Source organism: Pseudomonas sp. No.117, from assembly GCF_054558395.1.
Window position 1 is genome coordinate 393,481 of record NZ_BAAJNP010000003.1, and the last position, 110,824, is coordinate 504,304.

Annotated in this window: 117 protein-coding genes, 3 pseudogenes and 1 riboswitch (2 of these 121 running past the window's edge); of the genes and pseudogenes, 44 read left to right on the top strand and 76 right to left on the bottom strand. The window is 62.6% G+C overall.

The features are described from left to right. Nucleotides 1-77, bottom strand: the 5' portion of a protein-coding gene (locus ACYJP6_RS08545; RefSeq protein WP_459474623.1) for a hypothetical protein. Its footprint begins 52 nt before the window's first position; the window shows 77 of its 129 coding nt (coding positions 1-77); its start codon is at nucleotides 75-77; the stop codon falls past the left edge of the window. 143 nt (nucleotides 78-220) lie between these two features. Here ACYJP6_RS08545 and ACYJP6_RS08550 point away from each other — a divergent pair, with 143 nt between their 5' ends. Next, a complete protein-coding gene (locus ACYJP6_RS08550; protein ID WP_459474624.1) occupies nucleotides 221-1,624 on the top strand; it encodes an aminotransferase-like domain-containing protein in 1,404 nt (467 codons plus the stop codon). Here ACYJP6_RS08550 and ACYJP6_RS08555 read toward each other — a convergent pair. From ACYJP6_RS08555 to mpl, 3 genes are read right to left on the bottom strand one after another with little or no spacing between them, the layout of a single operon-like run. Beyond that, the gene (locus ACYJP6_RS08555; RefSeq protein WP_459474625.1) at nucleotides 1,621-1,917 is read right to left on the bottom strand and encodes a YceK/YidQ family lipoprotein; all 297 of its coding nucleotides are present in this window, start codon (nucleotides 1,915-1,917) and stop codon (nucleotides 1,621-1,623) included. The two genes, ACYJP6_RS08550 and ACYJP6_RS08555, sit on opposite strands and share 4 nt — an antisense overlap. Then, nucleotides 1,910-2,542 carry a flavin prenyltransferase UbiX gene (ubiX, locus tag ACYJP6_RS08560; protein WP_058760807.1) on the bottom strand — a complete coding sequence of 211 codons (633 nt, stop codon included), beginning with the start codon at nucleotides 2,540-2,542 and terminating at the stop codon, nucleotides 1,910-1,912. Before ubiX ends, ACYJP6_RS08555 begins: the two co-directional genes overlap by 8 nt. Continuing rightward, complete coding sequence (gene mpl / locus ACYJP6_RS08565; RefSeq protein WP_459474626.1) at nucleotides 2,542-3,897, bottom strand: UDP-N-acetylmuramate:L-alanyl-gamma-D-glutamyl-meso-diaminopimelate ligase; 1,356 nt, start codon at nucleotides 3,895-3,897, stop codon at nucleotides 2,542-2,544. Before mpl ends, ubiX begins: the two co-directional genes overlap by 1 nt. A gap of 295 nt (nucleotides 3,898-4,192) precedes the next feature. On the opposite strand from mpl, the gene ACYJP6_RS08570 reads away from it, so the two are divergent. After that, nucleotides 4,193-5,356, top strand: coding sequence for an SLAC1 family transporter (locus tag ACYJP6_RS08570; RefSeq protein WP_459474627.1), 1,164 nt, complete (start codon nucleotides 4,193-4,195; stop codon nucleotides 5,354-5,356). On the opposite strand, the gene ACYJP6_RS08575 is transcribed toward ACYJP6_RS08570, so the two are convergent. Then, nucleotides 5,353-7,245: a sigma-54-dependent Fis family transcriptional regulator gene (locus ACYJP6_RS08575; protein ID WP_459474628.1), complete on the bottom strand. Its 1,893-nt coding sequence runs from the start codon at nucleotides 7,243-7,245 to the stop codon at nucleotides 5,353-5,355. The genes ACYJP6_RS08570 and ACYJP6_RS08575 overlap by 4 nt on opposite strands. A gap of 247 nt (nucleotides 7,246-7,492) precedes the next feature. On the opposite strand from ACYJP6_RS08575, the gene exaC reads away from it, so the two are divergent. The 7 genes from exaC (at nucleotide 7,493) to ACYJP6_RS08610 (ending at nucleotide 16,602) form a co-directional block, all read left to right on the top strand. Then, nucleotides 7,493-9,013, top strand: a complete 1,521-nt coding sequence (gene exaC / locus ACYJP6_RS08580; RefSeq protein WP_459474630.1) for an acetaldehyde dehydrogenase ExaC — start codon at nucleotides 7,493-7,495, stop codon at nucleotides 9,011-9,013. Nucleotides 9,014-9,261: 248 nt separating this feature from the next. Continuing rightward, nucleotides 9,262-10,293: an alcohol dehydrogenase AdhP gene (adhP, locus tag ACYJP6_RS08585; protein WP_459474631.1), complete on the top strand. Its 1,032-nt coding sequence runs from the start codon at nucleotides 9,262-9,264 to the stop codon at nucleotides 10,291-10,293. A gap of 304 nt (nucleotides 10,294-10,597) precedes the next feature. Next, nucleotides 10,598-11,245: a DedA family protein gene (locus ACYJP6_RS08590; RefSeq protein ID WP_459474632.1), complete on the top strand. Its 648-nt coding sequence runs from the start codon at nucleotides 10,598-10,600 to the stop codon at nucleotides 11,243-11,245. Between the two features lie 4 nt (nucleotides 11,246-11,249). Beyond that, nucleotides 11,250-12,086: a M90 family metallopeptidase gene (locus ACYJP6_RS08595; protein ID WP_459474633.1), complete on the top strand. Its 837-nt coding sequence runs from the start codon at nucleotides 11,250-11,252 to the stop codon at nucleotides 12,084-12,086. A gap of 51 nt (nucleotides 12,087-12,137) precedes the next feature. Then, a complete protein-coding gene (gene ppa, locus ACYJP6_RS08600) occupies nucleotides 12,138-12,665 on the top strand; it encodes an inorganic diphosphatase (protein WP_007161198.1) in 528 nt (175 codons plus the stop codon). Between the two features lie 242 nt (nucleotides 12,666-12,907). Beyond that, entirely contained in the window at nucleotides 12,908-15,091 is a 2,184-nt protein-coding gene (locus ACYJP6_RS08605; RefSeq protein ID WP_459474634.1) for a TonB-dependent receptor, read from the top strand. 305 nt (nucleotides 15,092-15,396) lie between these two features. Then, on the top strand, nucleotides 15,397-16,602 hold the full coding sequence (locus ACYJP6_RS08610; protein ID WP_459474635.1) for a tyrosine-type recombinase/integrase: 1,206 nt from the start codon (nucleotides 15,397-15,399) through the stop codon (nucleotides 16,600-16,602). 175 nt (nucleotides 16,603-16,777) lie between these two features. Here the strand turns inward: ACYJP6_RS08610 and ACYJP6_RS08615 are convergent, their stop codons facing one another. The 4 genes from ACYJP6_RS08615 to ACYJP6_RS08630 are packed head-to-tail and all read right to left on the bottom strand — an operon-like array spanning nucleotide 16,778 to nucleotide 20,040. Further along, nucleotides 16,778-18,679, bottom strand: coding sequence for a hypothetical protein (locus tag ACYJP6_RS08615; RefSeq protein WP_459474636.1), 1,902 nt, complete (start codon nucleotides 18,677-18,679; stop codon nucleotides 16,778-16,780). Next, on the bottom strand, nucleotides 18,666-19,172 hold the full coding sequence (locus ACYJP6_RS08620; protein ID WP_459474637.1) for an ABC-three component system middle component 5: 507 nt from the start codon (nucleotides 19,170-19,172) through the stop codon (nucleotides 18,666-18,668). Before ACYJP6_RS08620 ends, ACYJP6_RS08615 begins: the two co-directional genes overlap by 14 nt. Nucleotides 19,173-19,175: 3 nt before the next feature. After that, nucleotides 19,176-19,739 carry an ABC-three component system protein gene (locus ACYJP6_RS08625; RefSeq protein ID WP_459474638.1) on the bottom strand — a complete coding sequence of 188 codons (564 nt, stop codon included), beginning with the start codon at nucleotides 19,737-19,739 and terminating at the stop codon, nucleotides 19,176-19,178. Beyond that, complete coding sequence (locus ACYJP6_RS08630; RefSeq protein WP_459474639.1) at nucleotides 19,732-20,040, bottom strand: hypothetical protein; 309 nt, start codon at nucleotides 20,038-20,040, stop codon at nucleotides 19,732-19,734. Before ACYJP6_RS08630 ends, ACYJP6_RS08625 begins: the two co-directional genes overlap by 8 nt. A 342-nt stretch (nucleotides 20,041-20,382) precedes the next feature. Between ACYJP6_RS08630 and ACYJP6_RS08635 the strand changes: the two genes are divergently transcribed. The 6 genes from ACYJP6_RS08635 to ACYJP6_RS08660 all read left to right on the top strand — a co-directional run bounded on the left by ACYJP6_RS08635 (nucleotide 20,383) and on the right by ACYJP6_RS08660 (nucleotide 24,225). After that, a complete protein-coding gene (locus tag ACYJP6_RS08635; RefSeq protein ID WP_459474640.1) occupies nucleotides 20,383-20,655 on the top strand; it encodes a hypothetical protein in 273 nt (90 codons plus the stop codon). Nucleotides 20,656-20,746: 91 nt separating this feature from the next. Beyond that, complete coding sequence (locus ACYJP6_RS08640) at nucleotides 20,747-21,715, top strand: DUF932 domain-containing protein (protein ID WP_459474641.1); 969 nt, start codon at nucleotides 20,747-20,749, stop codon at nucleotides 21,713-21,715. Nucleotides 21,716-21,863: 148 nt separating this feature from the next. Next, a complete protein-coding gene (locus ACYJP6_RS08645) occupies nucleotides 21,864-22,868 on the top strand; it encodes a YqaJ viral recombinase family nuclease (protein WP_459474642.1) in 1,005 nt (334 codons plus the stop codon). A gap of 69 nt (nucleotides 22,869-22,937) precedes the next feature. Next, on the top strand, nucleotides 22,938-23,435 hold the full coding sequence (gene radC / locus ACYJP6_RS08650) for a RadC family protein (protein ID WP_459474643.1): 498 nt from the start codon (nucleotides 22,938-22,940) through the stop codon (nucleotides 23,433-23,435). A gap of 172 nt (nucleotides 23,436-23,607) precedes the next feature. Then, nucleotides 23,608-23,805, top strand: coding sequence for a hypothetical protein (locus ACYJP6_RS08655; protein ID WP_459474645.1), 198 nt, complete (start codon nucleotides 23,608-23,610; stop codon nucleotides 23,803-23,805). 75 nt (nucleotides 23,806-23,880) lie between these two features. Continuing rightward, complete coding sequence (locus ACYJP6_RS08660) at nucleotides 23,881-24,225, top strand: hypothetical protein (protein ID WP_058785112.1); 345 nt, start codon at nucleotides 23,881-23,883, stop codon at nucleotides 24,223-24,225. Between the two features lie 17 nt (nucleotides 24,226-24,242). Here ACYJP6_RS08660 and ACYJP6_RS08665 read toward each other — a convergent pair whose 3' ends face one another. Beyond that, nucleotides 24,243-24,590: a helix-turn-helix domain-containing protein gene (locus tag ACYJP6_RS08665; protein WP_058760831.1), complete on the bottom strand. Its 348-nt coding sequence runs from the start codon at nucleotides 24,588-24,590 to the stop codon at nucleotides 24,243-24,245. Between the two features lie 149 nt (nucleotides 24,591-24,739). Here ACYJP6_RS08665 and ACYJP6_RS08670 point away from each other — a divergent pair, with 149 nt between their 5' ends. From ACYJP6_RS08670 to ACYJP6_RS08680, 3 genes and pseudogenes are all read left to right on the top strand, one after another. After that, on the top strand, nucleotides 24,740-25,189 hold the full coding sequence (locus ACYJP6_RS08670) for a hypothetical protein (RefSeq protein WP_459474646.1): 450 nt from the start codon (nucleotides 24,740-24,742) through the stop codon (nucleotides 25,187-25,189). A gap of 45 nt (nucleotides 25,190-25,234) precedes the next feature. Next, a complete protein-coding gene (locus tag ACYJP6_RS08675) occupies nucleotides 25,235-25,603 on the top strand; it encodes a hypothetical protein (RefSeq protein WP_459474647.1) in 369 nt (122 codons plus the stop codon). A 455-nt stretch (nucleotides 25,604-26,058) separates the two neighbouring features. Next, nucleotides 26,059-26,786 (top strand): annotated as a pseudogene (locus tag ACYJP6_RS08680) (DEAD/DEAH box helicase); the annotation flags it as partial. Nucleotides 26,787-26,924: 138 nt separating this feature from the next. Here ACYJP6_RS08680 and ACYJP6_RS08685 read toward each other — a convergent pair. Continuing rightward, nucleotides 26,925-27,665: a hypothetical protein gene (locus ACYJP6_RS08685; RefSeq protein WP_459474648.1), complete on the bottom strand. Its 741-nt coding sequence runs from the start codon at nucleotides 27,663-27,665 to the stop codon at nucleotides 26,925-26,927. Next, entirely contained in the window at nucleotides 27,665-28,789 is a 1,125-nt protein-coding gene (locus tag ACYJP6_RS08690; RefSeq protein ID WP_459474649.1) for an AAA family ATPase, read from the bottom strand. The genes ACYJP6_RS08685 and ACYJP6_RS08690 overlap by 1 nt, the downstream gene beginning before the upstream one ends. Before the next feature lie 476 nt (nucleotides 28,790-29,265). Between ACYJP6_RS08690 and ACYJP6_RS08695 the strand changes: the two genes are divergently transcribed. From ACYJP6_RS08695 to ACYJP6_RS08710, 4 genes are read left to right on the top strand one after another with little or no spacing between them, the layout of a single operon-like run. Beyond that, nucleotides 29,266-29,709, top strand: a complete 444-nt coding sequence (locus ACYJP6_RS08695) for a hypothetical protein (protein ID WP_459474650.1) — start codon at nucleotides 29,266-29,268, stop codon at nucleotides 29,707-29,709. After that, on the top strand, nucleotides 29,702-30,334 hold the full coding sequence (imuA, locus tag ACYJP6_RS08700; RefSeq protein ID WP_459474651.1) for a translesion DNA synthesis-associated protein ImuA: 633 nt from the start codon (nucleotides 29,702-29,704) through the stop codon (nucleotides 30,332-30,334). The genes ACYJP6_RS08695 and imuA overlap by 8 nt, the downstream gene beginning before the upstream one ends. A 12-nt stretch (nucleotides 30,335-30,346) precedes the next feature. Further along, the gene (locus ACYJP6_RS08705) at nucleotides 30,347-31,762 is read left to right on the top strand and encodes a Y-family DNA polymerase (protein ID WP_459474652.1); all 1,416 of its coding nucleotides are present in this window, start codon (nucleotides 30,347-30,349) and stop codon (nucleotides 31,760-31,762) included. Continuing rightward, the gene (locus ACYJP6_RS08710; protein WP_459474653.1) at nucleotides 31,759-34,833 is read left to right on the top strand and encodes an error-prone DNA polymerase; all 3,075 of its coding nucleotides are present in this window, start codon (nucleotides 31,759-31,761) and stop codon (nucleotides 34,831-34,833) included. The genes ACYJP6_RS08705 and ACYJP6_RS08710 overlap by 4 nt, the downstream gene beginning before the upstream one ends. A 366-nt stretch (nucleotides 34,834-35,199) precedes the next feature. Here the strand turns inward: ACYJP6_RS08710 and ACYJP6_RS08715 are convergent, their stop codons facing one another. Then, the gene (locus ACYJP6_RS08715) at nucleotides 35,200-35,859 is read right to left on the bottom strand and encodes a FadR/GntR family transcriptional regulator (protein ID WP_459474654.1); all 660 of its coding nucleotides are present in this window, start codon (nucleotides 35,857-35,859) and stop codon (nucleotides 35,200-35,202) included. A gap of 286 nt (nucleotides 35,860-36,145) precedes the next feature. On the opposite strand from ACYJP6_RS08715, the gene ACYJP6_RS08720 reads away from it, so the two are divergent. From ACYJP6_RS08720 to ACYJP6_RS08735, 4 genes are all read left to right on the top strand, one after another. Continuing rightward, the gene (locus ACYJP6_RS08720; protein ID WP_459474655.1) at nucleotides 36,146-37,150 is read left to right on the top strand and encodes an ornithine cyclodeaminase family protein; all 1,005 of its coding nucleotides are present in this window, start codon (nucleotides 36,146-36,148) and stop codon (nucleotides 37,148-37,150) included. A gap of 11 nt (nucleotides 37,151-37,161) precedes the next feature. After that, complete coding sequence (locus tag ACYJP6_RS08725) at nucleotides 37,162-38,172, top strand: dihydrodipicolinate synthase family protein (RefSeq protein WP_459474656.1); 1,011 nt, start codon at nucleotides 37,162-37,164, stop codon at nucleotides 38,170-38,172. Nucleotides 38,173-38,252: 80 nt separating this feature from the next. Further along, nucleotides 38,253-39,740 (top strand): NAD-dependent succinate-semialdehyde dehydrogenase, encoded by a 1,488-nt coding sequence (locus ACYJP6_RS08730; protein ID WP_459474657.1) that lies wholly within the window; start codon nucleotides 38,253-38,255, stop codon nucleotides 39,738-39,740. An 83-nt stretch (nucleotides 39,741-39,823) separates the two neighbouring features. Beyond that, nucleotides 39,824-40,771 carry an IS481 family transposase gene (locus ACYJP6_RS08735; protein ID WP_459474658.1) on the top strand — a complete coding sequence of 316 codons (948 nt, stop codon included), beginning with the start codon at nucleotides 39,824-39,826 and terminating at the stop codon, nucleotides 40,769-40,771. A gap of 742 nt (nucleotides 40,772-41,513) precedes the next feature. On the opposite strand, the pseudogene ACYJP6_RS08740 reads toward ACYJP6_RS08735, so the two are convergent. From ACYJP6_RS08740 to ACYJP6_RS08785, 10 genes and pseudogenes are all read right to left on the bottom strand, one after another. Continuing rightward, a pseudogene (locus tag ACYJP6_RS08740) lies at nucleotides 41,514-42,023 on the bottom strand (methyl-accepting chemotaxis protein); the annotation flags it as partial. Nucleotides 42,024-42,374: 351 nt separating this feature from the next. Further along, a pseudogene (locus tag ACYJP6_RS08745) lies at nucleotides 42,375-43,145 on the bottom strand (HAMP domain-containing protein); the annotation flags it as partial. Nucleotides 43,146-43,232: 87 nt separating this feature from the next. Then, nucleotides 43,233-44,705: a carbohydrate porin gene (locus tag ACYJP6_RS08750; protein ID WP_145250733.1), complete on the bottom strand. Its 1,473-nt coding sequence runs from the start codon at nucleotides 44,703-44,705 to the stop codon at nucleotides 43,233-43,235. Nucleotides 44,706-44,791: 86 nt separating this feature from the next. After that, nucleotides 44,792-45,580 carry an SDR family NAD(P)-dependent oxidoreductase gene (locus ACYJP6_RS08755; RefSeq protein ID WP_145250736.1) on the bottom strand — a complete coding sequence of 263 codons (789 nt, stop codon included), beginning with the start codon at nucleotides 45,578-45,580 and terminating at the stop codon, nucleotides 44,792-44,794. Between the two features lies 1 nt (nucleotide 45,581). Further along, nucleotides 45,582-46,823 carry an MFS transporter gene (locus tag ACYJP6_RS08760; protein WP_145250739.1) on the bottom strand — a complete coding sequence of 414 codons (1,242 nt, stop codon included), beginning with the start codon at nucleotides 46,821-46,823 and terminating at the stop codon, nucleotides 45,582-45,584. A gap of 53 nt (nucleotides 46,824-46,876) precedes the next feature. Next, nucleotides 46,877-47,815, bottom strand: a complete 939-nt coding sequence (locus ACYJP6_RS08765) for an NAD-dependent epimerase/dehydratase family protein (RefSeq protein ID WP_145250742.1) — start codon at nucleotides 47,813-47,815, stop codon at nucleotides 46,877-46,879. A 1-nt stretch (nucleotide 47,816) separates the two neighbouring features. Beyond that, nucleotides 47,817-48,812 (bottom strand): fumarylacetoacetate hydrolase family protein, encoded by a 996-nt coding sequence (locus tag ACYJP6_RS08770; RefSeq protein WP_145250745.1) that lies wholly within the window; start codon nucleotides 48,810-48,812, stop codon nucleotides 47,817-47,819. A gap of 108 nt (nucleotides 48,813-48,920) precedes the next feature. Beyond that, a complete protein-coding gene (locus ACYJP6_RS08775) occupies nucleotides 48,921-49,679 on the bottom strand; it encodes an SDR family NAD(P)-dependent oxidoreductase (RefSeq protein ID WP_222117148.1) in 759 nt (252 codons plus the stop codon). Continuing rightward, nucleotides 49,676-50,959: a histidinol dehydrogenase gene (gene hisD, locus ACYJP6_RS08780; RefSeq protein WP_145250748.1), complete on the bottom strand. Its 1,284-nt coding sequence runs from the start codon at nucleotides 50,957-50,959 to the stop codon at nucleotides 49,676-49,678. Before hisD ends, ACYJP6_RS08775 begins: the two co-directional genes overlap by 4 nt. A 31-nt stretch (nucleotides 50,960-50,990) precedes the next feature. After that, nucleotides 50,991-52,007, bottom strand: a complete 1,017-nt coding sequence (locus ACYJP6_RS08785; RefSeq protein WP_459474660.1) for an SMP-30/gluconolactonase/LRE family protein — start codon at nucleotides 52,005-52,007, stop codon at nucleotides 50,991-50,993. A gap of 349 nt (nucleotides 52,008-52,356) precedes the next feature. On the opposite strand from ACYJP6_RS08785, the gene ACYJP6_RS08790 reads away from it, so the two are divergent. The 5 genes from ACYJP6_RS08790 to ACYJP6_RS08810 all read left to right on the top strand — a co-directional run bounded on the left by ACYJP6_RS08790 (nucleotide 52,357) and on the right by ACYJP6_RS08810 (nucleotide 57,305). Beyond that, nucleotides 52,357-53,283 (top strand): LysR family transcriptional regulator, encoded by a 927-nt coding sequence (locus tag ACYJP6_RS08790; RefSeq protein WP_145250755.1) that lies wholly within the window; start codon nucleotides 52,357-52,359, stop codon nucleotides 53,281-53,283. Between the two features lie 365 nt (nucleotides 53,284-53,648). After that, complete coding sequence (locus tag ACYJP6_RS08795; RefSeq protein WP_459474661.1) at nucleotides 53,649-54,581, top strand: VOC family protein; 933 nt, start codon at nucleotides 53,649-53,651, stop codon at nucleotides 54,579-54,581. Between the two features lie 10 nt (nucleotides 54,582-54,591). Further along, entirely contained in the window at nucleotides 54,592-54,966 is a 375-nt protein-coding gene (locus ACYJP6_RS08800) for a Rieske (2Fe-2S) protein (RefSeq protein ID WP_145250761.1), read from the top strand. Nucleotides 54,967-54,990: 24 nt separating this feature from the next. Next, a complete protein-coding gene (locus ACYJP6_RS08805; protein WP_459474662.1) occupies nucleotides 54,991-56,154 on the top strand; it encodes an alpha/beta hydrolase family protein in 1,164 nt (387 codons plus the stop codon). Between the two features lie 17 nt (nucleotides 56,155-56,171). Then, nucleotides 56,172-57,305 carry an FAD-dependent oxidoreductase gene (locus ACYJP6_RS08810; RefSeq protein WP_459474663.1) on the top strand — a complete coding sequence of 378 codons (1,134 nt, stop codon included), beginning with the start codon at nucleotides 56,172-56,174 and terminating at the stop codon, nucleotides 57,303-57,305. 289 nt (nucleotides 57,306-57,594) lie between these two features. Here ACYJP6_RS08810 and ACYJP6_RS08815 read toward each other — a convergent pair whose 3' ends face one another. The 4 genes from ACYJP6_RS08815 to ACYJP6_RS08830 all read right to left on the bottom strand — a co-directional run bounded on the left by ACYJP6_RS08815 (nucleotide 57,595) and on the right by ACYJP6_RS08830 (nucleotide 60,008). Continuing rightward, nucleotides 57,595-57,879, bottom strand: a complete 285-nt coding sequence (locus ACYJP6_RS08815) for a hypothetical protein (protein ID WP_459474664.1) — start codon at nucleotides 57,877-57,879, stop codon at nucleotides 57,595-57,597. Nucleotides 57,880-57,978: 99 nt separating this feature from the next. Further along, nucleotides 57,979-58,212, bottom strand: coding sequence for a hypothetical protein (locus ACYJP6_RS08820; protein ID WP_459474665.1), 234 nt, complete (start codon nucleotides 58,210-58,212; stop codon nucleotides 57,979-57,981). A gap of 280 nt (nucleotides 58,213-58,492) precedes the next feature. Next, entirely contained in the window at nucleotides 58,493-59,452 is a 960-nt protein-coding gene (locus ACYJP6_RS08825) for a YagK/YfjJ domain-containing protein (RefSeq protein ID WP_459474666.1), read from the bottom strand. Nucleotides 59,453-59,822: 370 nt separating this feature from the next. After that, complete coding sequence (locus ACYJP6_RS08830) at nucleotides 59,823-60,008, bottom strand: helix-turn-helix transcriptional regulator (protein ID WP_459474667.1); 186 nt, start codon at nucleotides 60,006-60,008, stop codon at nucleotides 59,823-59,825. 471 nt (nucleotides 60,009-60,479) lie between these two features. Between ACYJP6_RS08830 and ACYJP6_RS08835 the strand changes: the two genes are divergently transcribed. Both ACYJP6_RS08835 and ACYJP6_RS08840 read left to right on the top strand, forming a co-directional pair. Beyond that, complete coding sequence (locus ACYJP6_RS08835) at nucleotides 60,480-61,331, top strand: hypothetical protein (RefSeq protein ID WP_459474668.1); 852 nt, start codon at nucleotides 60,480-60,482, stop codon at nucleotides 61,329-61,331. 766 nt (nucleotides 61,332-62,097) lie between these two features. Further along, nucleotides 62,098-63,159 (top strand): AsmA family protein, encoded by a 1,062-nt coding sequence (locus ACYJP6_RS08840; RefSeq protein ID WP_459474670.1) that lies wholly within the window; start codon nucleotides 62,098-62,100, stop codon nucleotides 63,157-63,159. Nucleotides 63,160-63,532: 373 nt separating this feature from the next. Here ACYJP6_RS08840 and ilvA read toward each other — a convergent pair whose 3' ends face one another. Further along, the gene (ilvA, locus tag ACYJP6_RS08845) at nucleotides 63,533-65,074 is read right to left on the bottom strand and encodes a threonine ammonia-lyase, biosynthetic (protein ID WP_459474671.1); all 1,542 of its coding nucleotides are present in this window, start codon (nucleotides 65,072-65,074) and stop codon (nucleotides 63,533-63,535) included. Between the two features lie 263 nt (nucleotides 65,075-65,337). Here ilvA and ACYJP6_RS08850 point away from each other — a divergent pair, with 263 nt between their 5' ends. The 3 genes from ACYJP6_RS08850 to dxs all read left to right on the top strand — a co-directional run bounded on the left by ACYJP6_RS08850 (nucleotide 65,338) and on the right by dxs (nucleotide 68,543). Continuing rightward, nucleotides 65,338-65,580: an exodeoxyribonuclease VII small subunit gene (locus tag ACYJP6_RS08850; protein ID WP_007161201.1), complete on the top strand. Its 243-nt coding sequence runs from the start codon at nucleotides 65,338-65,340 to the stop codon at nucleotides 65,578-65,580. Next, entirely contained in the window at nucleotides 65,577-66,455 is an 879-nt protein-coding gene (locus tag ACYJP6_RS08855) for a polyprenyl synthetase family protein (RefSeq protein WP_459474673.1), read from the top strand. The genes ACYJP6_RS08850 and ACYJP6_RS08855 overlap by 4 nt, the downstream gene beginning before the upstream one ends. Before the next feature lie 150 nt (nucleotides 66,456-66,605). Continuing rightward, entirely contained in the window at nucleotides 66,606-68,543 is a 1,938-nt protein-coding gene (dxs, locus tag ACYJP6_RS08860) for a 1-deoxy-D-xylulose-5-phosphate synthase (protein ID WP_459474674.1), read from the top strand. A 33-nt stretch (nucleotides 68,544-68,576) separates the two neighbouring features. On the opposite strand, the gene ribA is transcribed toward dxs, so the two are convergent. The 10 genes from ribA to nrdR form a co-directional block, all read right to left on the bottom strand. Beyond that, nucleotides 68,577-69,203 (bottom strand): GTP cyclohydrolase II, encoded by a 627-nt coding sequence (gene ribA / locus ACYJP6_RS08865; protein ID WP_459474675.1) that lies wholly within the window; start codon nucleotides 69,201-69,203, stop codon nucleotides 68,577-68,579. A gap of 95 nt (nucleotides 69,204-69,298) precedes the next feature. Beyond that, nucleotides 69,299-69,931, bottom strand: a complete 633-nt coding sequence (locus ACYJP6_RS08870; RefSeq protein ID WP_459474676.1) for a retropepsin-like aspartic protease family protein — start codon at nucleotides 69,929-69,931, stop codon at nucleotides 69,299-69,301. Between the two features lie 27 nt (nucleotides 69,932-69,958). Next, nucleotides 69,959-70,468 (bottom strand): phosphatidylglycerophosphatase A family protein, encoded by a 510-nt coding sequence (locus tag ACYJP6_RS08875; protein WP_459474677.1) that lies wholly within the window; start codon nucleotides 70,466-70,468, stop codon nucleotides 69,959-69,961. A gap of 23 nt (nucleotides 70,469-70,491) precedes the next feature. After that, on the bottom strand, nucleotides 70,492-71,448 hold the full coding sequence (thiL, locus tag ACYJP6_RS08880; protein WP_459474678.1) for a thiamine-phosphate kinase: 957 nt from the start codon (nucleotides 71,446-71,448) through the stop codon (nucleotides 70,492-70,494). Nucleotides 71,449-71,463: 15 nt separating this feature from the next. Further along, nucleotides 71,464-71,943, bottom strand: coding sequence for a transcription antitermination factor NusB (gene nusB, locus ACYJP6_RS08885; protein WP_027599169.1), 480 nt, complete (start codon nucleotides 71,941-71,943; stop codon nucleotides 71,464-71,466). A gap of 8 nt (nucleotides 71,944-71,951) precedes the next feature. Further along, a complete protein-coding gene (ribH, locus tag ACYJP6_RS08890; RefSeq protein WP_007161209.1) occupies nucleotides 71,952-72,428 on the bottom strand; it encodes a 6,7-dimethyl-8-ribityllumazine synthase in 477 nt (158 codons plus the stop codon). 109 nt (nucleotides 72,429-72,537) lie between these two features. Then, complete coding sequence (gene ribBA / locus ACYJP6_RS08895) at nucleotides 72,538-73,626, bottom strand: bifunctional 3,4-dihydroxy-2-butanone-4-phosphate synthase/GTP cyclohydrolase II (protein WP_459474679.1); 1,089 nt, start codon at nucleotides 73,624-73,626, stop codon at nucleotides 72,538-72,540. A gap of 10 nt (nucleotides 73,627-73,636) precedes the next feature. Further along, nucleotides 73,637-74,299, bottom strand: coding sequence for a riboflavin synthase (locus ACYJP6_RS08900; protein WP_007161211.1), 663 nt, complete (start codon nucleotides 74,297-74,299; stop codon nucleotides 73,637-73,639). A gap of 142 nt (nucleotides 74,300-74,441) precedes the next feature. After that, nucleotides 74,442-74,601, bottom strand: a riboswitch (FMN riboswitch). Nucleotides 74,602-74,657: 56 nt separating this feature from the next. Next, entirely contained in the window at nucleotides 74,658-75,782 is a 1,125-nt protein-coding gene (gene ribD / locus ACYJP6_RS08905; protein WP_459474680.1) for a bifunctional diaminohydroxyphosphoribosylaminopyrimidine deaminase/5-amino-6-(5-phosphoribosylamino)uracil reductase RibD, read from the bottom strand. Further along, nucleotides 75,779-76,249, bottom strand: a complete 471-nt coding sequence (nrdR, locus tag ACYJP6_RS08910; RefSeq protein WP_007161213.1) for a transcriptional regulator NrdR — start codon at nucleotides 76,247-76,249, stop codon at nucleotides 75,779-75,781. The genes ribD and nrdR overlap by 4 nt, the downstream gene beginning before the upstream one ends. Before the next feature lie 181 nt (nucleotides 76,250-76,430). Between nrdR and ACYJP6_RS08915 the strand changes: the two genes are divergently transcribed. The 3 genes from ACYJP6_RS08915 (at nucleotide 76,431) to trxA (ending at nucleotide 78,477) form a co-directional block, all read left to right on the top strand. After that, complete coding sequence (locus ACYJP6_RS08915; protein WP_459474681.1) at nucleotides 76,431-76,895, top strand: YbaY family lipoprotein; 465 nt, start codon at nucleotides 76,431-76,433, stop codon at nucleotides 76,893-76,895. Then, nucleotides 76,892-77,539: a class I SAM-dependent methyltransferase gene (locus tag ACYJP6_RS08920; RefSeq protein WP_459474682.1), complete on the top strand. Its 648-nt coding sequence runs from the start codon at nucleotides 76,892-76,894 to the stop codon at nucleotides 77,537-77,539. The genes ACYJP6_RS08915 and ACYJP6_RS08920 overlap by 4 nt, the downstream gene beginning before the upstream one ends. 68 nt (nucleotides 77,540-77,607) lie before the next feature. Continuing rightward, on the top strand, nucleotides 77,608-78,477 hold the full coding sequence (gene trxA / locus ACYJP6_RS08925) for a thioredoxin (protein WP_459474683.1): 870 nt from the start codon (nucleotides 77,608-77,610) through the stop codon (nucleotides 78,475-78,477). Between the two features lie 125 nt (nucleotides 78,478-78,602). Here trxA and ACYJP6_RS08930 read toward each other — a convergent pair whose 3' ends face one another. Next, nucleotides 78,603-78,953, bottom strand: a complete 351-nt coding sequence (locus ACYJP6_RS08930) for a hypothetical protein (protein ID WP_459474684.1) — start codon at nucleotides 78,951-78,953, stop codon at nucleotides 78,603-78,605. Nucleotides 78,954-79,075: 122 nt separating this feature from the next. Here ACYJP6_RS08930 and ACYJP6_RS08935 point away from each other — a divergent pair, with 122 nt between their 5' ends. From ACYJP6_RS08935 to ACYJP6_RS08955, 5 genes are all read left to right on the top strand, one after another. Then, nucleotides 79,076-79,618: a ZrgA family zinc uptake protein gene (locus ACYJP6_RS08935; protein ID WP_459474685.1), complete on the top strand. Its 543-nt coding sequence runs from the start codon at nucleotides 79,076-79,078 to the stop codon at nucleotides 79,616-79,618. A 7-nt stretch (nucleotides 79,619-79,625) separates the two neighbouring features. Then, nucleotides 79,626-80,333: an ABC transporter ATP-binding protein gene (locus tag ACYJP6_RS08940; protein WP_459474686.1), complete on the top strand. Its 708-nt coding sequence runs from the start codon at nucleotides 79,626-79,628 to the stop codon at nucleotides 80,331-80,333. Nucleotide 80,334: 1 nt separating this feature from the next. Further along, nucleotides 80,335-81,588 (top strand): ABC transporter permease, encoded by a 1,254-nt coding sequence (locus tag ACYJP6_RS08945; protein WP_459474687.1) that lies wholly within the window; start codon nucleotides 80,335-80,337, stop codon nucleotides 81,586-81,588. Between the two features lie 12 nt (nucleotides 81,589-81,600). After that, on the top strand, nucleotides 81,601-82,095 hold the full coding sequence (locus ACYJP6_RS08950; protein WP_459474688.1) for a DUF3299 domain-containing protein: 495 nt from the start codon (nucleotides 81,601-81,603) through the stop codon (nucleotides 82,093-82,095). 94 nt (nucleotides 82,096-82,189) lie between these two features. Further along, complete coding sequence (locus ACYJP6_RS08955; RefSeq protein WP_459474689.1) at nucleotides 82,190-82,879, top strand: OmpW/AlkL family protein; 690 nt, start codon at nucleotides 82,190-82,192, stop codon at nucleotides 82,877-82,879. A gap of 72 nt (nucleotides 82,880-82,951) precedes the next feature. On the opposite strand, the gene ACYJP6_RS08960 is transcribed toward ACYJP6_RS08955, so the two are convergent. The 37 genes from ACYJP6_RS08960 to rpoC all read right to left on the bottom strand — a co-directional run. Beyond that, nucleotides 82,952-83,881, bottom strand: coding sequence for an NAD-dependent epimerase/dehydratase family protein (locus ACYJP6_RS08960; RefSeq protein WP_459474690.1), 930 nt, complete (start codon nucleotides 83,879-83,881; stop codon nucleotides 82,952-82,954). Continuing rightward, nucleotides 83,874-84,773 (bottom strand): sugar nucleotide-binding protein, encoded by a 900-nt coding sequence (locus ACYJP6_RS08965; RefSeq protein ID WP_459474691.1) that lies wholly within the window; start codon nucleotides 84,771-84,773, stop codon nucleotides 83,874-83,876. The genes ACYJP6_RS08960 and ACYJP6_RS08965 overlap by 8 nt, the downstream gene beginning before the upstream one ends. 87 nt (nucleotides 84,774-84,860) lie before the next feature. Continuing rightward, nucleotides 84,861-87,065: a YccS family putative transporter gene (gene yccS, locus ACYJP6_RS08970; protein ID WP_459474692.1), complete on the bottom strand. Its 2,205-nt coding sequence runs from the start codon at nucleotides 87,063-87,065 to the stop codon at nucleotides 84,861-84,863. A gap of 146 nt (nucleotides 87,066-87,211) precedes the next feature. After that, entirely contained in the window at nucleotides 87,212-88,669 is a 1,458-nt protein-coding gene (locus ACYJP6_RS08975; RefSeq protein ID WP_459474693.1) for a catalase, read from the bottom strand. A gap of 199 nt (nucleotides 88,670-88,868) precedes the next feature. After that, nucleotides 88,869-89,258, bottom strand: a complete 390-nt coding sequence (gene rplQ / locus ACYJP6_RS08980) for a 50S ribosomal protein L17 (protein WP_007161227.1) — start codon at nucleotides 89,256-89,258, stop codon at nucleotides 88,869-88,871. Between the two features lie 44 nt (nucleotides 89,259-89,302). Then, entirely contained in the window at nucleotides 89,303-90,304 is a 1,002-nt protein-coding gene (locus tag ACYJP6_RS08985; protein WP_059316454.1) for a DNA-directed RNA polymerase subunit alpha, read from the bottom strand. Between the two features lie 22 nt (nucleotides 90,305-90,326). Continuing rightward, nucleotides 90,327-90,947, bottom strand: a complete 621-nt coding sequence (gene rpsD, locus ACYJP6_RS08990; RefSeq protein ID WP_017640289.1) for a 30S ribosomal protein S4 — start codon at nucleotides 90,945-90,947, stop codon at nucleotides 90,327-90,329. A gap of 16 nt (nucleotides 90,948-90,963) precedes the next feature. After that, nucleotides 90,964-91,353 (bottom strand): 30S ribosomal protein S11, encoded by a 390-nt coding sequence (gene rpsK, locus ACYJP6_RS08995; protein WP_003281811.1) that lies wholly within the window; start codon nucleotides 91,351-91,353, stop codon nucleotides 90,964-90,966. A 30-nt stretch (nucleotides 91,354-91,383) separates the two neighbouring features. Then, complete coding sequence (gene rpsM / locus ACYJP6_RS09000; protein WP_007161230.1) at nucleotides 91,384-91,740, bottom strand: 30S ribosomal protein S13; 357 nt, start codon at nucleotides 91,738-91,740, stop codon at nucleotides 91,384-91,386. A gap of 130 nt (nucleotides 91,741-91,870) precedes the next feature. Next, nucleotides 91,871-91,987 (bottom strand): 50S ribosomal protein L36, encoded by a 117-nt coding sequence (gene rpmJ / locus ACYJP6_RS09005; RefSeq protein ID WP_002555468.1) that lies wholly within the window; start codon nucleotides 91,985-91,987, stop codon nucleotides 91,871-91,873. Nucleotides 91,988-92,017: 30 nt separating this feature from the next. Further along, the gene (gene secY, locus ACYJP6_RS09010; protein WP_133860560.1) at nucleotides 92,018-93,349 is read right to left on the bottom strand and encodes a preprotein translocase subunit SecY; all 1,332 of its coding nucleotides are present in this window, start codon (nucleotides 93,347-93,349) and stop codon (nucleotides 92,018-92,020) included. After that, nucleotides 93,350-93,784, bottom strand: coding sequence for a 50S ribosomal protein L15 (gene rplO / locus ACYJP6_RS09015; RefSeq protein ID WP_007161232.1), 435 nt, complete (start codon nucleotides 93,782-93,784; stop codon nucleotides 93,350-93,352). A 3-nt stretch (nucleotides 93,785-93,787) separates the two neighbouring features. Next, nucleotides 93,788-93,970 carry a 50S ribosomal protein L30 gene (rpmD, locus tag ACYJP6_RS09020; RefSeq protein ID WP_059316457.1) on the bottom strand — a complete coding sequence of 61 codons (183 nt, stop codon included), beginning with the start codon at nucleotides 93,968-93,970 and terminating at the stop codon, nucleotides 93,788-93,790. Nucleotides 93,971-93,972: 2 nt separating this feature from the next. Further along, on the bottom strand, nucleotides 93,973-94,473 hold the full coding sequence (rpsE, locus tag ACYJP6_RS09025; protein WP_058760892.1) for a 30S ribosomal protein S5: 501 nt from the start codon (nucleotides 94,471-94,473) through the stop codon (nucleotides 93,973-93,975). Nucleotides 94,474-94,476: 3 nt separating this feature from the next. Next, on the bottom strand, nucleotides 94,477-94,827 hold the full coding sequence (gene rplR, locus ACYJP6_RS09030; RefSeq protein WP_007161235.1) for a 50S ribosomal protein L18: 351 nt from the start codon (nucleotides 94,825-94,827) through the stop codon (nucleotides 94,477-94,479). Nucleotides 94,828-94,837: 10 nt separating this feature from the next. Then, the gene (gene rplF, locus ACYJP6_RS09035) at nucleotides 94,838-95,371 is read right to left on the bottom strand and encodes a 50S ribosomal protein L6 (protein WP_058760894.1); all 534 of its coding nucleotides are present in this window, start codon (nucleotides 95,369-95,371) and stop codon (nucleotides 94,838-94,840) included. Nucleotides 95,372-95,382: 11 nt separating this feature from the next. Next, a complete protein-coding gene (gene rpsH / locus ACYJP6_RS09040) occupies nucleotides 95,383-95,775 on the bottom strand; it encodes a 30S ribosomal protein S8 (protein ID WP_007161237.1) in 393 nt (130 codons plus the stop codon). Nucleotides 95,776-95,937: 162 nt separating this feature from the next. Then, nucleotides 95,938-96,243, bottom strand: coding sequence for a 30S ribosomal protein S14 (gene rpsN, locus ACYJP6_RS09045; protein WP_145013008.1), 306 nt, complete (start codon nucleotides 96,241-96,243; stop codon nucleotides 95,938-95,940). A gap of 13 nt (nucleotides 96,244-96,256) precedes the next feature. Beyond that, the gene (rplE, locus tag ACYJP6_RS09050) at nucleotides 96,257-96,796 is read right to left on the bottom strand and encodes a 50S ribosomal protein L5 (RefSeq protein WP_007161239.1); all 540 of its coding nucleotides are present in this window, start codon (nucleotides 96,794-96,796) and stop codon (nucleotides 96,257-96,259) included. 19 nt (nucleotides 96,797-96,815) lie between these two features. Then, nucleotides 96,816-97,130: a 50S ribosomal protein L24 gene (gene rplX, locus ACYJP6_RS09055; protein ID WP_017640283.1), complete on the bottom strand. Its 315-nt coding sequence runs from the start codon at nucleotides 97,128-97,130 to the stop codon at nucleotides 96,816-96,818. A 12-nt stretch (nucleotides 97,131-97,142) separates the two neighbouring features. Next, entirely contained in the window at nucleotides 97,143-97,511 is a 369-nt protein-coding gene (gene rplN / locus ACYJP6_RS09060; protein ID WP_007161241.1) for a 50S ribosomal protein L14, read from the bottom strand. Between the two features lie 12 nt (nucleotides 97,512-97,523). Next, nucleotides 97,524-97,790, bottom strand: a complete 267-nt coding sequence (rpsQ, locus tag ACYJP6_RS09065) for a 30S ribosomal protein S17 (RefSeq protein ID WP_007161242.1) — start codon at nucleotides 97,788-97,790, stop codon at nucleotides 97,524-97,526. Between the two features lie 2 nt (nucleotides 97,791-97,792). After that, entirely contained in the window at nucleotides 97,793-97,984 is a 192-nt protein-coding gene (gene rpmC / locus ACYJP6_RS09070) for a 50S ribosomal protein L29 (protein ID WP_007161243.1), read from the bottom strand. Beyond that, nucleotides 97,984-98,397: a 50S ribosomal protein L16 gene (rplP, locus tag ACYJP6_RS09075; protein ID WP_017640282.1), complete on the bottom strand. Its 414-nt coding sequence runs from the start codon at nucleotides 98,395-98,397 to the stop codon at nucleotides 97,984-97,986. Before rplP ends, rpmC begins: the two co-directional genes overlap by 1 nt. Before the next feature lie 12 nt (nucleotides 98,398-98,409). Further along, nucleotides 98,410-99,099, bottom strand: coding sequence for a 30S ribosomal protein S3 (rpsC, locus tag ACYJP6_RS09080; protein ID WP_007161245.1), 690 nt, complete (start codon nucleotides 99,097-99,099; stop codon nucleotides 98,410-98,412). 13 nt (nucleotides 99,100-99,112) lie between these two features. Then, nucleotides 99,113-99,445 carry a 50S ribosomal protein L22 gene (rplV, locus tag ACYJP6_RS09085; RefSeq protein ID WP_007161246.1) on the bottom strand — a complete coding sequence of 111 codons (333 nt, stop codon included), beginning with the start codon at nucleotides 99,443-99,445 and terminating at the stop codon, nucleotides 99,113-99,115. A gap of 12 nt (nucleotides 99,446-99,457) precedes the next feature. Further along, entirely contained in the window at nucleotides 99,458-99,733 is a 276-nt protein-coding gene (gene rpsS, locus ACYJP6_RS09090; RefSeq protein WP_007161247.1) for a 30S ribosomal protein S19, read from the bottom strand. A gap of 18 nt (nucleotides 99,734-99,751) precedes the next feature. Beyond that, nucleotides 99,752-100,573 (bottom strand): 50S ribosomal protein L2, encoded by an 822-nt coding sequence (gene rplB / locus ACYJP6_RS09095; protein ID WP_459474695.1) that lies wholly within the window; start codon nucleotides 100,571-100,573, stop codon nucleotides 99,752-99,754. Between the two features lie 12 nt (nucleotides 100,574-100,585). Next, the gene (gene rplW, locus ACYJP6_RS09100; protein WP_007161249.1) at nucleotides 100,586-100,885 is read right to left on the bottom strand and encodes a 50S ribosomal protein L23; all 300 of its coding nucleotides are present in this window, start codon (nucleotides 100,883-100,885) and stop codon (nucleotides 100,586-100,588) included. Continuing rightward, the gene (gene rplD / locus ACYJP6_RS09105) at nucleotides 100,882-101,484 is read right to left on the bottom strand and encodes a 50S ribosomal protein L4 (protein ID WP_017640279.1); all 603 of its coding nucleotides are present in this window, start codon (nucleotides 101,482-101,484) and stop codon (nucleotides 100,882-100,884) included. The genes rplW and rplD overlap by 4 nt, the downstream gene beginning before the upstream one ends. 13 nt (nucleotides 101,485-101,497) lie before the next feature. Then, nucleotides 101,498-102,133: a 50S ribosomal protein L3 gene (gene rplC / locus ACYJP6_RS09110; protein ID WP_058760898.1), complete on the bottom strand. Its 636-nt coding sequence runs from the start codon at nucleotides 102,131-102,133 to the stop codon at nucleotides 101,498-101,500. A gap of 84 nt (nucleotides 102,134-102,217) precedes the next feature. After that, nucleotides 102,218-102,529: a 30S ribosomal protein S10 gene (gene rpsJ / locus ACYJP6_RS09115; RefSeq protein WP_003243886.1), complete on the bottom strand. Its 312-nt coding sequence runs from the start codon at nucleotides 102,527-102,529 to the stop codon at nucleotides 102,218-102,220. A gap of 172 nt (nucleotides 102,530-102,701) precedes the next feature. Then, nucleotides 102,702-103,895 (bottom strand): elongation factor Tu, encoded by a 1,194-nt coding sequence (gene tuf, locus ACYJP6_RS09120; protein ID WP_459474696.1) that lies wholly within the window; start codon nucleotides 103,893-103,895, stop codon nucleotides 102,702-102,704. Nucleotides 103,896-103,923: 28 nt separating this feature from the next. Beyond that, nucleotides 103,924-106,026 carry an elongation factor G gene (gene fusA, locus ACYJP6_RS09125; RefSeq protein ID WP_459474697.1) on the bottom strand — a complete coding sequence of 701 codons (2,103 nt, stop codon included), beginning with the start codon at nucleotides 106,024-106,026 and terminating at the stop codon, nucleotides 103,924-103,926. A 30-nt stretch (nucleotides 106,027-106,056) separates the two neighbouring features. Then, nucleotides 106,057-106,530, bottom strand: a complete 474-nt coding sequence (gene rpsG, locus ACYJP6_RS09130; protein WP_007163088.1) for a 30S ribosomal protein S7 — start codon at nucleotides 106,528-106,530, stop codon at nucleotides 106,057-106,059. Nucleotides 106,531-106,617: 87 nt separating this feature from the next. Beyond that, nucleotides 106,618-106,989 (bottom strand): 30S ribosomal protein S12, encoded by a 372-nt coding sequence (gene rpsL / locus ACYJP6_RS09135; RefSeq protein WP_007163089.1) that lies wholly within the window; start codon nucleotides 106,987-106,989, stop codon nucleotides 106,618-106,620. Nucleotides 106,990-107,154: 165 nt separating this feature from the next. Next, nucleotides 107,155-110,824, bottom strand: the 3' portion of a protein-coding gene (gene rpoC / locus ACYJP6_RS09140; RefSeq protein WP_017641871.1) for a DNA-directed RNA polymerase subunit beta'. 530 nt of this gene lie beyond the right edge of the window; the window shows 3,670 of its 4,200 coding nt (coding positions 531-4,200); the start codon falls outside the window, past its right edge — the gene reads right to left on this strand; its stop codon occupies nucleotides 107,155-107,157.

Consider the following 110,824-nt stretch of genomic DNA (forward strand, 5'->3'; position numbering starts at 1 on the left):
ACGCAGGCGTAGTAGCCGCTGCCGAGCAGGATGAGCGCCAGCAGGCTGAAGAGAATCATGAAGATGCCATCGTTCATGGCGGCCTCCGGGGATGCCAGAAAGGGATGAGTAGAGCTTAGGCTCCAGGGCTAGGGCTTTACAGCAGCAGGTAGCCGCCGGAAAAACCGGATCAGATGGCCCGGACTCGCTATAGTGATCGTCTCCCCTGCTCCGGCCTCGCATGAAGCGCTACGAAAGATTCGCCGACCAGCTCGCCACCCTGATGACCACCGGTGTCCTCGCCCCGGGCGATCGCCTGCCGTCGGTACGTAGCGCCAGCCAGACCCACGGCATCAGCCCCTCCACGGTGTTCCAGGCCTATTACCTGCTGGAAAGCCGCGGCCTGATCGAGGCCCGCGAGCGATCCGGCTATTTCGTCCGCGAACCGGCGCGGTCGCGCGAGGCGGCACCGCTGCTGGCGCCGCTGGAAGGCACCGAGGTGGCGGTCAGCGACCTGGTCTATTCGGTGCTGCAATCGCTGCAGGATCCGGACATCGTGCCCTTCGGCTCGGCCTTTCCCAGCCCGGATCTCTTTCCCCTGGCCCGGCTGGCGCGCAGCATGGCCCATGGCCTGCGCGACCTGCCCGCCCAGGACCTCACCAGCTACGTCACCCTCGGCCATCCGGAGCTGCGTCGGCAGATCGCCCGGCGCTATGGCCTGGCCGGCATGCCGGAGGTTGGTGAAGAACTGGTGATCACCCACGGCGCCCTGGAGGCGCTGAACCTGGGCCTGCAGAGCCTGACCCGGCCCGGTGACCTGGTGGCGGTAGAAAGCCCGGCCTTCTATGCCAGCCTGCAGGTACTGGAGCGGTTGCAGCTCAAGGCGGTGGAGATCCCGGTCGATCCCGAGCACGGTCTGAATCTGGATGCCCTGGAAGAGGCCCTCGCCCGCCTGCCGATCAAGGCCTGCTGGTTCATGAGCGGCCTGCAGAATCCCACCGGGGCCAGCCTCGACGATAGCGCCCAGCAGCGCCTCTATGGCCTGCTGCAACGCCATCAGGTCCCGTTGCTGGAAGACGACGTCTACGCCGAACTCTACAGCGGCGGCGAACCGCACCGGCCGGTCAAGCGCTTCGACTGCGAAGGCCTGGTGCTGCACTGCGGCTCCTTTTCCAAGTGCCTGGCACCAGGTTATCGCGTCGGCTGGATCGCTGCCGGCCGCCAGGCCGGCGCCGTCGCCCGACTGCGCCTGATGACCACCATCACCCCCTCGATGCCGGCCCAGGCCGCCCTGGCGGACTACCTGCAGCACGGCGGCTACGAGCGCCATCTGCGCCGGCTACGGCTGAAGCTCGACCAGCAGCGCCAGGCCATGCTGGCGGCGGCGCGACGCTACCTGCCGGCCGAGACCGGCGTCACTCGCCCCCAGGGTGGCTACTTTCTCTGGTTCGAATTGCCCCCGCGGGTGGACAGCCTGGTGCTCTATCGCCAGGCCCTGGCCGAGGGCATCAGCCTGGCGCCAGGGCCGATCTTTTCCGCGCAACAGGGGTTTCGCCACTGCATCAGACTCAATTGCGGCCATCCCTGGGACGCCCGCAGCGAGGCGGCCATGGCCAGGCTCGGTGAGCTGCTGAAGGCATTCTAGAGCCCGCCCCGCATACTGCCGCGCCCACCAATGGCCGCCGGCAGCGACAGCGGCAGCAAGAGGGTATCGAGCAGGGCGCTGCCGGGCAGGTCCAGCGCCGGCCAGGCCGGGGCCTCGGCGCCGAAGCGATCCTGGGCGCAGCAACCGCCCTGCAGGGCATAGAGATCCAGCCGGGTGCCGGCATAGACCACCGGCGCACCGGGCTTGGCCGCGTCCAGGGTGCGCGCCGTGGCGCAGCCGCCGAGGGCCAGGACGGCCATCAGCAGCAGACCGAGGCGCGCGGCCCTAGTCATCGTTGCCAGCCAGGTGATGTTCGCCCCAGCGCGGCAGCATGTCCTGGGGAATGCCCAGGGTATTGAGGATGCGCGCCACCACGAAGTCCACCAGGTCGTCGAGGGTCTGCGGCTGGTGGTAGAACCCCGGCGAGGCCGGCAGGATGGTCACGCCGAGGTTGGACAGCTTGAGCATGTTTTCCAGGTGGATGCTGGAAAACGGCGACTCGCGCGGTACCAGGATCAGTTGCCGCCGCTCCTTGAGCGCCACGTCGGCGGCGCGCTCGATGAGGTTGTTGCTGGCCCCGGTGGCGATGGCCGAGAGGGTGCCGGTGGAACAGGGGCAGACCACCATGGCCGCGGGGGCACTGGAACCGGACGCCGGCGGTGCCATCCAGTCGCTCTGGCCGAACACTCGCACCTGGCCGGGGGCCGCGCCGGTGTATTCGGTGAGGAAGGCCTGCATGGCCTGGGGCTTGGGCGGCAGCACCACGTCGGTCTCGGTGGCCATCACCAGTTGCGCGGCCTTGGAGATGAGGAAATGCACCTCGCGCTCCTCCTGCACCAGGCAATCCAGCAGGCGCAGGCCGTACTGGGCACCGGAGGCGCCGGTCAGCGCCAGGGTGATGCGTTCCGGGCCGGCCATCATGCCTGCTCCAGGGCGGCGGCCAGCTTGCCGTGCAGGCCGCCGAAGCCACCGTTGCTCATGATCACCACGTGGGTGGGGCCGTCCAGCTCGGCCTTGACGCGCTCGATGATGGCCTCCAGGGAGTCGCAGACCACCGCCGGCACCTGGCAGGCGGCGGCGGTGCCGGCCAGGTCCCAGCCCAGATTCGGCGGGGCGTACCAGACCACGCTGTCGGCCCCGGTAACGCTGTCCGGCAGACCGTCACGATGAGCGCCCAGCTTCATGGAATTCGAGCGCGGCTCGATCACGGCGATGATCCGCTCGCGGCCGACCCGGGCGCGTAGCCCCTGCAGGGTGGTGGCAATGGCGGTGGGATGGTGGGCGAAGTCGTCGTAGACGGTCACCTCCTTCACCTCGGCGACTTTTTCCATGCGCCGCTTGACGCTGCGGAATTCGCTCAGGGCGGCGACGCCCAGAGCGGGCACCACACCGACGTGACGAGCCGCCGCCAGGGTGGCCAGGGCATTGGCCACGTTGTGCTGGCCGGTCAGCTCCCAGGCCACAGTGCCCTGGACTTCACCGGCGAACAGCACCTCGAAGCGCGAGCCGTCCTCGGCCAGCAGGCGCGCCTGCCATTGGCCGCCTGCGCCGGTGGTCTGCACCGGGGTCCAGCAACCCATCTTCAGTACCCGCACCAGCGCCGTTTCGTCGGTGGGATGGATGATCAGGCCGCTGCTGGGGATGGTCCGCACCAGGTGATGGAATTGCCGCTCGATGGCCGCCAGGTCCGGGAAGATGTCCGCGTGATCGTATTCCAGGTTATTGAGGATAGTGGTGCGCGGTCGGTAGTGGACGAACTTGGATCTCTTGTCGAAGAAGGCACTGTCGTATTCGTCGGCTTCCACCACGAAGAAGGGCGTGCCACCTAGGCGCGCCGAGATGCCGAAATTCTGCGGCACCCCACCGATGAGAAAGCCCGGACTCATGCCGGCATGCTCCAGCACCCAGGCCAGCATGCTGGTGGTGGTGGTCTTGCCGTGGGTGCCGGCGACCGCCAGCACCCAGCGGCCCTGGAGCACGTGCTCGGCCAGCCACTGGGGGCCGGAGACATAGGGCAGACCCTGGTCCAGCACGTATTCCACCGCCGGATTGCCCCGCGACAGGGCATTGCCGATGACCACCAGGTCCGGCGCCGGATCGAGTTGTTTGGGATCGTAGCCCTGGGTCAGCTCGATGCCCTGGGCCTCGAGCTGGGTGCTCATGGGCGGATAGACGTTGGCGTCGGAGCCGGTCACGCGATGGCCGGCTTCCTTGGCCAGCACCGCGAGCGACCCCATGAAGGTGCCGCAGATACCGAGGATGTGGATGTGCATGACAGGCGGGCTCCGCTGCAGATTGAACGGCGGCAAGGTTAGCACGGGGGGCCAGGGCGCCGGAGCCATGACCCATGCCGATGTCCAGGTGTCGCCGGGTGCGTCACGCCCAGGAGAATTCCCAGGCGGCCCGGACCACAGGACAGGGCTGGTCCAGCACGGCGCTGGAATACCGAGCTTTCCACTCCCGCCAGACCAGCTTATCTATGCGATCAATCTATATTTTCAAATCATTCATTTCTAATGATAAGTGCCTTTTCATAGGCTGGAGGCCTTCCTTTCCGGAGCACTCCCGATGCCCCTCGCCGATGCCCTGGCCCTGCGCCAGGGCCGCAAGCCCCTCAGCCAGCTCGACCGTCCGCTGGAGGTCATCCGCCAGTTCACCCCCAACTGGTTCGCCGTGACCATGGGCACCGGCATCCTGGCTCTCGCCCTGGCAGCCTTCCCGCTGCCGATCCCAGGGCTGCGCCTGGTCGCCGAGGGTCTCTGGCTGCTCGACGTCCTGCTGTTCACCCTGTTCGCCGGGCTCTATGCCGCCCGTTGGCTGCTGTTCTTCGACGAAGCCCGGCAGGTATTCGCCCACGCCACGGTGTCCATGTTCTTCGGCACCATCCCCATGGGCCTGGCGACGCTGATCAATGGGCTGCTGCTGTTTGGCCTGCCACGCTGGGGCGCGGCGGTGCTGCCCCTGGCACTCGGCCTCTGGTGGCTGGATGTGGCCATGGCACTGGCTTGCGGGGTGCTGATTCCCTACCTGATGTTCACTCGCCAGGAGCACCGCATCGACCAGATGACCGCCGTCTGGCTGCTGCCCGTGGTGGCCGCGGAAGTCGCCGCCGCCAGTGGCGGGTTGCTGGTGCCGCACCTGGCGGCTGGCGAGCAATTCACCGTGCTCATCGCCAGTTATGTGCTCTGGGCTTATTCGGTGCCCGTCGCCCTGAGTCTGCTGGTGATCCTGCTGCTACGCCTGGCGCTGCACAAGTTGCCGCCGGCCAGCATGGCGGCCTCGAGCTGGCTGGCGCTCGGGCCGATCGGCACCGGCGCCCTGGGCCTGCTGGTGCTGGGCACCGATGCGCCAGCGGTGTTGGCCGCCCAAGGCCTGGCGGTGGTCGGCGAGGTCGCCCAGGGCCTGGGGCTACTGGGCGCGGTGCTGCTCTGGGGCCTGGGTCTCTGGTGGTTGGCCCTGGCCGTGCTGGTCACCGGGCGCTATGCCCGCCAGGGCATGCCGTTCAACCTGGGCTGGTGGGGCTTCACCTTTCCCCTGGGCGTCTATGCCCTGACCACCCTGCGCCTGGGCGAGGCCCTGGCGGCGCGCTTCTTCACCGGCCTGGGCGCCGTGCTGGTGGTGGCGCTGGTCCTGCTGTGGACGCTGGTCGCCAGCCGTACCCTGGCCGGCGCCTACCGGGGCAGTCTGTTCGTCTCGCCCTGCATCGCCCACCTGTGCAAGAAGGTGAGCTAACCCTGCGGGCGCTGCAGGCCATGCTGATGCAGCCAGCGATAGAGGGTGTTGCGACTCACCCCCAGGCGCTTGGCGGCGCGGGTCATCTGCCAGTGGCAATCGTCCAGCACCGCGCGCAGCTCTTCCCGGGCGCTGTCAACGGGTGCGGTACTGGTGCTGGCCCGAGGTGCCGGGGCACGGCATTCGGCCGGTAGCTCGTCCAGGCCGATATGGCCGTCTTCGCTCAGGGCGACCAGGGTACGCAGCACGGTGCGCAACTGGCGGACGTTGCCGGGCCAGGGCTGGACCAACAGGCAGGCGCGCGCGGCCGGATCGAGGCGGATCGCCTCGCCGCGGGCCTCTTCGGCCAGCAGCTGATCGAGCAATTCGCCACGGTCACTGCGTTCGCGCAGCGCCGGCAGGGTCACCACCAGGCCGCGCAGGCGATAGTAGAGGTCTTCGCGAAAGCTGCCGGCGGCCACCAGGGCCTCCAGATCGCGGTGACTGGCGCTGACCAGGCGCAGGTCCAGGGCCCGCGGAGCACCGCCGCCGAGGGGGACCACCTGGCGCTCTTCCAGCACCCTGAGCAAGCGGGTCTGCAGCGCCAGCGGCATGTCGCCGATCTCGTCGAGAAAGAGGATGCCGCCATCGGCCTGCTGCAACTTGCCGGCCATGCCTTCCTTGCGCGCCCCGGTGAAACTGCCGCCGCGATAGCCGAACAGCTCGCTCTCGATCAGGGTTTCCGGGATAGCCGCGCAATTGAGGGCGACGAAGGCCTGGCCGGCGCGACTGCTGGCGCGGTGCAAGGCGCTGGCGAAGGCTTCCTTGCCGGTGCCGGTCTCGCCGTGCAGCAGTACCGGCACGTCACGTTCCAGGACCTTGAGCGCCCGCGCGAAATCCCGCGCCAGCGCCGGATCGGCCAGGCAGATGCCACTGGGCAGGGGCGCCTTGGGCACCGCCATCGGGGTGACCGGCCGCACCTGGGGCCCGCGCACCAGGCCATGGAAGCCCTGCCCCTGGCGCCCGCGCAGCGCCCAGCAGGCACTGGGTTGCGGGCGGGCACGCTCGAGAAGATCGTCCAGCCGCAGTTCGAACAGGCTTTCCATCCGCTGTCCCAGCACGGCACTACGCGCCAGACCCAGCAGCATCAGGGCGGTCTCGTTGGCGGCCTGGACACGCCCCTCGTCGTCGAAGGCCAGCAGCCCTTCGCTGAGCAGGCCGACGTAGGCCGCCTGGGCATGGAAGCGCAGCAGGTAGCCCTCGGCGTAGCGGTCGAGGAAATAGCAGCTCTCGATCAGCTTGGCCGAGAGATTGACCAGCGCCATGGTGTGGAACTGGCCCTGGCGCGAGGCTTCCTGGCGGGCGGTGGAGACGTCCAGCACCGCCAGCAGCTCGCCCGCCGGATCGAAGACCGGACTGGCCGAGCAGGTCAGCTGGGTATGGCGGCTGCGGAAGTGTTCGTCGCGATGGATGGTCAGCGCCTGGCGCTCCACCACGCAGGTGCCGATGCCGTTGGTGCCTTCGCAGGCCTCGCTCCAGTCGGCGCCCAGCCAGAGACCGGCCTGCTGGAAGATCCCGCGCTCGGCCTCGGCGGTCACGCAGTCGAGGATCAGGCCGCGGGCATCGGTGAGCAGCACGGCGTGGCCGGCACCGCCGAGTTGCTGGTGCAGCGAATTCATCTGGCCACGGGCGATCTGCAGGACCCGTTGCTGGCGCTGGCGATGCTCGTCGAATCGGGCATGCTCCAACACCCAGGGCGCCACGCGGGCAGCCGGGTCTAGGCGGTGCTCATCGAGACAGCGCCGCCAGGAACGGGCGATGGCCGGATCGCTGGCGGGGCCATCGAGGGCGGCGCCACGGGCGAGCTGGAGCACCTGGCTGGCATGACGATCGGACGGGGTGGCGGTCATTGTTGTTGTCCTCCGCTAGGGCGTCTGCGGCCTCCAGCATAGGCCAAATCGGCGGGTCTGGGCACCTTGTCACCCCGAGGTGACAGGCTGTCACGCCAAGGGGTGACACCTCTGTCACAGTGACAGGGTGCGGCGTCCCCCCTCCCGGCGGAAAAGGCTGCGGCCATGCGGGTTCGCCCGACTTGGCCCGCGCCTTGCTCAGGATCGGAGCGCCGCTCTTCCTACAAGAACAAACAGGAGACCCACCATGCGCTACGCAGCTCCCGGCACCCAAGACGCCCTCGTCACCCTGCAGGCCCGCTACGGCAACTATATCGGCGGCGAATTCGTCGCCCCGGTGAAGGGCCAGTACTTCACCAACACCTCCCCGGTGAACGGCTCGGTGATCGGTGAATTCCCCCGCTCCGACGCCGCCGACATCGAACGCGCCCTGGACGCCGCCCATGCCGCCGCCGATGCCTGGGGCCGCACCTCGGTGCAGGAGCGCTCGCTGATCCTGCTGAAGATCGCCGATCGCATCGAACAGAACCTGGAAAAGCTGGCCGTCGCCGAAACCTGGGACAACGGCAAGGCGGTGCGCGAGACGCTCAACGCCGACGTGCCCCTGGCCGCCGATCACTTCCGCTATTTCGCCGGCTGCATCCGCGCCCAGGAAGGCAGCGCCGCCGAGATCAACGACACCACCGCCAGCTACCATTTCCACGAGCCGCTCGGCGTGGTCGGCCAGATCATCCCCTGGAACTTCCCGCTGCTGATGGCCGCCTGGAAACTGGCCCCGGCGCTGGCCGCCGGCAACTGTGTGGTGCTCAAGCCCGCCGAGCAGACGCCGCTGTCGATCACCCTGTTCGTCGAGATCGTCGGCGACCTGCTGCCGCCCGGCGTGCTCAACGTGGTGCAGGGCTATGGCAAGGAGGCCGGCGAGGCCCTGGCCACCAGCACCCGCATCGCCAAGATCGCCTTCACCGGCTCCACCCCGGTGGGCTCGCACATCCTCTCCTGCGCCGCCAAGAACATCATCCCCAGCACCGTGGAGCTGGGCGGCAAGTCGCCCAATATCTACTTCGAAGACATCATGCAGGCCGAGCCGAGCTTCATCGACAAGGCCGCCGAAGGACTGGTGCTGGGCTTCTTCAACCAGGGCGAGGTGTGCACCTGCCCGTCCCGCGCCCTGGTACAGGAATCTATCTACGCCCCCTTCATGGAAGCGGTGCAGAAGAAGATCGCCCAGATCAAGCGTGGTGACCCGCTGGACACCGACACCATGATCGGTGCCCAGGCCTCCCAGCAGCAGTTCGAGAAGATCGTCTCCTACCTGGACATCGCTCGGGCAGAAGGTGCCGAATTCCTCACCGGCGGCAACGTCGAGCAGCTGCAAGGCGACCTGTCCAGCGGTTATTACATCCAGCCGACCCTGCTCAAGGGCCACAACAAGATGCGCGTCTTCCAGGAAGAGATCTTCGGCCCGGTGATCGGGGTGACCACCTTCAAGGACGAAGCCGAGGCCCTGGCCATCGCCAACGACACCGAGTTCGGCCTCGGCGCCGGGGTCTGGACCCGCGACATCAACCGCGCCTACCGCATGGGCCGCGGCATCAAGGCCGGTCGCGTCTGGACCAACTGCTACCACCTCTACCCCGCCCACGCTGCCTTCGGTGGCTACAAGAAATCCGGCGTCGGCCGGGAAACCCACAAGATGATGCTCGACCACTACCAGCAGACCAAGAACCTGCTGGTCAGCTACGACATCAACCCGTTGGGCTTCTTCTAAGAGCGGCCAGCAAGGCGTCAGGCGCAGCCCCTAGACGGCTGCGCCTGACACCAGAGCTGCTCCTACGACGCCGGGATCGCGCGCCCCAGCAGGAAATCGGGGCGCGCCTCCCCCCTGACCTGGATCAACACTCGTTCCCCGTGGGTGGCCGACGCTAGAAGTGCCGGCCGCCCGCGGTGGACCGGTGCGTCCCGGCGCAGGCCTCGTCTGGCTTCATCCACGCATCATGTATCCATGAGGGACTCGTCATGCCTAAAACAATGAAAGCTGCCGTCGTCACCGCCTTTGGCCAACCCCTGGAAATCCGCGAGGTCGAGGTGCCCACTCCGGCAGCCGGCCAGGTACTGGTCAAGATCGCCGCCAGCGGCGTCTGCCATACCGACCTGCACGCTGCCGAAGGCGATTGGCCGGTGAAGCCCAACCCGCCCTTCATCCCTGGTCACGAGGGCGTCGGCCACGTGGTGGCGGTGGGCGCCGGCGTCACCCATGTCAAGGAAGGCGACCGCGTCGGGGTGCCCTGGCTGTATTCCACCTGCGGCCATTGCGAGCACTGCCTGGGCGGCTGGGAAACCCTCTGCGAAGCCCAGCAGAACACCGGCTACTCGGTGAACGGCGGCTTCGCCGAATACACCCTGGCCGACGCCGGCTACGTCGGCCGCCTGCCGGACAACGTCGGCTTCGTCGAGATCGCGCCCATCCTCTGCGCCGGGGTCACCGTCTACAAGGGCCTGAAGATGACCGATACCAAGCCCGGCAACTGGGTGGTGATCTCCGGCATCGGCGGGCTCGGCCACATGGCGGTGCAGTACGCCCGGGCCATGGGTCTGAACGTGGCGGCGGTGGACGTGGACGACAAGAAGCTCGACCTCGCTCGCCGGCTGGGCGCCGAGGTCACGGTCAACGCCCGCCAGCAGGACCCGGCGGCCTATCTGAAGAAAGAGATCGGTGGTGCCCATGGCGCCCTGGTCACGGCGGTCTCGCCCAAGGCCTTCGAACAGGCCATCGGCATGACCCGCCGCGGTGGCACCATCGCCCTCAACGGCCTGCCGCCGGGTGATTTCCCGCTGTCGATCTTCGACATGGTGCTCAACGGCACCACGGTGCGTGGCTCCATCGTCGGTACCCGCCTGGACCTGCAGGAGGCGTTGGACTTCGCCGGCGAGGGCAAGGTCAAGGCCACGGTGAGCGCCGAACCGCTGGAGAACATCAACGCCATCTTCTCCCGCATGCACGAAGGCGGCATCGAGGGTCGGGTGGTGATCGACATGGCGCTCGGATAAAGAAAGCTCACGATCTCGCGAGCTAGAGCCAACCAAGGCGAAACTGCCCGAGGAAGCGGAGTTTACAAAAGGTAAATGAGCATTCCGAGGGCAGTTTCAACGCAGGTTGGCCGACGCGCAGCAGATCGTGACCAGTACGACACTCCCGCGCCGGGAAGGGCGCGGGAGTGAACCTTTGCCCTACCTCGACCTCTGAGCGGCTGGCGTTTTTTCCCGGCACCTATCTCGACCAGGCCACAAAACCCGGTCTCGACTGCCCTTATAATCGCCGCTGGACCCCTCGCAACCTCGGTAGGCACGCCCCATGGAATTCAACCCGATCGACCTGATCCTGCACCTCGACGTCTATCTCAGCGGGTTGGTGACCCAATACGGCACCTGGATCTACGCCATCCTCTTCGCGGTGATCTTCTGCGAGACGGGTCTGGTGGTGACGCCCTTCCTGCCTGGCGACTCCCTGCTGTTCATCGCCGGCGCCCTGTCCGCCCTCGGTGACCTGGACCCCTACCTGCTGGCGGGCCTGCTGATGTTCGCCGCCGTCGCCGGCGACAGCACCAACTACCTGATCGGCCGCTTCGCCGGGGACAAGCTGTTCAGCAACCCTCAGTCCAAGGTGTTCCGCCGCGACTACCTGCTGCGCACCCAGGCCTTCTACGAACACCATGGCGGCAAGACCATCACCCTGGCGCGCTTCCTGCCCATCATCCGTACCTTCGCCCCCTTCGTCGCCGGCGTGGGACGCATGCACTACCCCTACTTCCTCGCCTACAGCGTGCTCGGTTCGCTGCTGTGGGTCGGCGGCCTGGTCAGCCTGGGCTACTTCTTCGGCAACGTGCCCTTCATCAAGCAGAACCTCACCGTCATGGTGCTGGCCATCATCGGTATCTCCCTGCTGCCGATGATCCTCGGCCTGATCAAGAGCCGGCGCGCCGCGGTGCAGAGCGGGGCCTGACGCCTTGGGCTTCTGGCGTGCCTGGCGCGAGCGGCGCCTGCTGGAGCGGGTCGCCATCGCCGACGAACTCTGGGCGCGCCTGCGCCAGCGCCTGCCGATCCTCGATGGCCTGAGCGCCGAGGAAGACCTCTGGCTGCGCGAGCACTGCGTACTGTTCCTCGCCGAGAAGCGCCTCACCCTGCTGCAGGGCCTGGAACTGGATGACGGCGACCGCCTGCTGCTCGCCGCCCAGGCGCTGTTGCCGCTGCTGCACCTGCCGGAAGCGGCGCTCTATCCCAATGTGCGCGAGATCGTCGTCTACCCCGATGCCTTCGTCAGCCCTCAGCGCTATCGCGACGAGGGCGGCCTCGAGCACGAGTGGGACGAGGAACGCGACGGCGAGGCCTGGGACCGCGGCCAGGTGATCCTGGCCTGGCCCGGCGTCCAGGCCAGCGGCGGCTGGGAGGCCTACAACCTGGTCATCCACGAATTCGCCCACCTGATCGACCTGCTCGCCGGCGACCTGTGCAACGGCCAGCCGCCGCTGCACGAAGACATGCCCCAGGCCGCCTGGACCCAGGCCTTGCAAAACGCCTATGACGACCTCAATCGTCAGCTCGACGCCGATCCGGACGCCGAGACCGTCCTCGATCCCTATGCCGCGGAAAGCCCCGAGGAATTCTTCGCCGTCGCCTGCGAGTACTTCTTCAGCGCGCCCGACCTGCTCAGCGAGACCTATCCAGCCGTTTACGGCCAGTTGCAGCAGCTGTTCCGCCAGGATCCGCGCCAGCGTCTCGCCGCCAGCCTGGCGAGCGTGCCACAGCCAGCATCCCCGGGGTCCGAGGCTCGAACCCCGATCTGAAAGCGCCTATACTCCCGGCCACTTTTCCCAACCGACCAGAGGGACCCGTTCATGAGCTACAGCAAGATTCCCGCCGGCAAAGACCTGCCGAACGACATCTACGTCGCCATCGAGATTCCGGCCAACCACGCGCCGATCAAGTACGAGATCGACAAGGACAGCGACGCCCTCTTCGTCGACCGTTTCATGGCCACCCCCATGTTCTACCCGGCCAACTACGGCTACATCCCCAACACCCTGGCCGACGATGGCGATCCCCTGGACGTGCTGGTCGTGACCCCCTACCCGGTCGCCCCCGGCGCTGTGATCCGCGCCCGTCCGGTCGGCGTGCTGCACATGACCGACGAAGCCGGTGGCGATGCCAAGCTGATCGCCGTCCCCCACGACAAGCTGAGCGTCCTGTACAAGGACGTGAAGGAATACACCGACCTGCCGGCCCTGCTGCTGGAGCAGATCAAGCACTTCTTTGAGAACTACAAGGATCTGGAGAAGGGCAAGTGGGTCAAGGTCGAGGGCTGGGGCGATGCCGACGCCGCCCGCGCCGAGATCACCAAGGCCGTGGCCGCCTACAAGGGCTGATCCCGGTCCGCCGCAGAAAAGCCCGGCTCGCCGGGCTTTTTTGTGCCTGTGAGTTGGGCAGCGGACGGGGCGGTCGGCAGGGACAGCGTTATCGCGATAGCGCTTGTCGGAACAATGACGTCGCTCATCCGATTTAACGATAACCGTTATCATAAACGAATAAGATCGCTTCCCACTCGTGACCCTGTCAGCTGTGGTGGGGACTCCGAGCCCTCGCCCCGTCAGTACAGGATCCGCTCGTCATGGCTCGTTCGCGCTCCGCCTTCAAGCTTTCGCCCCTCGCCCTGTCCATCGCCGCGCTCTGCGCCACCGCAGGCACCTCCGCCCTGGCCCAGACCAAGGGCGATGCCCTGCAGCTGGACGCCACCACGGTGACCGCCACCGAGACGCCCAAGGACGCCCCGCCTCCTGCCTATACCGGCGGCCAGGTGGCCACCGGGGGCAAGCTGGGCGTACTGGGCAATCAGGACAACATGAGCGTGCCCTTCAGCGTCACCAGCTACACCGCCAAGCTGATCCAGGATCAACAGGCCCAGACCGTGGGCGAGGTGCTGAGCAACGACGCCTCGGTGCGTCAGTACAGTGGTTATGGCAACCAGTCGCAGAACTTCGTCATCCGCGGCTACAAGTTGACCGGCGACGACATCTCCTTCAACAACCTCTACGGCGTCATGCCGCGGCAGATCATCGCCACCGAGGCCCTGGAGCGCGTCGAGGTATTCAAGGGACCCAATGCCTTCATCAACGGCGTGACCCCCACCGGCTCCGGTATCGGCGGCGCGGTCAACCTGCAGCCCAAGCGCGCCCAGGACGTGCCGACCCGCAGCTACACCGTCGACTACACCTCCGATGGCCGCCTCGGCCAGCACCTCGACCTCGGCCAGCGCTTCGGTGAGGACAATCGCTTCGGCGCCCGACTCAACCTGATGCAGCGCGAAGGTGACACCGCCATCGACGACGAGAGCCAGAGATCCAAGCTGTTCGTTGCCGGCCTGGACTACCGCGGTGACAATTTCCGCCTTTCCACCGACTTCGGCTACCAGAAGCAGGTGGTCAACAACGGCCGCGACAGCCTGTTGCTCGGCAGCGGCCTGACCCGCGTGCCCCACGCTCCTTCATCTGATACCAACTACAACGCACCCTGGACCCATACCCAGCTGGAAGACACCTTCGGCATGGTGCGGGGCGAGTACGACCTGAGCGACAGCTGGACCGCCTACCTCGCCCTGGGTGGCAAGCACACCCGCGAGAACGGGACCTACGGCAGCGCTACCTTGAACGACGAGGCGGGAAATCTCACGGTAGGAGGGTCGAAGATCCCTCACGACGATGATTCCCGCACCGTCATGACTGGTCTGAATGGCACCCTGCAAACCGGCCCCGTCAGTCACCAGATCGCTCTTGGGGCGTCCAGCATCTGGACCGAACAGAAGAATGCCTACGATTTCGCCTTCCCTGCGGGCACAAGTAATAGCAATCTTGATCACCCCGTAAAGGTCGCCTATCCGCGCTTCGGCTGGTTCACGGGTGGGGATCTGCATGACCCGGGTACCACCGGCAAGACGACCAACCAGAGCCTGGCCCTTTCCGATACCCTGGGCTTCTTCGATGATCGCCTGCTGACCACGCTGGGCGTTCGTCGCCAATCCTTTCTGGTCGAAGGCTATGCCTATGGCGACGGCCCCCGTACCTCCAAATACGACCAATCCATCACCACCCCGATCTATGGTGTCGTCTACAAGCTGACCGAGCAGGTCTCCCTCTATGCCAACCGCATCGAGGGCCTGGCGCCCGGGCCGACCGCCGGCAACGGTGCCTTGAACATCGGCCAGGTCTTCTCGCCGGCCCGCTCCAAGCAGACCGAGGCCGGCATCAAGTACGACCAGGGTACCTTCGGCGCCACCTTTGGCCTCTACCGCATCGAGCAGCCTGCCGACGGCTATATCGATGGCCGGGGAATCTTCGTCCGCAACGGCGAACAGGAAAACCGCGGCCTCGAGCTGAACGTCTTCGGCGAACCCTTGGTGGGCCTGCGCCTGCTGGCGGGCGCCACCTGGATGGATACCGAGCTCAAGGGCACCCAGGACGGCAGTAACGACGGCAACCGCGCCATCGGCGTACCGCGCTTCCAGTACAACCTCGGCGCCGACTGGGACGTGCCCGGCCTCGCCGGCGTATCGCTCAACGGCCGCCTGCTGCGCACCGGCGGCCAGTACGCCGATGCGGCCAACAACCTGAGCATCCCGGCCTGGACCCGTGTCGACCTTGGGGCGCGTTATCGCTTCAAAGTCGAGCAAAAAGACGTTACCCTGCGCGCCAACGTCGAGAACGTGGCCAACAAGGCCTATTGGGAATCCGCCTTTGGCGGCTACCTGACCCAGGGCGATCCGCGCACCCTCAAGGTGTCCGCCACCCTGGACTTCTGATCGACAGGCGTCCTGGCTCACCGCCAGACGCCACGCGCGATTGCTGTCGCGCCCCTCCTCTCTGCCCGGCAAGGGCAACCCGGGCGGGCCGGGCTCACCAAAAATCAGCTCAACCCGCCCTCGAAAGCCGGCCACAAGCCGGCTTTTTTGTTGTCCGAAGAAATCCATTGATATCCAAGCAGGCTAGCAACCACGCGGCTTACAGCTTAGCATTCGTCCAAGGACATTCACCGAGTACCTACGAAATCCACACCCAAGGTGTGGGTCAGAATGTGGGTCCAGAGGTGTGGGTTAGAGGAGGAACAATGGGTAAGCTGACCAGTAAGACCGTGGAGTCAATCGTCAAAGCTGCAACGCCAGGCAAGACCAACGATGGCGACGGCCTCTACTTCCAGGTCTCAAAGAGCGGCGGCACAAGCTGGATCTTCCGCTACAAGCTCGACGGCCGAAGCCGCGAAATGGGGTTAGGCCCCTTTCCTGCTGTTACCCTCAGCCAAGCCCGCCAGCTGGCCGCTGACCAGCGCAAGCTCCTTGCCTTAGGGAGCGACCCACTCGCATCCCGCGATGCGGCAAAGGAAGCCAAGCGCGAGGCAGAACGCCAAGCCGCAGCACGTCGCATTACGTTCGAGGATCTGGCTCGCGACTACCAACAAGCACACGGGGGCAGCTGGTCGGAAAAATGGCGGAAAGGCTGGCTACGTAAGCTGGAGCTCTACGTCTTCCCAACCATGGGTAAATTGCCTGCGGACGCCATAGGTACTGACCAAGTGCTGGCTGTCTTGCGTCCCATCTGGGCGGCCAAGACTCGCACCGCCGATGAAGTCCGCGGCCAGATCGAACAGATACTGGATGCAGCCAAAGCCCGGCGTCTACGCGAGGGGGAAAATCCTGCCCGCTGGCGCGGCCATCTAGACAACTTGCTGAGCAAAGCAGAAAAAAAGAAGGCCAGGCAGCGCCAGCACTTTCCAGCATTGCAATGGCAAGACGCACCGAAGCTGATAGCTTCCCTGACCGAAATCGAGACGCGTGATGCCGTTGCCGCTAGGCTGCTGATCCTAACTGGCGCGCGCCACCACATGATCCAACATGCTCAATGGTCTGAATTCGACCTCAAGGCAGGGACTTGGTCACTGCCTGCTGAACGTATGAAGATGCGAAAGCCCTTCGTGATTCCTCTGCCACCCGGGGTAATCAAGATGCTAGAGAAAATAAATAATAATCATTCGATATATCTTTTTCCTGGGCGAGGAAAAAGCGGCGTTATGCATAGCAACGCCATACGCACCCTGCTCCATAAACTTGGACATGCTGACATCACAAGGCATGGATTCCGATCCACTTTTCGGGATTGGGCAAACGAGTGCACGAACTACCCAAGAGAGGTTTGCGAGCTTGCGCTTGCACATGATGAGCGCAACCAAACTGAAGCAGCCTACTCGCGCTCCAATCTTTTAGAGAAGCGCAGAACACTAATGGCGGACTGGGCTGAATTCTGCGCACCTCAACAATGAAATAGAAACCAAAAAAATTTGCATAAAAAAAGCCACTCCAAGCAAAAAATCAATCATAAAAGCATCACCAAGTAAAAAATCCGTTATTCCTCGAGAGAACATTAGCAAGCATGCTCTTACGCATCGCCAAGGAAAGGATATAGCAAACCAATCTTACAAACGATGAAAAGCAAAACTACAAATCCAAAGTATGCATCCCCTTCTTGTAAAACGGGCCTACGCAATAAGGGGCCTTGTTAATCTCAGGGTCAATCATAGAAGTAGTCATGATAACTTGATACTCCTCAACCACCCCCTCGAGCGAGCGCAAAATAAGCCGTTGATAATTCTGGCTGCGCTCAGGCCCCATCCCCTTATCTTCAATGTTATCCATCAAAAGCAATTTAGGATAGCGCATACCCTCGTCTACTAGTGACTGCTGAAGCACAGCGAGATGGAAGCTGTTTTTTATTACAGTCTCGGAACTAGCAGAAAACTTTGTCCTACCGTCCACTCTCATCAAATCCCTGTAGAAGTCATATTGAAATATTTCAGGATCTATAAATGCAGTTTCAAACCCGCCATCCTGCCGCAATAGACTCAAAGTTCTTTCAGAGAGGTCGCTCGCGATTGCGCTCTCTCTGGCCTCGTTCAGTATCATATTTTGTTTAATGGCCTCGCGAAGTTTTTCGGCGTTCGCGCCTAACTCTTCTTTTTTCCCGACAAGGCCACTTACATTTGCAACCAGTTTAGCCTTACTCTTTAAGGTTGAGATTTTCTCATCCAGACTTCCAATCTCCATGGAAATCAAACTCAACTGATGTATCCTATCAGAAGGTATAGTTAGCATAGATTTGTGTTGTAAGCGAAGAGAATCAAGCCTCTTACTCTCAACCGCAACATAGCTATCCGCCTCCAGCAATCGAGTCTTGTACTCTTGCAACACCCTATCACTTTCTTTGAGCTGAAAATTCAGTTCATTAAGCGCAGCCAGATAAGAGTTAGCTTTTTGACTATCATTTTTATCCGCCTTGCAGACATGACATACATCTTTAACAGAAGCGTCTAGCTCACCCAAACAAGAAGGGCAGTACTTGAACGTCACGTCCCCAAAGTATCTAGAGGCTGCTTGCGATTCCTGCAGCGCCTTAATTCTCAGCTTTATCGCTTCTATGAAGAGCTCGGATTCAACAATTTCGTTTACTAATTGCGAACGCCTAGCCGTGCGTATAGACAACTCTTTGGACGCCAAGGATATTTGATCAGCAAGCCGTCCAACCTCCGCCCTGATCTCAGCTGACGAAGATGGGTCCGGCATAAGAGTGATTTCTTCTCGGCGAGCCATAAGAAGCTCCATCCTCGTTGATGCTTCTAAGACCTCCTGCTCTAGATGCTCAACTCTTAAAACGCCTTCTGTAGGAGAAATGAACCTATAAACTGCTTCTAGCTGCCCATTTATCTTGGCATACTCTGATTCGGCTTTCGATAGCTGCTGACGGAGTCTATATGTATCCAGATCATCAATACCAAGCAGAAAATCTCCGATCGCTTTTTTTGTACTAGGGCTATCAAACGAACTCTCAGCCCTCAATATCTTACTTACGGGGGTCTCCTGATCCACATAGATCATGCGAAGGACCTGATGCATGGTAAGATTTTGGCCGTCTTCGCTTTGATGCGCTGGCCAATTTAGAAGTTGAAAGAGTTGCTGAGAGAAGCTAAATTTATTTTCCGTTCTAACTGGACCGTATTGAACCCAGGCACTAGCATTTCGTACCGAATCCTCATAGGAGCCTGAAAACATACTTATTGGCGGCTTCGCCCCAACCTCAACCATTCTACTGATCGTAATCGGCCTACCATTAACAACAAGCTCTAAGATAACTCGATCACATGACGCAGATTCTTTTGTCCAACGCTCAGCCTTTAAATCCCCGCCCAGACCATAAAAGATAAGATCCATTACAGTGGATTTTCCGACGCTGTTTGCGCCACGAATAATATTTACACCAAGATCGAATTTTTGCGCGTAAACTGCTCGCCCATCCTTTACAACAACCAGGCGACGGATAAATAAGGAGGATTTAGCCGACGTCATATACATACTCCAGCAGCCCAGAACGCTTCTTCAATCCATGAGGACCGTTGAACTCCACCTTCGGCAGCGCTTCGACAATCACCTTGAACACATCGCTAGACAAAAAAACATCTTCGGATAAAGCCTCAAGAAAACCAGATGGTACGGCAGAAACATTTGCAACAATATCTCCCAGGTCAAAGCGATCTTTACTGACAACGCCCTTTGCCAAAAGCTCGACTATAGCTGCACGCTGAAACTCTATAAGATCAAAAAGTATACGAGAAGGGTTACTTATATCTTCGTATTGACTTGGTATTTTTTTTACTATCGCCTTATACTCCTTGATCTCTGAAGGCCAGGGAGATATGCTTTTCAGCTGACTTGGGAATAGATAGTAGAAATCCAGAACTCGCAACTGCTCCCAAGTAACTGCAGAGTTGAGGCGAACTAGAAGTGCTGTCAGCCTATAGATACAGTGACTAGCATCAAAGGCGGGATGGTAGATCAACATGCTTCACACCTGCCACTTTAAAACACATTGCCCTGTTAAAAAAAACAACATACCAGATATCAAGTGCTGATCGATTGAGGGGTCCACCTGAACAACCTCCGAATGAATCGTACACACCACTTCTTTATATATTGCCGCATCTACAGAGACGCTATCTAATCCAATCTTTAAGAGCGGCTTAATTTGATAATCAAACGCAGACTGAACTTTTTGCAAGGCGTAGAAATATACATACTGCCTTCTTCGAGCCAGTTGCGTCCTCATAATTTTCTTTGCAAATCGATCTTTCTTTTCGAAAGCTTCTTCGAGAAGATCCTCACGCCCGCCAAGTCGCAACTTCTCTTCAAGACCAATAACGTCTCGACCTGATCTTTGGATCGTATAGTAGCTATATCTCTCTAAGAAATCCTCCAGTTCTTCGTCGTGAACTGACATGGAGACTATCCGCTCGATGGCATTCCGCAATACGTCCGGACTTGTAGATACCGAAGATATATGCACTTCGTATTTACTACCGCCAATCACATCTCCGCCCACTTCCGACTTAACTACCCTAATTTCAGTCATCACTTTTTCCATTGGTAGTTTTATCACCACCAACTACATCACCCCCAACTTTCGACCCTTTGATACTGATAGTGGATGATGCCTGTGTCCGCCCTTTACTCTTAAAGAATATAGCCAAAAGACCGAAAGCAATGAAGAATGTAGAGATAGCGATAAACGCCAATAGCGCGAACAACTGAATCTGAGACAAATCCTTGAACGAAGGAGAGGCCAACAAAGCGGGATATACAACAATAATGAGTGCTGCTGAAACAGCTCCTGCACCCGCATACTTAAGTGCAGCCTTAAAAAATTCGTACATATCGCCTCCTAGCGAAAACAGCAGTATTGAATCCTAAAACTGCCAACTTCTTATCGTATCTCGCCCACCCACAATGTATCATGAGCTATTCAAAAATAAGAAAGGGAGAGCGCGACCTCCCAAAGATGCCATCTAAACTTACGATAAAATCCCGTATTAAACCAACGTGCGCTTTACGCGGACCCTATCCCCACACGCAGCATAGTACCTATGCTCCGTTGAATCAAAAAAGTTTCAGCTCTACATCACAGGAATGACACTCCCACACTGAGGATCATTCTCCTAATGTCATTACAGTGCCCCCGCTGTCACTCCCCAAAAGTTGCATCCCTCCATCCCGCCATGAAAGCCGGCGCCGCCATCGGCACCATCGGTGGCGTAGCACGCGGCGTCAGCGCTGCCCTGGCTGGTAGCCAGACAGGTGCAGCTCTCGGCGCCATTGCTGGGCCAGTCGGTATCACCCTTGGCTCCGTGTCGGGCGCCATCCTAGGCGGCCTGGTTGCCGGCGTGGGCGGCTGTGCCCTTGGCGCTCAGCTCGGTGAGTCGCTCGACCGCCACGTCCTGGCCAACAACCTCTGCCCGCTCTGCGGTCACCGCTTCAACCTGCCGACCTGATCGGCATCTCACCCTTTCATCTCACACGTCCAGTCGGTGCTGCGCCTCGCGCAGCGCTTTATGCCGGTACGCATCCAAAGGAATCGCCCACATGGCACATTTAGTCGACACCATGGCCTACGCTGGCACCACTCCGTGGCATGGCCTAGGCAATCAACTCACCCAGAAACAGCCCATCGAGGTCTGGCAACGCGAAGCCGGGATGGACTGGCAGATCCTCGAAAGTCCTGTGCACTTCAAATCGGACGCGGTCGGTCACCTGGGTACGATCCACTCGTTCCCCGAGCAGAAGGTGCTGTTCCGCTCTGACACCAAAGCGCCGCTCTCTGTCGTCTCCCAGCGCTATCAGACGGTCCAGCCGCGCGAGGTTCTTGAGTTCTACCGCGACCTGACCGAAGTCTCCGGCTACCAGTTGGAAACTGCGGGCGTGCTCAAAGAGGGTCGCAAGTTCTGGGCCCTGGCGCGTACGGGACAAAGCATGACCCTGAAAGGCAACGATCAGGTCAATGGCTACCTGCTCTTGGCCACCTCCTGCGATGGCACCCTGGCGACGACTGCAACGCCCACCACGGTCAGGGTGGTATGCAACAACACACTCAGCATCGCGGTGAACGGCGCCACTCAGGCGATCAAGGTTCCCCACAGCACGCGATTCGACCATATAGCCGTTAAGAAGCAGCTCGGTATCGCCGTCGCTGGTTGGGATGAGTTCATGTATCGCCTGCGGCTGCTCGCTGATCGCAAGGTCGGCGATGCCGAGTCGACGGGCTTTTTCATGCGGGTGCTCTGTGATTCAGCCGGGAGCAGTCATACCCAGGGAGGGCTTCCCAATGAGCGGGCCCTGAGAACGGTGCAAGCCCTGTACGAGGGACGAGGTCGCGGCGCGGTCCTTGAATCCGCCCAGGGAACCGCCTGGGGCCTGCTCAACGCGGTCACCGAGTTCGTGGATCATGAACGGCGGGCGCGGAGCTCTGAGTATCGGCTCGACTCGGCCTGGTTTGGCCAAGGTGGCCAGCTCAAGCAACGGGCACTGTCGGCCGCACTCGACCTGGTTGCCTGACGGCATTCCTCCCCTCGCTACTGGCCACGGCATCCCTCCGGCCGCGCCAACGCCATTCCATATTCGCAGCACTGTTCCCTACTTCCTAACACCTAGCTCAGGCGGCTTCGTGCCGGCTGAGCCTTCTATGCCGCACAGGAGATTGCTCATGAGTCGTTCATCCCTGATCACCACGCTGCAACGCCCTCGTTCACTCCTCCATCTCGTCACCACCGCTACGGACTCTCGCCTCGCAGCTCCTGAAGCTCGACCTGTGAGGCTCTTCAGCCAAGACGCTGCAGCAGCTCTGGGGTTGGATCCGGACAAATCACCACTGGAGCTCTGGCTCGAAAAAACCGGACGGCAAACGGCCTCTCTGGATAACGATCCTCGGAACGACAGCACGCCCGCATTCTGGCAAAGCGTGCTCGAGCCCATCATTGCCTGGCGCTACAGCAGGAGCACCGGCCGCAAGGTTCGGCGCTTCAGCCGGGAGGTGTCCCATGTCTCGCCCGATCTGCCCTGGATGGTTACCCGCGTTGAACGCGAAGTGCTGGATGACGAAGACGTCCAGTTGCTCGTGTGCAGGGCTGTGGGCGCCAGCGAAGTCCAAAGCTGGCAGGAAGGTGTCCCGGTAGCAATGCGTCTGCAGGTCATGCACCTACTGGCAGTGACAGGCAAACACACGGCCGACGTTGCCGTACTGCTGGGTGGCCAGCAGTGGCAGATCCACCGTATCGAACGCGATGAAGCCAGCATCGCGCAGCTGATCGAAGGAGAGCGTCAGTTCTGGCACTACCTGGACACGGATCGTCCGCCGCCAGACGATGGCTCCGCCTCTGCAGGTAAGGGACTCGCGCGCCTGTATCCACAGGACTCAGGCGCGCGGCGTGACTTTCGCCAGCAGGCCGGTCTGCTCGCCATCTATCTGGAGCTGAAGGTGTTGCGCCAAGCACTCCAGGCTAAGCAAGCGCGAGCAGCAGAACTCCAGCAGCGTCTCCAGCAGGCCTTGGGCGACGCCACCTATGGGGATTTCCCGCATGGATCCATTCGATGGCAACGGGGCCAGGACCGCACGGTGCTCGATGTCGAGCGCCTGCTGCGGGACCAGCCAGAGCTGCTGGAGCGCTACGCCAAACATCTGCCAGGAGAGCGGCAGTTCTTCATCAGTTGAAGTCGGCAGCCGTGCCCTCTCTGCCTCAGCTCCCCTTTTTGAAACCTCCCCTTTGTTGCGAGACCTCTCATGATTTCGAGCAAACTGAAGGCTGGCGAAACCGCTGGCAGCTATCTCATCGACTCTCCAGTAACCGAAGCCGACATTCTCGGTATCGCGAGGCAACTCGTGGCCCAGCGATTGAGCAAGGGCAGCAGTTTGACCGAGCCCCAGCAGGTCATTGCCCATCTGCAGACGCTGCTCATCCAACAGGAGCGGGAGGTCTTCGCTCTTCTGCTGCTCGACAGTAAGCACCGAGTGATCTGCTACGAAGAACTGTTCCAAGGCACCCTGAATGCGGCGAGTGTCTATCCGCGCGAGGTGGTGAAAACCGTGCTGCGCCACAACGCGGCGGCGGTGATCCTGGTGCATAACCATCCTTCGGGAGATCCGGAGCCAAGCCAGGCGGATCGTCGTCTCACCCAGACGCTCAAGGAGCTGCTGAACCTGGTGGGTACCCGAACCCTGGACCACATTATCGTGGGACACGAGGGCTGTGTTTCGATGGCGGAACTGGGCCTGTTCTAGCCTTCGATCTGCTCCGCCCGCCTCACAGCCTACCCCGCTGACACCTGGCGCTCCCCGCGCTTTACCAGCACGTCTCTTCCCCTTCCCTCATGACGACTATTGGCTCGACCGCCAAGGCAAGCGCTCGCGTCCTGGTTGCTTGGCCAATCGCCACCTGAAAGGAGACTTCACCATGCCGCTTCTGCGTTTTCTCGCCTCGCTATTCGTGTTCGTCGGGCTACTGGCCAGCAGCCTGCTCGCTGTCGGCCTCTTGGTGCTGATGCTGCGCTTCTGGCCATTGGCCTTAGCCATCGCTCTGGCCTTGGCGCTCTTCGGCGGGCTGCTTCGCCGTTCCGGTACCGCGTTCACTACGCCATCCACGACGGCATAAGGGCAGGCCCCTTGGCCTGCCTTTTCTCATTCTTGATAGCCGTTCTGCCCCTCTCTTCTGACAGGAGCTTTAGCCATGCCCACACCTTGCTTGATCTGTAACTCATCGGTCGTGCTGTCCAAGGAGGCCGCACAGGTGATAGCCAGCCTCATCGGCAGCTTGGACGCCTTTCTAAGGGGTATTCAGCCACAGACTGAGCCTGTTGCTCCCACTCAACTGGGCCAGCGCAGTCCGCTGGAGCAGGCCTTTAATCGCATGCTTCAGGGCATGTCCGCCGTTCACACAAGCTGGCCCGATACCCATGCCTTCATCAAGGACGTTCATCGCCATCAATTCATGGAGTATCAGTGCCTGTGTCTACGCTGTGGCGCCAAGTATGACGAGCCATCGACGTCTACCAGCCAGGAGACGGCGACCTGATCGTAGGTGACCAACCGTCATCCCTGGCGCAGGCGCTCACCCAACCCCTGCACCAGACCTAGCACCAGTTGCCGGTCCGCCTCGGTCAGGGCGTCCAGTAGGCGGCTGATCTGGCGCGCCTGATCATCGCTGCGCGGGCTCGCCTCGCTTAGTAGCTCTGCCGCCTCACAATGAAAGATGGACGCGAAGTCGTAGAGCCGGGCGATGTTGGGAATGACCACACCCCGCTCTATCCGGGAGACGGCCTCGTTGCCAATCCCCAGGCGCTCGGCGACTTCCTCCTGCGTCAGGCCCACTCGCAGCCGGTGACGCGCGATCGCCCGCCCAACCGACTCCGCCAAATTCTTCTGATCGATACCGCTCATGCCAAGGCTCCAACCGTCCACCCGGATGGTTGGGTATCCACTCGTTGACATGAAGTGCGTCACAAGTTGAAATCCAACCCAATAGGTTGCCTAACAACTTCTAATCGCTCTTCTGCTTTCCCCTTTCCCTCCTTAAAAGGATGTTCCTGATGAGCACAAAAACCCTCTGGCTTCCCCTGCTATGCGGACTGGCCTGCAGTCCTGCCTTTGCAGGCACCTATGAATGGTCAGCCGGTTACGCCCAAGGCGTTGCCGAGCACCTGGTCGATGATGGCAATGGTAACGAGCTGAACATCTCCTGCCCGGATGACGGTGAAACCGCGGTGACGGCCTACGCCACCATCGCCGGCAAGGCCTACGCCTCTGAGAAGGATCCGGGCTTCGATGTGATCGTCGATGGCGAACGCTACAGCAATCCGTTCTTCACCGACTGCAACGTCTGTAGCCAGAACTTCCCGGCCTTTTGGAAAGCACTGCGTAACGCCAACAACCTGCAGATCAGTGCGGGAGGCAAGACCGTAAAGCTGCCGACCAAGAATCTGAAGCTGGTGTTGAAGCCGTTCGACAGCAAAACCAATCAATGCCGCGTCACCTGGTAACCGCGCGGCGTTCATCCCGAATCATTAGCCTTAAAGGAATACTTCATGAATGGTCCCAATCAACCTCAGCATTCCCCCCCTGAAGAAAGCTTCCCATCCTTCAATCCAGGACTGATCGGCTGGGGGATCGCGGCGCTAGCGCTCGGAATACTATCCGTGACGTTCAATACCTCCGCCATGGTTTTGGGAGCGGGCTTACTGGCCAAATGCTTCGCGGTCGTGGCGGGCACGGTATTGGGCTGGATCGGCGCAGTAGTCGGCGATGCCATCCGCAAGTTCGCACATCCCGATGTCGTCTTTACCACCGGCGGGCTGCTCAGCCTGCTGTGGATCAAGATCTTCTGGCGAGTAGGGCCGCAACTGATTGGCCTGGTGGGCGGCGTAATGGTGGGCTGCGCACTGGTGCTGCGCTAAGAGGGCTTGGATATGAAAAAGTACCTGGCACTACTGGCTTCTCTGCTGCTGATCACTGCCTGCTCGGATGACAACTCCAAGATCCGCGGTGAGTTTATCGCTGGCTGCCTGAATGGGGGCTCGAGCAAGGCCGTATGTACTTGCACATTCGAAAAGCTCGAAACGAAGTACAGTCCATCAGAAATGCGAGGGATCAATCGTTTAGCCGCGCCTCCTGAATCATTCCTAAAGGAGGCCATTCAATCAGCACAAGCTTGTCGTTCTCAGCATAGTTAGGGCCAAGCAAATTAAAATCACCTAGAGACAGCAAAGAAAAATCACAATAAATCGGTAAAAACAAAAGCTATCTAGGAGGGGCTGCCTTGTCGCAGCCCCTCCTTAGAAGATCACAAAGACGCTTTATTTTTTCTTCAAAAAATAGACTTTATCTCACACCGGTCTATCGGCGTCCGCCCAGCAAATTGACCGCGAAGCTCTCACTAGCCCTAGTGCAGCGAGACACCACCCCACGTTGGGGTGATGCTCAATGTACTGCTAGCCTGGCGGTTCTGCTGTTTCCAACCGGAGGTGGTGGTGGATTACCCTCGGCCCCGAGGTACCTTGGCCAGGATCGAAGCAATCTTCGACGAAGACTAGGCTAGCCCTAAGGCGAGGCGCTGATCGAGCTGTGCCGTCAGGAGAAGTCGCTGGGCCGCAGGTGGTGGCCTACCCCGTCTACAACGGCCCCCGGGACACAACAAGTCGGCTCAAGCGCTTGCTCGAGCAGGCCGGTCTGAAGGTGGCGGTACTGCGTGCTTCGGTGGAGACGGCCCGGCGCGAGGATTGGATCCTCGACCAGGTTGACCGCGGCGTCGACGTGCTGATCACCAACCCGGAGCTGGTGAAGACCGGACTGGATCTGCTGGACTTTCCGACCATCGTCTTCCTGCAGACAGGCTACAACGTCTACACCTTGTAGTAGGCGGGACGCCGGTCATGGCGGATCGGGCAGAAGCAAGCGGTACGAGTGCTGTTCTTAGGGTATGCCGGTAGCTCGCAGATCACCTGCCTGCAGCTGATGACCAAGAAGATCGCGGTGGCGCGGAGCACTTTGGGAGACGTTACAGAGTCAGGGCTCGATGCGTTGAACCAGGATGGTGATTCGGTCGAGATTGCGTTGGCTAAGCAACTAGTAAGTGGCTAATCTTCAGCCCATCCATCGCTGAAGGCTTTTTCTTACAGATAAAATCAGCGCGTTAAATAATTAAGCAACGCCAGAAAAGAAGAATGGCAAATCTCCAAAGCTCGCTTTCTTAATCTACCAATCTAAAGTCATATTGAATCATACGCGTGGACCAGACAAAATGTCCATACCAAAATAGTCAACCAAGAATATTGGGAATGCACTGAGAACCAACAACGGATCTCTAGGTAAATTTTCATCCTGCTCATTTAATTGCTTTCTCGCAATAGACGCCTGATCATTTACCGGCCCGAGAGGATTTTCGCTTTCAATTATTAAATTGGCTTTTCGAAGATTTGCTTCTACAAGGAATCGCCACTCTGAATCGGTAATTTTTCTTGCATCTTGAAAAGCCAGCGAGCCTCGTGCTGCAGACATCTTTTTGTATATGCCACCATTAGAATGTTCGATAGCTACACATCTCTCAAGAAACTCTTGCGCATCATCGATATCTCTAATAGCCTCCACCATTGGATAGCTTATAAATAGCTTTCCATGCTCTGTTTCATTATTAAAGCGATTCAACATATCAAGCAACTTACGCCCACCAAACTGCTCGTCAGCTGGCTCAAAATCAAAAAAAAGATAAATTTGCCCGATCTGGTCTCGCCTCAACTGCATCAGCTGGTTATCTTGATTAGCAGAAGGATTTAGTTCCTTAACAAGCTCAACAACGTCCAGATCATCATCCGCAGAAACATTTTTATAAAGCTCGTAAATATCATTTTGAAAAGTTGCAAGCAACCTATTGTTTTGATCTGGAAAAAACGCTCTTTCTAAGCTTGCAAAGTAACGCCTTTCTAATCTTTCACCTTCAAATATAAACAGAGTTCGCTCCATCAGCTGGACAGTCCTTTATAAATTTTCTCAAGATTATGAGCCTTTCGAAGCTCTTTCTCTGTTAGCTGAGTAAGTGGCAGTATTTCCTTATCAAGCACAAAATAGCAATCAGGACGCAAGAGATCGTTACTCATGACGCCGGTATTGTGCGTTGACAAGATTGTCTGAGCATCTGCCTCAGTGATTTTTTCTACAATAGTCGCAGCTAGCGCATGATGATAGAAAGCATCGAACTCGTCGATATAGGCAAACTTGACCTCACCTTTTTTTAACCGCAACCACCAAAAGTAAAATATCCCCAGGGACAATGTTCCTGTAGAGGCTGTTGCGCCAAACTCCAGCTTAAGCCGGCCAAAATCAAAGCAAATCGTTTGATTATCACTAGAGCTTGCACTAGGATTAGTTTCAACAACCAGCTTACATTCTATCCCTGCATCATTAAGGAACCGCTCAAAGTCCTTCACAGACCCGCTATCGATTATACTTTGTGAAAGACGCTTGACTCCGATATCTTTACCTACGTACTCCCCCTTGTTGGTAGCATTTAAAGATCTAAAGAAAACCATACTCTCAATAAATGCTAAAAGCCTCGAAAAAAGATTGTTTTCTCTAGAGTCATCTAAAAGAGAATTACTTTTTATGTATTTAAGCAAAGATATACCCGAATCACCCACATCTTTCTTTAGGTGCTCCGTTCCTTGCAAATTTATTTCTCCTAAAGTCGATTGACGACGATCTATCTGCAAAACAACCTTATCGCTTATGGAGAGCCGCTCATAAACCAAGTTGTTCCATTCTTTTTTTCCATACTCGTATAAAACTTTAGACCCGTCGATACGAAACTCAAATACAAACTCAGCAATAGATACGTCAGACCCTCCGCTGATATAGTTACTAGTTAAGGAAGGGAAATAACTTGGAGAATCCACCAAGTGCAAAACCGGATCAACCATTGCAAGACCCAAATTTGTTTTTCCACCGCCATTGGGACCATAAATCATTGCGTGTCTTACAACACCATCATTGACGGCAAGCTCATTGAACTCATATTGCTGGCTCAGCAAGTCAAAATGCAGCCAATCTGAAAAATTTCGGAAATTTTTGACAGAAAATTTTCTGAGCATTGAATAGCTCCCTCTTGGTTATGCCGCGAGCTTACCACCTTTACGCGCTTCCGTAAAAAAATACGGCTTGGATCTGTCCTGACCAGCAGGGCATCACCACGCTCTGCGAAAAAAAGATGTAAGAAAGCGATTGTCGCTTTAAAAATATGGCTAAATTTAATTCCGGCTGACCGTTTCAATATTAAATTAAAGCCCTCGATATCTTCTAATAAATTATTGATTCAGTTATCAGTTATCAGTTATTAGCTATATGGTAGGTCTCCCGCTCGCGGACCTCACCTACTCTTCTACCGTTCGTCGGCATCAAGCTTGCTGGGAACCCTTTCGCTGATTACTGTTTATCCATACAGTATCCTGAAAGGAGGTCTATCCAATGTTCACTTCGCGCCGCATTCCTCGTCCCTGCCACGGTTGTCCGGGTCGTTCTGTCGAGTACCAGAAGGTCATGGCTTCAGGGATTGAGCAGGTGGGCCGTTATGGACATGCTTGGTGATGAGCAGGACAGCTTTGAACAGCAGCAGTCCCTGTTCCGCCCTACGGAGCTGATGTACTGCCGCAACCTCGTTGATCTGCTGACTGAAGAGCTCGACCAGGCGCGTCAGTGTCTGGGGCACGCCCAGCGCGCCAATCGTGTTCTGGTCGCTGAGCGGGATATCCTAACGGCAGAAGTACAGCGGCACCGCTTGCGCTACGTCCAATTCGTCCAAGAGGAGAACCAACGCCACGTGCCTCGCGGTGACCGACTCATCCCGGACGACCGCGACGATCCCCTCTCACGCGCTCAGCGTCATATCCTGCGGCTGGAGTCGATGAACTCCGTCCTGCACGCAGACCTCTTCAAGGTGCGCGCGCAGCTGCAGATCCTGCTTACCGAACGAGACAGCACGCCGTCGGCGCTGACGGGGGTGCAGCATGGATAACACGGCCACCAATGTCGTCGCGCTCAACTCCTTGCTCGACAATCGACGTGTGTGGCGTGGGCAAAGTCCTCATGTCGACGATGCCAGCACCCAGCCAACCGGGCACGCCGCGCTCGACGCCCAACTGCCTCTTGGTGGTTGGCCTGATGCAGCGCTCACCGAAATCCTGAGCGCCCGACCGGGCCTGGGTGAGCTGACCCTCGTGTGGCCAACACTGGCACGCCTCACTGCCGCCGGCGAACGCGTGGTGCTGATCGCCCCTCCCTACCTGCTCTACCCGCATGCGTGGCTGCAGGCCGGCGTCGAGCTTGGCCGGCTGAGCGTCATCCAGGTCCAGGGCAAGGACGTGCTGTGGGCGGCAGAGCAGTGCCTGCGCTCCGGTAGCTGCGGAGCAGTGCTCTGCTGGCCCAGCCGTGCGGACGATCGCGCGCTACGCCGGCTGCAGGTGGCTGCAGAGACCGGGCAGACCTTGGCATTCGCATTCCGCCACCAACGCGAGGCGGTCAACGCCTCACCGGCGGCGCTACGCTTGGTGCTCGAGGGGTCGCCTCAGCAGCTGCGAGTGCTCAAGTGTCGCGGCGGCAATCCACCGGCGACTGCGCTGGCGCATCGGGTCTGGCATTGAGGGACGACTGCCATGAAATGGGCCTGCATTTTTTTCCCGCAGTTCGCGTTGGACGGTGTGCTGCGCAACTGTCCTGACCCGGACGAGCCCTTAGTATTGCTCCACGGGCCTATCCAGCGCAGGATCATCAAAGCGGCGAACCCGGCGGCGTTGGCGCTCGGGCTCCGGCCGGAGATGACCTATACCGCGGCTCAAGCGATCTGCCCGCAGTTTGCGACGGTGGAGTACGACGAGGGGGCGCTACGGCGCCAGCACGAGCTGCTGGCGGCTTGGGCATATGGGTTCAGCTCCCAGGTGAGCCTGCACTTCGCCGATGCTCTGGTGCTCGAAGTGCAGTCGAGCCTGCCGCTCTTCGGCCCGTGGCCCAGATTCGAAGCGCGCCTGCGCCAGGAGCTCACGGCGCTGGGCTTTGGCCACCGGATCACCCTGGCGCCCAACCCAGTCGCCGCCCGGGTGTTGGCCAACGCCGGCGACAGCCTGGCGGTTCGCGACGATGCAGGTCTTGCCAGCGCCATGCGCACGCTGCCAGTAACGCTGCTTGGCTTCGAGCCCGAGATCGTCCAGGCCTTGAGCCGCATGGGGCTTCGGCAGCTCAGTCAGGTACTGGCGCTGCCCCGGGCCCAGCTCGCCCGGCGCTTCCCCCTGAGTCTGCTGAACCACCTCGATCAGATGCTGGGCAGCAAGGTCCTGCCCCTGGAGTTTTTCCTGCCCCCGACCACCTTCAGACTGCGGATCGAGCTCAACTTCGAAGTCGAGTCGACACAAGCCCTGCTGTTCCCCCTGCGTCGCCTGACCTCGGACCTGGCAACCTACCTCGCCGGTCGCGATATGGGGGCGCAGCGCTTCACCCTGCGCCTGGAGCATCGGGAGGCGCCAGCGACTGAAGTCGTGGTGGGGCTGCTCGCCCCTGAGCGGGATCCTGCGCTGCTGTTCGAATTTGCCCGGGGGCGCTTGGAGCCCACCCAAGTGGTGGAGCCAGTCCTCGCTATCGGCCTGGTTGCCGACGAGTTGCCCTCCTTCGTCCCTCAGCACCGCGGCCTCTTCGATGAGCGTCCGCAACAGACGGTGAGCTGGGAGCAGCTGCGCGAACGGCTGCGCTCTCGCCTGGGTGACGACGCGGTCTATGCGGTGGGCGCCCAGGGCGATCACCGGCCGGAGCGGGCCTGGCGGCGAGATACGCCTTCGCTGGCGCTCCAGGCATTGGGACCGAATCGGCGGCCAGGGTGGCTGCTGCCGGCGCCGGAGCCTCTGGATGTCGATCAGTTACGGGTCCTGAGCGGGCCTGAGCGGATCGAGAGCGGGTGGTGGGACGGTGAAGATGCTCGTCGGGACTACTACGTGCTCGAACTCGCCGATGGGCGTACGGCCTGGGCCTTCCAGTCGCCGGCGGAAGGGGCAGGCTGGTGGGTGCAGGGGTGGTTCGCGTGACACCCGGCTACGCGGAGCTGCACTGCCTGTCGAACTTCAGCTTCCAGCGCGGTGCTTCCAGCGTCGATCAGTTGTTCGAGCGGGCGAAGGCCATGGGCTATGAGGCGCTGGCAATCACCGACGAGTGCACGCTCGCAGGCATCGTGCGGGCCTGGCAGGCGTCAGAGAAGCACGACGTCCGCTTGATCGTAGGCGCTGAGTTCCAAGTCGCCCAGGGCCCCAAGCTTGTGCTGCTGGTAGAAGACCTGCAGGGCTACCAACAACTGTGCCGGCTGATCACCCTCGCCCGCCGGCGTGCGGACAAGGGCAGCTACCGGCTGCTGCGCGAGGACCTGAACCAGGTCGCTGGCCTTGTCGCGCTCTGGTTACCGGAGCGGAACGCGGAAGCGGAGGCGGTGCGTTGGTTGCTGGAGGTGTTTCCCAGCCGGCTGTGGATCGCCGCCGAGCTCCACTTCGATCAGGACGACCAGGTGCGGCTGCAGCAGCTGCAGGGGCTGGGTGCGGCCCTGTCGCTGCCGCTGGTGGCCGCTGGCGACGTACACATGCACTGCCGCGGTCGCCGGGCCCTGCAGGACACCATCACCGCGATCCGCCATCACGTCCCGGTGGCGGAAGCTGGCCAGTTGCTCTTCCCAAACGGGGAGCGTCATCTGCGTACCCGTGAGGCCTTGGCCAGGTGCTATCCGCCCGAGCTGCTGCAGGAGACCCTGCGCATTGCCGAGCGCTGCACCTTCAGCCTGGCCGAGCTGCGCTACGAGTACCCGAGCGAGGTAGTGCCGGAGGGACACACGGCCACCAGCTGGCTGCGGATGCTGACCGAAGAGGGCTGCGCCTGGCGCTGGCCCGAAGGCCTGTCTGTTCGGCTGCGCGCGCAGATCGAAAAAGAGCTTCAGCTGATCGCCGACAAGGCATACGAGAGTTACTTTCTGACGGTGCACGACATCGTCCGCTTCGCACGGCAGCAGGGGATCCTCTGCCAGGGGCGCGGCTCGGCCGCCAACTCTGCAGTCTGTTTCGCCCTGGGCATCACCGAGCTGGATCCAACCCGGATCAACCTGCTGTTCGAGCGCTTCATCAGCCACGAGCGCGACGAGCCGCCGGACATCGATGTCGACTTCGAGCATGACCGCCGGGAAGAGGTCATCCAGTACATCTTCCGCCGCTACGGCCGACAACGCGCCGCGCTCACCGCGGTGGTGTCCACCTATCACGCTGCAGGCGCCGTACGGGACGTGGCCAAGGCCCTAGGCCTGCCCCCAGATCAGATCACCACGCTGGCGGACTGCTGTGGCCGTTGGACAGACAACCTGCCGCCGCCGGCGCGCCTGCGCGAATCGGGCTTCGATCCTGATGGTCCCCTGCTCCACCGGATCCTGGTGCTCACCGGCGAGCTGATTGGCTTTCCCCGGCACCTGTCGCAGCACCCGGGCGGTTTCGTCATCGCCGATCAGACACTGGATACCCTCGTGCCGGTCGAAAACGCCGCCATGGAAGGACGTACCGTTATCCAGTGGGACAAGGACGACTTGGATGCGATGGGCCTGCTCAAGGTCGACATCCTCGCCCTGGGCATGCTCAGTGCCCTACGCCGTTGTTTCGACCTGGTCAAAGGCTATCGAGGTGAGGAACTGACCCTGGCCACCGTCCCTCAGGAGGATAAGCCGACCTACGCCATGATCAGCCGGGCGGACACCCTAGGCGTGTTCCAGATCGAATCACGCGCCCAGATGGCGATGCTGCCGCGGCTGAAGCCACAGACCTTTTACGACCTGGTGATTGAGGTGGCCATTGTCCGGCCCGGCCCCATACAGGGAGGGATGGTCCACCCGTATCTGCGCCGGCGGACCGGCCAGGAAGAAATCAGCTACCCGCCGGCGCTGGAGCGCGTCTTCGGCCGAACGCTGGGTGTGCCCCTGTTCCAGGAGCAGGTGATGGAGCTCGCCATCCTTGCCGCCGACTACACCCCCGGCGAGGCCGATCAGCTGCGCCGCAGTATGGCGGCCTGGAAGCGCCATGGTGGGTTGGAGCCGCATCGGGAGCGGCTCACCTCGCGCATGCTCGCCAACGGCTATACCGCGGAATACGCCGCGGACATCTTCCGGCAGATTGAGGGGTTCGGCAGTTACGGTTTCCCTGAATCCCACGCCGCTAGTTTCGCCCTGCTCACCTACGCCAGCTGCTGGCTCAAATGCCATGAGCCAGCGGCCTTCGCTGCGGCGCTGATCAACTCTTACCCGATGGGCTTCTACAGCCCAGACCAGATCCTGCAGGACGCACGGCGTCATCGCCTGCAGACCTTGCCTGTAGACGTGACCTGCAGCGATTGGGATTGCAGCCTCGAGACTGTCGCTGATAGCCCGCAGCCGGCCATCCGTATGGGTCTGCGTATGGTGCGCGGCCTGGCCGAGAAACATGGCCGCGCAATTGAACAGGCTCGCCGGCAGCGCCTGTTTCGCGACGTCACCGACCTGTGCTTACGCGCAGGACTTGATGCCAAGGCCCGGGAGTGCCTGGCGGATGCTGGGGGGTTGCAAGGTCTGGCCGGGCATCGCTTCCAGGCTCGCTGGGCCATGGCAGCGATCGAGCCGCAGCTGCCCCTCTTCGCCGAGGGCGCTGTGGTTGAGGAGGAGATTCAGGAGTTGGTTGCCCCTACCATAGGCGAAGACCTCCATTCCGACTACGCATCTATAGGTACTACGTTAGGTCCTCATCCCCTCACCCTATTACGCCCAGAGCTCATTGCCCGACGCCTGATGAGCTCGCGTGACCTCAAGGAGCGGCGTCATGGCCAGCCAGCCCGGATTGCTGGCCTGGTGGTTGGTCGCCAAAGACCCGGTACCGCTAGCGGAGTGACTTTCGTAACGCTGGAGGACGAGTTCGGAATGGTCAACGTGGTGGTCTGGCGAACTTTGGCGGAGCGGCAGCGAAGGGAGTTGGTTGCATCACAGCTGCTACGGGTGGATGGCACCATCGAGACACGAGATGGCGTGCTGCACGTTGTGGCCGGCCGCCTTGAGGACATCAGCGGGCTGCTACAAGGCCTGAATACCCGAAGCCGCGACTTCCATTAATTACTATCCGGCTAACCCGCAGCATTCCATGAACAGATTCGTCGCGGGCGCGTAGCAAGTACCAATCGCAACCCGGCAGCAGCTCGAAGCTTACTTTAGATCCAGCGGCTTCCGCCTACTTTGGACGACAAGGCGTATGGCGCTTTCTAGCGCGTCACTGGGATGCGCCAAAATCGGGACACGAGACTAAGTGGGAACGCTATTTTCATGCGCTCGATGCAGACCGAGACCTGCAGGAGCAACTACGCGAGCGGTTGCTCAACGCCTTACTTGATGGCGCGGTACCGCCCAGTGAGGCGCTGCCATCATCGCGCAAGCTCAGCCGACTAATGAGGATGTCGCGTAATACCGTGGTGCTCTAGCGCACTAGCGCGGTGCGAACATGCGTGTCCGCACCGACTGCAGATGACTGCGCATACTCTGCTCCGCAAGCAGCGGATCGTGAGCGGCGATGGCGTCGACGACAGCCTGGTGTTCCACTTCCACCGCCGAACGGGGCGCGCCGGCTTGGCCGAATACCCGCTCGATCCTGGCGTCTAGACCTAACTGGGCCTGGGCTCTCAGGCTTTCGTAGAACATCAGCAGCAGCGCATTGTGGGTCGCCTGAGCGATCGCCCGATGCATGGCTTCGTCCTGCCGCTTCCATTCGCTATAGCCGCCGGCACTAGCCATATCCGCGAGACTCTTGCGCATTACCGCGATGTCCGCAGGCGTCGCATGCATTGCGGCCTGAGCGGCGAGCTGGGGTTCGAGCAGAATCCGCGCATCGACGATATCGCCGATGCTGATAGCGGCCGCCCACTCCCGGTCGTCCAGCAACGCTGGGCGATTGCCGATGAAGGTGCCCTTGCCTACGTGTCGCCAGATCCTTCCCTGGTCTTCCAGTCTCTGTAACAGGGTGCGCAATCGCCCCCGCGATATGTTCAGGGCTTCGCTCAGCCTGGGCTCCGAGGGTAGCCGCGTTTCGCCTCGCTCGGCCGCCTGCTCGATGTATCTGCCCAGACGCAACCCATCATCGTCGTTCATTCCGCTGGTTCTTTCGGCCGTTTTCAGACGGCCATGGTAGGTCGTGCCTGGCCCACTCGCAAGTCAATCCATTGCCAAGCGCGGCTATCGATAGCTATTCGATTTGAAGAATAAACCAATCAATTTCTGTATTGACACGCATCAATTTGAGCATCTAACGTAGAGCGACCGACCCGCACAGCCCGGATCGGCCTCTTTCAATAACGAGCAAGGAGTTCACCATGCCGCGCCTCCTCACACATTCTCTTCAACCAGGCGGCCGATTTCTGGCGCAACGGTACCCCGCATGAATACCGCCCAGACCGCGCCGGTCTTCGTATCGAGCGCCGCTGTCCGCGCTGTCTTCCAATGGCCGGAAGCTATCGCCGCACTCCAGGAGGGCTACGCCCGACAAGCGGAAACGGGCGCCGTCCCCGCCCGCACCATCGCCAAGGCTGAGCGCACCTGGCTACGTACACTGCCGGCCATTCCGCCCGGAGGGCGCTACTACGGCGCCAAGCTGATGGGGATGGCGATGGGCGCCGCCATACCGGGTGTTGAATACGTGATCGTGTTGTTCGATCGGCAGACGAGCCGGATCGCCGCTTTCGTCGACGGCAACCTCGTCACCGGGCTGCGCACTGCTGCCACCACGGCGGCGGCCCTGGATCGCCTAGCGCCCGCCGGTCCGGCGAGCCTGGCGGTGCTCGGCAGCGGCCTGGAGGCGGCCATGCACCTGCGCGCCTTCGCCAGCGTGCGCCCCTTGCAGGAGGTAAGGGTTTTCAGCCCCACGCCCGAGCGACGCGAAGCCTTCGCCGCCGAAGCCCGACGCGACCTGGGTATCGTCGTGCAGCCCGTCGACACGCCGCAGGCTGCCGTGGAAGGCGCCCTCCTGGTGTTGGCAGCCGCCCGCTCACGTGGCGAGACGCCGATTCTCCAAGCGGACTGGTTGGCGCCCGGCGCGCGAGTGTTCTCAATCGGCTCCACGGTGCCTGAGCAACGCGAGGTGGACGTGTCGGTTATCGCCCTCAGCGATCTGATCGTCGCCGACGTGCTCGAGGAAGTGCTGGAACAGACCGGCGACCTGCTGGCGGCCCGGGCGGTCGGGATCGACGCCCATTCCAAGGCGATCAGCCTCGCCGCACTGCTCGATGGCAGCCAGGCCGAGCGCGTGGGTAAGGCCCAGGTGCCACTGTACAAGTCGGTCGGCAGCGGCCTGCAGGACATCCTGGTGGCCGAACTGATCCTGACCCGAGCGTTGCAGGCCGGGCTCACCACGCCCCTACCGATCACCTTCGACACCAAGCGCTAGAGGACACCACCATGCCCAGCTACAGCCGCAAGGAGGCCCGTGAATGGGCCCGGGAACGCCTGATCGGCGTTGCCAACGTGACCATCCCGACCGTTACGTCCGATTTCCAGCGCCTCAACGAGGCCGCTATCCGTCATGACATCCGCACCAGCATCGCCCACGGTTTCGTCGGTACCCTGACTTGCTCCGAAGTGGTCATCACACCCGAGGAATACGAGGAGTTCGTGCGAATCGCCGTGGACGAGTCAGCCGGGCGCCTGTTTGTAGTTCACCATGCCGTCTTCAATTCGCTGGCAGACAACATTGCTGCCGTTCGGCGCGCCGAGGCGGCGGGTGCCGAACTCGTGCTGCTCGGCTATCCGCCCTTCTTCCACCCCTCCTCGCTGGAAGAGGTCTACGCCTACACCAAAGCCCTATGCGACGCCACCAACCTCGCCGTGATGCTCTTTCCCATTCCCACCTGGGGCTTCTCACGCCTGGATCCCAGCGACCTACCGCTCTCGCTGCTCAGACGGCTGATCGATGACTGCCCCAACGTGGCGGCCATCAAGGCTGAGGGCGGAGCACCGCACATCATGGCGGCCATCGAGGTACACCGGGCCTTTCATCGCGAAGTGGTGATCTCGTCACCGCTCGAGCATGAATATGTACCGCTCGCACAGCTCATTCCCATTCCCTTCTGCGGCACTAATTTCTCGGCCTACTACGGCCCGGTATTGCCCCAGGTGCATCGTCTGATCCAAGCCGGGCGCTTCGACGAAGCCAGTGAGGTATTCCATCGTCTCGATCCGGCGCGCAAGGCCTTCGCCAGCGTGCCCCAGGCAGGAGGCGGCCTGATCAACCGGACGCTATGGAAATACGAGTCCTGGCTGCAGGGCTACAACGGCGGCCCACTGCGTCATCCCACCGGACGTATCTATGCCCGGGAGATGGCCGCGCTACGCCGTGGCCAGGAAGCCGCAGGCTTGGCCCCAACCCCCGATCCCGATGCTGACTTCTTCACCGGGCGCCATCCGCTCTGATCAGGCGCCCTCTCAACGAGGGCCCTGCCAGCTTGCCGACCAATACAGTGTCGGTGTCATCGCCGACCGGAGCCTTACTCATGCTCAATCTCGCAACAACGCTTCGTGATCCCAGCCTGCTGCGCCAGGCGATACTGATCGACGGTGCCTGGGTCCAGGCCGACAGCGGCCGTACCCTGGAGGTCCGTAACCCAGCCACCGGCCAGTTGTTGGCCGAGGTGCCGGATGCGGGCGCCCTCGAGACCCATCGCGCTATCGCCGCAGCTGAGCGGGCGCAGCGTCTCTGGCGTACTGAACTGCCCGCAGAGCGCGCGCGAATCCTACGTTGCCTCTATGACCTGGTGATTGAACACCTGGAAGACCTGACGTTGATTCTTACTGCCGAACAAGGCAAACCCCTCGCGGAAGCCCGCGGTGAATTACGCTATGCCGCCGGCTATATCGAATGGTTCGCGGAAGAAGCCAAGCGCGCCTACGGTGACCTGATCCCGACCAATGCAGCCGGTCGCCGTATCCTGGTGCAAAAGGCCCCAATCGGCGTCTTCGCGGCGATCACGCCATGGAACTTCCCGGCGGCAATGATCGCCCGCAAGGCGGCACCGGGCTGGGCCGCAGGTTGTGGTGGAGTGATCAAACCGGCGCGGCAGACGCCTCTGTCGGCGCTCGCACTCGGCGTGCTCGCCGAGCGGGCTGGTCTGCCCCCGGGCCTGTGCAACATCATCACCGGCGCCGCCCAGCCTATCGGCGAGGCGCTGACCAGCAGTCCTCTGGTACGCAAACTGTCCTTTACCGGCTCCACCGAGGTGGGTGCCCGGCTGCTCGCCCAATGTGCACCGACGATTAAGAAGACCAGCATGGAATTGGGCGGCAACGCACCCTTCATCGTGTTCAACGACGCCGACCTTGAGACTGCCGTGGAAGGCGCGTTGGCGGCCAAGTACCGGAACACGGGACAGGCGTGCATCGCCGCCAATCGCCTGTTCATCCAAGACGGTATCTTCGAGGCCTTCGCCACCCGGCTTGCCGAAAGGTCAGCGGCCTTGATGATAGGTCCTGGCACACAACCCGGGGTCGTTCAGGGTCCCCTGATAGATGCTCAGGCCGTGGCCAAGGTGGAGGAGCACGTCGCCGATGCCTGCGCCCGCGGTGCTCGCGTGCTCGCCGGTGGACGGCGCCATGCGCTGGGTGGCAACTTCTTCGAGCCTACGGTACTCGCCGATGTCCCGCGGGAAGCCCTCATATTTGCCGAGGAAACCTTCGGTCCGGTGGCGCCGCTGTTCCGATTTAAAGACGAAGCCGAGGCCGTCGCCCTAGCCAACGACACCCCGTTCGGCCTCGCCTCCTACGTCTATACCCGCGATCTCGGACGCGCGTTCCGGGTAATCGAGGCCCTGGAATTCGGCATGGTCGGCGTGAACGAAGGATTGATCTCGACCGAGGTAGCGCCATTCGGAGGAGTCAAGGCCTCGGGGCTCGGTCGCGAAGGCTCGCGCTATGGGCTCGACGAGTATCTGGAGCTCAAATATATAGCCTTAGGCGGCCTGGGCGACTCTCGGGCTCCGGCCTAGCTGTGATCTCTCAGTAGGTTGTTCATCCGGGGCATTCCCGGAATTCTGGAAGCGCGACCAACACAGCGTTCCAGGAGCCCCGGATGAACCTACATAAACATGCCCGTCTTACCCCTCGAGGTCGAGCCCTTCTCGTGCAACGCATGCTCACTGGGCTGCGCGCTGAGGATGCAGCACAAGCGGCGGGAGTCAGTGTCCGTACGGCCTACAAGTGGCTCAGGCGCTTTCGTGAGGAAGGCGAGTCCGGTTTGATGGATCGTTCATCACGTCCGCATTCCTGCCCGCATGGGACCTCGAGCGACCTGATCGCGCACTTGATCCAACTACGCCGATCTCGACATACCTATCGACAGATCGCCCAAGTACTCGGCGTGGCCGTCAGTACTGTTGCGCGTCGTCTCAAACAGGCAGGCTTTCATCGTTTGGCCGAGCTGGAGCCCGCCCCGGTGGTGGTGCGCTACGAATATCCCAAGGCCGGCGATCTGCTACACCTGGATATCAAGAAGCTTGGCCGATTTTGGAGACCAGGCCACCGCGTGACGGGGGATCGTCAGCAGGGCTGCGATGGCGCCGGCTGGGAGTTCGTACATGTGGCCATCGATGATGCGTCTCGGCTGGCCTTCACCAGCCTGCACCCGGACGAGCGCGGCAGTAGCGCCTGTCGAGCCTTGTTGCAGACGGTGCGTTACTACCGCGGCCTAGGTATCCGCTTTGAGCGAGTCATGACAGACAACGGTGCCTGCTACCGCTCTCATTCGTTTCGGCGCTTGTGTGCTCGGCTCGGGCTGAAGCACATCCGTACCAAACCCTATACGCCGCGTACGAACGGCAAGGCCGAGCGCTTCATCCAGACGAGCCTGCGTGAGTGGGCCTATGCTCGCAGCTACGACAGCTCCGAGCAGCGAGCCCAGCATTTACCCGCGTGGCTGCATCACTACAACTGGCACAGACCGCATTCCAGCCTCAACTACAAACCGCCCATCAGTCGAGCTCCGTTGCCACTGAACAACGTACTGGGTTTACACACCTAGCCTGCCACCCTCAGCACACCCGGCTGCCGGGCTCCTGACACGGCAGCCATTACCGCAGCTCCACGCGGTGCGACGCTCGATGGAAGTCCGCCTGATCCAGGCGGACTTCCATCGAGCGTTTGCGCTTGCCACAGTACCCTAGGCCCCGTAGCCGAACTCCAGTCACTCGTGTGACAGCGGCGTCCTGGCCAGGCCCGTTCATCTGTCGCGGCCCCCCAGTGAGGTTCAGACATCCCGCCGCGGCGGGTTTCTCCGGGGTCAACAGCTACCGGTGATCGGTTGCACGACTTGGATTCCGACAGCGCCTGCTCACCTTCGGCGACCTGGACACAACAAAGGCAATTCGAGATCGATACTGTACGGCCCCCTTGCCTGTCGCCGGCTGCTCCCGCACGTCTCGGAGGGTCGCCATCAGGGACCGAGTCGGTGCTTCCCACCCGGTTCGTCGGCCGAAACCCCAGGCTCATGGCGTGGATGTTCGAGGGCAAGATCGCCGCCGCCGTCGCACGCTCGACCGAAGCCTGCGAGACCGCCGCGAAGTTCGTTGGACAACCATAGGAGGAACGGGATGATTACTTTTTGCATGGGAAGCCACCACCAACGTTAGGCACCAGTCCACTCCGGAATCCGTGGCATCCGAAGCGATAGAGGCCGGCAATCCAGAAAGGTCTTTAGGGGAGCGGGGACACCTTGGGTAAAAAGCGGCGGACCTTGCGCCACAATCAAGGCCAAGGCCGCGGATTCAATAGCTAAAACGGCTCGATCGCTCGTGGAGTGACATTGCCAACCGCTGAAGTTCGCCGGTGGCAGTAGTGGTCTGGACGGAAATCTGCTCGACCCGCTCAGCTAAGTTTTTGATGCTCAGCAAACGGATGTCGACCTCACGCGCGGCTTGGGCCTGTTCGCTGGAAGCCTGGGTAAGTACCAGGTTGCGCTCATTCAGGGCGCTCATGTTGGTCACGATGAGGTCCAGCGCCGTGCCGGCGGCTGCCGTCGAATCCCAGGTGCCCACCGCAAGCTCTCGACTACTGTGCATGCAGCCCACGGTTTCTTCGGCGCTGCTGACCACCGCATGGATCAACGCCTCAATTTCGCCGGTTGAGGCTTGCGTACGGTGCGCCAACGCGCGGACTTCATCCGCAACCACGGCGAAACCGCGGCCCTGCTCGCCTGCCCTCGCTGCTTCAATAGCCGCATTAAGGGCCAAAAGATTAGTCTGATCGGCTACTCCGCGAATCACGTCCAGCACGATACGGATCTTCTTGATCCTGTCATCGAGTTCGATGACCTTGCTCGTGGAACTCTCGATCTCACCAGTGAGGGTCTGTACCGCAGTCGCAGCATCGTTGACCCTCTCCCGACCGGTGCCAGAGTTGTCGACGGTTTTCTCGGATAACTCGGTGCTCGCTGCCGCGCTTCGCGCGACCTCTTCAATGGCAAGGGTCAATTCAGTAATGGCAGCACTAGCTTGTTGCAACTCGGCGTTTTCCCGATCGACAAGCTCACGACTGGCCACAGTGCCCTGGGCCAACTGTGCCGCTGCGGTCACCAATTCGTCCGCTGCACCAGCGATGGCGCTCAGCGCCTCCATGAGTTGCTGGCGCATGTTCACCAGAGCCCTGAGTAGCGTTGCTATCTCATTGTTGCCTTCCACCAGGAGAGTGCGCGTCAGATCGCCCGTGGCGAGGCGGCTGGCATAGTCCACGGCTTGCTGGATTGGTCGAGCGATAAGGCGCTTGAGGTACCAGGCCAGACAGGCGGCGAGCAGCAGTGAGATGACGATCGCGCGCTCGAGACGCCGCTGAGCTTCTTGCCCTTCCAACCTTACCCGGTTAGCCGACGCCTCGACCGCCGCCGCGACGTCCTGACCGGCCCGGCCGAGCGCTTGCATCGCCGCATCATAGGCGGGCATGACCTGGTCGCGCATCGTCTGGTGCAAGGCGCCTGCATCGCCATGGCGCAAGGCGGCCAAGCCGCTTTCCATATGCTTGAGATAGTCCGCCCAGGCGTCATGGAAAACTGCAAGATCGCGCGGGGCTATCACGTCCAAGACTAGCAGCTGGCGGTACCCGTCCTCCGTCGATACCGCGTCCTGACCGAGCCGAGTCATGACCTGAGCGATGACTTCTGGGGACGTGCCACTAAAGCTCAGTGCCATGACACTGAACAGATCACGATTGTGCGCCGTGGCACTCTGTTTTAGATCACCGACCAGACGCGATGCAGGCAGCGACCGCTCCAACACGACCTGAGCGGCCTGCGCCTGCCGATCAACGGCCAGGCGACCAAACAAGCCGGTAAGAACGGTAACCGTCGCACTCAGGGCGAAGGCTAGGTAGAGCGTTGTTCCAAGTTTAAAGCGATGTCTACGCATGGCGCTCACTTAGCTGTCCTAGCCCGCATCCGACAGAAACATGGCATGGGTCTGCTGAATGCGAGTTAGAGGGGGCTGAAGACGAGATTATTTAAGGCCGTTCAAGCCCAAAAGTTGATCGAACTGCACATGCAGCAGCACGCCGAAGGCGTAGCCGTCGCGTGGATTGTCGCCACTGAAAGGATTGAGGTAGCTGCTGCCGTGGAAGGTGCGGGTCACGTAGGGGCTGAGCACGATGCTGTCGGTCAGGACGAAGTTGGCGTCCAGGGAAAGCGCGTACTCATCGCGCCCAGGCCGATAGTCGCCGCCGCCGCTGCTCGCGGCATGGGCGTCTTCGAGGAATCGCTGCTGGTGATCGCTGAGCTGCGCCCAACTGGCCTTGATGGAATAGCTGTCGAACGGTCGGCTGCGGAACGGCGCCGATAGGATCAGACCCAGATCGGCCTGATTGGCCACACCGCTGGCAGTCTCCTCTTCGAATACGTGGGAGAGGCTGCCATGGACGCTTAGGGCGGTAGGATTGCGTACCCCAGGCTGACCGCCATCGGCGCGCCAGAAGGTCTGTTTCGCGCCTACATAGAAGCCACTGACGCCATCATGGGTAGCAGGTGCGGCCTGGCTGGTGACCCGGGAGGTGCCATCGACGGTGTAGTAGGGATCGTTTTGTCGACGATTGTTATAGAACCCCATCAGCTCGAAAGAGGTGGGATAGGTGCTCATCGAAAAGTCGGTCCGGTAGGCGATGTTGCCCAAGTAGATGGTACTCAACGACCCGCCCATGTCCCCCTCGCGCCGCTCCCAGCCGTTGGTGAACGGATAGGCGTTGTAGCTACGCCAGGTACCCAGCTGAGCACGCCATTGCGGGGTGAAATCGTAGGCACTGCGGAAACTCCAGTTGGCATAGGGAGGCGGGTTAATCCCCGCCGTATCCTGCAAAATAGCCGGGCTCACACAGCCGTAAGGCAAATTGCACAGCGGCAGGGCGAAATAGGTGCCGGCGTTGCTCTTGCCCGCCTCCAGGGTCAGACGGTCGTCCAGCAGACGCTGCTCATAGGTGAACAGCGTCAGGTGGCTAACGCGGGGAATATAGGGTGATGGCTTGCCCGCCAGCGCGTCGCCAACCTGGGTACCGTAGGCGAGGTTCGAGGTCCAAGGCACATAGAGCTGCATGAAATGCACCAGCCCCCCCGGTACGCCGGCAAGCTTGTCCATGTCGAAGTCGGCACCTATCCCGAACAGCGTCAACGTTCCGTGACGGCCGGTATCGACGCCTGCGCTGGGGTTGGCAAGGTAGAACTGCGTCATGTCCAAGTGCGGACTGATGCCCTGTTCCTTGAGCCAGCGCCCCTGCTCTTCCAGCGGCCGTCCGGCAGCCGCGGGTTGCCGCGGCTCGACGAACAGTACCCGCGGCCCTACCCGTTCGTTAGGCAGGCTGTCGTCGGTGCTGGAAGGCAGCTGCTGACGCCCTCCCTGATCCAGATCGGCGGCGAACACCGTTCCGGCATGAAGCGCGGCTAGTACCAGGGAGAGAACGAAAAACTTGCCATGGGTGTTGTTCATGTCGACATCCTTTGTTGTTGTTATTGCGGACACAGTTACCCGCGGCATCGCCAGATGCCTGTGCGGGGGAAGTTGAACGTCTTGCTTCAACCGGCGGTAGCGCCAGCATCTACCGCCAGATCAGCCCCGGTTATCCAGACGGCCTCGTCAGACGCCAGAAAGACTGCTGCCCAGGCGACGTCCTCCGGCATGCCCAGCCGTTCGCGCAGGAACTGACGGCTAAGAGCCGTAGGACGCAGCTCAGGATCTCGTGCCATATGAGCCCGCGTGGCTTGCGTCTCGATCAGCCCGGGTGACAGGGTGTTGGCGCGGATGTTGTGCGGCCCGCCCTCCATCGCCAGTTGGCGGGTCATGGCCAGCACCCCGCCCTTGCCGGCGCAGTGAGCAAGGGCGGGCGAGCCCTCCAGCGCCATCCGCGCATTGGCGGATGCGAAATTAAGGACCACCCCGCCGCCGCGCGCCTTGAGCACCGGCCAGGCGGCCTGGCAGACCAGGAAGACGATGTCCAACTCACCCGTGAGGGTCCGCCGCCACTGGGCTTCGTAATCCATGTCCTCGATCCAGGCGAAGGCACCGAAGGCTGCGGCGTTGACTAAACAGTCAAAGCCGCCGTCGCCCTGGGCACAGGCCCACTCGATCCACGTTTTTACCGCGGCCGGCTGGGTAAGGTCACAGGTGTATATGGCCAGGCTCTGCAGCCCCTCTGCCCGCGCCAGGGCAAGGGTCTGCTCGGCCGCTTCAGCGTCGCGATCGCAGCCCAATACCTGGGCGCCCTGACGGGCGAACAGCAGTGCACAGGCCTGACCGATTCCATTGCCCACGCCGGTGATCAGGGCAATCTTGCCGGCGAGCCGGCCGCGTTCGGTAGCAGCCATCTCAGGCTTCCTCGACATTGCGAGCGGCGAAGGGAAAACCGATCCGCGGCCGGCTGCAGAAGGCGCACAACAGGGCGATGACCGCCATCGGCAGCAGGACCCAGGCCGCCAGGCCCACCGTGGCCGCCAGACCTTGGGTATGTGCGGTGACCGCAACCACCAGGATGGGACTCAGGAAGGCGCCCAGCGAATAGCTGCCATACCAAGCACCGGTGCCGAAGGCGCGACGCTGCCAGGGCAGTTCGCGCATGTTCCAGATGGCCAGACTCGGCAGCATCAGGCCGCAACCCAGGCCGTTGATCAGCGCCACCATTAGCATCAGGGAGGCCCGGTCGGCCCAGGGCACCAGCAGGAAGCTGCAGCCGATCAGGCCGAACGCCACGGCCAGGCAATGCGGGATGCGCAGCTTGAGACGCAGCAACAGGTGCACGCTGAGCGTACCCAGCACGATCATCACGCTGCAGGCCGAGGCGATCATGCCGGCAGTGCTCGGCGAGGCCTGGCCGATGTCGCGCAGCAGGTAGGCCAGCTGGATCTGTAACACCATGAAGGCGACACCGCCCACCAGGGTCACGAGGCAGATCACGGCCAAGAGCGCGGGGCGAAAAGCCTTGGCCTGCTGCGACGCATCCTGGGTATCTTCGGCGCTCAGGCTCTGACGCTGCGGCTCCCACAGCAGGAAGTAGGCAAATAGTGCCATGACCAGGGCGACCACATAGACCATGTACGGCATCCGCCAGCCGAGTTCACCCAGGGCACCACCGATCATGAAGAAGAGGATGGCGGAGCTGGCGGCGAAGGTGGTCTGCAGGGCCAGGTAGCGTTGCCGGAGCGCGCCGCTGTAGTAATCACCGATCAGCGTGGTGCTGATGGTCACGACCACTGCCTCCATGCAACCCAGCAGGATCCGACTGATGATGATGGCATGCAGCGACTCGAGGAACAGCGGCAGCACGCCCATGCACCCATAGCCCACCATGGCCAGCAGCAGCAGGCGTTTGCGGCCCAGGCGATCGGCCACGATGCCCATCAGGGGCCCCAGCAGGGCCACCATCAGTCCGGGCACGGCCAGCGAGATGGGGACCAGGAACTGCACGTTGGGCACATCGGCGAAATGCGCCTGCATCTGCGGCAGGCTGGGCGCCACCACAATGGCCGCCATGGGTGCCAGGCAATTGATGAGCAACAAGAGATAGGTGGCGATACGAGCCACGGAAGAGCCGGAACGGGCGGGAACGGTCATGGTGTTCTCCTCAGCTTGTTATTGTTGTTCGGTGACTACCTGGACGGCGGACGTCAGCCGTCCAGGGTGCGTTCGATCAAGCTAGCCAGGTCGCCATCGTGCTTGAAGCCCAGCGCCTCGGCCTTAGGGGTAGCCAGAGCGGGATAGCGGGCGAAGGCTCGCTCCAGGTCGGGATCGGGGCGATAGCTGACCAGTTGTCGACGGTCGGCACCGAAACGAGCGCACAGCCCGTCCACCACCGCAGCGAAACTCAGGTGCAGCACCGGCAGCGTTACCGCACGGCGCTCGACCAGCGCCGCGCTGGGCACACGCGCGGCGTGCAGCAGGTTGTCGACGCAGCGCGCCGCCGACATCCACCAGGCGGTACCTTCCGCCGCGACCGGGCAGACGAAGGCTTCGCCATCGCGCAGTCGCCAGAACAGGTCGCTCATGAAGGCCGACAGTAGGCCGGAAGGCTGCGGCGGTCGCGCCACGATGCCGGGCAGGCGCAGGGCGATGCCATCCAGGCCACCACGCCGGGAGAAGTCGTCCAGCAGCAGCTCGCCGATCAGCTTCTGGGTGCCGTAGCTCAATTGCGGGCGCAGCGGGGCCGCCTCGTCCATGGGCGTCATCGGCAGGCGACCATAGACGGCAATGGTGCTGGCGAACACCACGCGCGGCGGCTGGGTAGGCCTTTGCAGGCCCTCGAACAGCGCCAGGGTGGCGTCCAGGTTGACCCGGCGGCCCAGGGTGTAGTCCCGTTCGGCCAGCCCACCGGGCACGCTGGCCAGGTGGAACACAACCTCGGCCGGGTGGGCGAGCGCGGCGGCCAGCACCTCCGGCTCGGCCAGGCTGCCCGTGAGCGAATGGATCCGCGGATCGCTCGGCACGTCGGGCAACTGGACGTCTAGCAAGGTCAGGCGCGTCCAGGGCAAGGCCTCGGCATCGTCCAACAGGCGACGCACCAGGCACTGGCCGACGAAACCGCCGGCACCGGTCACGAGGACATGCATCTCACACCTCCGACGGCAGCGGCGCCGCGACGAATTGGTGATCGATGGCGCCGAACAGGCTCTGGCCATCGAGGCCGATGATTTCGAATCTCAGCCGATCACCGAAGCTCAGGAACGGCGTGCGCGACTCGCCCTGCTCGAGCTTTTCGATGGCGCGCTGCTCGGCCAGGCAGGCCGAGCCCGTGCGACGATAATCGCGGTTGGAAAAGGTGCCCGAGCCGAGCACGGTCCCGGCGCGCAACCGGCGGGTGCGCGCGAGGTGCATCACCAGTTCGGGAAAGCTGAAGTCCATCTCGCCGCCATGGGGCTCGCCGAAGCGTTCGCCATTGAGCTCCACGTGCAGCGGTAGCTGGACCCGGCCGTCGCGCCAGGCGTCGCCTAGCTCATCCGGGGTGATGGCGACCGGCGCAAACACCGTGCTCGGCTTGGCGCGCAGCGGTCCGAAGCCGATGCTGATTTCCTTGAACAGATGGGCGCGAAGGCTGACGTCGTTGAGCAGCATCAGCAGGCGGATATGGCCGGCGGCGGCGGCGGGCTGGACGCCCAGGGGCACGTCGTCCAGGACCACGGCCACCTCACCCTCGAAATCGATGTGCTGGTCTTCGCCAGGCACCGGGTAGTCGTCGCAGGGGCCGTAGAAATCGTCGCCGCTGCCCTGATAGATGATGGGGACACCCGCGTCCTTTTTAATATTCAGGTCATACGCCCGTTCCATGAGGTTACCGTGGGAAAGGAACGCTGAGGCGTCGGCCCATTGGTAGGCCCGAGGCAGGGGCGCCATGACCGCCTGGGGATCGAAGGCGAAGGCCTCCGCGACGCGGCCGGCGTTGAGTTCGGCATAGAGCACTTCGAGCTGGGGTGCACAGGCCTCCCAGTCTTCCAACACGGTCTGCAGCCGCGGCATCGATGCCGGCGCGATCACCGCCCGGCGCAGATCACGCGAGACCACCAGCAGCCGACCGTCGCGGCTACCGTCCTTGAGCGAGGCGAATTTCATGGGGCAATCTCCGTTGAGGTGGGGCAAGCCGCCACCTGGATGAGTTCGAGCAGGCCGCCACGAGGGATGCACCGTTGTGCGAGGGCGAGAGTGTTCATGGCATCCCTCCTAGGCGAGCGGGCGACCGCCATCCACGGGGATGACGGCGCCGGTGGTGAAGGTCAGTTGGGTGGCCAGGGCCAGTACCGCTGCCGCCACCTCCTCGGACCGGGCCAGCCGCTGTAGCGGGGTGCGGGCGGCCTGTTCGTCGCGCCAGGCACGGTCCAAACCGGCGACGAATTCGGTGTCGGCGAGGCCCGGGGCGACCCCTACCACCCGGATCCGCGGGGCCAGGGCGCGCGCCAGGGACTGGGTCAGGTTGTCCAGCGCCGCCTTGGACGCGCAGTAGGCCAGGTTGCTGCCCATGGCCGTGCGCGCCGCAATGGAGCTGATGTTGACGACCAGGCCGCTACCCTCGCGCTCCAGCAAGGGCCGCAGCGCCCGGACCATGGCCAGGGCGCCGCGTACGTTCGTGGCGAAGATGCGATCGAACAGCGCATCGTCCAGACCCTCCAGATCGGCATGGGCGACGAAGCGAGTAGTACCCGCGTTGTTCACCAGCACGTCGCAGCGGCCATAGGTACGCTCGATGATCGCGGCCTGCTCGACCAGTGCGGCGCTCTCGGTGACGGGCAGCGGCATGGCGGCGTGGGCCAGCTCGGCGACCGGCAATTCGGCCGCCAACCGGTGGGCGGCCTCGGCGGAGGCGTGATAGCCGATCACTACCGCGGCACCTGCAGTGGCCAGAGCACGGCAGATCGCCGACCCCAACCCGCCCGCGCCGCCGGTGACCACCGCCACCCGCCCGGCCAGGGGCTGGCCGCTCACGGACGACCGCCCAGCCGGCGCACGCGAATGTCCGCCTGCTCCTTGTGCCCGGAGAAATGCTCCAGGGCGCAGAGCCGCGAACACACCTCGCCGATGGCCACGCTGGCGGCATCGGTGAGGATGCGCTGGTAGGTATGGGTCTTGATGAACTTGCCGACCCAGAGCCCACCGGTGTAGCGCCCCGCGCCCTGGGTCGGCAGCGTGTGGTTGGTGCCGATCACCTTGTCGCCGTAGGCCACGTTAGTGCGATGGCCGAGGAAGAGCCCGCCGTAGTTGGTCATGCGCGCGAGGAACCAATCCGGATCACGGGTCATGACCTGCACGTGCTCGGAACAGATCCGTTCGGACTCCGCGAGCAACTCCTCATCGGTGTCGCAGAGGATGATCTCGCCATAGTCCCGCCAGGCCTGGCTGGCAATGGGCGCGGTATCCAGGCGGGCGAGCACCTGCTCGATGGCCGCCGGCAGTTCCTCGGCGATGCGGGCGCTGCTGGTGAGGCACACCGCCGGCGAGGTGGGGCCGTGCTCGGCCTGCCCGAGCAGGTCCACCGCCACCAGTTCGGCATCCACGCTGTCGTCGCAGATCACCAGGGTCTCGGTGGGACCGGCGAAGAGATCGATGCCGACGCGGCCATAGAGCTGGCGCTTGGCTTCGGCGACATAGGCGTTGCCCGGCCCGACCAGCATGTCCACCGGGGCGATGCTTTCGGTCCCCAAGGCCATCGCCGCCACGCCCTGTACGCCACCCATCACGTAGATCTCGTCGGCGCCGGCCAGGGCCATGGCGGCGACGATCTCCGGCGAGGGCTTGCCGGCGAAGGGCGGCGCGCAGGCGATCACCCGCTTGACCCCGGCCACCTTGGCGGTGAGGACGCTCATGTGCGCCGAGGCCAGCAGCGGATACTTGCCCCCGGGGATGTAGCAACCCACAGAATTGACCGGGATGTTGCGATGCCCCAGCACCACGCCGGGCAGGGTTTCGACCTCGACGTCGCGCAGCGACAACAGTTGCACCTGGGCGAAGCGACGAATCTGCGCCTGGGCGAATTCGATGTCGGCGATGGCCTGGGGCGAGAGGCTGTCGATACAGGCCTGGATCTGTTCGGCCGAGAGGCGGAAATCCTCCGGGGCCCACTTGTCGAAGCGTTCGGAGTAATCGCGCAGGGCGGCATCCCCGCGCTGCTCGATGGCGCCGAGGATTTCTTCCACGGTGGTGCGGACTTGGGCGTTCAGCTCGGCCTTCGCCTCGGCGGGACGGCCCTGTTTGAGTTGCCGGATCATGTGCAGCTCCTGTTCGGAAAGGTAAGGAAAACTAGCGCCAGTGAATCAGCGGCTGACCCGCCACCGGCGCGCGGAAATAGGGAATGCGGGTGCCTTGCAGGCTGCCGAGGTAGACGGTGCGCAGGTCGGGGCCGCCGAAGGTGAGGCTGGCCAGCCAGGGCGCCAGGGTGCCGCGCGCGGCCTGCATGATGTCGGGGGTCAGGGTCTTGTCGGCGTAGTGCCGATTGAGGCGCGCGGTGGCCTCGGGATCGCCGTCGTCGAGCAGCGTCAGCACCTCGCCCTCGGGGGTCAGGGCGATCAGCTTGTCGCTCATCACCAGGGTCACCCAGAGGTTGCCGTAGGTATCGAAGGCGAACCCATCGGGAAAACCTTCCAGCTCGGCGGGGCCGTACACCTCGCGCTCGCCCAGCGAGCCATCGGGACGCAGCCGCAGCCGGGAAATGCGCCTGACGTTACTCTCGACCACATAGAGCCACTCTTCGCGATCATCGAAGCGGATCTCGTTGGTGCCGCCGAAGCCCTCGGCGACGATGCGGATGCCCTTTTCGTCGATCACGCCGATGTAGCCATCCAGCACCCCCGAGTTGATGGAGTCGGTCCAGGGCTGCTGGGTGGTGGTAACGGTGAACCAGATCCGCCCACGGGAATCGCGCAGCGGAAAGTTGGTCTTGCCCAGTGGCTGACCCTCGAGGTGGTCATGAAGCACCGTCAGCTGGCCCTGGCGATCGAGGCGCTCGATGCGGTCCAGCCCCCAGTTGCAGATGATGAAGTCGCCGTCCGCGGTCAGCGCCAAGCCGTTGGGCAGCGAGGCGCCCTGGGATTGCACGTAGCGCTGCTGGAAATTAACCGGGGCGCTGTCCGTAACGGTCGGTGCCAGCAGCCGCTGGCTGCCGTCCGGGCCGATGCGCATCACGCCACCGCGGGCGTCGGCGCTCCACAGGGTGCCGTCGGGTTGGGCAATGATGCATTCCGGGCGCTGCAGGTCGTGGCCGATGAACTGGATGCTGGCGCGGTCGACCTGCCAGCCTTTGAGGGGGTTGCTTGCCATGCTGAAGTCTCTTGCTGGGCCGCAGGCCGGGGCACAGAGGCCCGGGACACGGCGAGAGGTCGCCGGGGCGACGGTCGTCTAGCGCAGCCGAGTGGCTCGCGCGGCGGGGTGGAAAGCCCGGAAGAAGGAAGGCGTGCTGGGGGAGCATGAGAGGCGGGAAGGCGGCATGGGTCACTCCTAATTCTTGTTGTCGCACGCCATCACGGCGGCTGTGATTCGACGGTATGCAGCCCGTAGGTATTTGAGAAATCGTTTGTTGACATACGAGGCATAAGCGCGCTGGATTGGTCCTAGGCGCCCCGCCTCTCACAACAACAGCCCCGGACCGCACCGGTGCCAGGAGTAGCCCATGCGTTTCTATGGTCTGGATCTGAACCTGCTGGTGGTGCTCGATGCGCTATTGGTCGAGCAGAACATCACCCGCGCCGGCGAGCGGCTGTTTCTCAGCCAACCAGCCACCAGCGCCGCCCTGGCCCGGCTGCGCGAGTACTTCCAGGACGAATTGCTGGTACAGAACGGACGCAAGATGGTCCGTACGCCCAAGGGCGAAGCGCTCAGCCAGCCGATCCGCGACCTGCTGATCCAGATGCGTTCAACCCTGGACAATCGCCACCAGTTCGATCCGGCACAGGCACAGCGCAAGTTCGTGCTGATGGCCTCGGACTACATCAGTACCGTGCTGCTGCCCCAGGTAAGCCGGCGCCTCAACGAACTTGCCCCGCATGCCAGCCTTGAGATGATCCCGCCCAACGACAATCCGCGGGAGATGATCGAGCGTGGCCACGTCGATCTGCTGGTGCTCCCTACTACCCATCTGACCGAGGAGCACCCCAGCCAGATCCTGTTCGAGGACAGCTTCGTCTGCATGGTCTGCCAGGACCATCCAGAGGTAGGCGAAAGCCTTTCCTTCGAGCAATACAAGCAAATGGGCCACGTGCTGGCCCGCTGGGGGCAACAGCGCATCCCGTCTGTGGATGAGTGGTTTCTCAATCGCTACAACTTCGAACGCCGGGTGGAAGTCATTACCAATGCCTTCAGCAAGGTGCCAACCTTCCTGCCGGGCACCCGACGCATAGCGACCATGCATTTGCGGCTTGCCCTGCACTCCGCCCGCGAACTGCCGCTAAGGATCCTAACGGTACCCTGGGATGCGCCCCCTTTGGTGATGGCAATGCAATGGAACCGCCACCAGCAACACGACCCAGGGCTGAACTGGCTGCGCGAGCTGATCGCCGAAAGTGCCGCGGCCCTGCCTAAGGTCCACCTCGGCGATTGACTCATCCCCAGGCATCCACCAAACGGATGCTTCGTATGCCAAATTAAAATTTCTCGAATGACTTGGCGCTGCGTAGTTTCTTGAAAACAGTCCTGGCCACACCTGCCAAGGCACTCAGAACAAGAACCACGTCGAGACAACGCCATGTTCCAGCGCCCTTCGCTCCGCCTCGCGCCCGCCTCTGCTGTCGCCGGCCCCCCGCCGCCTTGAACCCTGGCGGTGCGCCGGCACCCTGAGCTTTCGCCACGCACCCGCCTCGCCTGACTCGAACCCGAAAACCCAACCCGGCCCGCCCTGAGCTCGCCGCCGGGTTTTCCTGCCCGCTCGCCTGGCCGTTCTGCCAGGCTGCCCCTGGAGACATTGCCATGCACATCACCGGTCTCGAATACCTGACGTTCGGCGTCGAGGATCTGGCTGCCGCACACCAGTATCTGCTGGACTACGGTCTGGATACCCAGGACTACGATCCCGCGGTCGGCGGCACCTATCTCGCTCTGGACGGCACCGGGGTAATCGTCCGCCACAGCGACCACCCCGGCCTGCCGCCGCTGCCGCCTGGCGCCCGCTCGCCCTGCTTACGCGAGACCCACTACGGCGTGGCCGACCAGGCCACCCTGGCGGCCCTGCATGATCTGCTCGGGACCGATCGCGAGGTCCGCGTCAGCGACGACGGCAGCCTGCACTGCCTGGATGACTCAGGCTTCGCCATCGCCTTTCAGCTGTCCAGCCGCAAGCCGATCCAGGCCCCCTACCTAGGCTTCAACGTACCCGGTCAGGCGCCGGGACGAGCGCCCAATGACTGCGCCGCAGACCCTGCTGCGGAGATCAAGCCGCGCTCGCTGTCCCACGTGGTCTATTTCGTCGAAGACGTCGCCCGGGCCGAGGCCTTCTACCTGCGCCTGGGCTTCGTGGTCACCGATCGCTTCAACGATCTAGGACCCTTTCTGCGGCCTGCCGGCACCCAAGAACACCACACGCTGTTCATGCTGCAGAGTCACAACGCCCACATGGTCGGCTGCAACCATTTCACCTTCCATTTCGGCTCCGCGAGCGAGGTCCTGCAACAGGGCTGGCGCTTCCAGCAGAAGGGCTACCAGAGCTTCTGGGGACCGGGCCGCCACCTCATGGGCAGCAACTTCTTCTGGTACTTCAACAGTCCCTTCGGCGCGGCCATGGAATTCGACGCCGACATGGACCACCACGACGACAGTTGGGTACCGCGAGCCATGGACCCCGGCGCGGAAAACTCCCAGGTGTTCCTCTTCGAGGGGCGTGACAAATGGGCGCCAGGCGAGTGAGACCCCGGCAATGGACAACGAACATCGTCTCTGTCATCGCGACGAATTGCCCGATCAAGGTGCCCGCGGTCTGCTGCGCGAAGGTCGCCATGATCGGGTGTTCGCCATACGCCGGGGCGACGAGGTTTTCGTCTGGCTCAACGACTGCCCGCACAACCATCGCCCCCTGGAGTACCAGCGCGACCGATTCCTCTCCGCCGATGGCCAGCACATCGTCTGCTACGCCCACTCGGCGCATTTCGAGTTGCGTAGCGGCCTGTGCTTCGCCGGCCCCTGCGTCGGTCGCCACCTGACCGCGGTTCCAGCGCGAGTGGACGCCGCGGGGGTGGTCTGGATAGCCGCCGAGCTGCCCACCCCCGAGCGTGAATCGCCACCTTCTTCCTAGCCTTGCCCGCACGAGGTTCATCCCATGTTCCAGTACTTCCCCTCCAACTATGTCTGGAGTCTCTCGACGATGATCGCCCTGACCCATGGCGGTAACATCGGCGAGGTAGACGCCATGTGTGCGCCGCTGCGCGATGCCGCCCTCGGCGGCGACGATCCCGGTACCGAGGCCTTCTATGCGGCCTGGAAAGAGGGCGGCGACCGCTTGCTAGCGCTCTCCGAAGACGACCTGGCACGTGGCCGTCGCCTGTCGGCGGGTGAAAAGCTGGGTCGTGCGGCGCTCTACTACGGCATCGCCGAGCGGATGCAGGCCCACGGCTTCGCGCATCGCCTGGCGCTGTACCAGCGCTCGCTGGAACTGTTCGAACGCGCTCGGCAGCTCGGTCGGGAGAATTGCCAGCGCGTGGAGATCCCCTATGGCGATGCCCACCTGAGCGCCCTGTACGTACGCGCCGAGGGCCTGCCGCCTGGCGCCAAGGCACCCATCGTGGTGGTCATGAACGGCCTCGACAGCACCAAGGAGATGCTGCAGAAGAGCGTCATGGGGCGGCATTTCCCCCAGCGCGGGCTGTCCGCCCTGTTCGTCGATCAGCCAGGGACCGGCGAGGCGCTGCGTTTGCACGGACTGCCGGCACGCTTCGACAGCGAAGCCTGGGCCTCGCCCATCGTCGACTGGCTGGAAGACCATCCGGAAGTGGACGCGAAGCGCATCGGCGCCCTCGGCGTCTCCCTGGGCGGCTACTACTGCCCGCGGGCGGTAGCCTTCGAGCCGCGCTTCGCCTGTGGCGCGGTCTGGGGCGCCAATCACGACTGGCGCGCAGTGCAGCAGGCGCGGCGGCGCCGTGAGGGGGAGAATCCGGTGCCCCACTACTGGCAGCACGTGCAATGGGTCTTCGGCGCCAAGGATCTCGACGACTTCCTGACCAAGGCCGAAGCCATGCACCTGGACGGCATCCTGGATCGTATCCAGGTGCCCTTCCTGGTCACCCACGGCGAGCACGACCGGCAGATTCCGCTGCACTACGCCCAGCGGACCTACGACCAGTTGGTGAACAGCCAGGACCGTGAACTGCTGGTGTTCACCGCGCGCGAAGGGGGAGTCGAGCACAGCTCGCTGGATAACCCCAACAACGCCGGCAATCTCATCGCCGACTGGCTGGCCGAACGGCTGGGTGGCGTCGTCGCCTGATCCACAGGAGAAGCATCATGGCTCTTATCGAGAACGCGCTGATCGTCGGTGGTGGAATCGGCGGCATGAGCGCCGCGATCCAGTTGCGCAAGCAGGGCATCGCGGTGGAACTGGTCGAGATCAATCCCGCCTGGGCGCCGGACGGCGCCGGTATCACCATCAGCGGACCCAGCCTGCGCGCACTGCGCGCGATCGGCGTGGTGGACGAGGTCTTGCGCCGCGGCGGCTGGTGGCGCGCCATTGATCTGCGCAACGCTCAGGGCGAATTGCTCCGCACCGTGCCCCTCGCGCCAGCGGTCGGCGCCGAGGACCTGCCCAGCGCGGCTGGCATCCCGCGCCCGGTGCTGGCCGACATTCTCGCCACCGCCACCCGTGCCGCGGGTGCCACTGTCCGGCTCGGCATCAGCTTCGAACGTCTCACCCAGGACGCGGATGGCGTGAACGTCTTGTTCAGCGATGGCAGTGAGCGTCGCTACGATCTGGTGATAGGCGCCGACGGCGTCAATTCCGCGCTACGCCGCCTGGTGTTGCCAGACTTCGCCGGCCCGGTGTTCACCGGGCAGGGCTGTTGGCGGCTTATCGTGCCGCGACTGCACGAGAACTCCACCATGTACCTGAGCGACCGGATCAAGGCCGGGGTAAACCCCATCAGCCCGGATCACTGCTACCTCTACCTGCTGGAGCGACGCGACGGGCAGGAATTCATTCCGCCCGCGGTCTGGCCGGAAATTCTCGCCGAACTCCTGACGCCCTTCAGCGGGGAATTGGCCGATATCCGCCGGGGCCTGCTCGACGGGAGCTTACCCGAGCCTCAGCTACTCTATCGTCCCCTGGCCGGCCATATGATCCCCGCCCCCTGGCACCGCGGACGACTGGTCCTGCTGGGCGACACGGTCCACGCCACCACGCCGCAACTGGCCTCCGGCGCCGGTATCGCCATGGAAGGCGCGATCATCCTGGCCGAGGAGCTGGCGCGGCGCCATTCCCTGGCGGGCGCCCTGAGCGCCTATGCCGGTCGTCACTACGACCGCGCCAGCCTGGTGGTGGAGGCCTCGTCCCAGTTGGGCCGCATAGAACAGCAAGGTGGCGGCGCTCAGGCCCACGCCCAAGTCATGCACCAGACACTGGAGCTGCTGCGCTTGCCGATCTAAAACGCTCCATCCACCCCATAGCGAGCTGCAGTTTAAGGATTGGCGCTACGCAAACGGCATCGCAGGCAGATTTGGGAAAGGGCGTTCAGTTTTGCAGAAGACCTGCCAGCCGTTGTTATTCCTTGGAACAAACATACCGGCATTAGATAGCGCTAATGACCCGGAGCAGGCGCTTACCGTTACGCCAGTATTAGCAGCTGGCGTAACGGTGAGGGCACGGAGCGGTAACTGCATCGTTCTGAACATCGGCGGTAAGGTGCCCCAGACTCTGACTACCACAATGCTGTATTCACTCTATGAGCGGGGAAAATCCCTTCTTAGTAAGACGCTTCAGGGCACTTACCATGATTTCTTCGTTGTTCACCACCTCAGTGAATCCGGCACGACGGATCTTGTTCATCTCCGAGATCATGTCTAATTCGGTGTTGAAGATGAAATCGCCGAACGTCCAGCCGACCAGCTTTTCATAGGGCAAGGACTTCAACTCATGCTTGGCTGCCAGCTGCTCCCAGTCCTTCGCCTTACCAGGCATATGCTTGGCAAGCGAGAACGGCTGAGGCGTCGCGACATCCATATCCAGCGCTTCGGCGATCTTGATCCAGATGCGCTCCCAGCGGAAAGGCTCCCCTACCAGGTTGAAAGCTTCGTTGCGGGCGGTAGGCGCCAGCGCGGCCTAGATGCTCGCGCGGGCCAGCCAATGGGCGTCGGTAAGCTGGGCGACGACCTCCCGATAGGTGCGCATGGAGCCAGGGAAACGCAGGGGCACACCTGCCTGCTTGCTCAGTGAGGCAAATACACCGATCATCATGGCGATGTTCATCGGATTGCCGGCAATGTCGCCCACCACCACGTCAGGCCGGAGGATGCTCCAGTCCAGACCGTCGCTTGCTAGCTTTTCCCTGAACAAATCCTCTATGTGCTAAGGTCGAGGGGCCAGAGCACGTGGATGTCAAATCTAAGTATCCGGCGTCCGTTATGGATGCAATCGACAGCTTTCCCGTCCAGCCCGGCTAAGGGACGCGTTCAATTTCGGTCAGCTTCGATCCGAGATAGCCCAGCTGTTCGCGGCCTACCGCAATTCGTCCGAGCCAAAAAAGGCCCGGGGCAAGTATTGAACAGCTACACGACCCTAAATGCCAATCTCACATGCCACTGACCTAGCTGACCTGCTGATTCACCTATTTTCATCAGAATGACCTGAGAATTCCCCGACGCAAGGTGCGAGCTCCATTCGGCTTTAGGTGTAAGGGCTGATCAAGCTTGACTAAATACCTCATACGCTTGTAGGTCTCCTCCCGAGTCAGCTTGTCGTTTCTTTGGATACATCCAACGCCTCGCTTAAAGTCAGAGGGCAACCCTTGATTACTGCTGTGCGCATACCCCTGGCTGCCTGTGACCTCTTCCCACATTCGGCAAATTTCGCTTGCCTTATAGATATCACAGGAAATCTTGTTGCCGTTGAAGAAGTAGGCAGCGTGTATATGGTAACCGCGCCCACCTGTGCGCTCGCCCTGCTCCACTGCATAGGCATAGCCGATGAGGTGATCGAACACCGAGCGACGACTGTGCTTGGCAATCATGGCGTCCAGATCATCGAAGACATGCTCGACTCGTAACCTAGAATGGCACTTGGTACGGTAGTAGAAATTCACCCTTAAGACGGTCGTACGTGAGTATCTATCCATAACCGCTTGGGTGTATTCCGTGATTTCCCGAGCTTGTCGCTTGGCTAATTCTCGACGCACAACCTTGCTGCGCCTATACCGTTGTTGCCGGGTGAGCTGACGAATTCGTGCGACGAGGACGTTCATGCTTTGATAGTGATTCAGGTATGCCGTACCACTTTCGTTGAGGCAGACAGGACCATCACTGGAGCGCTCAAGGCCAATGTCATGGCATGCATTCCAGAATACCTGTAGATGTTCGCTGTAGTCATAGGCTACCTGATCGTCAAACAGATCAAACATCTGCGTAGCGTAGGTTAGACGATGGGAAATTCTAGTAACTTCAAATCGCTCGTAGCCAGAGTGATTTTGTTTAACTCTGAAGGCAGGTGTTTCGCAATTCTCGACCTGCTCAATTAATGACGCAATTTGGAAAGCTACGTCAGCCTGAGAGAGCTGAACACAACGTTTTTGACTGAGCATGGTGGGCACCTGACAAGATTATTTTGCATATCAGGTGCAGCAGATATTTATTTTTACCAACCACAAACGCCCACTGTCGCTAGCAGCATATACGACCTTAAATCTTACTCCAGAGCCAGTAATCATCGATCATTCCATTGATATATAAATAGATGCATCTTTGCCCTACGTTAATTAACCAGTAAAACCTTACAATCAATAGCAAAGTCCCCGTGCTTTACGAGCGATTTACAGAAAAGCAGTCCAGGAGAGTTAGTTGATAATTTTGAACTATTCACAAGGCATAAACGCCATGATCAGCCTGGACTGATCATGGCGTCTATTCCTTAATTCGCAGAGCTTTACTTATCAATAAGACCGCGGTATCTGCCTAGGAGATATCCCGCTCCTCAATCTTCGCCAGGATCCAGTCTTGTATTTCGCTATCAACCCAGCCGACGCAGCGATCGCCCAACGAGACCGGCTTGGGAAAGGTGCCTTCTCCAACGTATTTGTAGATGGTGGACCGTGCTAGGCCGGTCGAGTCAATTACCTCTTTAAGACGGATGATTCGCATGAGCAGGCTCCTCTATATAGCTCAGAGGATTGGCGAGCCTGGTAATAAATCACCGGGAGTTCTTAGCAAACGCCGTCTATTGCACTCGCTTATACTAATCATAGAGACCTCAGGCTCTAAGCCTTACGCTAATGAAGCCTTGCCATTTTCTGCCTACACCATTTCTCATATTACGCTTACTTAAGCACTAACACTAAGGTGGCTCGAACTCATCGCCAACGCCTACTCAAGTCAACGCAAGCCGCTTCCAAAAAAAGAGGATTAACGTATAAGGGTTTTAAAAACACCCGTTTCATAGGCACTCCAGCTACCTTTTACCTGTCGAAAAAACTATAGAACTATAGTAAAATCGGCATAGAATTATTCTAGAATCGCACTAGAATCACTCAATTACGAGTATAGAACCATACTAGAATTGACAAACAGACATATGATTTTATGCACAACAGCCTTTATGGGGACTTAACTAAAGTGAAAGATGAAGACCGCGTAAATCGTGAAGAAGACGAAATCCTAGGCGAGGCACTGGGAACATCACATCAAAGTTCACGGCGTGAAATTTGGCTGTGGCTATACCTCCGCCTGGAAAAAGGATTGGATCTACCCCTACACACATGTAATGGCGAGACGATGCGTAAAGAAATAGCAAAGGCATTGGAAAGCCTTGAGTTTATTTACCCCCCTCTCGCTTTAGAAAGAGATAAATACCTCCTTCCAGATGCAACATTGTCTTGGATTGCAAATGATGAACGACAGATTTTATGGCTGACCCGTGCAGTCGAAAATCTCAGAGGAATAAGACTACCTCCCCGCTCAACTCGCCTTACCGGCAAAGATTATCTCATCGGTATAATTGACCTCTGGAAAATCGACATAGCCGTAAAAGAGCGCAAACTCAAATATCTTCATTCCGATTGGAAAACGCATCAAGCCAAGGATGTTGAACTCGAATGGTTTTCAGATAAAAAAGAAGGCTCAAAGCGATGTATTTGTGCCTGGGAATGGCTTGAGAAGAATTACCTTCCAATGCCACGCTTTCAAATGCCCATCGATAACCACCAAGAGCTCCTGATCTTTTTCGACAAAATCAATGTAGGCTCTTACGAACGAAAGGCCATTATTCGAGATATAAAGAAACGCTGGAGTAAAAAACAATTTGATGAACGTACTGCAGACAAGAAACAGGTCAACCTCTTACTTTCCAAAGAGACGATAGCCCAGCTTGAAGCACTATCCCGAAAACACGATCTGAAGCGAGCACAGGTAGTTGAAGCTCTTGTAGCAATGGAAACTGAAGTGAATTTGCTTTTGACTAAAAGCTAGCTCCTTTTATATTTTAACAAGAGTCAAGCCCTTGGCAAATTTCACTTTTCATAAAACACTTAAAAACTTAAATAAACCGCACTCATCCCAAATATGAACTGAAACCTTCTAGTCAAGAGCAACCCGTATCCAGCACGGTACTTCCATACCCGGCGCATCACTACAACAGCGATCTAAAAAGAGAAGTATTTGTCTTCATGGGCCAGGAAAGCTGGCAACTTCGTGGACGCCAAGTTGCGTACGTTCCGTAAAGATTTGGTGCATAAGCAGACCCACCAAAACCATGAGCGCCGGTTGAAGCAAATACCTAAGCACCAGGCTTCGCCACGACTCGTGCTGCACTAATTTTTTGAATAATGTCCAAATTGGCTTTGACAATCCGTTAAGGTAGCTACCAAAGCTGCTAGCGTGGCGGGAGATGTACCGGATTCCTCTACTGTGCGATTCCGCCGTGTTAGATACAACGCCAAGGTGTGGGTAAATGTGTGGATTGATAAGATAGCTTTCCTATTTACCCAATGAAATCAAGTGCTTGCATTGTAAATAAGCCGGCCACAAGCCGGCTTTTTTGCGCCTGCCCGTCAGGCTTCACCGCCGTAGCGCAGCGGTCCGACGACTGGCTTGGCCGTCCGCTGACGGCCAGACGCCAGGACAGAGCCTTTCGTTCTCCCTAGCGCTCCCCGATCAACCGACCAGGCCCACCTGCGAGAAACTCAGGCCTGCCGCGGAGGGTCGACCGGTAACGAGTCCGTCCCGAGCCGCCACCATGACCCGCCGCCTGCGCCTGCCCCTTTACGTCCTCATCGGTCTGATCGTCCTGCTGCTGTGCCTGCACCTGGCCGCGCCCCTGGTGATCCGTCATTACCTCAATGAGAAGCTGGCGGACATGGGCGACTATCGCGGCCAGGTCACCGACGTGGACCTGGCCTGGTGGCGCGGCGCCTATCGCGTCGAGGGGCTGGAAATCGTGAAGGTCAACGGCAAGGTGCCGGTGCCCTTCCTCAAGGCACCCGGCATCGACATCGCGGTGAGCTGGCGTTCGCTGTGGCAGGAGCATGCCATCGTCGGCCGTATCGTCTTCGAACGTCCCGAGCTCAACTTCGTCGATGGCGGCGCGCGCAAGGAACAGTCGCAGACCGGCGAAGGCACCGACTGGCAGGACCAGGTGGACAAGCTCATCTCCATCACCCTCGACGAGGTGCGGGTGGTGGATGGGCGGGTGACCTTCCGCAACTTCAACTCCAAGCCCCAGGTGAATCTGGCGGCCACCGACGTCAATGCCAGCCTCTACAACCTGACCAACGCCGCGGATGCCAGGGGCGAACGCATCGCCCGCTTCGAGGGCAAGGCCGCCATCCTCGGCAGCGCGCCGCTGGAGGCCAGTGCCCGCTTCGATCCCTTTAAGGATTTCACCGACTTCGACTTCCGTCTGCGGGTGACCGACATCGACCTGCCCAAGCTCAACGACTTCGCCCGCGCCTACGGCAAGTTCGATTTCCGCGCCGGCAGCGGCGATGTAGTGGTGGAAGCCAAGGCGGTGGACGGTCGGCTCAGCGGCTACGTCAAGCCGCTGATGAAGAACGTCGACATCTTCGACTGGCAGCAGGATGTCGAGAATCGCAACAAGAACGCCCTGGAAAGCGCCTGGGAAGCCGTGGTCGGCACCGCCCAGACGCTGCTGAAAAACCAGCCCCGCGCCCAGTTCGCCACCCGGGTGGATCTCTCGGGCAGCGTGAAGAACCAGGACATCAGCCCGCTGCAGGCCTTCTTCAATATCCTGCGCAACGCCTTCGTACAGGCGTTCAGCACGAGGTATGACGCGGACTGAAGCCGCTCCTGTAGGTTGGCGCTGAGCGCAGCGAAGCCCAACAGATTGGCTTCTGGCGTCTAGTCGCCCTCACCCCAGCTCTCTCCAGAGGGAGAAGGGTACGGCTGGCTCCGTAGCGTGGAAAACCGCGCAGCGTTTTCCACTGACAGGCTCAGCTACCAACGGTGGATAAGGCTGCGCCGTTATCCACCCTACCCTGCACCTGTGGAAATCTGGTTTTTTGCTAATTGCGGCCATGCGGGTGCGCCGTAGCGACCGCTCCTAAAGATATGGAGGTATCCCGTAGGAGCGGCCCATGGCCGCGATTCGGTGTGATTCCAGTCTTTAGCGAGCGGCCGCATCGGCGGGCCACCGTGGCCGCAATTCCCCTGACTCACCCGATAAACAACCGATACGCCGGATTCTCCGTCTCGTCCCAATAGCGATAGCCGATGGCATCCAGGGTCGCCAACAGCTCCGGCCGCTCGGCCTGGCTGGCTTCCAGCGCTGCGAACACCCGGCCATCGGCGGCGCCATGGTTGCGGTAATGAAACATGCTGATGTTCCAGCGGCCGCCCAGGCGTTCGAGGAAATCGAACAGCGCCCCGGGCCGCTCGGGGAATTCGAAGCGGAATACCTGTTCCTGATCCACCCGCGCCGCGTGGCCGCCCACGGTGTGGCGGATATGCAGCTTGGCCAGTTCGTTGTCGGTCAGGTCCAGCACCGGGAAACCCTGGTCACGCAGGCCCTGGAGCAAGGCCTCGCGCGGATCACGCTGGGGATGGGTCTGCACCCCGACGAAGATGTGCGCCTCTTCGCCGGTGTGGTAGCGATAGTTGAATTCGGTGATCTGCCGCCGACCCAGGGCTTCGCAGAAGGCGCGGAAGCTGCCCGGCCGCTCGGGGATGGTCACGGCGATGATGGCTTCGCGCTGTTCACCCAGTTCGGCGCGCTCGGCCACGTGGCGCAGTCGGTCGAAGTTGACGTTGGCACCCGAATCGATGGCCACCAGCACCTGGCCAGCCGAGCCCTCGCGCTCGGCGTATTTCTTGATCCCGGCCACGCCCAGGGCGCCGGCCGGTTCGGTGACGGAGCGGGTATCGTCGTAGATGTCCTTGATCGCGGCGCAGATCTCGTCGCTGCTGACGGTGATCACCTCGTCGACATGGCGGCGGCAGATCTCGAAGGTGTGATGGCCGATCTGGGCCACGGCCACACCGTCGGCGAACAGCCCTACCCGCGGCAGCACCACGCGCTCATCGGCGGCCATGGCTTGCTGCAGGCAGTTGGAATCGTCCGGCTCGACACCGATGACCTTGATCTCGGGGCGCAGATATTTCACGTAGGCGGCGATGCCGGCGATCAGGCCGCCGCCGCCCACCGGGACGAAGATGGCGTCCAGGCGACCGGGATGCTGGCGCAGGATCTCCATGGCCACGGTGCCCTGGCCGGCGATGACGTCGGGATCGTCATAGGGCGGTACGAAGGTGTAGCCCTGCTCCTCGACCAGGCGCAGGGCCTCGGCCAGGGCATCGGGGAAGGCGTCGCCATGCAGCACCACCTCGCCGCCGCGGGATTGCACGCCGATGACCTTGAGCTCGGGGGTGGTGCGCGGCATGACGATGATCGCCCGCACGCCCAGCTCACGGGCCGCCAGGGCCAGGCCCTGGGCGTGGTTGCCGGCGCTGGCGGCGATCACGCCGCGGGCCTTTTCCGCGGTCGAGAGGCTGGCCAGCTTGGTGTAGGCTCCGCGGATCTTGAAGGAGAACACTGGCTGCAGGTCTTCGCGCTTGAGCAGCACCTGGCAACCGAGCCGCTCGGACAGCGCTCGCGCCGGTTGCAGGGGCGTTTCGATCGCCACGTCGTAGACGGGGGCTTCGAGGATCTTGCGGGCATAGCGCTGCAAGAGATCGGTGGCGGGTTCCTGGGCGGTCATGGCGGGCTCCTGGGGTGTTTCATCGGGGCCCAGGAGTCAGAAAGTACAAACCCGCCTCTTGGGCGGGTCTGGTTGCGCAGCTAACGCTGTCCCGCCATCAGGTAATGGCGGTAATAATGCTGGACCGTTGGTGGCTGCGCGTTTTCATGACCGCTACCCTAGGGCCTGGCCGGGCATGGCGTCAAGCGGCGCCGATGGCTGTGGCACAATGGCCGACCCGTTGCCCCCTTCCCGCGACCCGATCGCCTCTGTCGAGAATCCCGATGGCCCGCAAGAAAGCTCCCGACTTCGAACAATCCCTGGCCGAGTTGCAGACCCTGGTGGAACGCCTGGAAAGTGGCGAGCTGTCCCTGGAGGACTCCCTCGGCGCCTTCGAACAGGGCATCCGCCTGACCCGCGAATGCCAGGGCGCCCTGGCCCAGGCCGAGCAGAAGGTGCAGATCCTGCTGGAGAAGGATGGCGAACTCAGCGCCGCGCCCTTCGCCCCGGTCGGGGACGACGCATGATCGAGGCCTACCAGCAGCGCTGCCAGACCCGCGTCGACACCGCCCTTGCCCCGCTCTTCACCGCCCCGCGCGCCGAACTCGCCCGGCTCTATGCAGCCATGGCCTACAGCGTCATGGGTGGTGGCAAGCGGGTGCGGCCGCTGCTGGTCTATGCCGCCTGCGAAGCCCTGGGCGGCGATCCGGCGCGGGCCGACCAGGCCGCCTGCGCGGTGGAGCTGATCCACGCCTATTCCCTGGTCCACGACGACCTGCCGGCCATGGACGACGACGACCTGCGCCGCGGCCGGCCCACCACCCACAAGGCCTATGACGAGGCCTGCGCCATCCTCGCCGGCGACGGCCTGCAGACCCTGGCTTTCGAGACCCTGCTGGCGGCGCCCCAGGACGCCGCGGTACGGCTGGAGATGGTCGCGGTACTAGCGCGCGCCAGCGGCCCGGCCGGCATGGTCGGCGGCCAGGCCATCGACCTGGAGTCGGTCGGCCGCCGTATCGACCAGCCGGCGCTGGAAACCATGCACCTGCACAAGACCGGCGCCCTGATCGCCGCCAGCGTGCAACTCGGCGCCCTGGCCAGCGAAGCCGCCGGTGCCGCCGAGCGTGAGGCCCTGGCCCGCTATGCCGAGGCCATCGGCCTGGCCTTCCAGGTCTGGGACGATGTCCTCGATATCGAGAGCGATACGCAAACCCTCGGCAAACGCCAGGGCGCCGACCTCGCCCGCGACAAACCGACCTACCCGGCCCTGCTCGGCCTGGACGCGGCCAAGGCCTATGCCCTGGAACTGCGCGACACCGCCCTGGCGGCCATCGAGCCCCTGGGCGAGCCCGCCGAACCCCTGCGCGCCCTGGCCCGCTACATCGTCGAGCGGCGCAACTGAGCGCTCGCCCGCGGAAAAACTCGTGACCCGGGCCGCATTTGCCCCCGGGTCCGTTGTCACAGGGGCATAACAAGACGCCCTGTCCGCTGTTGGGATGCCACGCGGGCATCGGGTAAACTGCCTAATTCTCTGCGCAAAGTGATCAGCCAGATGCCCAAGACGTTTCACGAGATTCCCCGCCAGCGTCCCGCGACGCCCCTGCTCGACCGCATCGATTCGCCGGTCCAGCTGCGCCAGCTCGGCGACGCCGAGCTGGAAGCCGTCGCTGACGAACTGCGCGCCTTTCTCCTGTGGACCGTGGGCCAGACCGGCGGTCACTTCGGCGCCGGCCTCGGCGTCATCGAACTGACCGTGGCCCTGCACTACGTCTTCAATACCCCGGAAGACCGGCTGGTGTGGGACGTCGGCCACCAGGCCTATCCGCACAAGATCCTCACCGGTCGCCGCGAGGGCATGGCCAGCCTGCGCCAGAAGGACGGCCTGGCCGCCTTCCCGCGGCGTAGCGAGAGCGAGTACGACACCTTTGGCGTCGGCCACTCCAGCACCTCCATCGGCGCCGCCCTCGGCATGGCCATCGCCGCCCAGCTGCAGGGTATCGAGCGCAAATCGGTGGCGGTGATCGGCGACGGCGCCCTGACCGCGGGCATGGCCTTCGAGGCGCTCAACCACGCTTCGGACACCGGCGCCAACATGCTGGTGGTGCTCAACGACAACGACATGTCCATCTCGCGCAACGTCGGTGGCCTGTCCAACTACCTGGCGCGGCTGCTCTCCAGCCGCACCTACCAGCACCTGCGCGAGAACGGCAAGAAGGCGCTGTCCAAGCTGCCCGGCGCCTGGGAAATCGCCCGCCGTACCGAAGAAGCCGCCAAGGGCATGCTGGTGCCCGGCACCCTGTTCGAAGAACTGGGCTGGAACTACATCGGCCCCATCGATGGCCACGACCTGCCGACTCTGGTCAGTACCCTGAGCAACCTGCGCGACGCCAAGGGTCCGCAGTTCCTCCACGTCATCACCCGCAAGGGCAAGGGCCTGTCCATCGCCGAAGCCGACCCCATCGGCTACCACGCCATCACCAAGCTGGAGCCGCTGGACGCCAAGCCCAAGCGCCCGGGCGCGCCCAAGTACTCCAACATCTTCGGCGACTGGCTGTGCGACATGGCGGCCGCCGATGCCAAGCTGGTGGGCATCACCCCGGCGATGAAGGAAGGCTCCGACCTGATCCGCTTCGCCGAACGCTATCCCGAGCGCTACTTCGATGTGGCCATCGCCGAGCAGCATGCGGTAACCCTGGCCGCCGGCCTGGCCTGTGACGGCATGAAGCCGGTGGTGGCCATCTATTCCACCTTCCTGCAGCGCGCCTACGACCAACTGATCCACGACGTGGCGGTGCAGAACCTCGATGTGCTCTTCGCCATCGACCGCGCCGGCCTGGTGGGCGAAGACGGCCCGACCCACGCCGGCAGCTTCGACCTGGCCTACCTGCGCTGCATCCCCGGCATGGTGATCATGGCGCCCAGCGACGAGAACGAGCTGCGCCGGCTACTCACCACCGGCTATCGCCACCAGGGCCCGGCTGCGGTGCGCTATCCCCGTGGCAGCGGCCCCAATGCCGCCCTCGACCCGGGCCTGGAACCCCTGCCCATCGGCAAGGGTGTAGTGCGTCGGCAGAGCAGCCTGAAGAACGGCCCCACCGTCGGCTTCCTGGTTTTTGGCGTGCAGTTGACCGAAGCCCTGCAGGTCGCCGAGCGGCTGGACGCCAGCGTCGCCGACATGAGATTCGTCAAGCCGCTGGACGAGGCCCTGATCCGCCAGTTCGCCGCCGACCACGACCTGCTGGTCACCGTCGAGGAGAACAGCGTCATGGGTGGCGCCGGCAGCGCGGTCAACGAATTCCTGCAGGCCAACGCCCTGGTCCAGCCGGTGCTCAACCTGGGCCTGCCGGACAGCTATATTGAGCATGCCAAACCGGCCGAGATGCTCGCCGAGTGCGGGCTGGACGTGGCCGGTATCGAGCGGGCGGTACGGGCGCGCTTGGCCTTGGCCGACCTGGCGACACCACCTGCCGGGCTGCGCAAGGAAGCCTGAGCGCGACCTGCAACCGCTTGAGAAAAAGGCGCCCTAGGGCGCCTTTTCCGTGCTGTCTTCGTTCTGGTGCAGGTTGCCGAGCATGTGGCCGAGCTTGCCGGCCTTGGTCACCAGGTAGCGGTGGTTGTGCGGATTGAGACCTTCCTGCAGGGGAACCCGCTCGGCGACCGGGATCCCCAGGGCTTCGAGCGCCTTCACCTTGCGCGGATTGTTGGTCATCAACCGCAGCGAATTGACCCCCAGGTGCTCGAGCATCGGCTTGCACAGGGCATAGGTGCGCTGGTCGGCCCCGAAGCCCAGGCGCTCGTTGGCTTCCACGGTATCGGCACCGGCATCCTGCAGTTCGTAGGCGCGGATCTTGTTGAGCAGGCCGATGCCGCGTCCTTCCTGGCGCAGATAGAGCAGCACGCCCCGACCGGCTTCGGCAATGGCGCGCAGCGCCGCTTCCAGCTGGAAGCCACAGTCACATCTCAGGCTGAACAGGGCGTCGCCGGTCAGGCACTCGGAATGCAGCCGTCCCAGCACCGGCTCGCCGTCGTCCACGTCACCGAAGGTCAGGGCGACGTGCTCCTTGCCGTCGGTCTCGTCGAGAAAACCGTGCATGGTGAACAGGCCGAAGGGGGTAGGCAGTTGGGAGGCGGCGACAAAGACGACGGACACCTGCGGGCTCCTGAGGGGGAAAGACGTACATTGTAACCTTTTCCCCGGCCCCGGCGTCATCGCCAGGGGTTATGACGACGATACCGGACGATCTATCAGCGTGCCTGGACGTAGAAGATGCCCTGGGCCTCGCGCCAGCCGACTCGGTTGAGAAAGCTCATGCCGAGCAGGCCCTGGCTCGGGTAGTTGCCCTCCAGCACCATGGCGTCCACCCCGACCACCTCGATGTCACCCAGGCGCACCTGCTTGAGCGTGGTGCGCCAGGCGCGGGCGTGGCCGCTGGCGGTTTCCACCCAGCCCGGGGTGCCGTCGCGATAGGAGATGCCGAGCTGATCGGCCTGGGCGCCACTCAGGGCGACGCTGGTGGCGCCGGTGTCCACCAGCAGCGACACCGGGCGGCCGTTGACGTTGGCGGTCACCTGATAATGGCCGTTGTTGCTGCGCGGCACGCTGAATTCACGCCGCTGCGGCGCGGTGTAGCCGTCGCTGTATTCGCGGTCGAGGGTAAAGGTCTGGTTCCGGCCGTCGATGCGCAGCACCGCCTGCTGGGCATCCGCACTGACCACCTCGACCTCGTCCAGCCGCTGCCCAACCTTGAGCAGCTTGCGCTGGCCATTGACGTTGACCACCGCGGCACCATTGAACAAGCCCACGACCCTGACCTGGGGCTGCGCCCAGGCGAGCGTACCGACGGCCAACAAGAGGCCGTACGCGCCCAGTTTTTTCACTGCCCTGCTCCTTGGGCCTGTGTCTCGTCAGCCGACGAGATGACCCCAACCGATATGTAGTCCCTGAACCACGAGCCAGGCGATCACGCCGGCCAGCACATCGTCGACCATGATGCCGACGCCGCCGCGGACATTGACATCCAGCCAGCGGATTGGCCAGGGCTTGCAGATGTCTAGCACGCGGAAAGCGACGAAACCCACCAACAGCCAGACCAACCCCGGTGGCGCCAGCCAGAAGGTGATCCAGATGCCGACCATCTCGTCCCAGACGATGCCCTCGTGGTCATGCACCCCCAGCTCCCGGGCGACCTTGCCGCACAGCCAGCAGCCGAACAGGGTCAGGATCACCAGCAGCAGCGGATAGCTCCAGCCGCTGAGCAGGTGCCACAGCGGCACGAAGGGCAAGGCGATCAGCGAGCCCCAGGTGCCGGGCGCCTTGGGCAGGGTGCCGGAGCCCAGGCCAAAGGCCAGGAAATGCCAGGGATCACGCCAGACCGAAGGGGGGACCGGCTGGGCGGGGGCTTGCTGTTCGCTCAAGGAAGGGACTCCGCGCCAGGGCGCTAGAAATGTTGGAAACCGGTCTGCGCCAGGGTCATGGGCTGGCCATCGGCGGCCAGCACGGTGACCCCGCTGCCCGCCTCGACCCGGCCGATCACCTGCGCCTGGGGCCAGGCGGCGGCCAGGGCCGGCGCCTGCTCGGGCGGCAGGGTGAAGACCAGCAGATAGTCGTCGCCGGCGCCCAGGGCCAGGCGCAGCACCTCGTCGGCGGGAAAGAGTTCGGCCAGGGCCGGACTCACCGGCAGCCGCGCCGCCTCCACGACCAGGCGCACCCCGGAGGCGGTGGCGATGTGGCCACAGTCGGCCACCAGGCCATCGGAGACGTCCTGGGCCGCCGTCGCCCGGCCGCGCAGCCAGAGGCCGAGGGCGAATTGCGGCTGGGGCGCCCAGTAGCGCGCCAGCAGCTGCTCACTGGCAGGCCCGGACGGCGCGCGCTGGCCCAGCACGAAGGGCAAGGCCCCGCCCGCTTCGCCAGGCGCGCCGCCCAGGCACAGCAGGTCACCCGGGCGCGCACCGCTGCGCAGCAGGGCCTGCCCGCTTGGCACCCGGCCGAAGACCGTGAGGGTAAGAGAGAGCGGCCCGCGGGTGGTATCACCGCCCACCAGGCGCAGGTCGCACCGCTCGGCCATGGCGCCGAGTCCCCTGGCCAACGCTTCCAGCCAGGCCGGTTCGACGGTCGGCAGGGTCAGCGCCAGGGTGAAGCCCAGGGGCGCGGCGCCCATGGCGGCCAGGTCGCTGGCGCTAATCGCCAGGGCGCGCTGGCCGAGGGCGAAGGCGTCCGGGCAGGGATCGGGAAAGTGCACCCCGGCGGTCAGGGTATCGGTGGAAACCGCCAGCTGCTCACCGGGTGCCAGCGCCAGCAGGGCGCAGTCGTCACCGATGCCTAGGGCCACGCCGGGACCGCCGCGGGCGCAGGGCGCCGCGGCGAAATAGCGGCGGATGAGTTCGAATTCACCCATGCCGGCGCAAGCGACTCAGCGCTTGCCGCGCAACTCGGCGCTGCGCAGCTTGGGCGCCAGCTTGTCCAGCACGCCGTTGACGAACTTGTGGCCGTCGGTGGCGCCGAAGATCTTGGCCAGCTCGATGCCCTCGTTGATCACCACGCGATAGGGCACGTCGATGCGCTTGAGCAGCTCGTAGCAGGACAGGCGCAGCACGGCCAGCTCGACCGGATCCACCTCGTCCATGGCGCGGTCCAGGCAGGGCAGGATCAGACCGTCGATCTCGCCCTTGTTGGCCGGCACGCCGTGGAGGATTTCGTGGAAGTAGGCGCCGTCGACCTTGGCGAAATCGTTGTCGACGCGAAACTGCGCCTCGATCTCGTTGATCGCCTGGCCCGCCATGTGCCACTGGTACAGGGCCTGGACCGACAGGCTGCGCGCTTCGCGACGGGCAGCCAGTTTGCCGGTGGGGGCCTTCTTGCCCGCGGGCTTGCCGGCCGCGGGCGGAGTCAGATCGCCGCTCACTTGGCCTCCAGCTGCGCCAGCAGGCTGACCATTTCCAGGGCGGACAGGGCGGCTTCGGCGCCCTTGTTGCCGGCCTTGGTGCCGGAGCGCTCGATGGCCTGCTCGATGGAATCGACGGTCAGGACGCCGAAGGACACCGGGACGCCGAATTCCATGGAGACCTGGGCCAGGCCCTTGGTGCACTCGCCGGCCACGTATTCGAAGTGGGGGGTGCCGCCACGGATCACCGCGCCGAGGGCGATGATGGCGTCGAATTCGTCGCGCTGGGCGATCTTCTGCACCGCCAGCGGGATCTCGAAGGCGCCGGGGACGCGGATGATGGTCAGGTCGTCCGGCTTGATGCCGTGACGCACCAGGGCGTCGATGGCGCCCTGCAGCAGGCTCTCGACGACGAAGCTGTTGAAGCGGCCGACCACCAGGGCGAAGCGGCCCTGGGGAGCGATGAAGGTGCCTTCAAAGGTCTTGATGTTCATGTGCGGGTCCAGTTGTCAAAGAGCCGGAGGGCTGGCGAGGGCCAGCCCGTCCGTGGAAATCCAGGTGAAGCGCGCCACACCACCCGGGCAGGCGCGCCAGGCGGAAGGGTCATTCTTCAGGAGGCAGATATTCTACTACTTCCAGGTCGAAGCCGGATATGGCGTTGAACTTCATCGGCGAGCTGAGCAGGCGCATCTGTCGAATGCCCAGGTCGCGCAGGATCTGCGAGCCGGCTCCGACGGTGCTGTAGGTCGACAGCGCCTTGGGTACCGGCAGCGGCTCGCGCAGGTGCGCCAGCAGGTCGTCGCCTTCCAGCGAATGGCCGAGCAGCAGCACCACGCCGGCGCCTTCGCGGGCGACGCGCTCCATGGCGCTGCGCAGGCTCCAGCGGCCCGGCTGGTGCACCTGCAGCAGGTCGCGCAGCGGGTCCATGTTGTGCACCCGCACCAGCGGCAGCTCCTGGCTGGCCAGGTCGCCGCGGATCAGCGCCAGGTGGACGTCCCGCTCCACCTCGTCGCGGTAGGTCACCAACTTGAACGGGCCGAGCTCGGTCTCGAGCGGCTGCTCGTCGATGCGCTTGACGGTGTGCTCGTGGAGCAGGCGGTAGTGGATGAGATCGGCGATGGTGCCGACCTTGAGATCATGCTGCTCGGCGAAGGCTTCGAGTTCGTCGCGACGGGCCATGGTGCCGTCGTCGTTCATCACCTCGCAGATCACCCCGCTCTCGGCGAAGCCGGCCATGCGCGCCAGGTCGCAGGCGGCCTCGGTGTGGCCGGCGCGGGCCAGCACGCCACCGGGCTGGGCCATCAGCGGGAACATGTGGCCGGGGCTGACCACGTCGCCGGCCTTGGCGTCCTTGGCGATGGCGGCCTGCACGGTACGGGCGCGGTCGGCGGCGGAGATGCCGGTGCTGATGCCCTCGGCGGCCTCGATGGAGACGGTGAACTTGGTGCCGAAGCCGGAGGCGTTGCGGCTGGCCATCATCGGCAGGTTGAGGCGCTCGCAGAGGCCCTTGCTCATGGGCATGCAGATCAGGCCGCGGGCATGGCGGGCCATGAAGTTGATGTGTTCGGCGGTGACGCATTCGGAGGCGATGATGATGTCGCCTTCGTTCTCGCGGTCCTCGTCGTCCATGAGGATGACCATCTTGCCCGCGCGGATGTCCTGGATGATGTCTTCGATGCTGGAAAGTGCCACGGTGTCGTCCTTAGCGCTGCAGATAGCCGTGTTCGGCGAGAAAGTGTTCGGTGACGCCGCCCTTGCTGGACTCGGCGGCCTTGTCGCCCAGCAGCAGGCGCTCCAGGTAGCGGGCCAGCAGGTCCACCTCCAGGTTCACCCGCCGCCCGGGGCGGTAGTCGGCCATGATGGTCTCGCCGAGGGTATGGGGCACGATGGTCAGCTCGAATTCGGCGCCGTCCACCGCGTTCACCGTCAGGCTGACGCCATCCACGGTGATCGAGCCCTTGAGGGCGATGTAGCGCGCCAGTTCCGCCGGCGCACGCAGGCGGAACTGCACGGCGCGGGCGTTATCGGCGCGGGAAACCACTTCGCCGAGGCCATCCACGTGGCCGCTGACCAGGTGGCCGCCGAGCCGGCTGGTGGGCATCAGCGCCTTTTCCAGGTTGACCCGGCTGCCGGGCTTGAGGCCGCCCAGGCTGGTGAGGCTCAGGGTTTCGCGACTGACGTCGGCCCAGAAGCCGTCACCGGGCAATTCCACGGCCGTGAGGCAGACGCCGTTGACGGCGATGCTGTCGCCGAGCTTGACGTCGGCAAGGTCGAGCTTGCCGGTGGCGACGTAGAGGCGCACGTCCCCGCCCTTGGGCGTGAGGGCGCGGATCTCGCCGAGGGCTTCGATGATTCCGGTGAACATCAGCTCAGGCCTCCGAGAGGCGGAGCCGAAAAGGCAGTGCAGCTAGACATCGACGAACTCCTGTTTCGGTGAGAAAACAGGGCGCACGGACAGAAGGGAAATCAGACGGACGAGGGGCTTGCACCCCTGTCAGGCGAGGCTATCCCGTTCTCTCTCATCCGGACTATGACCGTCGGCCCCGGGATCCAACCGGGTCTGCTGACCTCCCTCGCCGCGGAGGACGAAGGAGCGCTCGCGGGCTCGTCCCGATCGAATCGGGCATTACCGCCGGTGGGGAATTGCACCCCGCCCTGAGAACTTGCCACTCCAAGGTGGCGCAGGTTTTGTAACACAGTTTGCCGCCAGGGGACCAGAGTTCTCAGGCCTGTCCGGCAGGCCGCGCGATCAGATGCAGATCCGCGCCGACCGGAGTCGCGCTAACGATCCTGAGCTGCGGCGCCTCGGCCAGGTGCTCCAGCGGCCAGTCCAGCAACGGCCGGGCGCTGGAACCGAGGAATTTGGGCGCCAGGAAGAGGTGATATTCATCGACCAAGCCGGCCCAAGCGAAGGCCCCCGCGAGCCGTGGTCCGGCTTCCACCAGGACATCGTTGACCTGCTCGGTGCCCAGCCGGGTGAGCAGGGCTGCCAGGTCGACCTGACCGGCAGTGCCCGGCAATGCCAGGTAGTCGTGACCGGCGGCGGCATAGCCCGGATCCTCTGCGGCCAGGCCTGCGACCCGCGCCGCACCGGCCTGGAAGAAGGGGGCCTCGAGCGGTACCCGGCCGCGACCATCCACCAGCAGCCGCTGCGGCGTGCGCAGGGTGGCCAGTGCCAAATCTTCCCCGCTCAGGCCCAACTCGGCTTGACGCACGGTCAGGCGGGCGCCGTCGGCCAGCACGGTGTCGGCACCGGTGATCACTACTCCGGCTTCGGCCCGCAGCCGCTGCACACTCTGGCGCGCCGCCGGACCGGTGATCCACTGGCTCTCGCCATTGGCCATGGCGGTGCGGCCATCCAGGCTCAGCGCCAGCTTGACCCGCACGAAGGGCCGGCCGGTAAGCATGCGCTGGATGAAGCCGGCATTGAGCGCCCGCGCCTCGGCTTCCAGCACCCCGGCGCGGGTGGCGATGCCCGCCGCGGCGAGCCGCGCCAGGCCCCGTCCGGCCACCAGCGGATTGGGATCGGTCATGGCCGCCACCACCACGGCCACGCCAGCCGCCACCAGGGCATCGGCGCAGGGCGGTGTACGGCCATGGTGACTGCAGGGCTCCAGGGTGACATAGGCGGTGGCGCCACGCGCGGCTTCACCCGCCTGGCGCAGGGCATGCACCTCGGCGTGGGGCCCGCCGGCCTGGCGATGCCAGCCCTCGCCCACCACCTGGCCATCACGGACGATCACGCAACCCACCCGCGGATTGGGCGCCGTGCTATAGCGGCCGAGGGCCGCCAGGGCGAGGGCGCGGGCCATCCAGTGTTCGTCGTTCACTACGTCCGCCTCGCTCATACCGGCTGCTTGCCCGGATCCTGGGCCAGGCGCTCGATTTCGTCGCGGAATTCGGCCAGGTCCTGGAATTGCCGATAGACGGAGGCGAAGCGGATGTAGGCCACCTGGTCCAGCTTGCGCAATTCATCCATCACCAACTCGCCGACCACCCGCGAACGGATCTCCCGCTCGCCGGTGGCGCGCAGCCGGTGCTTGATCAGGGCGATGGCCTCTTCCAGGCGCTCCACGCTCACCGGGCGCTTCTCCAGGGCGCGCTGCATGCCCGCCCGCAGCTTGTCCTCGTCGAAGGGCTGGCGGGTGCCGTCCTGCTTGATCAACCGTGGCAGGACCAGCTCGGCGGTCTCGAAGGTGGTGAAGCGTTCCTGGCAGGCCAGACACTCACGCCGCCGGCGCACCTGCTCGCCGGCCGCAACCAGCCGGGAATCCGTGACCTTGGTGTCGTGGGCGCCGCAGAAGGGACAATGCATGGGAGAGTCGACCGCCGGAAGGGAAAGCCTCCATGGTAACCCAACGTCCCCCGGCGGGAACCTCCGGGTACCGGGCGAATCGACAGCCAGGGGCCGCTGGGCTATAAGAGCGCACTGAGTTCGACGGCCCCTCCCCAGCCCCCCGTGCAGCCCTCGCGGGCCGCGACCTACGGATCCTGCCATGACCCCACGCCTGCTCCTGCCCCTGCTGCTCACCAGCCTGCTCGCCGCCTGCTCCAGCCCGCCCGAAACCACGCCGTCGCGCCCCGCCACCCCGGCCGAAGAGCCGGTCCCGGTGACCGGTGCCCCCACCCCGGCGAACCTGCGCGAGATTTCCGGCGTGCTGCGCAATGCCCAGGGCCTGGTCCCGGCCGGCGCCCAGGTGGAAATCGCCCTGCTGGCGGTGAATGCCAAGGGCCTGCCGCAGCGGCTGCTGGCCAGCGAGACGGTGACCGGCAAGGGCGCGCCCCTGGCTTTCCGCCTGCCCTTCAACCCGGACATCTTTCCCACCCGCCCGGACCTCAAGGTGGAATTCCATGCCCGCCTGATCCAGGCTGGCCAACTGGCCAGCTACCTGCCGCCGGTGAACGTCGGCGGGCCGACCACGCAGAATCTCGGCGAACTGGTGTTGAACCAGACGCCGTGACGCCTCCAGACGATCTCGCCGCCGCCCTGACGACGCTGCTGGGCGACGCCCGCCTCTGCCTGCAGGGGCTGCCCGGCAGCGACCTGTCGCTGTGGCTGATCGACCCGGCCAACATGGTGCGGGCCTTTTCCCCCGCGGAAACCCAACGCCTGCTGGAGGCACCACCCTACTGGGCCTTCTGCTGGGCCAGCGGCCTGGCCCTGGCGCGCTGGATCGCCGCCCACCCCGAGCGAGTCCGCGGGCGCCAGGTACTGGATTTCGGCAGCGGGTCGGGCATCGCCGGTCTCGCCGCCGCCCGGGCCGGCGCAGCGCGGGTAGTCTGCTGCGACCTGGATCCGCTGGCGCTGGCGGCCTGTCGCGCCAACGCCCAGGCCAACGAGCTGGTCATCGAGACCCTGGGTGATCTCCACGCCAGCCGCGAGCGCTTCGAGCTGATTCTCGCCGCCGATGTCCTCTACGATCGCGCCAATCTACCGTTGCTGGCAGATCTGCAGAATCGCGCCGCAGCAATCCTGCTGGCCGACTCGCGGGTACGCGACCTGGTCCACCCCGGTTTCACCCGCCTCGCCGAACTCCAGGCCTGCACCCTGCCGGATCTCGCCGAGCCGGACGAATTCCGCCGCGTGACGCTCTACCAGGGCTGAGCCGGACCACCTTGTTTCCAAGCCCGGCGCCCCCACCTATAGTGCATCTTTCGTTTGCCGAGTCCGCCATGAGCCAGGTCCCCTACATTTTCGACGCCACCCTCGACACCTTCCAGCAGCAGGTCATCGATACCTCCTTCACCACCCCGGTGCTGGTGGACTTCTGGGCCGAGTGGTGCGCGCCCTGCAAGGTGCTGATGCCGCTGCTGGCCAAGATCACCGAGTCCTACGGCGGCGCCCTGCACCTGGCCAAGGTCAACTGCGACATCGAGCAGGAGCTGGTGATGAGATTCGGCATCCGTAGCCTGCCCACGGTGGTGCTGTTCAAGGATGGCCAACCGGTGGACGGCTTCGCCGGCGCCCAGCCCGAGTCGGCCATCCGTGCCCTGCTCGAACCACACGTCCAGGCCCTGCCGCCGGCCGAGGAAGATCCGCTGGAAGCGGCCCAGGCGCTGTTCGCCGAAGGTCGCTTCGCCGAGGCCGAGGCGCTGCTCAAGGCCCTGCTGGAGCAGGACAACAGCAACGCCCTGGCCCTGATCCTCTATGCCCGCTGCCTGGCCGAGCGCAATGAACTGGACGACGCCCAGGCGGTGCTGGACGCGGTGAAAGGCGATGAGCACAAGCAGGCCCTAGCGGGCGCTCGTGCCCAGCTGACCTTCCTGCGCCAGGCCGCCAGCCTGCCCGAGGTCGCCGACCTCAAGAGCCGCCTGGCCCGCGATGCCCATGACGACGAGGCCGCCTACCAGTTGGCCGTGCAGCAACTGGCCCGCCAGCAGTACGAACCGGCGCTGGACGGCCTGCTGGAGCTGTTCCGCCGCAACCGCGGCTACGGCGACGACCTGCCGCGCAAGACCCTGGTGCAGGTCTTCGATCTGCTGGGCAACGACCATCCGCTGGTCGCCACCTATCGCCGCCGGCTGTACCAGGCGCTGTACTAAGCGCCAGTCGACAACGGCTGCGTCACCCCGGACGCAGCCTTATCCGCCGCGAGAGCCCTCCCGGCGCGGTGGACATCCCGTAGCGTGGAAAACCGCGCAGCGTTTTCCACTACCCCGCTCCAGCCTCATCCCTGCCAGATATAGAACTGCGCCTCCCCCACCCGCTCCATGCGCACCTGGGGACTGTGCCTCAGCCGCACCAGCAGTTGCTTGGCCACCCCGAGATTGCCGGTCAGCTTTTCCAGGGCCACGAGAATGTCCGGTCCGCTGAGCCGCCCGGCGGAGCTGAGCAGTTTCACCACCTGATCCCACAGCATGTCACCGCCCGACTTGGGCGCACTCGCCGGAGCCGCCGCGTGGGCGGCTACCGCTTCCGGCGGCCGCAGCGCAGCGGCCAGGCGCTGCCATTCGGAATCTTCCAGCTCGACCGTGAGATCCACGGGCTGGCTGCCGATGGTTCCGCGGATGCGTACCATGGTGTTCTCCTCGTCTTGCGAAGGCCCATGCTCCCACAGCCATCGACCTTCGCCAAACCAGGGTTGCGGCGCGGAAAAGCTACAACATAACATAGCGCCTTGCCGCCCACTGGAAGCCCCCCATGCGCCTGCCCCTGTTGTCCCTCTGTCTCGCTGCCGCGCTCGCCCAACCCGCCTTCGCCCACGATACCCAGGACGAGCACGACCACGGTGCCCTCGGTGCCCACGTCCATGGCGAATCCCATCTCGACCTGGCCCAGACCGACACCGGCCTGGAGCTGCAATGGAGCAGCCCCGCCGCCGATCTGCTGGGCTTCGAACACGCGCCACACAGCCAGGCGGAAAAAGACGCCGTCGCCGCCCTCCAGCAATCCCTGCAACAGCCCCAGGCACTGGTGAAACTGCCGGCCGCGGCCGGTTGCCAGCTGGCCAAGGCCAGCGCGGAGAGCCCGCTGTTCGCCAAGGACTCCAGCGCCAGCGGCCATCTGGACGTGGACGCCAGCATGAGCTTCACCTGCAGCAAGCCCGCTGCCCTCGACAGCCTGGACCTTTCCGGCTGGTTCGCCCGCTTTCCCAACAGCCACAGCGTCGAGGTCCAGGCCATCGTCGCCAGTGGCCAGCAGGGTGCCGAACTCACCGCCCAGCAGCCCCGGCTGAAATGGTGAGAACCTCGTGACCACCGCGCCCCTGGTCGAGATCCAGGACCTGGGCTTTGCCTGGCCCGGCCAGCGCGAGTGCCTGGACATCCGGCACTTCAGCCTGGCGCCGGGCGAGACGCTGTTCCTCGAAGGCCCCTCGGGCAGCGGCAAGACCACCCTGCTCGCCCTGCTCGGCGGCGTGCAGCGCCCCAGCCGCGGCCAGGTGCGCCTGCTGGGGCAGGACCTGGGCCAGCTCGCCACCGCCCGGCGCGACCGCTTTCGTGTCGACCACAGCGGCTTTCTCTTCCAGCAATTCAACCTGCTGCCCTTTCTCTCGGTGCTGGACAACGTACTGCTGCCTTGCCAGTTCTCGACACTGCGCCGCGAACGCGCCAGCACGCGCCACGGTGATCCCCGGGGCGCGGCCCTCACCCTACTGCGTGCCCTGGGCCTGACCGACCCCGGCCTGCCCACGCGGCCCGCTCGCGAACTGTCCATCGGCCAGCAGCAGCGGGTGGCCGCCGCGCGAGCGCTGATCGGCCAACCGGAGCTGGTGATCGCCGACGAACCCACCTCGGCCCTCGACACCGACCACCGCGACGCCTTTCTGCAGCTGCTGTTCGCCGAGTGCGCCGCCGCCGGCGCCGGCCTGTTGTTCGTCAGCCACGACCGCAGCCTGGCGGGCCGCTTCGACCGCCACCTGACCCTGGCCCAGCTCAACGCCGCCCGGCCGGAGACCTAAGATGCCGCTCCTCTCGCTAGCCTGGGCCAGCCTGCGCAATCGCCGCGCCACCGCCCTGCTCACCGTCTTCACCATCGCCGTCTCGGTGGCCCTGCTGCTGGGCGTCGAACGCCTGCGTACCGAGGCCAAGGCCAGCTTCGCCAGCACCATCGCCGGTACCGACCTGGTGGTGGGCGCCCGCTCCGGCGCGGTCAACCTGCTGCTTTACTCGGTGTTCCGCATCGGCAACGCCACCAACAACATCCGCTGGGAAAGCTACGAGAAACTCGCCGCCGACCCGCGCGTCGCCTGGACCATCCCGCTGTCCCTGGGCGATTCCCACCGCGGCTACCGGGTACTGGGCACCGACGGCAACTACTTCGCCCACTACCACTATGGCCGCAACCAGCCCCTGCGGCTGGCCCAGGGCCGGCCCTTCGCCGACGTCTTCGAGGTGGTGCTGGGCACCGAGGTGGCCAAGGCGCTGCACTATCGGCTGGGTGACCGGATAGTGCTGGCCCATGGCGTCGCCACCATCAGCCTGACCGAGCACAGCGACCATCCCTTCACCGTGGTCGGCATCCTCGCCCCCACCGGCACCCCGGTCGACCGCACCCTGCACATCCCCCTGACCGGCATGACCGCCCTGCACCTGGACTGGCGCGGCGGCATGCCCGGCCCTTCGCTGAGCGATGCCGAGGTCCGTAAGCGCGACCTCACGCCCAAGGACCTCACCGCCGCCCTGGTCGGCCTCAAGAGCCGGGTGGCTACCTTCGCCCTGCAACGCGCCATCAACGACTACGGCGGCGAACCCCTGATGGCCATCCTACCGGGGGTCGCCCTGCAGGAGCTCTGGGGCCTGCTCGGCACCGCGGAACAGGCGCTGCTGGTGATGTCGCTGTGCGTGGTGCTCACCGGCCTGGTGGGCATGCTCACCGCCTTGCTCGCCAGCCTCAACGAAAGGCGCCGGGAGATGGCCATCCTGCGCTCGGTGGGGGCCCAGCCGCGCCACCTGTTCGGCCTGCTGCTGGCCGAGGCGCTGGGCCTCACCCTGGCCGGCTGCCTGGGTGGCCTGGCCTTGCTCTATGGCGCCATCGCCCTGGGGCGGCCCTGGTTGCTGGCGGAATACGGCCTGGCATTGCCGCTGGACTGGCCCTCGCTCTACGATGGGCAACTGCTCGGCGGCATCCTGCTCGCGGCCCTGGTGCTCGGCTGCATCCCGGCCTGGCGCGGCTGCCGCCAGGCCCTCACGGACGGGTTGTCCGTGCGCTTGTAGACGAGGCTTCCCATGCGCCTGGCGCTCCTGCTGTTGCTGATCTGGCTGCCCTGGGTGCAGGCCGAACCCCGCCAACTCGCCTGGCGGGAGCTGGTCCCGGCCGATGCACCGCGCTTCAATCCGGGCAGCATCGACCATGGTCTTGGCGAAGACGGCCCGGCCGCCAGCCAGCCCTGGCCAGACGCCCCCACGGTCGCCGCCCTGGAGGGCCAGGAGGTGCGCCTGCCCGGCTACGTGGTGCCGCTGATGGTCACCGACGAGGGCGAGGTCAACGAATTCCTGCTGGTGCCCTACTACGGCGCCTGCATCCACGTCCCCCCGCCGCCGGGCAACCAGATCGTCTACGTCAAGGGCAGCCACGACCTCTGGCTGTCCAAGCTGCACCTGCCCTATTGGGTGGAAGGCCGCCTGGGCGTGGGCACCCAGCGCAGCGAGGTGGCCGTCGCCGGCTACTGGATGCAGGCACAGCGCATCCTCCCCTATATCCTCAAGGGGGACGGCTCCTGAGCGATCTCGCCCGCCCTTGAGCGAGATCAAGAGTCCGCTGGCCCGCCTTCGCTAGGCTGCTCCGAGCCTCTTTCAGCGCCTTCGGAGCCCTGCCATGCGTCCTCTCTTCCGTCTCAGCCTGCTCGCCCTCGCCCTGGCCACCCCGCTCGCCCAGGCCCACCAGGCCGGCGACATCATCCTGCGCGCCGGCGCCATCACCGTGGATCCCCACGAGCGCAGCTCCGACGTCAAGATCGACCGGGGCGCCCTGAGCGGCGCCAATCTCGGCGGCAAGGCGAGCATGGACAGCGATACCCAATTGGGGCTCAACGTTGCCTACATGCTCACCGACCACCTGGGCCTCGAGCTGCTGGCGGCCACGCCCTTCGAGCACCAGGTCAACATCAAGGGCACCGGGCTGGACGCCGCCAACGGCAAGCTGGGCAGCCTCAAGCACCTGCCACCGACCCTGAGCCTGGTCTACTACCCCCTGGACGCCAAGGCGACGTTCCAGCCCTATGTCGGCGCCGGCCTGAACTACACCTGGATTTACGACGAGCACGTCGGCAGCGGTGCCAGCGCAGCCGGCTTCGACAATTTCCGCGCCGACAACTCCTGGGGCTGGGCCGCCCAGGTGGGTGCCGATGTCATGCTCACCGACCGGGTGATGCTCAACGCCCAGATCCGCTACATCGATATCTCGACCACCGCCCACGTCGACAACACCGCCCTTGGCGCCCGCGCCAAGGTCGATCTGGACGTGGATCCCTGGGTGTACATGGTCGGCCTGGGCTATCGCTTCTAAGCCAAGGTAGGCGCTGAGACAGCGCCACCGTCGAAGCCCGACAGGCCAGGGATGGCCCCTGGCCCCCAGTCGCTAGTCCCGCAACAACGCCGCCAATCCAGCGCCCATGCTCGTGGGGCGGCTGAAATCGAAGCGCTCGCGCAGGCGACGATTGTCCGCCTTGGAATGCCGGATATCCCCCGACCGCGCCGCGCCATGGGTCACCTCCGGCAGGCCACCCAGCACCTGGCCGATCTCGGCCAGCAGGCCGTTGAGGCTGATGGTGTCACCGCGACCCACGTTCACCGCCCCCGGCGCCAGCTCGGCAGCCTCCAGTGCCTGCAGCAGAATGCCCACCAGGTCGGCGACATAGACGAAGTCACGGGTCTGCTCGCCGTCACCGAACACCGTGATCGGCGTCCGGCGCCGGGCACGCTCGGTGAAGATGCTGATCACCCCGGAATAGGGCGAGGACGGATCCTGACGCGGTCCATAGATGTTGAAGAAGCGGAAGATCGCCGGTTCCAGCCCATGCTGGCGGCGATAGAAATCCAGGTAGTACTCGCCGGCCAGCTTGTCCGCCGCATAGGGCGTGAGGGGCGCCTTGGGCAGCTCCTCGTCGATGGCCTGGCCCTGGCCGTTGGCGCCATACACCGCCGCGCTGGAGGCATAGACCACCCGCTTGATCCCGGCCTTGCGCATGGCCTCGCAGAGATTCAGGGTGCCGATGAAATTGGCCTTGTGGGTACCGACCGGATCCTCGACGGACGCCTGCACCGAGGCGACCGCCGCCAGATGCACCACCGCCGCGCAGCCAGCGACCGCGGCCTCCAGCGTCGCGGCATCGGCCACATCGCCTACCCGCAGCTCGAGGCGCTCGTCGTCCAGCGGCAGATTCTCCCGCTTGCCGGTACTCAGGTCGTCCAGTACCCGCACCCGCTTGCCTTGCGCGAGTAGCGCATCGGCCAGATGGGAGCCGATGAAACCGGCACCGCCAGTGATCAGAATGGGCGCATCACTCATCGAAACCTACCTCGTCCTGCCGAAAGCCCTGCAGTAGCGCCGGCAGCTCCTGCTGCCAGCGCCGCGCCTTGATACCGAAGGTGTTGAGCAGCTTGCGGCTGATCAACACCCCCTGTTGTGGCTCTTCCGCGGCGTCCGTGCGCTCCAGGTGAGGCACCTCCTGCCATTCGCAGCGCACCGGCCGCTCGAACTCCTGCCAGAGTCTGGCCACGGTCTCGGCCAGGCCCAGCTCCGAGACCGCCTCCTGGGCACCATAGTGATAGGTGCCCCAGAGCGGCGCGCCGCAGTCGAGCTGCTTGATGATGGCCACCAGCACCCGGGCGACATCGTCGACGGTGGTGGGATTGCCACGCCGGTCGCCGGCCAGCGGGACCACCTGTTCGGTGCCCAACTGACGCAGCAGTCGGCCCAGGCGCCCGTCACGGGAGTCGTCCAGCACCCAGCCCAGGCGCAGCAGGATGTGCATCGGGCACAGCGCCCGCACCAGTTGTTCGATTCGCCAGAGCGCCTCGCCGCGGGGCCCCGGGGGCCGCGGAAGATCCTTTTCACTATAGCCGGCGACGCGCGAGCCATCGAAAAGCTGATAGCCGGACGGCTGGATCAGCGGAATCTGGTAGTGCTGGCACAGGCCGGCCAGCCGCTGCACGGCCAGCGCCTGGCGCTGCAGCAGCGCCGGATCCACCGCCGCCGCCTGCAACCAGTCGCGGTAATAGGCCAGATTGATCACGGCGCCCGGCCGCACGCGGTCCAGCGCCTCGGTCAGGCCGGCGGCGTACCAGCCTTCCGCGGGGATCTCGGGAGCGATGAAGTCGATGCCCGCTTCGGCACCCGCGGTCAGCAGCGCCTTACCCAGGGCGCTCTCCCCGCCCACTACTAGAAGACGCATACGCATGAATGGGAACAGCCTTCAGACCAGCATAAACAGGCGTCGAACGATTCGACGGACATCGGCCAACATAGCGCGTCGCGCCAGCCTTGCTCAAGCATCGGCGGCAACCGCGTCCGGTTGTTCGCGGGTTTGTTCGCGCAGCGTATGGTTGGCGGCGCTCTTGAGATTGGGCAGCAGGCGGCAGATCAAGGCCAGCTGGGTACACACCAGCCGATAGCCATCGTCGTTGCCATCCGCTGCCGCTTCCAGCTCATCGGCCAGGCTACTTTCCTCCTCGGCGGTCGGCGGCAGGCTGCGGCGTTCAGCCACTGCCGCGGCGATGGCCTCCATGCCCTCGGCGATCCGGGTCACGGCGCGCTCCACTAGGGCATCGTGCTCGGCCGCTTCCAGCTGGCGGCGATGCGCGCCCAGGGCCGACAGGTAGCCCAGCAGGGTGTTGGACAGCGCCAGATAGCGAAAGCCGGCCTCCAGGTTGCGCCGGAAATGCCCGGGATCCCGCAGCATGTTGGCCAGGGCCGCGGACAGCGTCGCGTCGGCATTGTGGGCGTTGCGCCGCGCCACCCGGTAGTCGAGGTCATCGCGCTTGCCGGTGCGGTACTGCTCGTGCAGCCGCCGCAGGTAGAGCGCGTTGGTGCGCAGGGTATTGGCCATCACCAGGTGCAGGCGCCGCCCCTGCCAGTCCGGCAGCACGAAGAACACCGCCAGCACCGCGATCAGGCAACCCAGCAGGGTATCCAGCAGCCGCGGCCAGATCAGCATGAAGCCATTACCCACCTGGTTGAAGCAGAACAGCACCATCAGGGTGATGGCCGCGGTGGCCACGGTATAGCGATCGGTCCGGGTGATGAAGAACACCAGCCCGGCCACCAGCGCCAGCAGCAGCTGGATCTCCGCCTGGGTGAACAGCTCCAGCAGGGCGCTGCCCAGCAGCAGGCCGATCACCGTCCCCACGATCCGCTGGACCAGGCGTACCCGCGTCGCGCCGTACTGCGGCCGGCAGACGAACACCGTGGTGAGCAGGATCCAGTAGCCATTAACCGGATGGATCAGGTGCAGGACGCCATAGCCGGTCATCAATGCCAGGGCCATGCGCAGGCCATGGCGGAACAGCAGCGAGGTCGGGGTCAGTTGCAGGCGGATGCGCTGGAACACCTCGCGCAGGGAGCGCGCCGCGGGATCGAGTAGGCTGGTATCGAGATCCGCCGCGCCGGAGTCGCTGGTGCCGGCTTCGGAGAATTGCCGCTCCAGCGTCGAGAGGTTGTGGCCGAGCAGATCCAGCGAGCGCAGCAAACCGCGCCAGCGCGGATTCTGCTGCTGCTTGAGGTACTCCAGCGAGGCTTGGAGGTCGGTCAGGCCCTGCTGGCTCTGCTGGCCGTATTCGAAGGGCTGACCGAGCCGGATCGCCTCGCCCAGATTGAAACAGGCCGCGGCCTGCAACTTGAGCAGGCGCTGGCAGCGGAACAGGATATCGCTGTGGAAGAAGGCCTCGGTGAGGGCGCTGTAGGGATAGTGCGACGAGCTGGCGCGCTCATGGATATCCTGGGCCATGAAGTACAGCCGGAAATAGCGACCGGACCGCGCGCCCGGTCGTCCCGAGCGGCCGAAGCGGCTGAGGATGGTCGCCTTGGCCTGGTTCAGCGCCTGCACCACCTTGCCGTTCTGCTGGGCCAGCAGCACGCGCCGCCGGTGCAGGTCGACACCGCGCACCGGTTCGAGCATCTCGGCCTTGAGCTTGAGGAAGATGCCCAGCTCGCCATAGAGCGCGAACAGACTCTGGCGCACGGGCTGATGGGCGAACAGGGTGCACCAGAGCACCGACAGCACCCCGTACCACAGGGCCCCGGCCAGCAGGTGCGCCGGCTCGTACCACAATGGTACCTGGGCCCCCAGGCGCTGGTCCACGCCGATCATGGCATAGATGGACAGGATCACCGTGGCCTGGGCGACCGAGGCGTAGCGCTCACCGATCGCCCCCAGCATGGTCAGGCTGAAGGTGGCGAGTCCCAGGCCCACCACGAAGATCCAGGGATAGGGAAACAGCAACTCCACGGCGAAGGCCGCCACGGTGAAGCACAGCAGCGTCACCACCAGCGACTTCAGGCGCCCCAGCCAGCTGTCGTCGGTTTCCGCCAGGGCACTGGCGATGATGCCGAGGAACACCGGCGACAGCGACCGCAGGTCACCCAGCGACCAGCAGACGGCCATGGCGCCGCTCAGGGCGACGAAGACGCGGACGCCATAGCTGGCTTTTTCATGCGCCCAGAACTGACGCAAAGACACCCCGAACACTGTCATGACGGCAAAGCGAGCCTCGTGTTTTCGCGCTTGATGCGAACCTTAGCACTGCGACGTCGCCAGAGGCGTCCGAGACAGCCTTTCAGGCACTTTTTTAACGGACGAAAAAAAGCCCGGCGATCGCCGGGCTGTTTTCCGTGCCTGCGTCAGGCCACTTCGCTGGGATCTATCCCCAGGCCCTTGGCGACACCCAGGCCGTAGGCGGGATCGGCCTTGAGGAAGTGACCGATCTGGCGCAGTTGCACCTCTCGGGTCACCGAACCCAGGGCACCGACGATGTTGCCGATCAGCAGTGCCTGCTGGCCGGGGCTCATCAGGCGGAACAGGGCACCGGCCTGGCTGAAGTAGTCCTCGTCGACGCGGTGGTCGTAGCGATCGGCCGGACCGGCGAAATTCAGCGCCGGCTCCCGGTACTGCGGCGCCTGCTTGGGCGTATGGCCATAGCTGTTCGGCTCGTAGTTCGGCAGGGAGCCACCGTTGCCATCGAATCTCATGGCGCCGTCACGCTGGTTGTTGGCGTAAGGGCAGCGCGGGGCATTAACCGGCAGTTGCTGGTAGTTGGTCCCCACCCGATAGCGCTGGGCATCGGCATAGGCGAACACCCGGCCCTGCAGCATGCGATCTGGCGACAGGCCGACGCCGGGCACCACGTTGCTCGGTGCGAAGGACGCCTGCTCCACTTCGGCGAAGTAGTTCTGCGGATTGCGGTTGAGTTCCAGTACGCCGACTTCCTGCAGCGGATAGTCCTTCTGCGACCAGACCTTGGTCACGTCGAAGGGGTTCTCGGCGCGGCCAGCGGCTTCCTGCTCGCTCATCACCTGGATGCACATCGTCCAACGCGGGTATTCGCCGCGCTCGATGGCCTGGAACAGGTCGCGCTGGCTGTAGTCCGGATCGGTACCGGCCAGGCGCGCCGCCTCGGCCGGAGGCAGGTTCTTGATGCCCTGCTGGCTCTTGAAGTGGAACTTCACGAAGTGCCGCTCACCCTGGGCATTGATCAGGCTGAAGGTATGGCTGCCGAAGCCATGCATGAAGCGATAGCCGTCCGGAATGCCGCGATCAGAGAACAGGATGGTGACCTGGTGCAGCGATTCCGGCGACAGCGACCAGAAGTCCCACATCATCTGCGGACTCTTCAGGTTGCTCCAGGGATCACGCTTCTGGGTGTGGATGAAATCCGGGAATTTCAGCGGGTCGCGGATGAAGAACACCGGGGTGTTGTTGCCGACGATGTCCCAGTTGCCTTCTTCGGTGTAGAACTTCAGGGCGAAACCCCGGGGATCGCGCTCGGTATCCGCCGAGCCTCGCTCGCCGCCCACGGTGGAGAAGCGCAGGATGGTCTCGGTCTGCTTGCCCACGCTGGCGAACAGCTTGGCACTGCTGAGGTGGGTGATGTCCTGGGTCACGGTGAAGGTGCCGAAGGCAGCGGAGCCCTTGGCATGTACCCGACGCTCGGGGATGACTTCACGGTTGAAGTGCGCCAGCTTCTCGACCAGATGGAAGTCGTCGAGCATCAACGGACCGCGCGGACCGGCAGTACGGGAATTCTGGTTATCGGCCACCGGAATGCCGCTGGCGGTGGTAAGGATCTTGGTATCGGTCACAGGCTGTCTCCCTCTGGATAGCGTTGGCTGATCGCCTGAGGGAAGTATCGCCAAGGCAATACTTTAGGACTAATTTATTGATCCTAGCGTCCTGATAGAAAATTACCTTACGTCTTTTTCTGTTCCGTCTAAACTGTCCACCAACGGCCGGACATGAAAAAGCCGGGCAAAAGCCCGGCTTTTTCCAGAACGCGGCTACTTATTCAGCAGCCTGTTCCACGGTACCGCCGACCGGACGGTCGATCAGCTCGACGTACGCCATGGGCGCATTGTCGCCAGCGCGGAAGCCGCACTTCAGGATACGCAGGTAGCCGCCCGGACGGTTGGCGTAGCGCTTGCCCAGGTCGTTGAACAGCTTGCCGACGGCAGCTTTCGAACGGGTACGGTCGAAAGCCAGGCGACGGTTGGCGACGCTGTCTTCCTTGGCCAGAGTGATCAGCGGCTCGGCAACGCGGCGCAGTTCCTTGGCTTTCGGCAGGGTAGTTTTGATCAGCTCGTGCTCGAACAGCGACACAGCCATGTTCTGGAACATGGCCTTGCGGTGTGCGCTCGTGCGGCTCAGATGACGACCACTTTTACGATGACGCATGATTGAAATTCCTTCCCAAACTATCGTTCGGTGAACAATGACGATCAGGCAGTAGCCTTGTCGTCCTTCTTAAGGCTTGCAGGGGGCCAGTTGTCCAGGCGCATACCGAGCGACAGACCACGGGAGGCCAGAACGTCCTTGATTTCGGTCAGGGACTTCTTGCCCAGGTTCGGGGTCTTGAGCAGCTCCACTTCGGTACGCTGAATCAGGTCACCGATGTAGTAGATGTTCTCCGCCTTGAGGCAGTTGGCCGAACGAACGGTCAGTTCCAGATCGTCTACCGGACGCAGCAGGATCGGATCGATCTCGTCTTCCTGCTCGACTACGACCGGCTCGCTGTCGCCCTTGAGGTCGACGAACGCTGCCAGCTGCTGCTGCAGGATGGTGGCGGCACGGCGGATGGCTTCTTCCGGATCCAGGGTACCGTTGGTTTCCAGGTCAAGCACCAGCTTGTCCAGGTTGGTACGCTGTTCGACCCGGGCGTTTTCCACCACATAGGCCACGCGACGAACCGGGCTGAACGTAGCGTCGAGCTGGAGACGACCGATGGCACGGGTTTCGTCTTCTTCGCTCTGACGCGCATCGGCGGGCTCATAGCCACGACCGCGCGCGATTTTCAGCTTCATGTTCAGCGAACCGTTGTCCGCCAGGTGGGCGATGACGTGCTCACCGTTGACGATCTCGACGTCGTGATCGACCTGAATGTCGGAGGCCAGAACCGGCCCCTGACCTTTCTTGCTCAGGCTCAGGGTGACTTCGTCACGACCGTGCAACTTGATGGCCAGACCCTTGAGATTGAGCAGGATCTCGATCACGTCTTCCTGCACGCCTTCGATGGCGCTGTACTCGTGCAGGACACCGTCGATCTCTGCTTCGACTACCGCGCAGCCAGGCATGGAGGACAACAGGATACGCCGCAGCGCGTTGCCCAAGGTATGGCCGAAACCACGCTCGAGAGGCTCGAGGGTGATCTTGGCACGGGTCTGACTAACCGCCTGCACATCGATATGGCGGGGGGTCAGGAACTCATTTACCGAACTCTGCATGGATGCACCTACTTTCTAGCCCTTACTTGGAGTAGAGCTCGACAATCAGGTTTTCGTTGATGTCGGCGGAGAGATCACCACGGGCCGGCACGCTCTTGAAGGTGCCTTCCTTTTTCTCGGTGCTCACTTCGACCCACTCAACCCGGCCACGCTGGCCGCACAGCTCGAGAGCTTGAGCGATACGCAGCTGGTTTTTGGCCTTTTCGCGGACAGCGACGACGTCACCGACCTTGACCTGATAGGAGGGAATGTTGACGGTCTGACCGTTAACGGTGATCGACTTGTGGGAGACCAGCTGGCGCGATTCAGCGCGAGTGGCGCCGAAGCCCATGCGATACACCACGTTGTCCAGACGGCACTCGAGCAGTTGCAGCAGGTTTTCACCGGTAGCGCCCTTACGACGGGCAGCTTCCTGGTAGTAACCGGCGAACTGACGCTCGAGCACGCCATAGATACGGCGGACTTTCTGCTTTTCACGCAGCTGCAGACCGTAGTCGGACAGACGACCGCGACGCTGACCATGCTGGCCAGGAACGGTTTCCAGCTTGCACTTCGAGTCGAGGGCGCGGGCGCCGCTCTTTAGGAAGAGGTCAGTGCCTTCGCGGCGGGACAGTTTGCACTTGGGACCAATGTAACGAGCCATTTCTCACTGTCTCCTATTACACGCGACGCTTCTTCGGCGGACGGCACCCGTTATGCGGGATGGGCGTCACGTCGGTGATGCTGGCGATCTTGTAACCACAGGCATTCAGGGCACGAACAGCGGACTCACGGCCGGGGCCGGGACCTTTGACGTTCACGTCCAGATTCTTCAGACCATATTCCAGAGCGGCTTGACCGGCGCGCTCGGCTGCAATCTGGGCAGCGAACGGGGTGCTCTTACGGGAGCCACGGAAGCCGGAGCCACCGGAGGTCGCCCAGGACAAGGCATTGCCTTGACGATCGGTGATGGTCACGATGGTGTTGTTGAAAGACGCGTGGATATGGGCGATGCCATCAACCACTGTCTTTTTGACTTTCTTACGAGGACGAGCAGCAGGTTTTGCCATGACTAGATTCCTGTCGATTCGCGGATGCGATTACTTGCGGATCGGCTTGCGCGGGCCCTTACGGGTACGGGCATTGGTCTTGGTGCGCTGACCACGGACCGGCAGACCACGGCGGTGACGCAGACCGCGGTAGCAACCCAGATCCATCAGGCGCTTGATGTTCATGTTGATTTCGCGGCGCAGGTCACCCTCGGTGAGGATTTTGGCGACCTCATTACGCAGCTGATCGACCTGCTCGTCGCTCAGTTCTTTGATCTTGGCGGTCGGCTCGATGCCGGTGGCCGCGCAGATCTTCTGAGAGGTGGTGCGACCGACACCATAGATGTAGGTCAGCGAGATAACAGTATGCTTGTTATCTGGAATGTTGACGCCTGCAATACGGGCCATTCAGAAAAACTCCAATTGACAGCTACCGACGCCCCGGAAGCCAAGAAAAGGGCGCGCGATATTAACGCTGTAGGAACAAATGATCAACCCGGCAGCACACTAGCTGCCGGGTTAAACGCGTGATTCACACTCAGCCTTGGCGCTGCTTGTGACGCGGTTCAGCGCTGCAGATCACGCGCACGACGCCTTCGCGGCGAATGATCTTGCAGTTACGGCACAGCTTCTTGACCGATGCACGAACTTTCATGACAACTCCTCTAACCTTACGGGTAACGGCTCAGCGCATCATGCCGCCGCCGTAGCCCTTCAGGTTGGCTTTCTTCATCAGGGACTCGTATTGATGAGATACGAGATGGGATTGGACCTGGGACATGAAGTCCATGACCACTACCACCACGATCAGCAACGAGGTCCCGCCGAGATAGAACGGCACGTTCGCCGCGACCACCAGGAACTGGGGCAACAAGCACACCGCCGTCATGTACAGGGCACCGAACATGGTGAGTCGGGTCAGCACGCCATCGATGTAGCGAGCGGACTGTTCACCAGGACGAATACCCGGGATGAACGCCCCGGATTTCTTCAGGTTCTCGGCCACGTCCTTGGGGTTGAACATCAGCGCCGTATAGAAGAAGCAGAAGAAAATGATCCCTGCACTAAACAGCAAGATGTTCAGCGGCTGGCCGGGGGCGATGGCCTGAGCCACGTCCTGCAACCAACCCAGACCTTCGGACTGACCGAACCACGAACCGAGCGATGCCGGAAACAGCAGAATGCTGCTGGCGAAGATCGCCGGGATGACCCCGGCCATATTCACCTTGAGCGGCAGGTGGCTGTTCTGCGCAGCGAAGACCTTGCGGCCCTGCTGACGCTTGGCGTAGTGCACCGCGATGCGACGCTGACCACGCTCGATGAACACCACGAAGGCAATGATGGCCACGGCCACCACACCCACCATGATCAGCGCGAAGATGTTGATATCGCCCTGCCGTGCCGACTCGAAGGACTGACCGATGGCGCGAGGCAAGCCCGCGACGATACCGGCGAAGATCAGCATCGAGATGCCATTGCCGATACCGCGCTCGGTAATCTGCTCACCCAGCCACATCATGAACAGTGCGCCAGCGACGAACGTGGTGACAGCGACGAAGTAGAAGCTGAAGCCCACGCTGAACGCGACACCCTGACTGGCGAGTCCTACCGACATCCCGGTGGCCTGAACGAGCGCCAGAACCAGCGTGCCGTAACGGGTGTACTGGCTGATCTTGCGACGACCAGACTCACCCTCTTTCTTCAATTGCTCCAGCTGTGGGCTGATCGCGGTAAGCAGCTGCATGATGATCGAGGCCGAGATGTACGGCATGATCCCCAGTGCGAAGATGCTCATCCGCTCCAGCGCACCGCCGGAGAACATGTTGAAGAGGCTAAGAATGGTCCCCTCGTTCTGCCTGAACAGTGCAGCCAGCTGATCGGGATTGATACCCGGAACAGGGATGTGCGCACCGATCCTGTAGACGATGATCGCCAGGAACAGGAATCGGAGGCGGGTCCACAGCTCGGACATACCACCGGTCTTGCTGAGCGCAGAGAGAGCACCTTGCTTAGCCATTTATTCCTCGATCTTGCCGCCAGCTGCTTCGATGGCTGCACGTGCACCCTTGGTGGCACCAATGCCCTTCAGGGTGACGGCACGAGTGACGTCGCCGGACAGCACGACCTTCACACGCTTAATGTCGCGGCTGATCACGTTGGCGTCTTTCAGTGCCTGCAGATCGACGACGTCGACATCGACCTTGGCCAGCTCGGAGGTACGAACCTCGGCACGGTCCAGGGCCTTCAGCGAAACGAAGCCGAACTTGGGCAGACGACGGTGCAGCGGCTGCTGGCCGCCCTCGAAACCGGGGGCAACCTTGCCACCGGAGCGGGAGGTCAGACCCTTGTGGCCGCGGCCACCGGTCTTGCCCAGGCCGCTACCGATACCACGACCGGGACGCAGCTTCTCGCGGCGAGCGCCGGGAGCGGAACGCAGATCGTTCAATTTCATGACTTAACCCTCCACACGCAGAAGGTAGTAGGCCTTGTTAATCATGCCGCGGTTTTCAGGAGTGTCCTGAACTTCGACGGTATGATTGATGCGACGCAGGCCGAGACCCTTGACGCAAGCCTTGTGATTGGCCAGACGGCCATGGACGCTCTTGATCAGCGTGACCTTGACGGTTGCATTAGCCATGATCAGAGGATCTCCTCGACGCTCTTGCCACGCTTGGCGGCAACAGCTTCCGGCGCTTGCATGTGCTTGAGACCTTCGAAGGTCGCGTACACCACGTTTACCGGGTTGGTGGAGCCGTAGCACTTGGCCAGGACGTTCTGCACACCAGCCACTTCCAGCACGGCGCGCATGGCACCGCCGGCGATGATGCCGGTACCTTCGGAAGCGGGCTGCATGTACACCTTGGAGGCGCCATGGGCGGCCTTGACCGGGTACTGCAGGGTGGTGCCGTTCAGATCCACCTGGATCATGTTGCGGCGAGCAGCTTCCATCGCCTTCTGGATGGCGGCAGGCACTTCACGGGCCTTGCCACGGCCGAAGCCAACGCGGCCCTTGCCATCGCCAACCACGGTCAGAGCGGTGAAGGCGAAGATACGGCCGCCTTTCACGGTTTTGGCTACGCGGTTAACCTGAACCAGCTTCTCGATGTAGCCTTCGTCGCGCTTTTGATCGTTATTTGCCATGACTTAGAACTCCAGCCCGCCTTCACGAGCAGCGTCGGCCAGCGCCTTGACGCGACCATGGTACTTGAAGCCAGAACGATCAAAGGCCACCTGGGTAACGCCAGCGGCCTTGGCACGCTCGGCGACCAGCAGACCAACTTTCTTGGCCGCCTCGACGTTGCTGGTAGCGCTCTCGCGCAGTTCTTTGTCCAGCGTAGAAGCGCTGGCCAGGACCTTGCTGCCGTCGGCCGCGATGACCTGGGCATAGATGTGCTGGGAAGAGCGGTACACGCACAGACGGACCACTTCCAGTTCGCGCATCTTCAGGCGAGCCTTGCGAGCGCGACGCAGTCGGGTTTCTTTCTTGACGGTCATTTGCTATGCCCTACTTTTTCTTGGCTTCTTTACGGTGGACGACTTCGTCGGCATACCGTACACCCTTGCCCTTGTAAGGCTCCGGCGGACGGAAACCACGAATCTCAGCCGCAACCTGGCCGACCAGCTGCTTGTCGATACCCTTGATCAGGATGTCGGTCTGGTTGGGGGTTTCTGCGGTGATGCCTTGCGGCAGTTCGTAGTCCACGGGGTGAGAGAAGCCCAGAGCGAGGTTTAGCACCTGACCTTTGGCCTGGGCCTTGTAGCCCACACCGACCAGTTGCAGCTTGCGCTCGAAGCCCTGGCTGACGCCGATCACCATGTTGTTGACCAGGGCACGGGTGGTGCCGGCCATCGCACGGGTCTGCTGATCGCCATTGCGAGCGGCGAAACGCAGCTCACCGGACTCTTGGGTAACTTCCACGGACGGATGGACCTTCAGCTCCAGAGCGCCCTTGGCACCCTTGATCGAAAGCGCCTGACCGGCCAGATTAACTTCGACGCCCGCAGGCAGTCTTACGGGGTTCTTAGCAACGCGAGACATGCTGATTCCCCTTAGAAGACTGTGCAGAGCACTTCGCCGCCAACACCAGCAGCACGGGCTGCGCGATCAGTCATCACACCTTTGTTGGTGGAAACGATCGACACGCCCAGACCGCCACGCACTTTCGGCAGCTGATCAACGGCTTTGTACTGGCGCAGACCGGGACGGCTGCTACGCTTGAGTTCTTCGATGACAGGCTTGCCTTCGAAGTACTTCAGCTCGATGGACAGCGACGGCTTGGCTTCCGCGCTGACCTGAAAATCCGCGATGTAACCTTCGTCCTTGAGGACTTTGGCAACGGCAGCCTTCAGCTTGGAAGAAGGCATGCTCACAACGGCCTTTTCAGCCATCTGGGCATTACGGATACGAGTTAGCATGTCTGCTAACGGGTCCTGCATACTCATGGGCTATTAGCTCCTAATACAGAAATTGAGCCTTCCGGCTCTCAAAATCACCCCTCGGCAACAGGCCGATTCGGGCGAGCCGAGCATTCTAGAGATGGGCCAGAAACGAATCAAGCCCCAAAAGGGGCTTGATTCAATTACCGCGATGAAAGGCGCTAGCTGTTACCAGCTGGCCTTCACCAGGCCGGGCACGTCACCGCGCATGGCTGCTTCACGCAGCTTGATGCGGGACAGACCGAACTTGCGGTACACGCCGTGCGGACGGCCGGTCAGGCGGCAGCGGTTACGCAGGCGGCTGGCGCTGGCGTCACGGGGCTGCTTCTGCAGGGCGACCTGGGCATTCCAACGGTCCTCGGGGGAGGCGTTGACATTACCGATGGTCGCCTTCAACTCGGCGCGCTTCTTGGCGAACTTGGCAACCGTCTGCTGACGCTTCAGCTCGCGGTTAATCATGCTTTGCTTAGCCATCTGAAGACCTCAATCAGTTACGGAACGGGAAGTTGAACGCGCGCAGCAGCGCACGGCCTTCCTCGTCGGTACGAGCGGTGGTGGTCAGGGTGATGTCCATACCACGCAGCGCATCGATCTTGTCGTAATCGATTTCCGGGAAGATGATCTGCTCTTTCACGCCCATGCTGTAGTTGCCGCGACCATCGAAGGACTTGGCATTCAGGCCGCGGAAGTCACGTACGCGCGGCAGGGAGATGGACAGCAGACGATCCAGGAATTCGTACATGCGATCGCTACGCAGGGTCACCTTGACGCCGATCGGCCAGCCTTCGCGAATCTTGAAGCCAGCAATGGAATTGCGGGCATAAGTCACGACCGGCTTTTGACCAGCGATCTTTTCCAGGTCGGCTACAGCGTTGTCGATGATCTTCTTGTCACCGACCGCTTCGCCCAGACCCATGTTCAAGGTGATCTTGGTGATGCGCGGAACTTCCATCACGTTACCCAGCTGAAGCTGCTCTTTCAGCTTGGGCGCGATTTCCTTCCGATAAATCTCTTTCAATCGAGCCATGGTGATCTACCTAGCAGCTTCAGGCCTGGACCGCTTTTTGGGTCGACTTGAAGATACGAATCTTCTTGCCGTCTTCGACTTTGAAACCAACGCGGTCAGCCTTGTTGGTCTCGGAGTTGAAAATGGCAACGTTGGAGACATGCAGAGGGGCTTCTTTCTCTACGATGCCACCCTGAACGCCCAGCATGGGGTTGGGCTTGGTATGGCGCTTGATCAGGTTGACCCCACCAACGACCAGACGGTCATCGGCGAGCACCTTCAGCACCTTGCCACGCTTGCCCTTGTCCTTGCCGGCAATGACGATTACCTCGTCGTCACGACGAATCTTTTGCATGTCGGCTACTCCTTACAGCACTTCGGGGGCAAGGGAGACGATCTTCATGAACTTCTCGGAGCGAAGTTCACGGGTCACCGGCCCAAAGATACGGGTGCCAATCGGCTCTTGCTTGTTGTTCAGCAGAACCGCGGCGTTACCGTCGAAGCGGATGATGGAACCGTCGGTGCGGCGGACGCCGTGCTTGGTACGCACGACGACAGCAGTCATCACCTGACCTTTCTTCACCTTGCCGCGCGGAATTGCTTCCTTGACGGTGACTTTGATGATGTCGCCGATGCCGGCGTAGCGGCGGTGGGAACCGCCGAGCACCTTGATGCACATCACGCGACGAGCGCCGCTGTTGTCGGCGACGTCAAGCATGGATTGAGTCTGGATCATGGCTCTCTACCCTTATACCTGAACGGCGCGCTCGACGACGTCAACCAGGGTCCACGCCTTGGTCTTGGCCAGCGGGCGGGTTTCGCGAATGGTGACCAGGTCACCAATGCGGCACTGATTGGTTTCGTCGTGAGCGTGCAGCTTGGTGGAACGCTTCACGTATTTGCCGTAGATCGGGTGCTTGACGCGACGCTCGATCAGTACGGTGACGGTTTTGTCCATCTTGTCGCTGACCACTCGGCCGGTCAGCGTACGGACAGTTTTTTCAGCTTCAGCCATGATCACTTACCTGCTTGCTGGTTCAGCACAGTCTTGACGCGAGCGATGTCGCGCTTCACTTGCGAGAGCATGTGAGACTGACCCAACTGGCCAGTTGCCTTCTGCATACGCAGATTGAACTGGTCACGCAGCAGGTTGAGAAGCTGCTCGTTCAGCTCCTCTACGGATTTCTCACGCAAATCTTTCGCTTTCATCACATCACCGTCCGCTTAACAAAGGAGGTTTCGAGCGGAAGCTTGGCAGCGGCCAGGGCGAATGCCTGACGAGCCAGATCCTCGGAAACACCCTCGATCTCGTACAGGACCTTGCCCGGCTGGATCTGGGCTACCCAGTACTCGACACTACCCTTACCTTTACCCATCCGCACTTCGAGAGGCTTCTTGGTGACAGGCTTGTCAGGGAAGACGCGGATCCAGATCTTGCCGCCACGCTTCACGTGACGGGTCAGCGCACGACGTGCGGATTCGATCTGGCGAGCGGTCAGACGGCCACGGCCGACAGCCTTCAGCGCGTACTCGCCGAAGCTGACCTTGCTACCGCGATGAGCCAGACCACGGTTGTGGCCGGTCATCTGCTTGCGGAATTTTGTACGCTTGGGTTGCAGCATGTTGCGTACTCCTTACTTAGCAGCAGCTTTTTTGCGCGGAGCCGGGGCGACGGGCTTCAGTTCTTCCTGGCGGCCACCAATGACCTCACCCTTGAAGATCCAGACCTTCACACCGATCACACCGTAGGTGGTGTGAGCTTCCGCAGTGGCGTAGTCGATATCGGCACGCAGGGTGTGCAGGGGCACACGACCTTCGCGATACCACTCGGTACGGGCGATTTCAGCACCGCCCAGACGACCGCTCACCTGAATCTTGATGCCTTTGGCACCAATGCGGATCGCGTTCTGCACGGCGCGCTTCATGGCACGACGGAACATCACACGACGCTCAAGCTGCTGCGCAACGCTCTGCGCAACCAGGGCACCGTCGAGCTCCGGCTTGCGGATCTCTTCGATGTTGATGTGCACGGGCACACCCATTCTTGCGGTCAGGTCCTGACGCAGCTTCTCGACATCCTCACCCTTCTTGCCGATCACGATACCGGGACGGGCGGTGTGGATGGTGATGCGTGCGGTTTGAGCCGGGCGATGAATATCGATACGGCTTACGGACGCGCTTTTTAGTTTGTCCTGGAGGTACTCACGAACCTTCAGGTCGGCCAGCAGATAGTCCGCATAAGTGCGCTTATCCGCGTACCAGACCGAAGTGTGCTCCTTGACGATACCCAGGCGAATGCCATTGGGATGTACTTTCTGACCCATCTGATCGACTCCGTTACTTGTCCGCAACCTTGACCGTGATATGGCAAGACCGCTTCACGATGCGATCAGCACGACCTTTGGCACGCGGCATGATGCGCTTGAGCGAACGACCTTCGTTTACGAAGACAGTGGAAACCTTCAGGTCATCCACGTCGGCGCCTTCATTGTGCTCGGCGTTGGCCACGGCCGACTCCAGCACTTTCTTCATGATTTCAGCGGCTTTCTTGCTGCTGAAAGTCAACAGGTTGAGCGCTTCGCCCACCTTCTTCCCGCGGATCTGGTCGGCGACCAAGCGGGCTTTCTGGGCGGAGATACGAGCGCCCGACAGCTTAGCGGCTACTTCCATCTTCCTTACCCCTTAACGCTTGGCTTTCTTGTCAGCCGCATGACCGCGATAGGTGCGGGTAGCAGCGAACTCGCCGAGTTTGTGGCCGACCATGTCTTCGTTCACCAGAACGGGGACATGTTGACGACCGTTGTGCACAGCGATGGTCAGGCCGACCATCTGCGGCAGGATCATCGAACGACGCGACCAGGTCTTGATCGGCTTGCGCTCGTTTTTTTCCACCGCGACTTCGATCTTCTTCAACAGGTGAAGATCGATAAAAGGACCTTTCTTCAGAGAACGGGGCACAGTCGAATCCTCTACTGATTACTTGCCGCGACGGACAATCATCTTGTCGGTACGCTTGTTGGAGCGCGTCTTGAGACCCTTGGTCTTGACGCCCCATGGCGAAACCGGATGACGGCCACCGGAAGTACGACCTTCACCACCACCGTGCGGGTGATCGACCGGGTTCATGGCAACACCACGAACGGTCGGACGCACGCCACGCCAGCGGGTGGCACCGGCCTTACCCAGCGAACGCAGGCTGTGTTCACCGTTGGACACTTCGCCCAGGGTGGCACGGCACTCGGACAGCACCTTGCGCATTTCACCGCTGCGCAGGCGCACGGTGACGTAGGCGCCTTCGCGGGCGACCAGCTGAGCGGAGGTACCGGCGGAACGAGCGATCTGAGCGCCTTTGCCAGGCTTCAGCTCGATACCGTGGACGGTGCTACCGACCGGGACGTTGCGCAGCGGCAGGTTGTTGCCGGCCTTGATGGGAGCGCCAGCGCCGGACAGCAGCTGATCACCAGCAACAACACCCTTGGGGGCGATGATGTAGCGACGCTCGCCATCGGCGTACTTCAGCAGAGCGATGTGCGCAGTACGGTTCGGATCGTATTCGATACGCTCAACGACGGCAGGGATGCCATCCTTGTTGCGACGGAAATCGACCAGACGATAGTGCTGCTTGTGACCACCGCCGATGTGACGAGTGGTGATACGACCGTTGTTGTTACGGCCGCCGGACTTGCTCTTCTTCTCCAGCAAAGGAGCGTAAGGCGCGCCCTTGTGCAGATCAGCGTTGACCACCTTGACCACAAAGCGGCGGCCAGCGGAGGTCGGCTTGCATTTTACGATTGCCATGATGCCCCCTGATTACTCGGCGCTGCTGGAAAAGTCGAGATCCTGGCCCGGCTGGAGCGCGATGTACGCTTTTTTCCAGTCGTTACGCTTGCCCAGACCACGAGCGGTACGCTTGGTCTTGCCCTGGACGTTCAGGGTGCTGACGCTGCGAACCTTGACCTCGAACAGCTGCTCGACGGCCTTCTTGATTTCCAGCTTGGTTGCATCGGTGGCAACCTTGAATACGAACTGCTTCTGGCTGTCCGCCAGCATGGTGGCCTTCTCGGAGATGTGCGGGCCAAGCAGCACTTTGAATACGCGTTCCTGGTTCATGCCAGCAGCTCCTCGAATTTCTTCACGGCGGACACAGTGACCAGCACCTTGTCGTAGGCGATCAGGCTGACCGGGTCGGAACCCTGGACATCACGCACGTCGACGAAAGGCAGGTTGCGGGCGGCCAGATACAGGTTCTGGTCGACAGCATCGGTCACGATCAGCACGTCGCTCAGGCCCAGGCCGTCCAGCTTGCTGACCAGGGTCTTGGTCTTGGGCGCGTCGACGGCGAAGTCGTCAACCACGACCAGACGGTCCAGACGGACCAGCTCGGCGAGGATGGAGCGCAGTGCAGCGCGGTACATCTTCTTGTTCAGCTTCTGGCTGTGATCCTGGGGCTTGGCTGCGAAAGCCACGCCACCGGAACGCCAGATGGGGCTGCGGATGGTACCGGCACGGGCACGACCGCTGCCCTTCTGACGCCAGGGCTTCTTGCCACCGCCACGGACTTCGGAGCGGGTCTTCTGGGCACGGGTGCCCTGACGACCGCCAGCCATGTAGGCGACGACTGCCTGGTGAACCAGGGTCTCGTTGAATTCACCGCCGAAGGTGTGCTCGGAGACTTCGATAGCTTGAGAGCCATTCACATTGAGTTGCATGTTCTCTCTCCTCTCAACCACGGGCCTTGACAGCGGGACGCACGATCACGTCACCACCCGGCGCGCCGGGGACGGCACCCTTGACCAGCAGCAGGTTGCGCTCGGCGTCTACACGCACGACTTCCAGCGACTGAACGGTTACACGCTCCGCACCCAGGTGACCGGACATTTTCTTGCCCTTGAACACTCGACCAGGAGTCTGGCACTGGCCGATGGAACCAGGTGCACGGTGGGAAACGGAGTTACCGTGGGTGTTGTCCTGACCACGGAAGTTCCAGCGCTTGATGGTACCGGCGTAGCCCTTACCTTTGGACTGGCCAGTGACATCAACCATCTGTCCGGCTTCGAACAGGGCTACAGTGACTTCGTCACCGGCCTTGTACTCACCGTCTTCCAGGCGGAATTCGAGGACGCTACGACCAGCGGCAACGCTGGCCTTGGCGAAGTGACCGGCTTGCGCCTTGGTCACGCGGGAAGCACGACGCTCGCCCACGGTCACCTGAATGGCACGGTAGCCATCGGTTTCTTCGCTTTTGAATTGGGTTACGCGATTCGGCTCGATCTCGATGACCGTAACCGGAACGGAAACGCCTTCTTCGGTGAAAACGCGGGTCATGCCGCATTTACGACCGACTACACCAATCGTCATGTTGAGAACCTCTTGAGTGTACGGGGCTTTCACCCGCTATGGCCGCCCATTTCAGAGCGTTACACGACTGAAACCTTGACGGTCTCAGCCGAGGCTGATTTGCACTTCAACGCCAGCGGCGAGATCGAGCTTCATCAGCGCATCGACGGTCTTGTCGGTGGGCTGAACGATGTCGAGCACACGCTTGTGGGTACGAATTTCGTACTGGTCACGAGCGTCCTTGTTGACGTGCGGAGAAATCAGCACTGTGTAACGTTCCTTGCGGGTTGGCAGAGGAATCGGACCACGCACCTGAGCACCAGTACGTTTCGCGGTTTCCACGATTTCCTGGGTGGATTGATCGATCAGGCGATGATCAAAAGCCTTCAACCGAATACGGATTTGTTGATTTTGCATTTGACCTCAGACTCCAAGCTTTCCCCTCGGGCAAAAAGGTGCCCGATTAAAGGAGGCGCAATTCTAAGGATGTCGCCGGCGACTGTCAAGAACGCCTCTTTTGCCATCTGTCAATTTCGCGGGGCAAGAAAAAAGGCCCCGAAGGGCCTTTTTTCCGTTTCAGATCAATCGATTACTCGATGATCTTGGCAACCACGCCGGCGCCGACGGTACGACCGCCTTCACGGATGGCGAAACGCAGACCGTCTTCCATCGCGATCGGAGCGATCAGGGTGACAACCATCTTGATGTTGTCGCCCGGCATCACCATCTCGACGCCTTCCGGCAGTTCGCAGTTACCGGTCACGTCGGTGGTCCGGAAGTAGAACTGCGGACGGTAGCCCTTGAAGAACGGGGTGTGACGACCACCTTCTTCCTTGGACAGCACGTACACTTCGCACTCGAACTTGGTGTGCGGCTTGATGGTGCCCGGCTTGGCCAGAACCTGGCCACGCTCCACGTCTTCACGCTTGGTGCCACGCAGCAGCACGCCGACGTTCTCGCCAGCACGGCCTTCGTCCAGCAGCTTGCGGAACATTTCAACGCCGGTGCAGGTGGTCTTGACGGTGGCCTTGATGCCCACGATCTCGACTTCTTCCTGGACCTTGACGATGCCACGCTCGACGCGACCGGTCACCACGGTACCGCGACCGGAGATCGAGAACACGTCTTCGATCGGCATCAGGAACGGCTTGTCGATGGCACGCTCGGGCTCGGGGATGTACGAGTCCAGGGTCTCGACCAGCTTGCGCACGGCGGAGGTACCCATTTCGTTGTCGTCGTTGCCGTTCAGGGCCATCAGCGCGGAGCCGATGACGATCGGGGTGTCGTCGCCCGGGAAGTCGTAGGTGTTCAGCAGATCGCGAACTTCCATCTCGACCAGCTCCAGCAGCTCGGCGTCGTCAACCATGTCGGCCTTGTTCAGGAACACGACGATGTAGGGAACGCCTACCTGACGGGACAGCAGGATGTGCTCGCGGGTCTGCGGCATGGGGCCGTCAGCAGCCGAGCAAACCAGGATCGCGCCGTCCATCTGGGCAGCACCGGTGATCATGTTCTTCACGTAGTCGGCGTGGCCGGGGCAGTCGACGTGCGCGTAGTGACGGATCGCCGAGTCGTACTCAACGTGGGAGGTGTTGATGGTGATACCGCGAGCCTTTTCTTCCGGCGCGTTGTCGATCTGGTCGAAACCACGAGCGGAACCGCCCCAGGTGTCGGCACAGACTTTGGTCAGCGCAGCGGTCAGGGTGGTCTTGCCATGGTCAACGTGACCGATGGTGCCCACGTTCAGGTGCGGTTTGTTACGTTCGAATTTTTCTTTAGCCACGAGATAAAACCTCTAGTCAAAGCGCTGATTAAGCTTGTTTCTTGATGATGGCTTCGGCGATGTTCGACGGAGCTTCGGCGTACTTGGAGAACTCCATGGAGTAGCTTGCGCGACCCTGAGACATGGAGCGGACATCCGTAGCGTAGCCAAACATCTCGCCCAGCGGAACCTCGGCACGGATGACCTTGCCGGTCACGGTGTCTTCCATACCCTGGATCAGGCCACGACGACGGTTCAGGTCGCCCATGACGTCGCCCATGTAGTCTTCCGGGGTCACGACCTCGACCTTCATGATCGGCTCGAGCAGCACGGCACCACCCTTCTGGGTGAGCTGCTTGGTCGCCATGGAGGCAGCGATCTTGAACGCCATCTCGTTGGAGTCGACGTCGTGGTAGGAACCATCGAACACAGCGGCCTTCAGGCCGAGCAGCGGATAGCCGGCAACGATACCGTTCTTCATCTGCTCTTCGATGCCCTTCTGGATCGCCGGGATGTATTCCTTCGGAATCACACCACCCACGACTTCGCTCACGAACTCCAGACCTTCCTGACCTTCGTCAGCCGGCGCGAAGCGGATCCAGCAGTGACCGAACTGGCCACGACCACCCGACTGGCGAACGAACTTGCCTTCGATCTCGCATGTGTTGCGGATGGTTTCGCGGTAGGCGACCTGAGGCTTGCCGATGTTCGCTTCCACGCCGAATTCGCGCTTCATGCGGTCCACCAGGATGTCCAGGTGCAGCTCGCCCATGCCAGAGATGATGGTCTGACCGGACTCTTCGTCGGTCTTGACGCGGAACGACGGGTCTTCCTGGGCCAGCTTGCCCAGCGCGATACCCATCTTTTCCTGGTCGGCCTTGGTCTTCGGCTCGACGGCGACCGAGATCACCGGCTCCGGGAAGTCCATGCGCTCGAGGATGATCGGCTTCTCGATCGAGCACAGGGTGTCACCGGTGGTGACGTCCTTCATGCCGATCAGGGCGGCGATGTCGCCAGCGCGAACTTCCTTGATCTCTTCACGGGTGTTGGCGTGCATCTGCACCATACGGCCGACGCGCTCCTTCTTGCCCTTCACCGAGTTGATGACGGAGTCACCGGAGCTCAGGACGCCCGAGTAGACGCGCGCGAAGGTCAGGGTACCGACGAAGGGGTCGGTGGCGATCTTGAACGCCAGAGCCGAGAAGGGCTCGTCGTCGTCCGCATGACGCTCGTCGGTGATTTCCTCGTTGTCCGGGTTGGTACCCTTGATCGCGGGAATCTCGATCGGCGCCGGCAGGAAGTCGATGACGGCGTCCAGAACCAGGGGCACGCCCTTGTTCTTGAAGGACGAACCGCAGACAGCCGGGACGATTTCGCAGGCGATGGTACGCTGACGCAGGCCGGCCTTGATCTCTTCGATCGACAGCTCGCCCTCCTCCAGGTACTTGTTCATCAGCTCTTCGTTGGCTTCGGCCGCAGCCTCGACCATGTTGGAGCGCCACTGCTCGGCGTCGGCCAGCATGTCCGCAGGAATCTCTTCCTCGCGGTAGGTCATGCCCTGGTCGTCGTCGTTCCAGAAGATGGCCTTCATCTTCAGCAGGTCGATCTGGCCCTGGAAGTTCTCTTCCGAGCCGATGGCCAGCTGAACCGGGACCGGGGTGTGGCCCAGGCGCTTCTTGATCTGCTCGACGACGCGCAGGAAGTTGGCGCCGGCACGGTCCATCTTGTTCACGTAGACGATGCGCGGTACGCCGTACTTGTTGGCCTGACGCCATACGGTTTCGGACTGGGGCTCGACACCGGAGGTGCCGCAGAACACTACGACCGCACCGTCCAGCACGCGCAGGGAACGCTCCACCTCAATGGTGAAGTCCACGTGGCCGGGGGTATCGATGATGTTCACGCGGTACTTGTCGTACTGCTTGGTCGAACCGGACCAGAACGCGGTGGTGGCAGCGGAGGTGATGGTGATACCACGCTCCTGCTCCTGCACCATCCAGTCCATGGTCGCAGCGCCGTCGTGAACCTCACCCATTTTGTGGTTCACGCCGGTGTAGAACAGAATCCGCTCGGTAGTAGTCGTCTTACCTGCGTCCACGTGGGCGCAGATACCGATGTTCCGATAGCGGTTAATAGCGGTTGTACGAGCCATAAGGTCCTCGCTTGATTGGAAGCGCTAGGCTTAGAAGCGGTAGTGCGAGAAGGCCTTGTTGGCTTCCGCCATGCGATGCACGTCTTCGCGCTTCTTGACTGCGGCACCCTTGCCTTCAAAAGCGTCCATGAGTTCACCCGCCAGGCGCAGAGCCATGGACTTCTCACCACGCTTGCGCGCGGAGTCCACCAGCCAGCGCATGGCCAGGGCATTACGACGGGAAGGACGAACCTCAACCGGCACCTGGTAGGTAGCACCGCCGACACGGCGGGACTTCACTTCGACCAGCGGAGCGATGGCGTCGAGCGCTTTTTCGAAAACTTCCAGGGGTTCGGCGTTCTTGGAACGCTCCTTGACCTTGTCCAGAGCACCATAAACGATACGCTCGGCAACGGCTTTCTTGCCGCTTTCCATCACGTGGTTCATGAACTTGGCCAGGATCTGGCTTCCGTATTTCGGATCGTCAAGTATTTCGCGCTTGGCCGCTACACGACGTCTTGGCATTGATAAGCCCTCAAAACGGTCTTCAGGTTAGCTCGGGACTCGTTGCCCGACCTTACTCTTATCGACTCGAACAAAAAGAATAGGTGATTACTTCGGACGCTTGGTGCCGTACTTGGAACGGCCCTGCTTGCGGTCCTTCACACCGGTGGTGTCCAGCGAGCCGCGCACGGTGTGGTAACGCACACCCGGCAGATCCTTGACCCGGCCACCGCGGATCAGCACGACGCTGTGTTCCTGCAGGTTGTGACCTTCACCGCCGATGTAGGAGGTGACTTCGAAGCCGTTGGTCAGACGTACACGGCAGACCTTCCGCAGTGCGGAGTTGGGCTTCTTGGGAGTGGTGGTGTACACGCGGGTGCACACGCCACGACGTTGCGGGCAGTTTTGCAGCGCAGGTACGTCGGATTTCTCGACGATACGCTTGCGTGCACTACGCACCAGCTGGTTGATAGTTGCCATCTATAGCTCCACTGATTGTCTTGCGACATAAACGAAATGACAGAACGTCAGTCCTGCCCATTTTCGGGGAACGAAAGTCTAAAGAGCTTGCAAGCTCCAGTCAAGACAAAGCCCCCGGACGCCTGAGGCGCCGGGGGCTTGGTCACGCGAAGCGCGCTACCGAACTCAGCTGGCGCTGGAGTTCAGCGCTTCGGTCAGGGCGGCTTCGGCCTCGCTGGCGCTCACGCGCTGCGGCTTGCCGAGTTCGCGCTGACGCTTGCGCTCGCTGTGGTAGGCCAGACCGGTACCGGCCGGGATCAGACGACCCACCACCACGTTTTCCTTCAGGCCGCGCAGGAAGTCGCGCTTGCCGGTCACGGCGGCTTCGGTCAGGACACGGGTGGTCTCCTGGAAGGAAGCAGCCGAGATGAAGGACTCGGTGGACAGCGAAGCCTTGGTGATACCCAGCAGCACGCGCTCGTACTTGGCGACGAAGCGATCGTTGCCGACCAGCTGCTCGTTCTCTTCCAGGACGTGGGTCAGTTCGACCTGATCGCCCTTGATGAAGCTCGAGTCGCCGGTATCGCTCACCTCGACCTTGCGCAGCATCTGCCGCAGGATGGTCTCGATGTGCTTGTCGTTGATCTTCACGCCCTGCAGGCGGTACACGTCCTGGATCTCGTTGACGATGTACTTGGCCAGCGCACTGACACCCAGCAGACGCAGGATGTCGTGCGGGTTGCTCGGACCGTCGGAGATGACTTCGCCGCGGCTGACCTGTTCGCCTTCGAAGACGTTCAGGTGACGCCACTTCGGAATCAGCTCCTCGTAGGGATCGGTGCCGTCGGTCGGAGTGATGACCAGGCGACGCTTGCCCTTGGTTTCCTTGCCGAAGGAGATGGTACCGCTGATCTCCGCCAGGATCGCCGGCTCCTTGGGACGACGCGCTTCGAAGAGGTCGGCCACGCGGGGCAGACCACCGGTGATGTCGCGGGTCTTGGAGGTTTCCTGGGGGATACGGGCGATAACGTCACCCACATGCACCTTGGCACCGTCGCTCAGGTTGACCAGCGCGTTCGGCGGCAGGAAGTACTGGGCCGGTACGTCGGTACCCGGCAGCAGCAGGTCCTTGCCGTTGGCGTCGATCAGCTTGACCGCCGGACGGATGTCCTTGCCGGAAGTCGGGCGATCCTTGGCGTCGAGCACCTCGATGTTGGTCAGACCGGTCAGTTCGTCGGTCTGGCGCTTGATGGTGATGCCCTCCTCCATGCCGACGAAGGCCACGGTACCGTCCATCTCGGTGACGATGGGGTGGGTGTGCGGGTCCCACTTGGCGACGATGGCGCCAGCGTCGACCTTGTCGCCTTCCTTGACCGAAATCACCGCACCGTAGGGCAGCTTGTAGCGCTCGCGCTCACGACCGAAGTCGTCGGCGATGGCCAGCTCACCGGAACGGGACACGGCGACCAGGGCACCATCGGCACGTTCGACGTGCTTCAGGTTGTGCAGGCGGATGGCACCGCCGTTCTTGACCTGGACACTGTCGGCCGCGGAAGTACGGCTGGCCGCACCACCGATGTGGAAGGTACGCATGGTCAGCTGGGTACCCGGCTCACCAATGGACTGGGCGGCGATGACGCCGACCGCTTCACCGATGTTGACCTGGTGACCACGGGCCAGATCGCGACCGTAGCACTTGGCGCAGATGCCATGGCGGGTTTCGCAGGTGATCGGCGAACGCACCACGACTTCGTCGACGCTGTTGAGCTCGAGGAACTCGACCCAGCGCTCGTCGACCAGGGTGCCGGCCGGCACGATGATCTCTTCGGTACCCGGCTTGGGCACGTCACGGGCGATGACTCGACCCAGAACGCGCTCACCCAGGGGCTCGACCACGTCGCCGCCTTCGATGTGCGGGGTCATGATCAGGCCACGCTCGGTACCGCAGTCGACCTCGGTCACCACCAGGTCCTGGGCCACGTCGACGAGACGACGGGTCAGGTAACCGGAGTTCGCGGTCTTCAGGGCGGTATCCGCCAGACCCTTACGGGCACCGTGGGTGGAGATGAAGTACTGGAGTACGTTCAGGCCCTCACGGAAGTTGGCGGTGATGGGCGTCTCGATGATGGAGCCGTCCGGCTTCGCCATCAGGCCACGCATGCCAGCGAGCTGACGAATCTGGGCCGCGGAACCCCGGGCGCCGGAATCGGCCATCATGTACATGGAGTTGAAGGACTCCTGGTCGACTTCCTTGCCCTCGCGGTCGATGACCTTCTCTTTCGAGAGGTTGGTCATCATCGCCTTGGACACTTCGTCGTTGGCCTTCGACCAGAGGTCGATCACCTTGTTGTACTTCTCGCCCTGGGTCACCAGGCCGGAGGCGTACTGGCTCTCGATCTCCTTCACCTCGGCGGTGGCGGCATCGATGATGCGCGCCTTCTCGTCGGGGATGACGAAGTCATTGACGCCGATGGAGACGCCGGACAGGGTCGAATAGGCGAAACCGGTGTACATCAGCTGGTCGGCGAAGATGACGGTGTCCTTCAGACCCACCACGCGGTAGCAGTGGTTGATCAGCTTGGAGATGGCCTTCTTCTTCATCGACTGGTTGACCACGTCGTACGGCAGACCGGCGGGCACGACCTGGAACAGCAGCGCGCGGCCGACGGTGGTGTCGACGATGCGGGTGTTCTTGGTCAGGCTGCCGTCCTTGTGACGGATGGTCTCGTTGATGCGCACCTTGACCTTGGCGTGCAGGGCGGCTTCGCCGGCACGGAAGACGCGGTCGACTTCCTGCAGGTCGGCGAACACGCGACCTTCACCCTTGGCGTTGATGGCTTCACGGGTCATGTAGTACAGACCCAGGACCACGTCCTGCGACGGCACGATGATCGGCTCGCCGTTGGCGGGCGACAGGATGTTGTTGGTCGACATCATCAGGGCGCGCGCTTCCAGCTGGGCTTCCAGCGTCAGCGGCACGTGCACGGCCATCTGGTCACCGTCGAAGTCGGCGTTGTACGCGGCGCAGACCAGCGGGTGCAGCTGGATCGCCTTGCCTTCGATGAGGACCGGCTCGAACGCCTGGATACCGAGACGGTGCAGGGTCGGGGCGCGGTTGAGCAGCACGGGGTGTTCGCGGATGACTTCGGCGAGAACGTCCCAGACCTCGGGCAGTTCGCGCTCGACCATCTTCTTGGCGGCCTTGATGGTGGTCGCCATGCCACGGGCTTCCAGCTTGCCGAAGATGAACGGCTTGAACAGCTCCAGGGCCATCTTCTTGGGCAGACCGCACTGGTGCAGACGCAGGGTCGGGCCCACGGTGATCACGGAACGACCGGAGTAGTCGACGCGCTTGCCCAGCAGGTTCTGACGGAAACGACCCTGCTTGCCCTTGATCATGTCGGCCAGGGACTTCAGCGGGCGCTTGTTGGAACCGGTGATGGCACGACCGCGACGGCCGTTGTCCAGCAGGGCGTCAACGGCTTCCTGCAGCATGCGCTTCTCGTTGCGCACGATGATGTCGGGCGCGGCGAGGTCGAGCAGCCGCTTGAGGCGGTTGTTCCGGTTGATGACGCGACGATAGAGATCGTTCAGGTCGGAGGTCGCGAAGCGGCCGCCATCCAGCGGCACCAGCGGACGCAGGTCCGGCGGCAGCACGGGCAGCACGGTCATGACCATCCACTCCGGCTTGTTGCCGGAGCCCTGGAAGGCTTCCATTAGCTTCAAGCGCTTGGACAGCTTCTTGATCTTGGTCTCGGAATTGGTCTGCGGAATCTCTTCGCGCAGGCGGCCGATCTCGTGCTCCAGATCAATGGCGCCGAGCAGCTGGAACACGGCTTCCGCACCCATGCGAGCA

Coding starts and splice junctions, on each gene's coding strand:
- ubiX (WP_058760807.1), bottom strand. CDS start 2,542: ATGGCCGGCCCGGAACGCATCACCCTGGCGCTGACCGGCGCCTCCGGT.
- ACYJP6_RS08670 (WP_459474646.1), top strand. CDS start 24,740: ATGAGCACAAAAACCCTCTGGCTTCCCCTGCTATGCGGACTGGCCTGC.
- rpsC (WP_007161245.1), bottom strand. CDS start 99,099: ATGGGTCAGAAAGTACATCCCAATGGCATTCGCCTGGGTATCGTCAAG.
- rpmC (WP_007161243.1), bottom strand. CDS start 97,984: ATGAAAGCGAAAGATTTGCGTGAGAAATCCGTAGAGGAGCTGAACGAG.
- ACYJP6_RS08665 (WP_058760831.1), bottom strand. CDS start 24,590: ATGAGCGGTATCGATCAGAAGAATTTGGCGGAGTCGGTTGGGCGGGCG.
- ilvA (WP_459474671.1), bottom strand. CDS start 65,074: ATGACCGCCCAGGAACCCGCCACCGATCTCTTGCAGCGCTATGCCCGC.
- ACYJP6_RS08605 (WP_459474634.1), top strand. CDS start 12,908: ATGGCTCGTTCGCGCTCCGCCTTCAAGCTTTCGCCCCTCGCCCTGTCC.
- rplV (WP_007161246.1), bottom strand. CDS start 99,445: ATGGAAGTAGCCGCTAAGCTGTCGGGCGCTCGTATCTCCGCCCAGAAA.
- ACYJP6_RS08750 (WP_145250733.1), bottom strand. CDS start 44,705: ATGAACAACACCCATGGCAAGTTTTTCGTTCTCTCCCTGGTACTAGCC.
- rplW (WP_007161249.1), bottom strand. CDS start 100,885: ATGAACCAGGAACGCGTATTCAAAGTGCTGCTTGGCCCGCACATCTCC.
- ACYJP6_RS08945 (WP_459474687.1), top strand. CDS start 80,335: ATGCCGCTCCTCTCGCTAGCCTGGGCCAGCCTGCGCAATCGCCGCGCC.
- ACYJP6_RS08850 (WP_007161201.1), top strand. CDS start 65,338: ATGGCCCGCAAGAAAGCTCCCGACTTCGAACAATCCCTGGCCGAGTTG.
- ACYJP6_RS08730 (WP_459474657.1), top strand. CDS start 38,253: ATGCTCAATCTCGCAACAACGCTTCGTGATCCCAGCCTGCTGCGCCAG.
- ppa (WP_007161198.1), top strand. CDS start 12,138: ATGAGCTACAGCAAGATTCCCGCCGGCAAAGACCTGCCGAACGACATC.
- ACYJP6_RS08790 (WP_145250755.1), top strand. CDS start 52,357: ATGCGTTTCTATGGTCTGGATCTGAACCTGCTGGTGGTGCTCGATGCG.
- trxA (WP_459474683.1), top strand. CDS start 77,608: ATGAGCCAGGTCCCCTACATTTTCGACGCCACCCTCGACACCTTCCAG.
- ACYJP6_RS08675 (WP_459474647.1), top strand. CDS start 25,235: ATGAATGGTCCCAATCAACCTCAGCATTCCCCCCCTGAAGAAAGCTTC.
- ACYJP6_RS08985 (WP_059316454.1), bottom strand. CDS start 90,304: ATGCAGAGTTCGGTAAATGAGTTCCTGACCCCCCGCCATATCGATGTG.
- fusA (WP_459474697.1), bottom strand. CDS start 106,026: ATGGCTCGTACAACCGCTATTAACCGCTATCGGAACATCGGTATCTGC.
- yccS (WP_459474692.1), bottom strand. CDS start 87,065: ATGACAGTGTTCGGGGTGTCTTTGCGTCAGTTCTGGGCGCATGAAAAA.
- ACYJP6_RS08770 (WP_145250745.1), bottom strand. CDS start 48,812: ATGAAATTCGCCTCGCTCAAGGACGGTAGCCGCGACGGTCGGCTGCTG.
- ACYJP6_RS08960 (WP_459474690.1), bottom strand. CDS start 83,881: ATGAGTGATGCGCCCATTCTGATCACTGGCGGTGCCGGTTTCATCGGC.
- dxs (WP_459474674.1), top strand. CDS start 66,606: ATGCCCAAGACGTTTCACGAGATTCCCCGCCAGCGTCCCGCGACGCCC.
- ACYJP6_RS08825 (WP_459474666.1), bottom strand. CDS start 59,452: ATGCTCAGTCAAAAACGTTGTGTTCAGCTCTCTCAGGCTGACGTAGCT.
- ACYJP6_RS08965 (WP_459474691.1), bottom strand. CDS start 84,773: ATGCGTATGCGTCTTCTAGTAGTGGGCGGGGAGAGCGCCCTGGGTAAG.
- ACYJP6_RS08590 (WP_459474632.1), top strand. CDS start 10,598: ATGGAATTCAACCCGATCGACCTGATCCTGCACCTCGACGTCTATCTC.
- rplO (WP_007161232.1), bottom strand. CDS start 93,784: ATGAAATTGAACGATCTGCGTTCCGCTCCCGGCGCTCGCCGCGAGAAG.
- ACYJP6_RS08810 (WP_459474663.1), top strand. CDS start 56,172: ATGGCTCTTATCGAGAACGCGCTGATCGTCGGTGGTGGAATCGGCGGC.
- rplE (WP_007161239.1), bottom strand. CDS start 96,796: ATGGCTCGATTGAAAGAGATTTATCGGAAGGAAATCGCGCCCAAGCTG.
- ACYJP6_RS08855 (WP_459474673.1), top strand. CDS start 65,577: ATGATCGAGGCCTACCAGCAGCGCTGCCAGACCCGCGTCGACACCGCC.
- ACYJP6_RS08715 (WP_459474654.1), bottom strand. CDS start 35,859: ATGAACGACGATGATGGGTTGCGTCTGGGCAGATACATCGAGCAGGCG.
- ACYJP6_RS08950 (WP_459474688.1), top strand. CDS start 81,601: ATGCGCCTGGCGCTCCTGCTGTTGCTGATCTGGCTGCCCTGGGTGCAG.
- ACYJP6_RS08720 (WP_459474655.1), top strand. CDS start 36,146: ATGAATACCGCCCAGACCGCGCCGGTCTTCGTATCGAGCGCCGCTGTC.
- thiL (WP_459474678.1), bottom strand. CDS start 71,448: ATGGGTGAATTCGAACTCATCCGCCGCTATTTCGCCGCGGCGCCCTGC.
- rpsG (WP_007163088.1), bottom strand. CDS start 106,530: ATGCCAAGACGTCGTGTAGCGGCCAAGCGCGAAATACTTGACGATCCG.
- ACYJP6_RS08830 (WP_459474667.1), bottom strand. CDS start 60,008: ATGCGAATCATCCGTCTTAAAGAGGTAATTGACTCGACCGGCCTAGCA.
- ACYJP6_RS08760 (WP_145250739.1), bottom strand. CDS start 46,823: ATGACCGTTCCCGCCCGTTCCGGCTCTTCCGTGGCTCGTATCGCCACC.
- rplB (WP_459474695.1), bottom strand. CDS start 100,573: ATGGCAATCGTAAAATGCAAGCCGACCTCCGCTGGCCGCCGCTTTGTG.
- ACYJP6_RS08785 (WP_459474660.1), bottom strand. CDS start 52,007: ATGGCAAGCAACCCCCTCAAAGGCTGGCAGGTCGACCGCGCCAGCATC.
- ACYJP6_RS08550 (WP_459474624.1), top strand. CDS start 221: ATGAAGCGCTACGAAAGATTCGCCGACCAGCTCGCCACCCTGATGACC.
- nrdR (WP_007161213.1), bottom strand. CDS start 76,249: ATGCATTGTCCCTTCTGCGGCGCCCACGACACCAAGGTCACGGATTCC.
- ACYJP6_RS08795 (WP_459474661.1), top strand. CDS start 53,649: ATGCACATCACCGGTCTCGAATACCTGACGTTCGGCGTCGAGGATCTG.
- rplN (WP_007161241.1), bottom strand. CDS start 97,511: ATGATCCAGACTCAATCCATGCTTGACGTCGCCGACAACAGCGGCGCT.
- ACYJP6_RS08805 (WP_459474662.1), top strand. CDS start 54,991: ATGTTCCAGTACTTCCCCTCCAACTATGTCTGGAGTCTCTCGACGATG.
- ribD (WP_459474680.1), bottom strand. CDS start 75,782: ATGAGCGAGGCGGACGTAGTGAACGACGAACACTGGATGGCCCGCGCC.
- ACYJP6_RS08685 (WP_459474648.1), bottom strand. CDS start 27,665: ATGGAGCGAACTCTGTTTATATTTGAAGGTGAAAGATTAGAAAGGCGT.
- ACYJP6_RS08690 (WP_459474649.1), bottom strand. CDS start 28,789: ATGCTCAGAAAATTTTCTGTCAAAAATTTCCGAAATTTTTCAGATTGG.
- mpl (WP_459474626.1), bottom strand. CDS start 3,897: ATGCACATCCACATCCTCGGTATCTGCGGCACCTTCATGGGGTCGCTC.
- rpsL (WP_007163089.1), bottom strand. CDS start 106,989: ATGGCAACTATCAACCAGCTGGTGCGTAGTGCACGCAAGCGTATCGTC.
- ACYJP6_RS08705 (WP_459474652.1), top strand. CDS start 30,347: ATGAAATGGGCCTGCATTTTTTTCCCGCAGTTCGCGTTGGACGGTGTG.
- ACYJP6_RS08935 (WP_459474685.1), top strand. CDS start 79,076: ATGCGCCTGCCCCTGTTGTCCCTCTGTCTCGCTGCCGCGCTCGCCCAA.
- ACYJP6_RS08930 (WP_459474684.1), bottom strand. CDS start 78,953: ATGGTACGCATCCGCGGAACCATCGGCAGCCAGCCCGTGGATCTCACG.
- rpsQ (WP_007161242.1), bottom strand. CDS start 97,790: ATGGCTGAAGCTGAAAAAACTGTCCGTACGCTGACCGGCCGAGTGGTC.
- ACYJP6_RS08900 (WP_007161211.1), bottom strand. CDS start 74,299: ATGTTCACCGGAATCATCGAAGCCCTCGGCGAGATCCGCGCCCTCACG.
- hisD (WP_145250748.1), bottom strand. CDS start 50,959: ATGATCCGGCAACTCAAACAGGGCCGTCCCGCCGAGGCGAAGGCCGAG.
- ACYJP6_RS08800 (WP_145250761.1), top strand. CDS start 54,592: ATGGACAACGAACATCGTCTCTGTCATCGCGACGAATTGCCCGATCAA.
- ACYJP6_RS08955 (WP_459474689.1), top strand. CDS start 82,190: ATGCGTCCTCTCTTCCGTCTCAGCCTGCTCGCCCTCGCCCTGGCCACC.
- rpmJ (WP_002555468.1), bottom strand. CDS start 91,987: ATGAAAGTTCGTGCATCGGTCAAGAAGCTGTGCCGTAACTGCAAGATC.
- rpmD (WP_059316457.1), bottom strand. CDS start 93,970: ATGGCTAATGCAACCGTCAAGGTCACGCTGATCAAGAGCGTCCATGGC.
- ACYJP6_RS08555 (WP_459474625.1), bottom strand. CDS start 1,917: ATGACTAGGGCCGCGCGCCTCGGTCTGCTGCTGATGGCCGTCCTGGCC.
- ACYJP6_RS08660 (WP_058785112.1), top strand. CDS start 23,881: ATGCCCACACCTTGCTTGATCTGTAACTCATCGGTCGTGCTGTCCAAG.
- ACYJP6_RS08570 (WP_459474627.1), top strand. CDS start 4,193: ATGCCCCTCGCCGATGCCCTGGCCCTGCGCCAGGGCCGCAAGCCCCTC.
- ACYJP6_RS08725 (WP_459474656.1), top strand. CDS start 37,162: ATGCCCAGCTACAGCCGCAAGGAGGCCCGTGAATGGGCCCGGGAACGC.
- ACYJP6_RS08635 (WP_459474640.1), top strand. CDS start 20,383: ATGAAAGCCGGCGCCGCCATCGGCACCATCGGTGGCGTAGCACGCGGC.
- ribH (WP_007161209.1), bottom strand. CDS start 72,428: ATGAACATCAAGACCTTTGAAGGCACCTTCATCGCTCCCCAGGGCCGC.
- rplR (WP_007161235.1), bottom strand. CDS start 94,827: ATGACCGTCAAGAAAGAAACCCGACTGCGTCGCGCTCGCAAGGCTCGC.
- rpsD (WP_017640289.1), bottom strand. CDS start 90,947: ATGGCTCGTTACATTGGTCCCAAGTGCAAACTGTCCCGCCGCGAAGGC.
- rpsJ (WP_003243886.1), bottom strand. CDS start 102,529: ATGCAAAATCAACAAATCCGTATTCGGTTGAAGGCTTTTGATCATCGC.
- ACYJP6_RS08640 (WP_459474641.1), top strand. CDS start 20,747: ATGGCACATTTAGTCGACACCATGGCCTACGCTGGCACCACTCCGTGG.
- adhP (WP_459474631.1), top strand. CDS start 9,262: ATGCCTAAAACAATGAAAGCTGCCGTCGTCACCGCCTTTGGCCAACCC.
- rplF (WP_058760894.1), bottom strand. CDS start 95,371: ATGTCTCGCGTTGCTAAGAACCCCGTAAGACTGCCTGCGGGCGTCGAA.
- rpsE (WP_058760892.1), bottom strand. CDS start 94,473: ATGGCAAATAACGATCAAAAGCGCGACGAAGGCTACATCGAGAAGCTG.
- secY (WP_133860560.1), bottom strand. CDS start 93,349: ATGGCTAAGCAAGGTGCTCTCTCTGCGCTCAGCAAGACCGGTGGTATG.
- rplQ (WP_007161227.1), bottom strand. CDS start 89,258: ATGCGTCATCGTAAAAGTGGTCGTCATCTGAGCCGCACGAGCGCACAC.
- ACYJP6_RS08655 (WP_459474645.1), top strand. CDS start 23,608: ATGCCGCTTCTGCGTTTTCTCGCCTCGCTATTCGTGTTCGTCGGGCTA.
- ACYJP6_RS08615 (WP_459474636.1), bottom strand. CDS start 18,679: ATGACGTCGGCTAAATCCTCCTTATTTATCCGTCGCCTGGTTGTTGTA.
- rplP (WP_017640282.1), bottom strand. CDS start 98,397: ATGCTGCAACCCAAGCGTACAAAATTCCGCAAGCAGATGACCGGCCAC.
- ACYJP6_RS08695 (WP_459474650.1), top strand. CDS start 29,266: ATGGACATGCTTGGTGATGAGCAGGACAGCTTTGAACAGCAGCAGTCC.
- ACYJP6_RS08630 (WP_459474639.1), bottom strand. CDS start 20,040: ATGTACGAATTTTTTAAGGCTGCACTTAAGTATGCGGGTGCAGGAGCT.
- ACYJP6_RS08645 (WP_459474642.1), top strand. CDS start 21,864: ATGAGTCGTTCATCCCTGATCACCACGCTGCAACGCCCTCGTTCACTC.
- ACYJP6_RS08915 (WP_459474681.1), top strand. CDS start 76,431: ATGACCCCACGCCTGCTCCTGCCCCTGCTGCTCACCAGCCTGCTCGCC.
- ACYJP6_RS08610 (WP_459474635.1), top strand. CDS start 15,397: ATGGGTAAGCTGACCAGTAAGACCGTGGAGTCAATCGTCAAAGCTGCA.
- imuA (WP_459474651.1), top strand. CDS start 29,702: ATGGATAACACGGCCACCAATGTCGTCGCGCTCAACTCCTTGCTCGAC.
- ACYJP6_RS08840 (WP_459474670.1), top strand. CDS start 62,098: ATGACCCGCCGCCTGCGCCTGCCCCTTTACGTCCTCATCGGTCTGATC.
- exaC (WP_459474630.1), top strand. CDS start 7,493: ATGCGCTACGCAGCTCCCGGCACCCAAGACGCCCTCGTCACCCTGCAG.
- rpsK (WP_003281811.1), bottom strand. CDS start 91,353: ATGGCAAAACCTGCTGCTCGTCCTCGTAAGAAAGTCAAAAAGACAGTG.
- ACYJP6_RS08625 (WP_459474638.1), bottom strand. CDS start 19,739: ATGACTGAAATTAGGGTAGTTAAGTCGGAAGTGGGCGGAGATGTGATT.
- ACYJP6_RS08735 (WP_459474658.1), top strand. CDS start 39,824: ATGAACCTACATAAACATGCCCGTCTTACCCCTCGAGGTCGAGCCCTT.
- rpsM (WP_007161230.1), bottom strand. CDS start 91,740: ATGGCCCGTATTGCAGGCGTCAACATTCCAGATAACAAGCATACTGTT.
- ACYJP6_RS08575 (WP_459474628.1), bottom strand. CDS start 7,245: ATGACCGCCACCCCGTCCGATCGTCATGCCAGCCAGGTGCTCCAGCTC.
- rplC (WP_058760898.1), bottom strand. CDS start 102,133: ATGACGATTGGTGTAGTCGGTCGTAAATGCGGCATGACCCGCGTTTTC.
- ACYJP6_RS08755 (WP_145250736.1), bottom strand. CDS start 45,580: ATGGCTGCTACCGAACGCGGCCGGCTCGCCGGCAAGATTGCCCTGATC.
- rplX (WP_017640283.1), bottom strand. CDS start 97,130: ATGCAAAAGATTCGTCGTGACGACGAGGTAATCGTCATTGCCGGCAAG.
- ACYJP6_RS08765 (WP_145250742.1), bottom strand. CDS start 47,815: ATGCATGTCCTCGTGACCGGTGCCGGCGGTTTCGTCGGCCAGTGCCTG.
- ACYJP6_RS08620 (WP_459474637.1), bottom strand. CDS start 19,172: ATGTTGATCTACCATCCCGCCTTTGATGCTAGTCACTGTATCTATAGG.
- ACYJP6_RS08815 (WP_459474664.1), bottom strand. CDS start 57,879: ATGGATGTCGCGACGCCTCAGCCGTTCTCGCTTGCCAAGCATATGCCT.
- rpsH (WP_007161237.1), bottom strand. CDS start 95,775: ATGAGTATGCAGGACCCGTTAGCAGACATGCTAACTCGTATCCGTAAT.
- radC (WP_459474643.1), top strand. CDS start 22,938: ATGATTTCGAGCAAACTGAAGGCTGGCGAAACCGCTGGCAGCTATCTC.
- rpsN (WP_145013008.1), bottom strand. CDS start 96,243: ATGGCTAAGCAAAGCATGATTAACCGCGAGCTGAAGCGTCAGCAGACG.
- rplD (WP_017640279.1), bottom strand. CDS start 101,484: ATGCAACTCAATGTGAATGGCTCTCAAGCTATCGAAGTCTCCGAGCAC.